The sequence below is a fragment of the Coleofasciculus sp. E1-EBD-02 genome (assembly GCF_040218245.1).
Taxonomy (GTDB): domain Bacteria; phylum Cyanobacteriota; class Cyanobacteriia; order Cyanobacteriales; family Coleofasciculaceae; genus Coleofasciculus.
Genome location: NZ_JAVJQN010000267.1, coordinates 1 through 84,173 on the forward strand (window position 1 = coordinate 1; position 84,173 = coordinate 84,173).

Annotated in this window: 78 protein-coding genes and 1 pseudogene; 41 read left to right on the forward strand and 38 right to left on the reverse strand. The window is 45.7% G+C overall.

All coding sequences use genetic code 11. The annotated features are described in order from the left end of the window. A pseudogene (locus RIC07_RS38395) lies at positions 1 to 1,083 on the forward strand (hypothetical protein); the annotation flags it as partial. A 274-nt stretch (positions 1,084 to 1,357) separates the two neighbouring features. Then, positions 1,358 to 1,570: a DUF433 domain-containing protein gene (locus RIC07_RS38400; RefSeq protein WP_446399105.1), complete on the forward strand. Its 213-nt coding sequence runs from the start codon at positions 1,358 to 1,360 to the stop codon at positions 1,568 to 1,570. 44 nt (positions 1,571 to 1,614) lie between these two features. On the opposite strand, the gene RIC07_RS38405 is transcribed toward RIC07_RS38400, so the two are convergent. The 3 genes from RIC07_RS38405 to RIC07_RS38415 are packed head-to-tail and all read right to left on the reverse strand — an operon-like array spanning position 1,615 to position 2,414. Continuing rightward, the gene (locus tag RIC07_RS38405; RefSeq protein WP_446399106.1) at positions 1,615 to 1,950 is read right to left on the reverse strand and encodes a DUF5615 family PIN-like protein; all 336 of its coding nucleotides are present in this window, start codon (positions 1,948 to 1,950) and stop codon (positions 1,615 to 1,617) included. Next, a complete protein-coding gene (locus RIC07_RS38410) occupies positions 1,947 to 2,171 on the reverse strand; it encodes a DUF433 domain-containing protein (RefSeq protein WP_446399107.1) in 225 nt (74 codons plus the stop codon). Before RIC07_RS38410 ends, RIC07_RS38405 begins: the two co-directional genes overlap by 4 nt. Before the next feature lie 3 nt (positions 2,172 to 2,174). Beyond that, on the reverse strand, positions 2,175 to 2,414 hold the full coding sequence (locus tag RIC07_RS38415) for a hypothetical protein (protein WP_446399108.1): 240 nt from the start codon (positions 2,412 to 2,414) through the stop codon (positions 2,175 to 2,177). A gap of 278 nt (positions 2,415 to 2,692) precedes the next feature. On the opposite strand from RIC07_RS38415, the gene RIC07_RS38420 reads away from it, so the two are divergent. Further along, a complete protein-coding gene (locus RIC07_RS38420; RefSeq protein ID WP_446399109.1) occupies positions 2,693 to 2,914 on the forward strand; it encodes a hypothetical protein in 222 nt (73 codons plus the stop codon). 99 nt (positions 2,915 to 3,013) lie between these two features. Beyond that, positions 3,014 to 5,872 (forward strand): transcriptional regulator, encoded by a 2,859-nt coding sequence (locus RIC07_RS38425; protein WP_446399110.1) that lies wholly within the window; start codon positions 3,014 to 3,016, stop codon positions 5,870 to 5,872. 174 nt (positions 5,873 to 6,046) lie between these two features. On the opposite strand, the gene RIC07_RS38430 is transcribed toward RIC07_RS38425, so the two are convergent. From RIC07_RS38430 to RIC07_RS38440, 3 genes are all read right to left on the reverse strand, one after another. Next, positions 6,047 to 6,268, reverse strand: a complete 222-nt coding sequence (locus RIC07_RS38430) for a hypothetical protein (protein ID WP_446399111.1) — start codon at positions 6,266 to 6,268, stop codon at positions 6,047 to 6,049. Between the two features lie 62 nt (positions 6,269 to 6,330). Beyond that, complete coding sequence (locus RIC07_RS38435; RefSeq protein WP_446399112.1) at positions 6,331 to 6,963, reverse strand: glutathione S-transferase family protein; 633 nt, start codon at positions 6,961 to 6,963, stop codon at positions 6,331 to 6,333. Between the two features lie 32 nt (positions 6,964 to 6,995). Next, positions 6,996 to 7,220, reverse strand: coding sequence for a peptide ABC transporter substrate-binding protein (locus tag RIC07_RS38440; protein WP_446399113.1), 225 nt, complete (start codon positions 7,218 to 7,220; stop codon positions 6,996 to 6,998). A 114-nt stretch (positions 7,221 to 7,334) separates the two neighbouring features. Here RIC07_RS38440 and RIC07_RS38445 point away from each other — a divergent pair, with 114 nt between their 5' ends. From RIC07_RS38445 to RIC07_RS38455, 3 genes are all read left to right on the forward strand, one after another. Continuing rightward, the gene (locus tag RIC07_RS38445) at positions 7,335 to 7,580 is read left to right on the forward strand and encodes a helix-turn-helix domain-containing protein (protein ID WP_446399168.1); all 246 of its coding nucleotides are present in this window, start codon (positions 7,335 to 7,337) and stop codon (positions 7,578 to 7,580) included. Between the two features lie 262 nt (positions 7,581 to 7,842). Further along, positions 7,843 to 9,141 (forward strand): phosphopyruvate hydratase, encoded by a 1,299-nt coding sequence (gene eno / locus RIC07_RS38450; RefSeq protein ID WP_446399114.1) that lies wholly within the window; start codon positions 7,843 to 7,845, stop codon positions 9,139 to 9,141. Positions 9,142 to 9,439: 298 nt separating this feature from the next. Continuing rightward, a complete protein-coding gene (locus tag RIC07_RS38455; RefSeq protein ID WP_446399115.1) occupies positions 9,440 to 9,835 on the forward strand; it encodes a hypothetical protein in 396 nt (131 codons plus the stop codon). A gap of 69 nt (positions 9,836 to 9,904) precedes the next feature. Here the strand turns inward: RIC07_RS38455 and RIC07_RS38460 are convergent, their stop codons facing one another. The 5 genes from RIC07_RS38460 to RIC07_RS38480 form a co-directional block, all read right to left on the reverse strand. Next, complete coding sequence (locus RIC07_RS38460; protein WP_446399116.1) at positions 9,905 to 10,672, reverse strand: DUF928 domain-containing protein; 768 nt, start codon at positions 10,670 to 10,672, stop codon at positions 9,905 to 9,907. Positions 10,673 to 10,676: 4 nt separating this feature from the next. After that, the gene (locus tag RIC07_RS38465) at positions 10,677 to 13,016 is read right to left on the reverse strand and encodes a CHASE2 domain-containing protein (RefSeq protein ID WP_446399117.1); all 2,340 of its coding nucleotides are present in this window, start codon (positions 13,014 to 13,016) and stop codon (positions 10,677 to 10,679) included. A 37-nt stretch (positions 13,017 to 13,053) separates the two neighbouring features. After that, the gene (locus RIC07_RS38470; RefSeq protein ID WP_446399118.1) at positions 13,054 to 13,968 is read right to left on the reverse strand and encodes a DUF1822 family protein; all 915 of its coding nucleotides are present in this window, start codon (positions 13,966 to 13,968) and stop codon (positions 13,054 to 13,056) included. 47 nt (positions 13,969 to 14,015) lie between these two features. Next, the gene (locus RIC07_RS38475) at positions 14,016 to 14,666 is read right to left on the reverse strand and encodes a sigma-70 family RNA polymerase sigma factor (RefSeq protein ID WP_446399119.1); all 651 of its coding nucleotides are present in this window, start codon (positions 14,664 to 14,666) and stop codon (positions 14,016 to 14,018) included. Between the two features lie 117 nt (positions 14,667 to 14,783). Then, a complete protein-coding gene (locus RIC07_RS38480; RefSeq protein ID WP_446399120.1) occupies positions 14,784 to 14,945 on the reverse strand; it encodes a hypothetical protein in 162 nt (53 codons plus the stop codon). Positions 14,946 to 15,131: 186 nt separating this feature from the next. On the opposite strand from RIC07_RS38480, the gene RIC07_RS38485 reads away from it, so the two are divergent. Further along, positions 15,132 to 15,389: a hypothetical protein gene (locus tag RIC07_RS38485; protein ID WP_446399121.1), complete on the forward strand. Its 258-nt coding sequence runs from the start codon at positions 15,132 to 15,134 to the stop codon at positions 15,387 to 15,389. 113 nt (positions 15,390 to 15,502) lie between these two features. Next, positions 15,503 to 15,712: a DUF6812 domain-containing protein gene (locus RIC07_RS38490; protein WP_446382278.1), complete on the forward strand. Its 210-nt coding sequence runs from the start codon at positions 15,503 to 15,505 to the stop codon at positions 15,710 to 15,712. 347 nt (positions 15,713 to 16,059) lie between these two features. On the opposite strand, the gene RIC07_RS38495 is transcribed toward RIC07_RS38490, so the two are convergent. Both RIC07_RS38495 and RIC07_RS38500 read right to left on the reverse strand, forming a co-directional pair. Continuing rightward, positions 16,060 to 17,127, reverse strand: a complete 1,068-nt coding sequence (locus RIC07_RS38495) for a tetratricopeptide repeat protein (RefSeq protein WP_446399122.1) — start codon at positions 17,125 to 17,127, stop codon at positions 16,060 to 16,062. Positions 17,128 to 17,556: 429 nt separating this feature from the next. Beyond that, positions 17,557 to 18,684 (reverse strand): tetratricopeptide repeat protein, encoded by a 1,128-nt coding sequence (locus RIC07_RS38500; protein WP_446399123.1) that lies wholly within the window; start codon positions 18,682 to 18,684, stop codon positions 17,557 to 17,559. Positions 18,685 to 19,015: 331 nt separating this feature from the next. On the opposite strand from RIC07_RS38500, the gene RIC07_RS38505 reads away from it, so the two are divergent. The 8 genes from RIC07_RS38505 to RIC07_RS38540 all read left to right on the forward strand — a co-directional run bounded on the left by RIC07_RS38505 (position 19,016) and on the right by RIC07_RS38540 (position 24,407). Further along, entirely contained in the window at positions 19,016 to 19,486 is a 471-nt protein-coding gene (locus RIC07_RS38505) for a hypothetical protein (protein ID WP_446399124.1), read from the forward strand. A 262-nt stretch (positions 19,487 to 19,748) separates the two neighbouring features. Then, on the forward strand, positions 19,749 to 19,931 hold the full coding sequence (locus RIC07_RS38510; RefSeq protein WP_446382285.1) for a CsbD family protein: 183 nt from the start codon (positions 19,749 to 19,751) through the stop codon (positions 19,929 to 19,931). Positions 19,932 to 20,121: 190 nt separating this feature from the next. After that, the gene (locus tag RIC07_RS38515) at positions 20,122 to 20,550 is read left to right on the forward strand and encodes a hypothetical protein (RefSeq protein ID WP_446399125.1); all 429 of its coding nucleotides are present in this window, start codon (positions 20,122 to 20,124) and stop codon (positions 20,548 to 20,550) included. Between the two features lie 21 nt (positions 20,551 to 20,571). Further along, entirely contained in the window at positions 20,572 to 21,093 is a 522-nt protein-coding gene (locus RIC07_RS38520; protein ID WP_446399126.1) for a hypothetical protein, read from the forward strand. A 198-nt stretch (positions 21,094 to 21,291) separates the two neighbouring features. After that, complete coding sequence (locus RIC07_RS38525) at positions 21,292 to 22,884, forward strand: SpoIIE family protein phosphatase (RefSeq protein WP_446399127.1); 1,593 nt, start codon at positions 21,292 to 21,294, stop codon at positions 22,882 to 22,884. A gap of 18 nt (positions 22,885 to 22,902) precedes the next feature. Continuing rightward, the gene (locus RIC07_RS38530) at positions 22,903 to 23,052 is read left to right on the forward strand and encodes a hypothetical protein (RefSeq protein ID WP_446382293.1); all 150 of its coding nucleotides are present in this window, start codon (positions 22,903 to 22,905) and stop codon (positions 23,050 to 23,052) included. A gap of 343 nt (positions 23,053 to 23,395) precedes the next feature. Beyond that, on the forward strand, positions 23,396 to 23,995 hold the full coding sequence (locus RIC07_RS38535) for a DUF6272 family protein (protein ID WP_446399128.1): 600 nt from the start codon (positions 23,396 to 23,398) through the stop codon (positions 23,993 to 23,995). A 58-nt stretch (positions 23,996 to 24,053) separates the two neighbouring features. Then, on the forward strand, positions 24,054 to 24,407 hold the full coding sequence (locus RIC07_RS38540; protein ID WP_446382297.1) for a slr1659 superfamily regulator: 354 nt from the start codon (positions 24,054 to 24,056) through the stop codon (positions 24,405 to 24,407). Between the two features lie 276 nt (positions 24,408 to 24,683). Here RIC07_RS38540 and RIC07_RS38545 read toward each other — a convergent pair whose 3' ends face one another. Continuing rightward, positions 24,684 to 24,830, reverse strand: a complete 147-nt coding sequence (locus RIC07_RS38545) for a hypothetical protein (RefSeq protein ID WP_446399129.1) — start codon at positions 24,828 to 24,830, stop codon at positions 24,684 to 24,686. 8 nt (positions 24,831 to 24,838) lie between these two features. Next, positions 24,839 to 26,797: a BamA/TamA family outer membrane protein gene (locus RIC07_RS38550; RefSeq protein ID WP_446399130.1), complete on the reverse strand. Its 1,959-nt coding sequence runs from the start codon at positions 26,795 to 26,797 to the stop codon at positions 24,839 to 24,841. Positions 26,798 to 27,084: 287 nt separating this feature from the next. Here RIC07_RS38550 and RIC07_RS38555 point away from each other — a divergent pair, with 287 nt between their 5' ends. The 10 genes from RIC07_RS38555 (at position 27,085) to RIC07_RS38600 (ending at position 39,644) form a co-directional block, all read left to right on the forward strand. Beyond that, entirely contained in the window at positions 27,085 to 28,878 is a 1,794-nt protein-coding gene (locus tag RIC07_RS38555) for a sodium:solute symporter family protein (protein ID WP_446399131.1), read from the forward strand. Between the two features lie 51 nt (positions 28,879 to 28,929). Beyond that, on the forward strand, positions 28,930 to 29,094 hold the full coding sequence (locus RIC07_RS38560; RefSeq protein ID WP_446399132.1) for a hypothetical protein: 165 nt from the start codon (positions 28,930 to 28,932) through the stop codon (positions 29,092 to 29,094). 372 nt (positions 29,095 to 29,466) lie between these two features. Then, positions 29,467 to 29,958 (forward strand): GNAT family N-acetyltransferase, encoded by a 492-nt coding sequence (locus RIC07_RS38565; protein WP_446399133.1) that lies wholly within the window; start codon positions 29,467 to 29,469, stop codon positions 29,956 to 29,958. Between the two features lie 144 nt (positions 29,959 to 30,102). Further along, entirely contained in the window at positions 30,103 to 30,861 is a 759-nt protein-coding gene (locus tag RIC07_RS38570) for a HEAT repeat domain-containing protein (protein ID WP_446399134.1), read from the forward strand. A gap of 643 nt (positions 30,862 to 31,504) precedes the next feature. Then, positions 31,505 to 32,083, forward strand: coding sequence for a general stress protein (locus RIC07_RS38575; RefSeq protein ID WP_446382309.1), 579 nt, complete (start codon positions 31,505 to 31,507; stop codon positions 32,081 to 32,083). Between the two features lie 392 nt (positions 32,084 to 32,475). Next, positions 32,476 to 33,981, forward strand: a complete 1,506-nt coding sequence (locus tag RIC07_RS38580; RefSeq protein WP_446399135.1) for a pentapeptide repeat-containing protein — start codon at positions 32,476 to 32,478, stop codon at positions 33,979 to 33,981. Between the two features lie 418 nt (positions 33,982 to 34,399). Further along, positions 34,400 to 35,176, forward strand: coding sequence for an LEVG family PEP-CTERM protein (locus RIC07_RS38585; RefSeq protein WP_446399136.1), 777 nt, complete (start codon positions 34,400 to 34,402; stop codon positions 35,174 to 35,176). Positions 35,177 to 35,422: 246 nt separating this feature from the next. After that, the gene (locus RIC07_RS38590; RefSeq protein WP_446399137.1) at positions 35,423 to 37,213 is read left to right on the forward strand and encodes an AAA-like domain-containing protein; all 1,791 of its coding nucleotides are present in this window, start codon (positions 35,423 to 35,425) and stop codon (positions 37,211 to 37,213) included. 231 nt (positions 37,214 to 37,444) lie between these two features. Continuing rightward, a complete protein-coding gene (locus tag RIC07_RS38595) occupies positions 37,445 to 38,626 on the forward strand; it encodes an aldo/keto reductase (protein ID WP_446399169.1) in 1,182 nt (393 codons plus the stop codon). Positions 38,627 to 38,840: 214 nt separating this feature from the next. Next, entirely contained in the window at positions 38,841 to 39,644 is an 804-nt protein-coding gene (locus tag RIC07_RS38600; RefSeq protein WP_446399138.1) for an EAL domain-containing protein, read from the forward strand. Between the two features lie 72 nt (positions 39,645 to 39,716). Here RIC07_RS38600 and RIC07_RS38605 read toward each other — a convergent pair whose 3' ends face one another. From RIC07_RS38605 to RIC07_RS38615, 3 genes are all read right to left on the reverse strand, one after another. Beyond that, a complete protein-coding gene (locus tag RIC07_RS38605; RefSeq protein WP_446399139.1) occupies positions 39,717 to 40,490 on the reverse strand; it encodes a glutamine amidotransferase-related protein in 774 nt (257 codons plus the stop codon). Positions 40,491 to 41,105: 615 nt separating this feature from the next. Further along, positions 41,106 to 43,364, reverse strand: a complete 2,259-nt coding sequence (locus RIC07_RS38610; protein ID WP_446399170.1) for a CHASE2 domain-containing protein — start codon at positions 43,362 to 43,364, stop codon at positions 41,106 to 41,108. Between the two features lie 103 nt (positions 43,365 to 43,467). Next, positions 43,468 to 44,313, reverse strand: a complete 846-nt coding sequence (locus RIC07_RS38615; RefSeq protein WP_446399140.1) for a DUF928 domain-containing protein — start codon at positions 44,311 to 44,313, stop codon at positions 43,468 to 43,470. Positions 44,314 to 44,733: 420 nt separating this feature from the next. On the opposite strand from RIC07_RS38615, the gene RIC07_RS38620 reads away from it, so the two are divergent. After that, positions 44,734 to 46,494 (forward strand): NAD+ synthase, encoded by a 1,761-nt coding sequence (locus tag RIC07_RS38620; RefSeq protein ID WP_446399141.1) that lies wholly within the window; start codon positions 44,734 to 44,736, stop codon positions 46,492 to 46,494. A 149-nt stretch (positions 46,495 to 46,643) separates the two neighbouring features. Beyond that, a complete protein-coding gene (locus RIC07_RS38625) occupies positions 46,644 to 48,491 on the forward strand; it encodes a response regulator (protein ID WP_446399142.1) in 1,848 nt (615 codons plus the stop codon). Positions 48,492 to 48,770: 279 nt separating this feature from the next. On the opposite strand, the gene RIC07_RS38630 is transcribed toward RIC07_RS38625, so the two are convergent. Together RIC07_RS38630 and RIC07_RS38635 are read right to left on the reverse strand one after the other, a co-directional pair. Continuing rightward, entirely contained in the window at positions 48,771 to 49,505 is a 735-nt protein-coding gene (locus tag RIC07_RS38630) for a WecB/TagA/CpsF family glycosyltransferase (RefSeq protein ID WP_446399143.1), read from the reverse strand. 436 nt (positions 49,506 to 49,941) lie between these two features. Beyond that, positions 49,942 to 50,280: a DUF3307 domain-containing protein gene (locus tag RIC07_RS38635; protein ID WP_446399144.1), complete on the reverse strand. Its 339-nt coding sequence runs from the start codon at positions 50,278 to 50,280 to the stop codon at positions 49,942 to 49,944. A gap of 330 nt (positions 50,281 to 50,610) precedes the next feature. Here RIC07_RS38635 and RIC07_RS38640 point away from each other — a divergent pair, with 330 nt between their 5' ends. From RIC07_RS38640 to RIC07_RS38655, 4 genes are all read left to right on the forward strand, one after another. Beyond that, positions 50,611 to 51,834 (forward strand): U32 family peptidase, encoded by a 1,224-nt coding sequence (locus RIC07_RS38640; protein ID WP_446399145.1) that lies wholly within the window; start codon positions 50,611 to 50,613, stop codon positions 51,832 to 51,834. A gap of 161 nt (positions 51,835 to 51,995) precedes the next feature. Next, positions 51,996 to 53,204 (forward strand): U32 family peptidase, encoded by a 1,209-nt coding sequence (locus RIC07_RS38645; protein WP_446399146.1) that lies wholly within the window; start codon positions 51,996 to 51,998, stop codon positions 53,202 to 53,204. Between the two features lie 141 nt (positions 53,205 to 53,345). Continuing rightward, the gene (locus RIC07_RS38650) at positions 53,346 to 54,056 is read left to right on the forward strand and encodes a tRNA1(Val) (adenine(37)-N6)-methyltransferase (RefSeq protein ID WP_446399147.1); all 711 of its coding nucleotides are present in this window, start codon (positions 53,346 to 53,348) and stop codon (positions 54,054 to 54,056) included. A gap of 217 nt (positions 54,057 to 54,273) precedes the next feature. Beyond that, entirely contained in the window at positions 54,274 to 55,116 is an 843-nt protein-coding gene (locus tag RIC07_RS38655; protein WP_446363065.1) for a helix-turn-helix domain-containing protein, read from the forward strand. Here RIC07_RS38655 and dcm read toward each other — a convergent pair. Beyond that, the gene (gene dcm, locus RIC07_RS38660; protein ID WP_446399148.1) at positions 55,113 to 56,525 is read right to left on the reverse strand and encodes a DNA (cytosine-5-)-methyltransferase; all 1,413 of its coding nucleotides are present in this window, start codon (positions 56,523 to 56,525) and stop codon (positions 55,113 to 55,115) included. The two genes, RIC07_RS38655 and dcm, sit on opposite strands and share 4 nt — an antisense overlap. A 165-nt stretch (positions 56,526 to 56,690) precedes the next feature. Between dcm and RIC07_RS38665 the strand changes: the two genes are divergently transcribed. Both RIC07_RS38665 and RIC07_RS38670 read left to right on the forward strand, forming a co-directional pair. Beyond that, entirely contained in the window at positions 56,691 to 56,990 is a 300-nt protein-coding gene (locus RIC07_RS38665; RefSeq protein WP_446399149.1) for a hypothetical protein, read from the forward strand. 124 nt (positions 56,991 to 57,114) lie between these two features. After that, positions 57,115 to 57,729 (forward strand): glutathione S-transferase family protein, encoded by a 615-nt coding sequence (locus RIC07_RS38670; RefSeq protein WP_446399150.1) that lies wholly within the window; start codon positions 57,115 to 57,117, stop codon positions 57,727 to 57,729. Here RIC07_RS38670 and RIC07_RS38675 read toward each other — a convergent pair. Then, the gene (locus RIC07_RS38675) at positions 57,682 to 57,966 is read right to left on the reverse strand and encodes a hypothetical protein (RefSeq protein ID WP_446399151.1); all 285 of its coding nucleotides are present in this window, start codon (positions 57,964 to 57,966) and stop codon (positions 57,682 to 57,684) included. The genes RIC07_RS38670 and RIC07_RS38675 overlap by 48 nt on opposite strands. On the opposite strand from RIC07_RS38675, the gene cmoA reads away from it, so the two are divergent. From cmoA to cmoB, 3 genes are all read left to right on the forward strand, one after another. Then, the gene (cmoA, locus tag RIC07_RS38680) at positions 57,952 to 58,725 is read left to right on the forward strand and encodes a carboxy-S-adenosyl-L-methionine synthase CmoA (protein ID WP_446399152.1); all 774 of its coding nucleotides are present in this window, start codon (positions 57,952 to 57,954) and stop codon (positions 58,723 to 58,725) included. The genes RIC07_RS38675 and cmoA overlap by 15 nt on opposite strands. Positions 58,726 to 58,780: 55 nt before the next feature. Beyond that, positions 58,781 to 59,401: a hypothetical protein gene (locus tag RIC07_RS38685; protein WP_446399153.1), complete on the forward strand. Its 621-nt coding sequence runs from the start codon at positions 58,781 to 58,783 to the stop codon at positions 59,399 to 59,401. Between the two features lie 366 nt (positions 59,402 to 59,767). After that, complete coding sequence (gene cmoB / locus RIC07_RS38690; protein ID WP_446399154.1) at positions 59,768 to 60,751, forward strand: tRNA 5-methoxyuridine(34)/uridine 5-oxyacetic acid(34) synthase CmoB; 984 nt, start codon at positions 59,768 to 59,770, stop codon at positions 60,749 to 60,751. A 135-nt stretch (positions 60,752 to 60,886) separates the two neighbouring features. Here cmoB and RIC07_RS38695 read toward each other — a convergent pair whose 3' ends face one another. The 10 genes from RIC07_RS38695 to RIC07_RS38740 form a co-directional block, all read right to left on the reverse strand. Next, a complete protein-coding gene (locus tag RIC07_RS38695; protein ID WP_446399155.1) occupies positions 60,887 to 61,399 on the reverse strand; it encodes a chemotaxis protein CheW in 513 nt (170 codons plus the stop codon). Between the two features lie 394 nt (positions 61,400 to 61,793). Beyond that, on the reverse strand, positions 61,794 to 65,222 hold the full coding sequence (locus tag RIC07_RS38700) for a response regulator (RefSeq protein ID WP_446399156.1): 3,429 nt from the start codon (positions 65,220 to 65,222) through the stop codon (positions 61,794 to 61,796). A 90-nt stretch (positions 65,223 to 65,312) separates the two neighbouring features. After that, positions 65,313 to 68,180 (reverse strand): methyl-accepting chemotaxis protein, encoded by a 2,868-nt coding sequence (locus RIC07_RS38705; RefSeq protein ID WP_446399157.1) that lies wholly within the window; start codon positions 68,178 to 68,180, stop codon positions 65,313 to 65,315. Between the two features lie 263 nt (positions 68,181 to 68,443). Beyond that, positions 68,444 to 69,016: a chemotaxis protein CheW gene (locus RIC07_RS38710; protein ID WP_446399158.1), complete on the reverse strand. Its 573-nt coding sequence runs from the start codon at positions 69,014 to 69,016 to the stop codon at positions 68,444 to 68,446. A gap of 183 nt (positions 69,017 to 69,199) precedes the next feature. Beyond that, positions 69,200 to 69,565, reverse strand: coding sequence for a response regulator transcription factor (locus tag RIC07_RS38715; protein WP_006104153.1), 366 nt, complete (start codon positions 69,563 to 69,565; stop codon positions 69,200 to 69,202). Between the two features lie 96 nt (positions 69,566 to 69,661). After that, complete coding sequence (locus RIC07_RS38720) at positions 69,662 to 71,026, reverse strand: response regulator (RefSeq protein WP_446399159.1); 1,365 nt, start codon at positions 71,024 to 71,026, stop codon at positions 69,662 to 69,664. Positions 71,027 to 72,133: 1,107 nt separating this feature from the next. Next, positions 72,134 to 72,754 carry a 4Fe-4S single cluster domain-containing protein gene (locus RIC07_RS38725; protein WP_446399160.1) on the reverse strand — a complete coding sequence of 207 codons (621 nt, stop codon included), beginning with the start codon at positions 72,752 to 72,754 and terminating at the stop codon, positions 72,134 to 72,136. A 403-nt stretch (positions 72,755 to 73,157) separates the two neighbouring features. Further along, complete coding sequence (locus tag RIC07_RS38730; RefSeq protein WP_446399161.1) at positions 73,158 to 73,958, reverse strand: radical SAM protein; 801 nt, start codon at positions 73,956 to 73,958, stop codon at positions 73,158 to 73,160. 87 nt (positions 73,959 to 74,045) lie between these two features. Further along, positions 74,046 to 74,606, reverse strand: coding sequence for a DUF3122 domain-containing protein (locus tag RIC07_RS38735; RefSeq protein ID WP_446399162.1), 561 nt, complete (start codon positions 74,604 to 74,606; stop codon positions 74,046 to 74,048). 298 nt (positions 74,607 to 74,904) lie between these two features. Further along, positions 74,905 to 75,513 carry a Tll0287-like domain-containing protein gene (locus RIC07_RS38740; RefSeq protein WP_446399163.1) on the reverse strand — a complete coding sequence of 203 codons (609 nt, stop codon included), beginning with the start codon at positions 75,511 to 75,513 and terminating at the stop codon, positions 74,905 to 74,907. Between the two features lie 308 nt (positions 75,514 to 75,821). Between RIC07_RS38740 and infC (RIC07_RS38745) the strand changes: the two genes are divergently transcribed. Continuing rightward, positions 75,822 to 76,313: a translation initiation factor IF-3 gene (infC, locus tag RIC07_RS38745; protein ID WP_269546331.1), complete on the forward strand. Its 492-nt coding sequence runs from the start codon at positions 75,822 to 75,824 to the stop codon at positions 76,311 to 76,313. Between the two features lie 236 nt (positions 76,314 to 76,549). Beyond that, positions 76,550 to 77,020, forward strand: a complete 471-nt coding sequence (gene infC, locus RIC07_RS38750; protein ID WP_446399171.1) for a translation initiation factor IF-3 — start codon at positions 76,550 to 76,552, stop codon at positions 77,018 to 77,020. 353 nt (positions 77,021 to 77,373) lie between these two features. On the opposite strand, the gene aroF is transcribed toward infC (RIC07_RS38750), so the two are convergent. The 6 genes from aroF to RIC07_RS38780 all read right to left on the reverse strand — a co-directional run bounded on the left by aroF (position 77,374) and on the right by RIC07_RS38780 (position 82,638). After that, positions 77,374 to 78,432 (reverse strand): 3-deoxy-7-phosphoheptulonate synthase, encoded by a 1,059-nt coding sequence (gene aroF / locus RIC07_RS38755; protein WP_446399164.1) that lies wholly within the window; start codon positions 78,430 to 78,432, stop codon positions 77,374 to 77,376. Between the two features lie 144 nt (positions 78,433 to 78,576). Next, positions 78,577 to 79,053, reverse strand: a complete 477-nt coding sequence (locus tag RIC07_RS38760) for a photosystem II biosynthesis protein (protein ID WP_446399165.1) — start codon at positions 79,051 to 79,053, stop codon at positions 78,577 to 78,579. A 16-nt stretch (positions 79,054 to 79,069) separates the two neighbouring features. Next, the gene (gene rpsO, locus RIC07_RS38765; RefSeq protein ID WP_006103631.1) at positions 79,070 to 79,339 is read right to left on the reverse strand and encodes a 30S ribosomal protein S15; all 270 of its coding nucleotides are present in this window, start codon (positions 79,337 to 79,339) and stop codon (positions 79,070 to 79,072) included. Between the two features lie 112 nt (positions 79,340 to 79,451). Then, complete coding sequence (ruvX, locus tag RIC07_RS38770; protein ID WP_446382367.1) at positions 79,452 to 79,880, reverse strand: Holliday junction resolvase RuvX; 429 nt, start codon at positions 79,878 to 79,880, stop codon at positions 79,452 to 79,454. A gap of 27 nt (positions 79,881 to 79,907) precedes the next feature. Further along, positions 79,908 to 81,149, reverse strand: a complete 1,242-nt coding sequence (locus RIC07_RS38775; protein ID WP_446399166.1) for an RRXRR domain-containing protein — start codon at positions 81,147 to 81,149, stop codon at positions 79,908 to 79,910. A gap of 244 nt (positions 81,150 to 81,393) precedes the next feature. Continuing rightward, entirely contained in the window at positions 81,394 to 82,638 is a 1,245-nt protein-coding gene (locus tag RIC07_RS38780; protein WP_446399167.1) for an N-acetyltransferase family protein, read from the reverse strand. A 476-nt stretch (positions 82,639 to 83,114) separates the two neighbouring features. Here RIC07_RS38780 and cruF point away from each other — a divergent pair, with 476 nt between their 5' ends. Beyond that, complete coding sequence (cruF, locus tag RIC07_RS38785; protein WP_446382373.1) at positions 83,115 to 84,041, forward strand: gamma-carotene 1'-hydroxylase CruF; 927 nt, start codon at positions 83,115 to 83,117, stop codon at positions 84,039 to 84,041. Positions 84,042 to 84,173: the final 132 nt, after the last annotated feature.

An 84,173-nucleotide genomic window follows, 5' to 3' on the forward strand; every position in this document is an offset into this window, starting at 1 on the left:
ATACGAGATGAGTATGACCGCGCCGATGCTCTGAGGCGGCTTGCGCCCCATTTACCTGAAATTCTACTCAAAAAAGCCCTAGAAGCCGCACAAGCTATACAAGAAGAGAGATACCGCGCCAATGCTCTTTGTTCGATTGCCTCCCATTTACCTGAAATCTTACCCGAAGCGCTAAAAGCTGCACTGGCTATACGAAATGAGTATGACCGCGCCAATGCTCTTTGTTCGATTGCCTCCCATTTACCTGAAATCTTACCCGAAGCGCTAAAAGCTGCACTGGCTATACAAGATGAGAAATACCGTGCCGATGCTCTGAGGCAGATTGCCTCCCATTTACCTGAAATCCTACCCGAAGCGCTAAAAGCAGCACGAGCTATACAAGATGAGAAATACCGTGCCGATGCTCTGAGGCAGATTGCCTCCCATTTACCTGAAATCCTACCCGAAGCCCTAGAAGCGGCACTGGCTATACGAAATGAGTATGACCGCGCCGATGCTCTGAGGCGACTTGCACCCCATTTACCTGAAATTCTACTCAAAAAAGCCCTAGAAGCAGCACGAGCTAAACAAGATCAGCAATACCGTGCATTATCTCTCTGTTCGATTGCCCCCCATTTACCCGAAATTCTACCCGAAGTCCTAGAAGCTGCACGGGCTATACAACCTGAGTTTATCTGTGTATTGTTTCTCTCATTGATTGCTTCGCATTTACCAGAAATCTTACCCGAAGCTCTAGAGGCAGCATTGGCTATACAGAATGAGTATTACCGTGCATCTGCTATCAGTGAAATTTTGCCACCTTTACCTGAAACGCTGCTAAAAAAAGCACTAGAAGCCTTGCTAGCTATACAATCTGAGCCGCTCCGCGCTGAGGCTTTCAGTGGATTGCTACCACAGTTAAAACTCTCTTATTTTAACTTTTCCTTATGGAAAGAAATCCTTAACCTTTTAGCTCACCGTACTCGCAAAGACCTACTAAAAGATATCTCCGCATTAAGTCCAGTTATCATCGCTCTCGGTGGCAAGGAAGCGTTAGCCGCAACAGCTCGTGCGATTCAGGAGGTTGGGCGACAGTGGACTTAAAACTGTTTTCTTGTCAAGCTAGAACTCAGATTAGGGATGTGATTGGCTGGGTTTAGGTGAGACTGTGCGATTTTAGCCTGCCTGTTTCCCCTAGAACTTTTAGGCGACTGCTCATGAGGAGAGCGATCGCACTCCCTCCCCAACCCATCAAACCCCCAACCAGACAGCGTTTCAAGTTTTGAGTAAGGTAGCGATCGCATTCCCTACCCCAGACTTTACAATATCCGAGAATGAGAATCTGCGATCGCTGTTGACGTGAAAGGAGAACTAATTGATGTTGGGTTTAGACAGAATTACATTTAACCCACGTATCATGGCTGGGCAAGCCTGTATTCGGGGAATGCGAGTTCCGGTTTCATTGGTTTTAAATTTAGTGGCAAATGGTAAAACAGTGGGGGAAATACTCGAAGATTATCCCTATTTGGAACCCGAAGATATTCAACAGTCTTTGCTGTATGCTGCGGTGAATGAAAATGTTACTATCTAGTAGATACATTATTCAGCGTAGAGATGTGCCATAGCGCCTCTGTACTAAAATAAGGTCAATACGCTTAAGTTAATTTCATTGCTGAAGGCGTTGATGTCACTGTAATTATCTCTGAGCAGTTTTTCAATCTCCTTTGTAGAGCAATTACCCCGACGAATCCAAATGACTTTAGGCGGAGTCCCCAGGAGAACGCTTAACTCACTAAAATCGGCATCTTTGGTAACAATAATGAAGGCGTTGAGCCGAGCATATTCCCAAACATCTCGGTCTGAAGATGTTCCTAAGCCTAATGTATCAACATGCACTGAGTTGGGATACAAATCGGTTAGTCGAGTCACTAGGCGAGGGGAAAGGTTTTGATCAAACAGGAGGAGTTTCACGGTTGAACGGTAACGGTAAGGCGTTCGCGTTGAGCGGCAAACCAAAGACAAGCGAGGATGTCTGTTTTAGTCAGATAGGGAAAGTCCTCTAGAATTTCCTCTTGGCTCATGTCGGATGCGAGGTATTCTAAAATATCATAGACCGTGATTCGCATCCCTCTAATGCAGGGCTTACCGCCACGTTTTCCGGGTTCTAAGGTGATGATGTCTTGGTAATTCATCAGTTATCTTGAGTATCCACAACTAACTTTAGCTTGCCAAGGTCGCGATCGCGAAGCGTGTGCGATCGCGTAAGCGTGTCCGATAGGACGTAAGCATGTATCGCACTCCCTACCCATATCCGTAAAACCCCCAACCCGACAGCCGTTCAGGTCTAGGTAATCGGATTGCGATCTCCCGTTCATCTGGCAAGGACAACCTGCGATCTCCCGTTCATCGGTCAGCGCTGTCTTCGCTTCTGACACGCTCCTTAAACAGAATATCGCCTAAAGCTCAAGTAAGAATCGAGCTTACTGAGTAGCTCTTTGAACCCGTTTTAACGGGTTTAAGCTTTTAGCCCCAACTTTAGTTGAGGGCTAATTACCTAGGATAGATGACAATAGCTGACATTCCGTCTCGCTTGCGGTTTAATTGTCAGATTGACGCTCTCCCTCCTAGAATAAGGGAGATTCTATGGAAATTTCGTTCCATATATCCCGGTAAACGGGTTCCCAGGCACACGATATTCGCCATCTAGGGCATCGTGTTATCTCCTAACACCCTGTCGATTCAGGGCTGGGCGTTTCAAACCTTTGCGGTTTGGGTTCCGCCGAGTCCCGGCGTACCTGATAAGTTGACTTCGACTTTGCAGCCGCAAGCCAACTGCATTTTATCATACTATCTTGGGGTGTTTATCCGGATAAAAGCCGTCCTAGAAGGACGGGGCTTCAGACCCTTTATTTCCGGTGAACGCTGTAAACATTAATACAGTTGTCGCTCCACCCATGCTGAACGTAGAAAGAATCGGTTTAGCCCTTGGAAGTCAGCAGGAGGAGAGGTCAAACCCAGAGGGGAAAGGGAAACTATGAATAGCAATCCATCCAATCCTTCGGCAAATGGTGGTAAAACAATAAATATTGCTGATATCTTGGCACTTCCGGAACGCCAACGGCAAATTGTGCTATTTATCCGTCGCGAGGAAGGGCATACCCTACCCGAAATTGCCGATCACCTGAATGAAGACGAACAGATGATCGCCATAGAACTAGATGAGTTAGTTCAAGAGGGTTTCGTCCGAGAAATACAAGTAGAAGGCATTCCCCGTTACTATCGCAGTGAAATGAGACGACAAGGTAGCCCGTTTTCCGAGATGATTCAGCAAGCGCTGACACCGGGAAAACCTCTGTCCATGATTGTGAATCCCTCTGGGGATGCGCCAATTACACCCGGTTCGACGTTTGAGTTGTGCGTCACGATTACCAATGAGGGCAATCAAAGTGCCTTAATTGAGATTTATATCGATGAAACCTCCCAATTCCTGCACCAGTGGTGTATTTCCCCTTATGAACGTCTGGCGTTAGGGCGGGGACAAAGTAGTGAGGTGGTGTTCCAGATTCCGGTACCACTGGATGCAACACCGGGTACCTATAATTATCTGCTGATGGTTGATGCCCAGCAGCATTACCCGGAAGATACGCCCATCCAGCATCAAGCACGGCTGCAAGTCTTACCCTTTGTCCAAGAAGCCATCCGGGTTAATGATCCCACCTTCTCTCTACTCCCGATCACAAGTTCCGCTGTCCCGGCGGTGGTTCAACCGGGAGAACCTTTAGAGGTTCAGGTTCTGGTTCACAACCGATCGGATCGTGTGGATCAATTTCGCTTAACCTGTCCGGATTTAGCCCCGATTTGGTATAGGGTGATTTATCCCGAAGGCTATACCGACACCGGAGTGGTGCGGGTGATGGATGGCTTAGAGTTGAATCCGGGTGAAAAGGGTCTAATCCAGCTCATTATCACCCCACCTGTAGATACCTGGGCGACGATTTATTCCCCCACCGTGCGTCTCTATTCCCTGAATAATCCCGACTTGGTGCTACTGGATGCGATTTACCTCCAGGTAATGCCGATTTACCTGTTAACTGTCGAGTTAGTCACCCTAGTCGGTAAAGTCAGCCATCAGTCTGGTGTTTTCGAGTTACAACTGTATAACGGCGGCAATATTACCCGCGACATTGCCCTCATCGCCAAAAGTGCCGATGGTGATGATCTATGTACCTATACCCTGATACCCACCCAAGTGCGCCTCGCCCCTGGCGGGTATGCGATCGCGAATTTAGAGGTGCAACCCAGCCAGAAATGGTGGCGTAGACCCTTCTACGGACGAGTTTTAAACTTTGTTATTGAAATTGAAGACCTACAACAGTTTCCCCTAATTAACAATCGCTTCCAAGGCACTTTAATCTGGGAAGGGCGTCCGTGGTGGCAATTTTTATTAGTTATTTTAGGTATAGTCGGACTGATTGGGGCATTAATATTCCTGCTGTGGTTTCTCTTTTTTAGACCCAAACCCCGCCCGGAAATAGTCGAATTTGCGCCAGCAGGAAAAAATTACTCGGCAGCTGATCAGGAAAATGTTCGCCTGAATTGGGAAATTACCAACCCCAAACGATTACAAACGATAAAAATACAAGGGGTATCGCCAGATGGGGTGGTCACCAGTGGTCCGATTGCCTACAATTTTAGCCAGGGGATTCCCAACGAGTTAGAGCGTTTCTGCACAACCGATGAGATTCTCAATTGCCAGAACGTGCCAACGGATGCTCGCGAACCGGGGGATTATGTGTTTGAACTGACTGTAATTCCTGAAGGCAAAAAGAGGGGAGAATTAGAGGAACTGCAAACGAATACAGTTAAAATTACACCGTTTCCAATTCCTGAGATTGAAGAATTTGCCTCAACTCAACCCGTCTCTCAAGAAGTCATTCAGCCCAACCCAGAAGCAGCAGACCAAGAAGCTAGTCCAACGGCTAATGATGATAACTCACCTGAAGATCAGCCGCAACCGGAAGACCTAGGTATTTTACTGAATTGGAAAATTAATCACCCCGAACAAATCAGACTGTTAAAACTGGTAGGGCGCAATCCTGAAGGAATTGTCACCTTTCCCATGCAATCAATTGATTTTAGCCAAGGAATTCCTCAACCCCTCCAAGACTCCTGTGAAATACAAGATGAGGCATTAGTTTGTATGAATATTGCCACAGGTGTGCGCCAACCGGGAACCTATATTTTTGAATTAATCGTGGTTCCCCAACAAGGAGAACCCGAAGAATTACCCGCTCAAAAAACTGATCCGATTAAAATTGAAGCCCAACCTGTTCCCTTTAATATTGTTGAATTTACAGTTGGTGGTGTAGAAACCCTCACTCGTCCTAAGTTTGTGATACCAATTTCTGGAAATCAAGCAATACCTGTACCCTTATCCTGGAAAGTTGAGGGGGGCAGAGATCTCAAAATTGAACTTCTACCCGCACCCGGTACTGTACCACCTGAAGGCACTTTGCCTTATGAACTTAGTCCAGAACCAAATACGCAAACAATTACCTTGCAAGTGACGAATGAAGCCGGAGAACAAAAAAGCCGTTCAGTCACTATAGAAACGGTGCAACCGCCGCCTCCAGAACCTGTGGAAATGACTCCCTTATCGCCGCCAGGAGACACAGCTAACGGATTACCAACGTTTGATCCTCCACCTCCACCCGGAGACACTTCTGCTGCACAAACACAGACACCCCCCTCACCGTCACCGTCACCCTCACCGGGAACTTCACCCTCTGGAACAGAACCCAAACCGCTACCCATACCACCAGGCGGTTCACCTCCCCTTCCTCCAGGTGCAGATTCTCCGCCTCCGGCTGAACTTCCACCTAAGTTTAGGTAAAACAAATTGGGTTTATTCTTCTCTTGGCACTCTTAATCGTAACTCCTCAATTAGAATCGGTATCTCATTTTTAGGACTTACGCAAAAGCTCTATTTGTAGTGGCGTGGCACACCTTATTTGATGAATTAACCATTAGCCGCAAAACCGTAGGGGCGCAAAGACTTGCGCCCGATTCAATGGTCAAATCTATTCCACAATTTTAGCTGTGTCAAGCCAGTAGGGTGTGTTAGCGTAGCGTAACGCACCTTTACCCCCATCAGTGGTGTGTCTGCGTAAGTAGAAGGGCAAAAGTCATCTCGCAAGACAGAACCGAATAAAGAAAATTCTGTCACTTGCCAGCGATCGCAAAATGCTTTAATCTGCTCCATTAGCAGCTCAATATGTTTAACGTTCATAACTTGCTACCTTACCTTGTTAAGAGTTCCTTAACGAAGGGCTGAAGGGCTAAGGACGAATGTTAGTCTTTAACATCGAAATCTGCATTAGCTCGCCTAAAAGCTTCTCTTTGCCTGAGTTTCTCAGCATAAGCTTTGAGAATTTGATGATTGTCCAGGATTCCTAATTGAAGTGCCCACATCAGAACGCCTCCAGTCACAATATCCGCTGTCGTAAATTGGTTCTCGACCAAAAAATCTTGACCCACAAGCGCTGCTTTTAACGGTTCAGAAACTTGGGCAAACCACGCCAAGGTTTCATCCATCGAGAGTTCTGAACGTTTTTTCAGTGGCGATATCTTTTCAGGCAAATCCGGTAGCGCCTGAAATATATAATGCTCCACAGGTGGCTCTAATGTCACCATCGCATAAAAAAGCCACTGATAATAATACGCTCGTGCTGATGTTCCTGGGGCTGGAATTAATCCTTTGTCTGAGTATTTGTCAGTTAGATAAGCACAAATCGCCGCCGACTCAAAAATGGTTACATCTTCATCCACTAGAACTGGAACTTTGCCGTGGGGGTGTAACTTTTGATACTCTTGTTTGTCCGTTTGAGTGATATCTACCCGCACTAACTCGTAGGGAATACCCATTTCTTCTAGACACCACCGAGGACGCATGGCGCGTGTTTTCGGAAAGTAATAGAGTTTCATCAGACCCCCTCAATTTTTAATCTACCTGGAGTTTAGACAACGTAACGGATGAGCATCCGCATCAGTTTACCAGGAACGGGCGCAGGCATCAGAGGACTCCATTCACTGATTTGGGCGAAGTGGTGGGCGTACAGACTGTGGATGATGTTGGTAATCCCACTGCTGGAACCAATGACTAAGATTTGCACAGGTTCGCGTTCGGGGTTGGGTGAAGTGGTTGAGGTTTCTTGGGGATCTGGGAGAAAGTCTTTAGACATGAGGGTTTACCTTCTATGGGTATTATGACACCGATTGGACTACATCCAGTGTAGCGTAACGTATGCCAATCGGTGTCATTTACGGTTGAATCCACATCTGACACAATTTTGGGCATGGGAAGAGCAGGAAAAGCCCTTAAGCAGGTGTTAGACAATTACGGCATTAGCCAAAACCAAGTGGCGGTAAAGATGGGGATTGGACGTTCCAATATTTATCGCTGGGTACATGAGGTGAGAGATCCCGGCGCTGAGATGGTGATTCAACTCCGAGATGCGCTGTACCAGATTAATCAGACGGCGGCGGAAGAGTTTGTGCGGTTGTATTTAGGGAATCCGCCTGGGGATGGCGATGAGGAGTAGTACCAACAAGTTGAGTTGTAGGGGTGGGTTTTACCGTTATCGGCGATTGAGAACCCGCAGGTAAATACCAGCTAATAACCGCTAATATGGATACTTTCGCAAATTCTTTGTGAATTACCTTGTAACAAAACTGCGATCGCATACCCTATCATAAATCCGGATACGAGCGCTGGGGATCGAAAACATCCTTAAGTTCGCTTGTTTGTCCACGACTTCAGACGTATCCTGAACCCTGGAGTCATTGCAACTTAGAGGAAAAAGCATGTTAGATAAACCCGAATCTCCGATTGAAGCCATTGACGCCAGAGAAATCCTGGACTCGCGGGGACGTCCCACCGTGGAAGCCGAAGTTCGCCTCGCCAGTGGTGCCATGGGATTGGCACAAGTTCCTAGTGGTGCCTCTACCGGCTCCTTTGAAGCCCACGAACTGCGAGATGGTGATTCTCATCGCTACAACGGGAAAGGCGTCCTCAAGGCTGTCCGTAACATCAAAGAGAAAATCACCCCCGAACTCTTGGACATGGATGCCCTAGACCAAGCCACCGTTGACCAGGCGATGATTTATCGGGATGGAACCCAAAATAAAAATGAACTGGGTGCCAATGCTATCCTGGCAGTTTCTCTCGCCAATGCCAAAGCCGCCGCGAATGAATTGCAACTTCCCCTCTATCGCTATCTAGGTGGACCCCTTGCTAATCTTCTCCCGGTTCCGTTAATGAATGTGATTAACGGTGGTGCCCATGCGGATAATAATGTAGACTTTCAGGAGTTTATGATTGTCCCCGTGGGGGCTGATACCTTTCAAGATGCACTGCGTTGGGGGGCTGAAGTCTTCGCCGCCCTGTCTCAAGTCTTGAAAGAGAAAAAACTGCTATCGGGTGTAGGTGATGAAGGGGGCTATGCGCCGAACTTAGAGTCCAATAAAGCCGCATTAGAATTTCTGATTGCCGCGATTGAAAAAGCTGGGTATAAACCTGGGGAACAGGTGGCGTTAGCCATGGATGTCGCCGCCAGCGAATTTTACAAAGACGGGCAATATCTCTATGAAGGCTCATCTCACGCCCCTAGTGAACTGGTTGATTATCTGGATCAATTAGTCAGTCAATATCCGATTGTTTCAATTGAAGATGGCTTACATGAAGACGATTGGGATAATTGGAAATTGCTGACGGAAAAACTTGGATCTCGTATCCAATTAGTTGGCGATGATTTATTTGTCACCAACCCCACTCGCTTGCAAAAGGGAATTGATTTAGCGGCTGGGAATTCGATCCTAATTAAGCTCAATCAAATCGGGTCATTAACCGAAACCTTAGAAACCATTGAACTCGCCACTCGTAATGGCTTCCGTTCCGTTATCTCTCACCGTTCTGGCGAAACCGAAGATACCACGATCGCGGATTTAGCCGTCGCCACTCGTGCGGGTCAAATCAAAACGGGTTCCCTCTGTCGCAGTGAACGAGTTGCCAAATACAACCGCCTACTACGGATTGAAGACGAACTCGGCGATCGCGCCATCTACGCCGGGAAAATTGGGATGGGACCCAAAATTGCCAAATAATCCCTATTTCCCATAACCCAACCCGCCATTCAATCCCTGTAGGGGCGCACTGACGTGCGCCCTTTATTCAATGACGCCTTTGATCCCAAAATTTTCAATCTATTTAAAAATAGTTTCGACCTGAATATTGGTGGGTTACGGCGGATTGTTCATTAAAAGATAAGTACCTTAATTAAACTCCCGCCTAACCCACCCTACGACATTTAAAATAAGACTCTTTCTTTGATAGAATCTTTCCGTACCTAAAGTTGAGCATTTTCAGGAAAACTGTCCAGCGGCGACGGGTTCGTTAGTGGTTGTGTCGTTTCCAGAATCGGATCAAACCTATACCTATTGTGCCAACCCTAACCGTTTTCTAGCAGCGGGACAATATACCTACGACATGAGTACGGAAACCTTAAAGCCGGGACGTCCGGGAACTCAAACCGCCGCTAATCAAACAACCGATACTCGCCAAGAAAAATTGGAAGACGAGTATGGATTAAATGTACTCGATACCTGTCCTCCAGCAACCAATTCTTTAGTCGTTATCTCCTATCCCGAAGGTGGACAAAGCTATCGCTATTGTGCCGATCCTAACCGTGTTTTTCCGGCGGGTGAATATACTTACAACGCCCGTACTCAGAGTCTAGAACCTGTGAAAAAACCAGAAGCTTGTACCGTACAAGTCGGGGGTGTTTGTATTGTTCGCTAACGGATAGCACAAGCTGTCCTTGTTTCTAGACGTGCCATGGCGCGTCTCTACATGACTCCCCCAGATTTTCTATTCCCGGTTTCCTAAGATTTCATTAGAATCACCAATAGGCTGTACGGAACCTGCGATCGGTTCTTTTTTGAGTTCCTCCAAATCTATCGTTCTTAATAAATAACGCCAAGCTAGAGGAAAGTCATAGATTTGGACTAAATCGGCTGAAATATCGTACCAAAGACGATTATCTTGATAAAACTTCATCTGATCCATTACCAACGCTGTTGCTGTCTGAGGTTCTAAACGCTGAGGATCAAGGCGTTCAATTGAGCCGTTATGCCAAATGCTTTGAGATAAATCCGTCGGATCATTGGATGTACAATATAGGGTGAACTGCCAACGATATTGTTTATTCAATTCTAGGGGAATGGCAGTAATTGGCAAGCTGATTTTGACAAAGCCTGGTGTTTCTGGAAGCTGGAAACTAACCTGATAGTTTCGAGTCTCATCCTGTGAATTTTTTAGAACGAATGATCCTCGATTAATTGTGTTACTTGGATAGGGAATATAAAACCAAAATGTGGGGTAAGCTTTTAATGTAAAGCCAGAAAACTTGTAGTCAGAATCGGTAATGGGTAATAACGGTGTAAACGGTTGTTCGGTCTGTTCACAAGGTCCACGAGTTCCGGCAGGTTTGCGATCATTATTCGGTCTATCCCGAACGGGTGGATCTTGTTTAATACTTGCTAATTTTTGAATAGGATGTGCTTGAACCAGTGGTCGATGAATTGTCAATTCAAGAACGGTTATCGCCAGAATTAAAGCAAGTTTTAGTGCAATCATAGGTTTAAGGGGTTTCATCGGATCGCGACGTTCTAAATGCCTGGTAAGCCACCAGACTTCCACTTGTGGCAACTACAGCTAGCATTACTGGAACCATGGGTAATATACTCCCAGTTTGAATGAAAATAAACCAGCTAATACCATTAATCGTTATCATAGTAAATCCCACTGCTAGTCCCAGTCGCAACAGAGACTCTCGATAATGCCATGCGATCGCACCTCCAATAAGTGACCCCATCCACACCCAAACCAAATCCCCCCATAAAGGGAAAAACGCCAGCAAGGGGCGTTCTCCCACAGCCGCATTAATAATCTGACTGACCATTTGACTATGCAGGAATAGCCCCCGCATTTCATGATTACCAGGCGTTTGGAATTCATCTTTAATTGTGGGGTCAGTTATGCCAATTAAAATAATTTTATCCTGCAAAAAATCTGGATTCACGCGATTGGCAAAAATATCACTCAAGGTTACTCGTTCTACCATGGTTTTTGGCAATTCTGGGGAACGATAATTAAGTAAGACTTGAAATCCTTCCAATCCGACACCGCGCTGGTAAAATCCGGGGTTGGCATTTAAATTTGTTAACGTCACTGAACCCAATTTCCACCGATCTTCGGAAATAAATTCAGGTGAGATTCCCTCGGCTTGCAGATATCGTAGGGCTAATTGAAAACTCAGGGAATAGAAGGTGGAACAAGAGGATACGGCTGGCGGTTTCATGGCGATGAGATGACGCCGAACAATCCCATCTGGATCAACAACAATATCAGCAAATCCTAAGCGTTCCTTGGGGACTTCAGGGGGCGCAGCAACGCCTTCGGGGATTTGGGGAGAGGGGATAACACAAATGGGAATCACGCGATCGCTCTTTTGTAGGTATTGTACCAATTCATCCCGCCCTTCCCCCTCTGGGCGATCGCGAAAGATATCTAAGCCGATGGCGCGGGGTTGATAGGTGTCCAGTTTTTGTAATAGTTTGAGCAGGGTGCGATCGTGTAGCGGATATTCACCCCCTAAATTATTGATATCTTTAGCCGTTACCTCAACCATCAATAACCGAGGATCAAGGGATGGCGTGGGACGCATTTCCAAGAGTTGATCAAAGGCTTGCTGTTCCGTCGATTGTAACCACCCTAGCGATCGCACTCCCATGACTAAACTGGTAACCATGACACTCGCACCCAGTACCAATTGCCAACCTCGCCGTCTCCGCTTAACGGGTTTGGCGGTAGTGTCGCTAATCCAGTCGTTCCAACTGGGTGGAACTTGGGTGGGATTCTGGACAATTACGGGTAACCAACTAGCACAAGGAAATTGACTCTCTAATCCCTGCAATCGTTCTCTGGCGTCTCTTACAGCTAAATAGAAGGGTTGACCTTGAGCAAAGGCAGTGAGAAAATACTTCAAGAACTCTTGCGCCACGCGATCGGGGACTAACTCCCGCATGACAATCATTTGCGGTATCTGCACATCATCCAGTTGTCGGGCTAATCCTAAGCCATCGCAGGAGTTAAAAATAGCTAGTTTTAACCCTCGTTCTACGGCTTTTCTCAGCGCATACCAGAGTTCATCAATGGTTAAACTATCGGTTTGATTAATATAAATCCGCCCGGTTTCCCCTTCGGTTTCACTATGTCCGGCAAAAAAAATGATGTCCCACTGTTTTTCCCAAAGTTGGTCGTTAATCTCTCGGCGGCTTTTTTCGACTAAAAATTTAATATCGGTATGGGGTAAACTTTCAAGTAACTGGCGATCGTTCTCAATATCAATTCCCTGACTATGACCGAGAATGGCTAAAATTTTTACCTTAGGCGTGCGCTGATTTGAGGTGAATTGGGACGGACGTTCAAACTGAGGATCAGTTAAGGCGAGTTCCGCTTTCGGATAATGGTCAAAAAAATCCCACAAATGCCAAGGAAGTTTTTGCAGGTGCGGATCAGTGGTGCTGACTAAGAAGCGAATCGTATCCTGAGGACTCAGGGATTCCCGTAACCGCCGATCCAGGGGGCGAAACCCTTCCCCGTCTAACCAGGTTCGCAAGCGATCGCCTAATTCATTGGCAGAGTCTTGACAGTCTCTCAGGCGCTGGCTTACGGAACCATCATAGATAATTTTTTTCGGTTTAATTCGATAGGGGGCGCTAATGCACCGATACTTATGCTGCCAATGAGACTGGATGCGATCGGCAAATTCAGGCGCTGCGTCTAATACTCCTTTGAGTTCAATATCTGGGGGTGCGCCATCCCAACCAATGGCTAATGTGACCCGAAATCCATGGCTTTGAAAATCACCATCGAGTTTCAAAATGACTAATTTTTTGGGATAGTGTTCATCGTTCATAGTTCATGGTTCATCGTTCATCGTTATCGTTCATTGTTTAAAGGATAAAGGTTTCCGTCATACTGATATCAGCTAACGCTACCCTAACTTTGAAGCATTCTCCGGGTTCTCCACTAAACTGTAATTGAATTTGCTTAGTGCTTCTGGCTTCAGCTTGCATCACGGTTTCCCCCGTGTCATCGAGAATCATCAGTCGCAAATTTTTAGGCAAATAGGTTTGACCGTTCGTTGGATATATTTCAACCGAAATATCGAGTTCTGATACGGATGTTGGTGTCAAATTTATGACTAATATGACTTGTTCATCATCATATCGTCGTCCTAATGTCAGCCGCTTTCCGCGTGTGATTTTCAGATCGGATGGTTCGGATAAGTGGGTGGCTATTTGCGTATACGTTCTAAAATTAAAAGCGAGTTCTGTTGGCGAGGAGTCGAATAATGTTTCGACAGTCTGCCAACCAGCATCAAAAATATTTTGTAGCCATTGACTAAGTTGTATTGGTTGTTGAGATGGGTTAAGATGGTCTAATAAATATTCCAGTGATATAAGTTGACTTAGGGGGACTTCCTCGGTTTTAGCGCTGGGTAAAAATCCCAGTAACTTGGCTTCAGTTAAGGCTTGATTCAATTCAACTGCTACATAACCAATCCGGTCAGACCAAACTTCTGCGGGGATATGACAGCTAGCGGCGTTGGGTAAGACGGGACGGCATTCTAATTTGCCCAGATCTTTAATCAATAAGTCGGCTGTATTAGTCAGGGTTTGCATAATTGGATTCCAACTATCACTCGCCTGCCAGTTTGTCGGAATTTCTAGGCATTGTAGAGAGGTCTTGACAGCATAAACGGCTAACGTATTTAGGTAAACTTGTTTTGCCTTTTGGGGGCAATGCTTTTGGTGAAACTGTTGAGCGATTTGATGGGCTTCTAACGTTAGGGGTACGGTCAGCATTAGGGGTTCATTCGTGGTGTGGAACATTGTATTCTGTGCCTCAGGGATTATGATGATAAGTATTCTTTTAACTTGGGGCTAAATTTAGTTAAGCAACGCTGGTAGAAACTGCTTAAGGTTGAAATCTTAATGCCTAGTTCTTCAGAAATTTCTTTCCAGGAATAACCGGATAAAAGTTTCAAAGCTAAAAATTGGAAGTTGGCGGCAGGTTGATTTGACGTATAGGTTTGATTAAAGAGTCCTTCGGGGTCAGTTTCTAGATAGTGAATGATTTCTTGCGACAGGGAAGGCGTCAACTGCGGATTAACTTCGGCTGGATTGTTTTTCTCTAAGTCATCCAGGGTTAAACGCTTGACTCGTTTGGCATCGACTCCTTTATGTACGGTTGGCATCATAGAACGACTGGCTTCCATGAAAAACCGTTGCTTGAGCAGAAAGTTTACCCATTGTAAAACTTCAAAACTGGGATTATAGTCGTCAATCCTTTCGCAAATATAACAAAATAGGCGTTGCTTGGCTTCATCATAAATATCCTCATAAAATCCATGGAATTGTCCGGGATAGGGACGAGTCAGTTTACCTGACTGCTGAATGGCACCCAATAGCTTGGCTAAAGCTTGCTGTCGTTGTTTACTACGGGGAGGATGCTGCTGTGCTTCCTGTGCCAGTTGCTTTAACTGTTGGTCTATGACATTCATCGATAGCGGTAGGGTTGGTACATCAGTTACATGGGATTGCGTTGATACACCGACTTCACTCTGTTCATAGAGGTCTCACGAACTCAGGGGCGATTTTATGCAAGGTGGAACAAATCTTTACAAAAGTTTAACAAAAGCGGCGGGGTAGAGGTGCAGGGGGAGCAGGGGAAGCTGGGGAAGCTGGGGAAGCTGGGGAAGCTGGGGAAGCTGGGGGAGCTGGGGGAGCAGGGGAAGCTGGGGAAGCTGGGGGAGATGGGAGACAAAATTTCTATAGCCCATTCCCTATTCCCTATTCCCTATTCCCTATTCCCTATTCCCTATTCCCTGTTCCCTGTTCCCTGTTCCCTGTTCCCTAACAAATGACAAATGACCAATGACCAATGACTTATGTAAAGATTTGTAACAAATATCCGACTTTTGCATAAAACTCACCTGCTGAACTTGAGAACCTAATGAAAGGGTAAAATGGGGACTAGAATCATGTTGATTCGTGAGATTGTTCAACAGGCACTAAAGACACGCTATCTCACCAGAGAAGCCGAAGACCAACTGCGACAGCTACTTAGAAGCAAATACGACTCACAAGACCTCCAGGCGTTCATGACGTTGCAAAATGCTGTAATGGAGGGTCAGGTGCAACAAGAGTCCCGCCCTTTTCCAGATAACCTCTTGATTTTCAGGGATGATAATACGGTAATTGTTGATTTGGCAGGAGTGAGTTAATGAGAGAACTGAGAGTTAAAGTTTTAACAGTCAATAACCTTCAAATTATAGGGATACTGACCCTTAGTACCTCCTTAAATTACTATCGTTCCAGTTTTACTATTTCGGATTTGTTGAATAGTTCTCGTAATTTTATTACTCTCACGGATGTAGAAGTGTATAGTGAGCATCAGCATCTCTTGGCAACAATGCCATCTCTTTGCATTAACAAGCCAGCGATCGCTTGTTTATCGAGCGAAGAATCTGAGCAGAATGGTGTTGCATTATCATTGAACACGGCTGTCCAGCCCTCTGAAATGAACAGTGTGGCTGTTTTTTCATAATTGAAAGAGAGTCGAAACTGTTGACATCTCTAGTTAGTAGCGAATTTATTCGCCAATCTTTTTAACTATTAAAATCGTTTTTATGGTAAAGTAATGGGCTAGAAGCTGTAGGGCATACGGTGGTTAAACTTTCTGGGGATAAAGCTACAGCAGATTTTAGGTTGATGAAGTACAGCCTTAAGCAAGATCCCCGACTTCTTGAAGAAGTCGGAGATCTGTCTGTGTACCTCACTTACTACCAAAAGCGCTGTAACATCCACCGACAATGTAAAACTCTGGCTTCCTATGACGAAAAAATCATCCGCGTCCCTTCACTTCGTTCGAGGGCATGTTTAACCGAGTGAGTGTCAATAGATTAATTGATGAAACCGCTGATCATGGCGAATACTAGCCAAATCAGAGTCATTTTTAGCTAACTCTCGGTATTGATCAGGATTCAGATTGAGAGTTTTTTGCAGATTTTCGATAGCTAGGTCAACATTACCCTGCAAAGCATAACAGCAAGCTTTGTTGTAAAAAGCATTAGCATTGTCGGATTTAAACTCTATGGTTTTGTCGAAACTAGCCAAGGCTTCTGGGTAGTCTCCCAATTGCAAAAGCGCATACCCTCGATTATACCAAGCCTCATATTTGTCGGGCTTAATTTTTAGGGCTTCGTCGTAACTCGCTACGGCATCTTGAAAGTATCTTAAATTCACAAGGGCATTGCCCCGATAATACCAAGAACTGGGTTGTCGATACTTAAGTTTCAGGGCTTCATTATAACTCGCCACGGCTTCTGGAAAACGGTCAAGGCGATACAGCGCCCCTCCTCGGTTATTCCAAGCTTCGTGGGCATCGGGTTTAATTTTTAGGGCTTCGTCATAGCTAGCGATGGCTTCTTTAAACTGTTTTAAGTGTACCCAAGCATGTCCTTGATTGTACCAAGCTTCGTATTTATCCGGCTTAATTTTTAGGGCGTCTTGATAGCTAGCGATAGCTTCGAGAAAGCGTTGTAAGCTAAACAAAACATTACCTCGGTTGTACCAACCTTGATGCAGGTTCGGTTTAAGATTTAGAGCATGATCATAGCTAACTTTTGCCGCTTCATATTGTTTTAAATTCACCAACGCATTGCCCCGATTATACCAAGCCGGATAAAAGTCTGGTTGCAAATTTACAGCCTTGTCATAGCTGGCGATCGCCTCTTCATGGCGTCCCGCCTTATCCAGCGCAATTCCCCGGTTATACCATAGTTGATATAAGTCGGGTTCACGTTCTAAAACTTGGTCAACAGTCGCGATCGCTTCTTCAAACTGTCCAGACTGGATCAGTATAATACCCAAGTTATACCACGCTTCGTGGGTTGTGACTTCCAAGGGGTGGTTGTAGCTAACGTTTGCGGCTTGAGGATTTTCTAGAAGGAGAGTACTCATCGATGTATTTTTTGCTATGAGAGACTTTTGACCTGGGTTTACAGGTTGTAGCGTTGAGGGGGAACGTTCTCACGATTCTCGATTGAGTGCAATACATTCGGAGTCAGTAAAGAATGTGGGGTTTAGGGTTTAGGGTCGGGCAATCAGAAGCGCGATCGTTCACGGCTTAGGGTTGTCTCCTCACTTGTTTAATCAACGCCTTTACTTGCTTATTCTTCCCTAACTCCCTTAAATCCGGATCAGTTAATAACTTGACAAGAAATAAATACTATGATAAAAATTAAAATTCGACATCTGAGTCAAATGGTGCATCCTACCGATACTTTTCAGGATTTAGATTAATGGCTTGTTTTAAGTGCTTCTTCACACCGTTAAATTAAAACCCGTTTAAACGGGTTTTAGCTTTAAGCCGGAACTTGAGTTCCCGGCTTACTTCTTCCCACCTCCAATAATCTTCTGAAATCGCTTATTTTTCCGCAACCGTTCCAAATCAGGGTCAGTTTTAGCCACGGGCAGATATTTCTGTGGATTCACCTTAATCGCCTGTTCAATATAATTCACCGCTAACGTCACCTTCCCCTGGGCGGCATAACAATACCCTTTGTTATAAACCGCATTCACATGATCCGGATTCACTTCTAAAGCCTTGTCAAAACTTGCCATCGCCTCCCGATAGCGTCCCATCTTGACTAAAGCATAGCCACGATTGTCCCACGCTTCATAATTTTCAGGCATACATTCTAACGCCCGATCATAGCTAGCGACAGCATCTTTTAAACGTCCCAATCGCCGCATAGTAAGTCCTCGATTATTCCAGCAATGAGTTTCGTTGGGGTCGAATTCTAACGCTTTCTCGTAGTAAAGTAATGCCTCTTTTTCACGACCCATTTCTGAAATGACGATCCCTTTATTAATCCAACTTCCAATATGATCCGGTTTGAGTTCCAGAGCTTTGTTAAAAGACGCGATCGCATCATCCCGTTTCTGGAGTTGCATCAACAAACAGCCTTGGTTGTACCAGATTTCTGGGTGATTGGGACTAATTTGCAAGGCTTTGTCGAAACTCTTGAGGGCGGCTTTGTGGCGTCCGACATTGGTTAAGACGTTACCGCGATTACTCCAGGCTTTATCATAATTAGGATTACAGGCGATCGCTTGATCGAAACTGGCGAGGGCTTCCTTGTTCCGTCCCAGAATCATTAGGGAGGTTCCGCGAGAGTTCCAGGCTTCGGGATGGGTGGGTTCTCGTTCAATCACTTGATCAAAACTCGCGATCGCGGGTTCATGTTTTCCCCAGTCTGACAGAACGATACCACGATTCAGCCAGATGCGGGCATCCTGGGGATTTAACACCCCCGCTTGGTCAAAACTCGCGATCGCCTCTTCATATCGTTGTAGATGTCCTAGGGCGAGTCCTAGCCCTGTCCAAGCCTCCCCATTTTCAGGGGTAAGCTTTACCGCATCCTGGAAAAGGGCGACGGCGGCGTCAAAGTCTCCCCCCTGCAAACAGCGCATTCCTTGTTGAATGATGAATTTAACCGCTTTGGGATCAGTCATAGAAGTAACCTGGGTGATAAGTAGGTGGACACAATAAAAGCTAACGGTGGAGATCGTCCTAAGCTAACCATTTCGCGGTATCGCGTAGGTTCTTAGTCGCCCCGACGCATCAGATAGGATACAGAACTGACGCAAGCCTCAATGGTCACAGTCGATTTCTCTCTATCTTTGCAAATCTTTACAAGTTTGTATTGTTTTATACCTATTCGTTAAGATAGATATACGTTTATAATAATTCTAAAAATCTGAGTCAGAGTAGTGATAATGCCCCAAAGGGGGTTAAGTCTCCTACGCCCTAGCCAATGCCGTTAGAAATTTAAAGGAATTGTTTATGGCAAATAACGCCATTAGCCCAAGAAAAGCTAATAGTAAAACGAATAGCCGTACCCAAAAAAAAAGCGAGGAAACACCCATGGCAAAAGAGAAGGAAACGCAATCAACCAAGCTAGCTATTCAAAAGCAGCAAGCTGGAAAAATTTCTCTGGTTGAACCTTCAATCCCTCTACCGGGAAATCGTCCCATAGCCACCAGTTCGCTAAAAGTGAGTGATCAAGGTTCAATAAGGGGGATACGTCCTGTTGATACCAGCGAGTTACAAATTGTTGGCACACTTTCATCCATGGGTGAGCGCCCGATCGCAGCGAGTAAGATGCAAATCCGAGATGTCATGGTTGTGTCAGGAAATCGTCCGATTTCTGTGAGTACCCTGAATCTTACTGACACAGAAATGATTATGGGGAATCGCCCCATCGCCTCCAATTTCATGGAAGAAGTTGATGAAATGATAGGTTATCTGGATTAATTTTTAGTAGAGACGTTGCATGCAACGTCTCTACAATTTTGTATAGAAGTCTCTAAAAGGGAGTCGTAAATCCAGAGAAGGTATAACCAATTCCTACTTTAGACATAAAGCGGGGATCAGACTAATCTACCTGTAGATTGACGATTCTAATAAAAAATACAGATATAGTGGACATTAACGGAAAAGAAATTGTCCCCAAAATTATTCATTCTTTAGTTTAGGGGCGAATTCATAATCATCATAATTCGGAGAATTTCAAAATATGAGTACTGAAGATAGAGCTAAAGCCACTGCCGAAAACCTAGAAGGTAAGGCACAGGAAGCCATGAGTAATGTCACCGGTGATCCTGAAGATAAAGCAGAAGGTAAGGCAAAGCAAAATAAAGCTGAAGCTCGTCACGCTGTTGAAGACGTGAAAGACAAAGCCAAAAAAGCCATTGACTAATTGCATTGTCAGGAATAGTAAGCAGGTTGATAGTTTTGTGCGATTGGGAACGCCAAAAAAGCCGTATCTGATTTGAGTCGGCTGATTAACTTCTACCTGCCTTACTAGAATCAGAAGGTCTAGGCAGTCTTGATCTAGACCTTCTGGTTATTTATTGAAAATCCACTAATAGTTTCATCAGGAGGTTGCTGTGAGTTTAGGTAAAAAAACTCGCCAGTTTTTCACGGCTTTGGCTTTAATTTTAGTCCTAGCGACCACATCGGCTTGCCAAGCAAACCAAACCAAAGCAAAAGCGCCAACGGCATTGAATCCCAGTGTAACCTATCAACAATTAGAACGAGGTAATACGGCATCCGGTCAAGAGTTTGGCAATTGGGTGGTGCAAACGGCAAAGGGATTAGTTAGTGACGCCTACGTGCGCGATAACGATAAGTTAGGGATTGTAATTACCCCTCAAGTTCGTCCGCCAGAGGTTAAGGATTTAGCCCGATCTTTAGTTCAAGGGTTCCACCAAAATTTTCCGAATCGAGATCTGAAAGTATTGGTATACGCCCCGGATAAAGAACTTATTGTAACAGCGAATTACAATAATCAGTCCAATCAAGTTACGTATCAATAAAAAAAAAGGAGATAATAAAGGATGGCAACAAGCGACCAGTATAAACGTCAGATCATGAAGGATTTAGCGGGTGGTAATACCGAATCTCTGGAACCTGTTCCAGAAACACCAGAACAAGAGTATCAAAACTTTGATGACTTTGCTCAACGTTCTTCGCGAGATGAACGACGCCAATTATTTGGCAAATCCCTGCATCCCGATCGCATACCTCCCAGTCAGATGGAACCTGAACTGCGACAGGCGATCGCTCACATTAAGCCCAAGGAACGGGATGATGTAGCGCGTGAGTTTTTCAAGCAACTCAAGAAACGCGGATTGAGCGATCGCGACTTGGAAAAGCAACTGGGACTTTCAACTCATCACGCCAGTCGGATGACGGAGGATGATGTGGCTAAACTTGCCACGTTTACCTATCATTCTCATCCGGATATCTTTCAGGAGGTTTTAGCCGATCAACCTGCCATTGTCAAATTCCTCAGCAATCCCTTAGTGGGGGCGGTTATGGGGGCAATTGCCTCAAAATGGTTTGGACATCGTCGCTAATCCCTTCAATAGTCTTAAGTGTCATTGCCACGAACCTGCATCAGCAGGTTTTTTTATTAGCCATTCAAGGGCTGATACCCAATCCGATGAAGTCATCCCCTTTCCAACTCCAAGGGTGTAGTTAACCCGGATTCTAAGAGAAGCGCTACAGTAAACAGTATCCTTCTATTTGATACTGGGCAACCCCAGGAGTAAACGATGAGTCAACTATGGCGAAAACTGTGGAATAAATTGAGTTTACTTGTTTATAAACGAATTATTCCGATTTTAACCATTCTATTTTGCGTTGGCGTTGTGGGAGCTTTATTAAGCATGTCCCATCTTTCCTTTGAACTGGTCGAATCACAGGCACTCCAAAATGCTAAAGTTTATGCACAACTGATGAAGAAAGCCCGAACCCTTTATAGCTCAGAAATCGTGAGTCGAGCCGAAATGGTGGATGGGATCAGCGTGACTCATAACTATTTGAATCAAGAGGGTGGGATTCCTCTACCTGCAACCTACTTACTAGAACTGAGTCGTGAAATTCGAGAAAAAAAAACTGACATGTCCGTTCGACTCTACAGCGATTATCCATTTCCTTGGCGACGTGACGAAGGGGGACCAAAAAATCAATTTGAATGGGACGCCATCAACTACTTAAAAACCAATCCTAAGCAATCTTTTTTCCGAGTTAAAATCCTTGATGGTGAGCCAACACTACTCTACGCCGAAGCTGATATAATGACCCCAAGCTGTGTCGCTTGTCACAATACATATCCTGGCACCCCTAAAACCGATTGGCAAGTGGGAGATGTACGTGGGGTATTAGAAATCACCCAATCTTTAGAGCAGTTTCAAACCCAAACTCGTACCGGATTACAGGAAACATTTTTGATGTTAGGGGGTTTATCGATTATTGGCATTTCTGGTTTGACCTTATCCATCCGCCGTTTACGCCAGCACTCCAGACAATTACAGCAACAGGTTAGAGAACAAACCCTTGATTTAGTCCAAGCAAATGAAGAGATTTCGCGGCTAAACGAGCAACTACAATTAGAAAATCTGCGGATGAGCGCCCAACTGGATATTGCTCGCCAGATGCAGCAAATGATTCTACCTAAACCAGAGGAACTCACCGCAATTGAGAATTTAGATATTGCTGGCTTTATGAAACCAGCCGATGAAGTTGGCGGGGACTACTATGATGTCCTAAACTATGATGGAATTGTCACCATTGGCATTGGTGATGTCACCGGACATGGGTTGGAAAGCGGTATGGTCATGATCATGGTACAAACCGCCATTAGAACGTTGAAAGAAATGCGAGAAACTAATCCGATAAAATTTCTGGATGTTCTCAATCGCACGATTTACCGTAATGTTGAGCGGATGAACTCAGACAAAAATTTGACGCTAGCTATTGCTAACTACGCAGGCGGACGACTGAGTGTGAGTGGACAGCATGAAGAAATGATCGTTGTTCGCTCCTCCGGTAAACTGGAACGGATTGATACGATAGATTTAGGATTTCCGATTGGTTTAGATGAAGAAATTTCTCAGTTTATTAATCAAATCTCTGTTCAGTTAAATTGGCAAGATGTCGCCGTGCTTTATACGGATGGCATTACGGAGTCGGAAGATATTAACGGCACGTTTTATGGACTAGAACGGCTGTGTCAGGTGATTCAATGGAATCGACATTTAAGCGCAACGGCTATTCAAGAGGCGGTAATTGCCGATGTCTTGCACTACATTGGTAATCAAAAAATATATGATGATATTACGTTGCTCGTGATGAAACAGAAATAGATTTAGGAGGAATTAGATATGGCGGGGTTTATGGAACCTGTTGACGAAGTGGAAGGAGACTATTATGATATTCTTCATTACGATGATGGATGTTGTGACTATGGGGTAGCGGGACATGGATTAGAAAGTGGTGTGGTCATGCTGATGGCACAAACGGCAATTAAGTAGGTAGGAACTAATAGTAGACATTGGGGACAGAATTTTGCTCTGCACAGATAAAATAATCGCCGCTGATAATTTTCCACAAAAACGGTATAAAAGTGAGCAATTTTGTGAGATCCTAGAGATAGGTTACTCTGGCTAAGGCTGCTGCCATTTAAGGATATGTGAGGTTTCAAGGAGATTAACTGATTAGCAAGTTATACAGATTATCTTTATTGATGAAACGAACCGATTACCTAGTTATCACTGCCTATTGTTTAGTCAAATATCATGCCGACTCTACCGCCAAAATTACTATAACCTTATTGGACGAGTTGTGAAAATAAATAATAATTTTTGATTGGACATAATGGCTATGCATAAGATATTTGGAGAATTTCAAGAAAATCTGTCTGATGAACAAGAGTTTTTAATTCTTGGCTTCTCACCGAGTTCCATTCCCATTCAGCAACGCTGGCGCAACAATGGTTTATCGGCTGATTTTGTCGCTGATTACTTGACTACCTTTTTCCCCGCTATTGATGAAGATCCAGACCCTGAGGGAAAGCGAGTTGAAATAAAAGGAGCGGTGAGTTATATCGCTAATGAATTACTGGAAAATGCGATGAAGTTTAATGACGATAATTCATCCTATCCGATTAAATTTGGATTACATATTTTAGATATAGCGACCGAAATTACTTTAGTTTTATTGGCAACTAATAGTGTTTCTAAACAATCCCTTAATAAGTTCCAATCCTTCATTCATGAATTACTCGCATCCGATCTGGATGAACTCTATATCCGTCAGTTAGAAAAAAGTGCTGAAGATGAAACCGGGGCAGCTTCTGGACTGGGGTTATTAACCATGAAAAATGATTATTTTGCCAAGTTAGGTTGGAAATTTGAAACGGTTCAAAAAGAACCCGAAGTGGTTACGGTGACAACGATGGTGCAACTTAAGGTATAGACTCAAAACCTTCAATAAGTATTATCGGCGATTTATAGTTTTAGGAGCTAAATTATTCATGGAAAACCAAAACGTTCAGGGTGAAAATTACCAAGTAATCGGTGATCCAGAAACAGCCACTGTATATTTTAAAGGGTCACTGCGACTGGGTGGAATGAAGGAGTACGAACCGATCATCAAAATCCTCGATGAGATGATTCAGCAAGACCCTTCCCTGATTACGTTAAACCTGCGAGAGCTAGAATTCCTCAATAGTTCAGGAATTAGCATGTTATCTAAATTTGTCTTGAATGTACGCAAAAAGAAGACGATCCAGATTGAAATTAAAGGCTCCGATAAAATTCCTTGGCAAGGAAAATCGTTAAAGAATTTACAGCGATTAATGCCAGGATTAAAGTTGGAGTTGGAATAATTATAGCCCCGATTTATAACAGGCGTTGGTGTTCTCGTAGGGGCGACCCGCCGCACACAATTAATACCACACAACCCTTAATTTGATCGGGTCGCCCTCCGCCTGGTATCGGGAATTATCTAACACCGGGTACAAATGTAGGGGCGACCCGCCGCACACAATTAATACCACTCAACCCTTAATTTAATCGGGTCGCCCTCCGCCTGGTATGGGGAATTATCTAACACCGCATTTAGAAAAGGGCGAGTCGAGACAAGTTAATTCTCACACCGCCTACTATGTGCCGCGACTCGCCCCTACAACCGCGATAATCGCCCCTACAACCGCGATAATCCCAATAATCCCAATAATCCCAATAATCCCAATAATCCCAATAATCCCGACAATCATGAAAAAGCTAAACCCGCCCTTCTTGGACACCATTTTAAGGCTTAAAATCGTTGACCCAAACCAAACTGGACTCGGCTATCTCCTTGGTCATTAAATCCTAAATCGGCGCGAATGATACCCACAGGGGAATTGACGCGCAATCCCGCACCGTAACCAAACCCACTTCCCGGTTTACCCCGCACCACACCCGGTTCTCCCGGTACGGTTTCACTCGAACCCAAATCCGATGCAAAGTCAGCAAAAACAACCGCGCCAACCGGATTGAAGATGGGAATCCGATACTCCGCCGACGCTAACACATAACTGCGCCCTGTTCCGACATCTCCTGTACCGTAGCCTCGCACCGAATTTTGACCGCCGAGGTTAAAGGCGTTGTAGGGGGGTAAATCACCAATCGTGGTTCCTCCCTGAACGTTAAATGCCAAGACTTCTTGACTATTGCCATTAAAGACATCAACGGGAACATACTGGGAGTAGTTTGCCTCCAGCCGATTCATCAAAATACTACCATTACCAATCGGTACAGACTGTTCCGTACTCAGACGCACCAGAGAACCTTGGGTGGGATTGACAGGATTGTCTCGTTTATCCCGCGTCACTCCAGCAGAAACGGTAACTAAATCATCAATTCCGTTATCACTGAAGGAGAGACGATTCCCGAATTCATCAACCGCATTAATGTCGCCCTCACTATCGCGGATACTGGTGCGGGTATAGTTGACGCCTACCGACGCATCCCATTCCTGATTCACGGGTTTGGATAAGCTGACACCACCGCCAAACTGTCCTTCACGGGGATCATCCCCATTCGCGAGATCAACATCATCATCGAATGTTTGGGATACAGTACGACGCCGAAACGTATTCACGTTATATCCGGGTTGTTCTGGATTACTAGCCCGATAGGGTCTACCATAGTTGCCATCAAACTGGAAATCACGACGGCTAAACTGTATATTCAATCCCAGTTTCTGGTTCACACCACCCAGATTAAAGTCGTTATAGCTGAGAGTGCCAAAAACACCACTGTCATTGCTATATCCTGCACCAGCATTGACGCCACGAGCTGATCGTTCAATCAGATTGTAAATAACATCGACGTTTCTCGCATCACCATTCAGGGAAATGTCTACCTGCTCAAATAATCCCAATTGGTAAAGCTGTTGCAAGTCTTGGCGGACAACCTCTACATTAAAGACTTGACCGGGTTGTAGGTTCAATTCGCGATCGATGAAATCCTCGCGAGTTCGTCCGTCTGTGGGTTCGCCTTCTTCGTCGAGGAAGCGGAAATTAATGTCACTGACGACGCCTTCGGCTACTTCAACCGTAATCACGCCATCGGATGTCGATCGCACGTCTAAAACCTGTGCCAAGATATAGCCATTGTCTTCATACCATTGTTCTAACTGTTGTATCCCTTGACGTAGGCTAGCAGGACTAACGGATTGACCCAATTGCGGATTAAAAATAGAATTAGCCACGTCTGGGGTGAGAACCTGGTTACCGGATAGTTCGAGCGATCGCGCGATAACGGGTTCAACTTGATAAACAACCTCCCAACCCGTGGAGTTAGCGGTTGGCGTGACACTGGCGTTAGCAAAGAACCCTGTATCTAAAATCCCTTGAATATCCTGATCCAATTGACTTTGACTGGTTTGACCCCCTGGACGAGTGCTAATCGTTTTTAAGACAAGCTGCTGCAATTCTTCCGACACACCAACGACTTGCACGTCTGTAGCGAGAACAACTAAATCGTTAGACCGTTGAGATTGATTTAGGGTGGGAACAGATTGGGCAAATTCTGGGGTTGGCGTCGCTTCTGGAGAGGCGACGGTTCTAGGGGAAGGCGTGGCTGAGGTGGCTTCTGTGGGTACAACATAGTTTCTGGTTTCCGATGGTGGGTTAGTTGTCGGGGAATCGGGAGTCGCCATCGCTGGCTGAGTTAAATCGCTACCCACCAGCACAGCCAAAGTGGAAAAGGCAACAGCTCTATATAGCATAAAATTAGCCTCAATCGTCCGTTCGTTAGTGAAAATTGTCTTACGTTTGGTTAACCTGACCGAGGCTAAACCTGTGGAGTTCCAACCGATGTGCCACCTTTCTATCTGACACAATCTGTGTAGGGGCGGGTTTCACTATTATCGTTTTTTACCTCACCCAGATATGAATAAACCCGCCCCGACTAAGTTGAGAGAGGTTGATCAAACATGAAAATCTAACCTCTAAAATTATCTGACCTAAAAGCGATGTATCATATCAAATTCAGGTCAAACGTTATCGCAAAAGTATGCAACAGGTTGATTGGTTGATTGTCCTGCTCTACCTGATTGGTTCAATGGGCTTAGGACTTTATCTCTCACGCAAAGCATCAGGGAGTTTGGTCGATTTTTTCGTATCCGGGCGATCGCTTCCTTGGTGGTTAGCGGGTACAAGTATGGCGGCGACGACGTTTTCTATTGATACACCGCTTTATATTGCCGGGGTTGTGGGTAATCGAGGCATTGCCGGAAACTGGGAATGGTGGAGTTTTGGCATCGCCCATCTGGTGATGATTTATATCTTTGCCCGATTGTGGCGACGTTCGGAAATTATCACCGACGCGGAATTGACTGAACTGCGTTATGGCGGACGAACAGCCGCAATTTTACGGGGAACCAAAGCCTTTTTATTTGCCGTACCGATTAACTGTATTGCCATTGGCTACGCTATGCTTGCCATGATTAAAGTGGTGGATGCCTTGGAACTTTGGCAGAGTTTGGGGATTGAACCGGGGGAAAATCTGAAAATTTTGAGTGTGGTTGGTGTTAGTGTTTTGGTTTTAATTTATTCAGGTTTTGCGGGGCTTTGGGGTGTAGTCACTACCGATTTTTTCCAGTTCTTCTTAGCACTATTTGGGGCAATTGTTGTCGCGATAACAGCAGTCAATCATGTTGGTGGAATTCATGTCCTTGTGCCAGAAGTACAGCGGCTCACTGAACAAGATATATTATCCTTTTTTCCGATAACTGATAATTTTCGCTGGAGTGAAACGGCGGGAATTACTGCCAGTACCTTTTTTGCCTATATCTTTCTCCAGTGGTGGACGTTTCGTCGGAGTGATGGTGGTGGGGAATTCGTGCAGCGTCTAGCGGCGTCTAAGGATGAAGCGGAAGCCGAGAAAGCCGCTTGGTTATTTAATATTCTTCATTATGTGATCAGAACGTGGCCCTGGATACTCGTGGCGCTGGTGGCGATTGTCGTCTATCCCGATTTATCCGACCGAGAATTGGGGTATCCGAAACTGATGTTAGATTTCCTACCCCCGGTGATGTTGGGGTTAGTGGTTACGTCTCTACTGGCTGCGTTTATGAGTACGGTATCCACCTCGATTAACTGGGGCGCATCTTATTTAACCAATGACCTATATCAGCGCTTTATCAGACCGAATGCTCAACAGTCAGAGTTGGTATTAGCGGGGCGAATTGCTTCAGTTGTGGTGACGGCATTAGGGGCGATAGCGGCGTTCTTTTCTCAGGATGTGGCAACCGTATTTCGGTTAGTGATTGCCATTGGCACCGGTCCTGGCTTAGTCTTAATCCTACGCTGGTTTTGGTGGCGAATTAACGCCATAGCTGAACTGACGGCAATGGTGGGTGGGTTTATTGTTGGGTTAACCACCAGTATCGTCCCGATTATTCAGATTGAGGAGTTTGGTTTGCGTCTATTGGTGACGACAGTTATTACCAGTGTGTTATGGATTACAGCCATGTTAGTGACACCGCCAGAATCTGAGGCGACGCTAGATGAATTTTATCGTCGGGTGCGTCCAGCCGGTCCCGGTTGGCAACGTCAACAGGAAAGCACGGGATTACTACCGATTCAAAACCTGGGACAGGATATTAAACGGGTATTTGCCGCCATTTTATTGTTGTTTGGTACTATGTTTGCGATCGGAGGGTTTCTGCTGCTACAACCCCTGACGGGTTGGGTGTCCCTGATTATTGCTGTGGGTGGGGCAATGTTGCTGCGTCAGCTTAATCGGAAAAAAGCTGTACCGATGCCTAGACCGGGATTAGATGATGGGGATTATGATTCCAAGTAGTTATAAGATAGATAACAATGGCGTTACCAATCTTTATCCAATTGGATACCTATGTCTATTTTCCGTCAGTATATTGCCCCTTTTTTGATCGTCTTAGTCTTTGTCGTCGCGTTACTTGCCGTTAGCGCTCGCATCTTTTTGCCCAATGATATGGCAGCGCCTGCACCTATTGAAGATGCAAATTCAGTAAGTATGAGGGGATTGGGGACGTTTTAAGTAGGGCTTGCTGCACAACCCAGAAACCCTGAGCCATCAATACTTTGAGGCGTATGGACAGTGGATAAAGTGCAAGGAAATGGGGTAGCATCCTTCATAAGTATGACATCACCTTGCTCAGGGAAAATGTACCCTTGCTCCCCCAGCTTCCCCAGCTTCCCCAGCTTCCCCAGCTTCCCCTGCTCCCCCAGCTTCCCCTGCTCTTTACCCCCCCACACCACTTATTCAGCAGCCCCTAACTCCCCCAGCTTCCCCTGCTCGCCATCGTTTCACCTGAAAAAGGGCGGGTTTAGTTCAGTTGAGGTTGTCTGCGAAACGTTATCGGTAAAACCCGCCCCTACAACCACACCCCTGCTCCCTTATTGCGATCAGATGCGTAAATTTTTAATCCCGGGCTATCAGCTACGAGTTGGCTCTCGACTGGAAAAGGCAACCTTGTTGAAGTTTCTCCAACTGAGTTATCAAGAGCTTTTCCCGCAACAGCAGGATTTTTCTCATTTAGAAGAGACAATACGGCGGTATTTTTGTCAAGACACACCGTTATGGTGGGTAGACTTAGCCAATCCTGAAGGTGACGCCGCACCATCAAATCAACCTGTCGCTGGTTTATGGCTGGGAAATGCCGTTGATCAGGTAAGCGGCGATCGCCATGCCCATGTTTTTTTACTCTACGTGATGCCAGAGCATCGGCGTCAGGGTATTGGTTCGGCACTGATGTATCATGCTGAAAACTGGGCTAGAGTTCGGGGCGATCGCCAAATTGGGTTGCAAGTGTTTGAGTCAAATCCATCGGCTGTGCGCCTTTATGATAAGTTAGGGTTCCAAACCCAGTCCCTTTGGATGGTGAAACCGCTGTCTGGATAAGAGTTCTGAGTGTTGACGCTTCACTTTTTCCCAGGGCATACTTTTGAGTGCGAGAATGTTCAGATGGATAAGTTGACAAAGGAAAAATAACAAATAACAAAGGACATAGGACAAATAACCGCTGAATAAGATATTTTTTTAAATATGTATGATAATAACGAGCTAAGATTAATCGAGGCGGCAGGTGAGCTAGACAGCCCTCTGGATGAAATCGAGCCAATTGATGACCACTCAGAAGAGACTCAACCCGATCCAGAAGCGATGCTGGCTCTGCTAACCGCCCCAGAAACGCCCCAACGGATGCTGGCGGCGCGGGCTTTTTGTGAACTTCAAGATGAACGGGCAATTCCCCATCTGATTAATTTATTAAACGATGTCTGTCCGTTGGTACGGGTTAGTGCAGCTTATGCATTAGGACGCAATCCTGATCCAACAGCCGTAGATCCTTTAATAGAGCAACTGAACCGGGATTGGAATGGGTATGTGCGTAAAGGGGTCGTTTGGGCATTAGGCAATTGCCGCGATCGCAAAGCATTGCCCAGCTTGATTGATGCCTTATGTACAGATATCTCTGCCGTGCGTTTGTGGGCAGCAAGTTCCCTGGCACAGATGGCAAAGCTAGACTATGAGGATATCGTCGCCTGTGTTCCCCCATTAATTACTGCCTTAAAGCAAGACCCCATGGCAGCAGTACGCAGTAACTGTGCTTGGTCATTAGGACAGCTTTGTCGAGAACTACCCTCTAATGCTATCTATGCAGGTGCAGTTGACGGTTTAATTGAAGCCTTTGCCGAAGATGAAGATATGGGCGTGCAGGAAGATGCAAAAGCGGCTCTGTTGAGAGTGGGCGATCCCCGTGCCTTGCAGATGATTGAGGAAATTGAGCTAGACGGATTGTTTTAAGGGATTGGTCATTTGTCATTTGTCATTTGTCATTTGTCATTTGTCATTTGTCATTCGTCATTCGTCATACTCGCTTCCCTTCAGAAGCAAGCTACGTCTTATTTTCTTTGTTGAAGGTGACTTGCACTCTAATCGGGGCGGGTTTAGTGATATCAGGGTGACAACCTTCCCGTTAATGGTAAAATCCGCCCCTACACGCTCTCCCTCTGCTCCCTCTGCTCCCTCTGCTCCCTCTGCTCCCTCTGCTCCCTCTGCTCCCTCTGCTCCCCCTGCTCCCCCTGCTTCCCCTGCTTCCCCATCTCCCTCAGCTCCCTCTGCTCCCCCAGCTCCCCCTGCTCCCTCTGCTCCCTCTGCTCCCTCTGCTCCCTCTGCTCCCTCTGCTCCCTCTGCTCCCCCAGCTCCCCCTGCTCCCTCTGCTCCCCAGCTCCCTCTGCTCCCCCATCTCCCTCAGCTCCCTCTGCTCCCCCTGCCCCCCATCTCCCTCAGCTCTCTATTCCCTATTGCCTATCAACAGCTTCTCTCTACAGACTGATGAACTTTTTGTGTTCTCTTACCAAAATAGAAAGGTGAATAAAAACGCAACAATAATCCGAGTCCTGCATTCTGACAGGTTGATCGGTTTTGAAGTATAGGGAGAAAAAATATGGCTGTAGCACAATCACAATTAAGACATGCAATTGGCGTCTTTCCTAGTCGTCAACAGGCAGAAAATGCGCTCATGGAACTCAGAGATAGAGGATTTGATCTGGATCGAGTTTCCGTGATTGCTAAAGACGCCAGCCTCAATGAGAAAATTGGCGGTACGGATCTCCATAAAAGCGGTGGCAACCAAGCAGGAGAAGGCGCAAAAGCGGGTGCGGCTGCTGGCGGTACTGTAGGCGGTTTCCTAGGTTTAATTGGTGGTCTAGGCGTATTAGCAATTCCTGGAGTCGGTGTAGCTACAGAATTAGGAGTTGTTTTAGCGAATACCCTCTTAGGAGGCGTTATTGGTGGCGCTGGTGGTGGTTTAGTTGGTGCTTTGATTGGTTGGGGAATCCCCGAAGATGCTGCTAAACATTATGATGAGCGAGTTTCCGTCGGCGATTATGTGGTTATTGTAGAGGGTACAGAAACCGAGATCCTGAATATGCAACCCATTTTCCAAAATCGAGGCATTCAGGATTGGGCTATCTATAATGCACCTGGCGTCAACACCAATCCTCAAATGGGCAGCAGGGTGTAGGTATAAGGATGGGCAATGTTCATCCGATAAGATTGAAGAAACGGTGGGGATAAGTCCTCACCGTTCGTTTTTTGGCTTGATATCCTCCCCAACCTATCTCCTCTTATGAGCTTTTGTGTTCCTTACCGATTTGCCCCACACCCCACACCCCACACCCCATACCCCATACCCCATACCCCACACCCCACACCCCATACCCCATACCCCATACCCCATACCCCACACCCTGCCTACCTTTGACGCGAGCTTGTCACCCCTTCAGACTGATGAGACTTCCGGGTTTATAGTTCTAGGCAACCTATTCACCAAACCCTTATTATGGAAGCATTTCAGTTAAGTGTGTTTCTTCTATCTATAACGGATGTGTAAAGCGGAACTTGTCTAACGATTTTATGTCTCCACAGACGAATGAAGACTATCTTGCCTTACTCAGGCAAGGGGTGGAGGTATGGAATGCGTGGAAAGCGCACCACCCGGATATCCGACCCAATCTCAGCTTTGCTACGGGTAAGGGCGTTACCATCCAAGGGGCGAAACTCAGTGGCGTTGATTTGAGTCGGGCAAATCTAAGTCAGGCAGATTTGAGTAAAGCGGATCTGATTGGCGCAAACCTGAGTGAAGCATATTTGAGTGAGGCATATTTGAGTGAGGCGGATTTGATCGGTGCAAACCTCACGGCAGCTGATCTGAGAAATGCTGACTTAATTAGTGCCAATCTCATTGGTGCGAACCTGAATAACATCTATCTTAGTGGTGCTGATTTGACTAAAGCCAACCTCAGTGGTGCTGATTTAGTGGGGGCAAAACTGATTGGCGCTAAACTGAGTGGCACCAATCTGAGTGGGGCGAATCTGAGTGGGGCGAATCTGAGTGGTGCCCACCTTGTCGGTGCAAACCTGAGGGGGACGAATCTCAAGGGTGCTAATTGTAGTCAAGCCAATCTGCGGGGCGTCAACTTACAACGCTGCAAAGCCTTCAACACCGATTTTCACCAAGCTATATTCACCGCCGCCTGTCTGGAAGACTGGCACATCAATAGCGGGACAAATTTAGCCGAGGTGATTTGTGAGTATGTTTACTTACAAACAAATCAACACGAACGCTGTCCCCATCAGGGAACATTTGCCCCGGGAGAATTCACCAGGGTTTTTCAAGTTCCCTTAGAAACGGTCAATTTAACGTTCCGCAATGGTATTGATTGGCAAGCCTTCTTTGCCGCTTTCCAAGCCTGTCAAGCCCAGGATGGGAGTAACATCCTCACGATTCAATCCTTAGAAAATCGCCCTGATGGGATATTAACCATCCGGATTGCCATTCCTATTGATGCCAATCGGTTGGAGGTTGAGCATTTCCTTAATCGCGAGTACGATGCCCAACTTGAGGTGATTGATAAAGACTATCGTTATCAGTTACAGGTGAAATATGAGCAAGTGGCTACCTATCGTCAGCAGAGTGCCAACTTAACCGAGATTCTGCAACGGTTGGCGGAGAAAACCGTGAATCCTGCTCAAACGATTAATGTAGAGGCAAGACGGTTAGTTGAACCCCTCACGCCTTACCCCTCTAATCAGGGTGAGTCTGTGGAAAATTGCCCCTCTGGAAATTCTGCGATCGCACCCGCTTATACTCTAGAACAAAAGCAACGACTGACCGATACCGCGACCAAAATTCAAAAGTTACTCCAACAGCTCGATCAAACCTATCCTACGAATACGCCTCTGGAAAAACAACGGGTGGTTATCGAGGTGCTAGAGAGGATTGAGCAGAATCCGATGCTGAAAGCTTCAGTCGTTGAAGGCTTAAAAGGCGTGCAGACTGAGGTATTAAAAGAATTGATTGATCATCCTTTAGTCAATGTACTGCTGGCAGCGTTAGAAGAGTATCAGAAAATACATTAACGATTCTTAATAAAAAATGAGCGTTGCACCCAATAAATATAAATTTTTATTACTAAAAGTCTAGCATCATGAGCAATCCATCCTAAACTTTATACAAGCTTGACAATAAAGCCAAATAGTAGGAGGAATAGTTAAAGATTCAATAAAAATATTGATGACAGGCTATCGCTGAACAGGTTTGCCCTTAGAATTAAATTATAGCCAGATAAAAACCGACCTGTTTAGACTCAGAATTTGCTGTTGGTCACTTAGAGGTCAGCTCTCTAAAAAATATAGTCAAGTTTAGTATAAACAACGACATATTTTTTTCCGCATTCCGCTAGTTGAGGAGTGTCCCCTATTCACCAACACTATTCTTGAGTTTTAGTCCTGTAACATTCAAGTTAATCTAGTGCAACAACAAAAGGAGAGCATCTCCATGAATACTCAAAAAATTTCCACTTTTTTCCGCCATACTGGTACAATTGCCTCACTCGTCACTGCGGCTACAGTAGCTACAGGGTTTATGGCTCCATCTGCTTCAGCCCTTTCGTTGGTTCCGCAGGAGGAAGGCGAGGTTGATGTTGGTTTAGGTGCTTGTTTATCACCGTCCTCAGAAACTGGCGATCCTTGTAAATACTTAGAGCTTTCTTCCTTGATAGGGAGTATCGAAAGTCTAGTTGATGATTCTACTGGGACGAAGAGCCGCCTATTTGTTGACAAATCTGGCACTCTGAATACTTATGGTGCCGTACAGTTTGCACCATTTGATACTGGTACTCCACAAGGTGAGTTTTGGTTCCGTCCAGCTGCGATGATGGCAGATGGTGTCACACCACTACTGGAAAGTGGACAATTAGAAGTCGGTACATTTAAGGTCAACTTTGCCGAAACGCTAGACAGCTTAACAGTTCGCTGGTTTGATACCGAATACGACGGCGATACCAGCTTCGTTGTTGATGGTGTCTTTGGCAGTGTTTCAGGTGTTGTTCCTGCAGGTCCAGATCAGAATATTTATGAGCAGACATTCACAAATGTGAGTATGCTCACCCTTGACTTAGGCGAAAAAGGCGGATTTCTGGGGACTGGTGATGGAGTTGACTTCCAGCTAGAGACAACGGCAGACATCCCTGAACCGGCAACTACTCTGGGTTTAGGTGCTTTAGCGTTGATGGGTGCTTTAGGTTTACGCAAGCGCAATAAGAATTTGTCGTAGTCTCTGAAAACTAGGACAAGAGTTCTTAGCAAAAATCTACTCTAGGGAAAAGTACTTTTCCTTAGAGTATCGTTTTTTCGTTTTCCTAGTTTATCTGTCAGTTAGGGCTGGGGCAGTTAAAGCCGTGTTCTATTAGCTTGGCGATCGCACCCCTCCCTACCCAAAAATCCGCAAACAGTGGCTCATATCGACTTTTACAGGGACTGGCATTTATGATCAATGCAGGATCACAAGCTGGTTTAAACAATGCCGCGATCGCTCCAAGTTCACTCTCACTCTGTTTCCCGCGTTAAATCGTCCCTCTTGCGGAATGGCTTTCCTAGTCAGAAGCTTTTGGCTGAAGCCTTGAGTATCTCCCAATCCACCGTGAGCAACTTTCTCAACGGCAAACCCGTGGATTATATCAATTTTGTGGAACTGTGCGCCGCATTAGGGCAGGAATGGCGAGATATTGCTGATTTAGAGACTCCATCTGCTGCTTCGGAGGTACGGGAAATCAGAGCAAAAGTGCTGATGAGTGGATACCCGCCCCATTTTAATCTGACGAAAACAATACAACAGGCAATTTGTCAAGCGGGTCATGACGTTTTTTTGGCGCAGCAAAATACTGCCCTGGATAACTACTTAAAGCTATCCGATTACTTGCTGCTGCTGTTATCCCAAACCACCGCCGTTAGCGAAATGGTACTGGAACAAGTTCGGCTGGCTAAGACGTTACACCACATCACGCCCCAAAAACCCGCAATTTTGCCCATTTTAGTGGACGTTTGTCAGAATGGAAATGGTATCAGTACCCCCTTACCTTTTGATTTACTCGGCTATCTCCAAGGCACTCAACCCTGGCACTGGCGTTGTCATGATGATCCGACGATTCTCGCCTCAGAAGTTCTCCAGGTTCTCAGCCAAGGGCGCACCGCTTTGCCAACGGATCATCAATTGGCAATTTCTTGGAGTAAACTGACTCCCCAAACACAGAAAAATACATCGCTTCATGCGCCCCTCCCTGTCGCTGCACCAGAATTACCCGAAGGACAAGTCGATCTTGACTCTACCTTTTACATTAATCGCCCGCCCATTGAATCAGTTTGTTATGAAACCATAACTCGACCGGGGGCATTAATCCGAATTAAAGCGCCGCGACAAATGGGAAAAACCTCTTTGATGGCGCGAATTCTGCGTCATGCTGAACAGCAGGGATCTCAAACTGTGGCATTAAGTTTACAACTGGCAAATCAGCGGATATTGGCAAATTCTAATACATTCTTAGAATGGTTTTGTGCCAGTGTGAGTTTAGCCTTGGGGCGACTCGATCCCGATCAACTGGCAAAATATGCCCAGTTAGCGGATATGATTGGCAGCAATCAAAGCTGTAAAGCCTATTTTGAACAGTATTTACTTCCCCATATTTCCACCTCATTGACATTAGGATTAGATGAGGTTGATCGCCTCTTTGCCTCTCCGGAAATTGCCGATGACTTTTTCGGGTTATTACGGGCATTGCATGAGGAGGCGAAACGGCGCGAGATTTGGCAGAAATTCCGGTTAGTAGTAGTGCATTCCACGGAAGTATATGTTCCCTTGGATATGAATAAATCGCCCTTTAATGTGGGATTACCGATTGAATTGCCAGAGTTTAATCAGGAACAGGTGATGGAATTAGCCAGACGCCATGGATTAGAATGGTCGGTTGAAACCGTGGACTCTCTCGTTACCTTAGTTGGTGGACATCCTTATTTGGTGAGACTGGCACTCTATCATATTGCCCGTCAGGATATGACATTAGAGGACATCCAGCAAACCGCGCCCACGGAAGCCGGAATTTATAGTGATCATTTGCGCCGCCATTTGTGGAATCTGCAAACCTATCCAGAATTATTGGACGCGATGAAAGCCATAGTGATGGCATCGACGCCAGTCCGTTTACCCTCGCAACAGGCGTTCAAATTAAACAGTATGGGACTGGTAAAACTCTTTGGTAATGATTGCACACCTCGGTGTCAATTGTATCAGCAATATTTTCGCGATCGCTTGGCTTAAGCCTGGGAAAGAGGTGATAATATGTTCCGTTTTCAGTTGATAGCCGTGAAGCGTTTCTGATGAGTAAAGCGCCAAAACCTGCCCCCATCCTAGTTTGTAGTGAGGACTTTAGTCCTCTAGTCAGAGGCGCTAAAGCGCCGACTACGAACCGCCAGATATTTTGATTTTGGCTAAAGTGAGAATAGGTCTAAAATTCACCATTCAAGCACTTGACTTATAATCATACTTATGATGCAGTACAGACGATTTGGACGCACTGAACTACAAATGCCAATATTCTCCTGCGGCGGGATGCGCTATCAATTTAAGTGGAAAGATATGCCCGCCTGGTTAATTCCTAAAGATAATCAACGTAACTTAGAGGCAACCATTCGTCGCTCGATTGAAGTCGGCATTAATCATATTGAAACAGCGCGGGGTTATGGTACATCAGAAATGCAATTAGGCAAAATTTTGCCCAAATTCCCCCGTGATCAATTAATTGTCCAGACAAAAGTTAGTCCTAAACCAGATCCCAAAGAATTTCGGCGTCAGTTTGAGCAGTCGTTGAAATTCCTGAAACTAGACTATGTTGATTTGCTGGGAGTTCATGGCATAAACACGCCGCAATTACTCCAGGATAGCATTCGTCCTGGAGGCTGTATGGATGTAGCGCGTCAGTTACAAGCCCAAGGAAAAGTGCGGTTTATTGGCTTTTCTACCCACGGTGCTACGGATTTAATTATTAAAACTATTGAGACGGATCAGTTTGATTATGTAAATCTGCACTGGTACTATATCAATCAATTTAATTGGGCGGCAATTGAAGCCGCTACTCGTCACGATATGGGCGTTTTTATTATTAGTCCGTCGGATAAAGGGGGAATGCTGTATAAACCGCCACAGCGATTAGTTGAACTGTGTAAACCCTTGAGTCCAATGGTATTTAATGATTTATTTTGCCTGTCTCATCCTCAGGTGCATACCTTGAGTTTAGGTGCATCTCGCCCTAGTGATTTTGATGAACACCTGAAGGCGGTTGAGTTATTGGATCAGGTTGATGAAATATTACCCCCAATTGTGGCACGATTAGAAGCCGCCGCGATCGCACGACTCGGAGAAGACTGGTTCAAAACCTGGCACATCGGTTTACCCAGCCACGAGGAAACCCCCGGCGGTGTGAATATCCCGGTGATTTTGTGGTTGAGAAATTTAGCGATCGCCTATGATATGGTTGAATATGCTAAAATGCGTTACAACCTTTTAACCAATGCGGGACACTGGTTTCCGGGTGCTAAAGCTAATCAAATTAGAAAAATCAACCTTCAGACATGTTTACACCGGAGTCCCCATGCTGATACAATTCCTATTTTACTGGAAGATGCGGATCAGCGCTTAGGGGGTACAACCGTTAAACGCTTATCCCAACAATAAACCGATAGCGATTCCACTTGAGTCGTAAATTTTTTGGTGAGTCAAAAAAACCTTAACTGGGAACAGAAGATTCCATAACTCATTGAGAATTGCTACATCAGTTTGTTTCGCCCCTCATTCACGCTTAACTGTTATCCCTATAACCTGTTCTCAAACCACCTTTCTGGTAGCATTTAGGTAAAGAGCAGCAGGTGGCAAATTGGAGGTGAAAAATGTGCAACAAAATATCTGTCAAGAATCAACCAGTCGTCAAGCCTTACAAACTGCCCTGATAGAAGATCGGTTTTGCTTATATTTTCAACCGATTTTCCCTCTCCTTCAGGGAGACGAGGGTCATGTTCACAAGGAAATTTTAATCCGAATGGTGGGACAAGATGGTAGAATTATCCCACCCAATTACTTTCTTCCCTGTGCCGAAGAATCAGGATTAATGCCATCCATTGATCGTTGGGTGTTGGAATCCTTTTTTAATGGTATTTACCACCCGAGTAAATGCATGGGTTGTTGGGCAAGGGATTATTATTGTGGGTGTATTATTGCGTTTAACCTGTCTGGTTCCAGTGTCAATGATGACAGTTTTCTCGACTTCCTGGAAAACGCCGTGATTAATCATCCGGTTCCTCCCAGTAGTTTAGTCTTCGAGATTACTGAAACGGTAGCCTTAATTAATATAGACAGAACCCGGCAATTTATCCAGCGTTTACAAAACCTGGGTTGTCAGTTTGCTTTGGATGATTTTGGTACAGGCATGTCCAGTTTAGCCTATCTTAAAGAATTACCATTAGATTTTGTCAAAATTGATGGCATGTTTGTGCGAGATCTCGTGCAGAATCCTATCTCTGAAGCGATTGTCTCGGCGATTGTACAAATGGCTAAGGCGAAGCAAATTAAGACGATTGCCGAATACGTGGAAAATGTGGCAATTTTGGAACGATTGCAGGCGTTAGGTGTGGATTATGCCCAAGGGTTTTACTTAGGCAAACCTACCCCAATTCTTAAGCGAACACCAATTTTTTAGAGCTGAATAAAGCACAAGAGAACTGGTATAATGACTTCTAGAATTAGTCTGGGGATGTGATTTTAAGCAATATCAAGCGGCTTGTATGAGACAGGGGTGGTGAGCAGCAAGTTGACGAGTGCCAGTGGGTTCCGGTATCCAGATGTCCAAAAAATCTTTGCACCAGTTTTCCATCGCGTGCTCATAAAGCGCGTACATTTGCATCTGTTCCTGCGGAGACTGAGCGCCATTCAGGTTCAGCCAACCTTGACCAATTTCAGTAATCCAGTGACGAATGATCTCTAAAGTGGCTTCCGGATGAAACTGCAATCCATAGGCATTTTTGCCATAGCGAAAAGCTTGATTGGGAAAGGTGTTACCTTGTGCCAGCAAAACCGCATCCTTTGGAACCTCAAATCCCTCGCAATGCCAATGATAGACATGTAACGGATTCCTCAAATAAGTTTGTCCAATTTCTGTTGGTTTGATCGGAAAAAAACCGATTTCTGCTCTCTTTTCAGGATGGAGAGCTACGGTTGCACCAAGAACGCGAGCTAATAACTGAGCACCGAGGCAAATTCCCAGAAATGGTTTTTGGGAATCGAGGGCTTTGGGAATCCATTCCAGTTCTGTACGAATAAATGGTAGAGTGTTACTATCGTTAGCGCTCATCACACCACCGAGGATGATTACGGCTTCATGACTGTCTAGGGTTGCGGGTAGGTTTTCTTGAAAACGTGGGCAGCGAATATCAAGTCTATAGCCTTTCTGCCTGAGCATGGGTTCAATACGCCCAAGTTTGGCATGTTTTGAATGAGTGATAACTAGAACGTTTTTCTGGGTTGGGTTCGAGGAAGCTAACAGCATTTGACTGATGATGAGTGTAGGTATTATACGGAGAATCGAAAGGATTAACTTAGGCGCGGTAATTGTGAAATCATCCTCTGACATTTGACTCCAAAACTATTCGGATTACTGGTTGCCAGACTGATGCTATCGGTTACGTTACAATTATTCCTATTCCCAGAGTTTAATCATCACGATTCTCTAATGAATTTGGACTAATAGTCAGGATTAGAAAAGGCAAAGCTTTGATGAGTAAATACAGTTGTATTTAATGAATACAACAATTAATTTGAGCTTTATTACTAAATAGCTTAGAATATCTCTGGCAGACTTGACAAGATATTGCGTTAAACTTTACTAAGTTTAAACAGTTGACCGGAAAAGTATGAAGGATTTATCAAGCTATTGTTTAAAATATGTAACTTCTTAATGAGTGATTACTATGCAAAATTTTATGAAATATTTCAAAAGCATTTATGTCAGCTTTTTACCTGAGGTACACAGACAGATACCCGACTTCTTCAAGAAGTCGAGTCGGGGATCTTGCTTAGAGACTGTACCTCATCAACCACCAAATCTGCTGTAAATACCGAACAGCTTACTCAACCCGAATCTCTAAAATATTATCGTCTATTATTAACTTTCGTTGTGAAGTTGGCGCAGTAACTTATAACGATTGGATAACATCGTTTCTACAGGGGGCGGTAAAAACGTAAAGTGAATATAAAACGAATGATCATCACTGAGTTTATCTAACACTTTGGCATAGATATCCTCACTCACTGAGATTAATTTATCACCCATAAGTAAATTAATCTTTATATTCGTCAAAGGTTTAATAAATTGTTCTGATTTAATCTCGCCACCTTTGGCAGAAAGTTTGACTAAAGTTCCTCGAAAAAATATATCGCTGACATGCTTGCCTTCCAAAAACGTGTAGTGTAAAGGAATCGAATCGACCAAGGGCAGAAATTGCTCATCAGGTTTAGCTAAAAACAAGTAGTAAGGTTTGCCAATTCCCCCCACTTCATAAATGGGAATAGGTTCGGGTAATCCTTTAGGTTGAACCCGTATCTTGCTATCAATTCTCACCCAAGTTCCCGCAGCATTTAGAGTAGACTGAGAGATAAAAATTTGACTGTCTGTCGTATAGGATTCGATGCGATAGGCTAAATTAACTTGACTCCCCACTACTCCATATTTTGTCCGTTTCGATGACCCAATATTTCCGACTACAACGTCCCCCGTATTAATCCCAATGCCCATGGTCAACGGAGGTAAACCCAGATGTTTCATTCGTTCATTAACCGATGTCATCGCCAACTGCATCGCCACCGCACAAGCGATCGCGCGTTGGGCGTCATCGTCACGAAGCGTCGGCGCACCAAACAAAACCAAAATTCCATCCCCAAGAAATTCATCAATTGTTCCTTGGTATTGAGTAATCACATCCGTCATCGTGCCAAAATAAAAGTTGAGAATATTCACCACTTCTTCTGGCGTTAAACGTTCAGTCAGGGCAGTAAACCCTCTTAAATCTGACGTTAAGATAGTAATCGTGCGCCGTTCCCCACCTAATTTAGCCCCTTCAGGATTTTCTAAGACATTCGCAACAACTTCATTGGTGAGATAACGTCCAAAGGTTTCGCGGATTTTACCCCCTTGATGGGCAAGATAACTGGTAATCGCCACCACTGAACCCGATAAAGCCAAAAGAGGCGGAACCACAGGAATCCACCACCCGATTAAAAACGCCCCATAAGTACTACCCAACAGGACACTTCCTGCCAGGATCAGTCTCAAAAATCGTTGTACAGAGACCCGTCGTTTTTTCCCCTGATAGCGTCCCTGCCAGGTGACAATAGCACCTACAGTAGACCAGAACAAAATCCACAGGCTTTCTTGCCGTTGAGACCAAGTTTGAATCAGGGGGCGTCCTTCTAAAGCTGCACTCAGGATTTGACTGGTAATATTAGCATGTAATTCTACCCCAGACATACGTTCGGGCAAAGCAAACCAACTGCTACTGTAGGGTGTAAAAATCCAGTCTTGGAAACTCTCCCCGACAAAGCCGATCAGAATAATGCGATCGCGTCCCCAATCGGGAGGGATACGATCCTCTAGAAGATCATTCAATGAGATCGTTTCAAAGTGTTTCTTGCTTCCTCGATAATTTAATAAGATTTGGTAGCCACCAGCATCCGTGCGGACATAACCCCCATCATTTTTTTTGAAGCGAGAAAACGTGCTTTTTCCCAACTGCCAGGTATTGGGTTCGCCAGGTATTGGTTTGGGGCTAATTCCTTGAGCATCAAGATAGAGAAGTGCTAGATAAAATCCGAAGCTGGGAATAACATCTCCATTGGCATCTTCAACTTGTAAGAGTGCCCGTCGGACTTTAGTATCGGCATCAAAGATGACATCATTAGCGCCCACTTGTCCTTTGGCTTTCAAGTCTGGGGGGGCGGCGACAGCATCCTGGCGCTTATCGCCAACCACTTTCTCAATCCCCACCAGATTGGGGGTTGTTTCAAAGACTTGGACTAATTCCTGATGACCCGGTTGTACGGGTAAATCCCGATAAACATCCAGACCAATGGCTTTAGGGTTATGGGTTTTGAGTTTAGCAATAGCTTGGGCATAAATCTGATCGGGAAGAATCGATCGAGAAAGTTGCCCAATTTTTTTCACATCCGCCTCATCAATCCCCACGATCCCAATTCGCTGATCCAAGGGTTCAGAGGGACGCCAACGCATATATTGGTCATAAGCTGTCCATTCCCAAGTTTGCAGCATCCCAGTCCACCGCAGGAGAATGATCAAACCCGTAATCGTTGGGGTCACTATCCAAACGCCGCGCCATTGCCAAAGCCACCGCTTACAGGATTTGTACATTTGACCCTTCACTTCGTTGGGCATGGTGCATGAGTTTGTAGGGGCGGGTTTCACTATTATCGTTTGTTGCTACTCTAATGTCACTAAACCCACCCCGACTAAGTTAGAGGGGTTTATTCAGTTCTCTCATCGCCTCAACATCTTGAGTCTCCTCAGCATCTTGAGTCTCAACCGAACAGGAGTGAACCCAACAGTTAATTGGAATATTATCCAACTCAACCGAGGTTAACAATTCTTGCATCTCATCTGCGATCGCGGAGTCATTAGGAAATTGCTGATAGAGTCGAGCTAAAATCATCAGCGTTTCTGCCCAAATCCTTTCTTGAGCATAGTTATATCCTTCCTCTTGGAGACGTTTTTTGATCCCTTCGGGTTCATAAACGAGTTGATCAAGAAGAGTGTTCAGTTCTTCGGGTGGGGCAATTCCCGTCTGCAGGGGTTGACGCTGAATCCACCCGCGAGCAAAATGATCCTGACTGCGATCATCAGTATTACACACTAAGGCAAATGTCCAAAGATACCGTTTTTCCGTTATCAGAGATATGTAATCAGGAAGCTTGAGTTCTACGATACCGGGTCTATGGGTTAGGGGTATCCTCGTATAATAAATTTCCTGGTTTTGCTCGTCCAAAAGTAGAAAATCGGCTGACTGGGCTGTCGTGGGAGGAACATACCAAAATAATTTAGGGTTGGGGGATATGGTGGTAATTAGATTATTCGTTGGCGTTAGCGCCGTTAATCTTCTATTCCCGGTAACACAAGGTATATTCGGTATACCTCTTTGTCCTCCCCCGCCAGTCCTCTCAGGGGCACCAATATCTTCTCCTTCAGGAAACTCTAAACTAATATCGAACGACTGTGCTTTGAGTCGAGGTGCGGCGAAAACCAACGCTAACCCGAACGTTAGCGTCATCCCACCGAGGTAGGTAAAATGCTTGAGACCACCCATGCTTTAATGTTCTCCTAATCTAATCCTGAAGTCTATTGCCACAGTTACTTTCAACATGATTCGCGGGAGTCCAGCGTTAGACTCGATCGGGTAGACAATGCTTACGTTGGAAGCTGACTCTTCCAAGTCCTCGGTTTAACGGAGTAAGCGAGGGTCATTGACTCCAATACATGACAGCTACCGCCACCGCCAGTTCCTGTCATCAGGTTTAACAGGTCAGCAAAAGCCTGTGATTCAATTGAGTTTTACCCACCCCGGGCAAGACTGTTTCAATGTACCTGCTTGTCTATATTTTATTTTGTGGCGGAAGTTTGAGGGAAGCGAAAAAAGCCAGATTGACACCAGATTAGACCAAAGACGGAATGACTAACGACGAATCCCATGTTAGCTTGAACCTAGCTAGCCTATTGTGTGTTTTCCATGAAACTTGCGATCGCACAACTCAATCCCACGATTGGCGACTTAACCAGCAATGCCCAAAAAATCCTTGATGCTGCCAATCAAGCAGCCCGTCAGGGTGTCCGCCTCTTATTGACGCCAGAACTCTCCCTCTGTGGGTATCCGCCGCGAGATTTACTCTTAAATCCCAGTTTTATGGAGTCCATGGCAGACTGTCTGGACAACTTAGCCGAACAGTTACCCTCAACCCTAGCAGTTTTGGTGGGAACGGTGACAGCGAATCCTAAAGCGGAGAGTTCGGGAGGTAAACCGTTATTTAATAGTATTGCCCTGTTGGAGGGCGGTAAGGTGCAGCAGGTGTTTCACAAGCGCTTGTTGCCCACCTATGATGTCTTTGATGAGAACCGTTATTTTGAAGCTGGAGTCCAGAGTAATTCCTTTACCTTAGAGGCAGAGTCAGCTACCCCGATTAAAATTGGTGTGACGATTTGCGAGGATCTCTGGAATGATGAGGAGTTTTGGGGAAAGCGCACGTATCAGTTCAATCCGATTACCGACTTAATCCAGCAGAATGTTGATTTGATCGTGAATCTCTCCGCCTCGCCCTATAGTGTGGGCAAGCAGCAACTGCGGGAAGCCATGATGCAACATAGTGCCAAGCGTTACCAGCAACCGATTCTCTACGCCAATCAGGTGGGGGGGAATGACGACTTAATCTTTGATGGGAGTAGTGTGGGATTTAACCGCGCCGGGGAAATGGTTTGTCGCGCCCCTGCCTTTGAAACCGATGTTTTGCTGGTAGACTTTGATCCAGTCCAAGGAGATTTACTCAAGAGTGCGATCGCACCCGCCCCCGAAAGTACCAATGCTCAAATTTGGTCTGCTTTAGTTCTAGGAATCCAAGACTATGCCCGCAAATGTGGCTTTAAACGAGTGGTGATTGGGTTGAGTGGGGGAATTGATTCATCCCTGGTTGCTGCCCTTGCCACGGAAGCCTTGGGCAGGGACAATGTACTCGGTGTGCTTATGCCATCTCCCCATACTTCTGAACACTCTATTAATGATGCCCTAGCGTTAGCCAAAAACTTAGGGATTAAAACCCATACCTTGCCCATTGGCGAGTTGATGCAGGGGTATGACCAAACCTTAGACCCCCTATTTGCCGGAACTGAATTTGGCACCGCCGAGGAGAATATTCAAGCCCGGATTCGGGGAAACTTGTTAATGGCGATCGCGAATAAGTTTGACTATCTGCTGATCTCGACGGGGAATAAGTCAGAGATGGCAGTAGGGTACTGTACTCTCTATGGGGACATGAACGGTGGATTAGCCGCGATCGCAGATGTTCCCAAAACCCGTGTCTATTCCCTCTGTCAATGGCTGAATTCCACTAAAGCAAAAGCACAGGAAAGCCAAGCCACCCCAGAACAATTACCAGAGCAATTATCGGATACTCAACCAGAAATTATTCCGGCGAATGTCTTAGCCAAACCTCCCAGCGCTGAACTCAAACCGGATCAAACTGACCAAGACTCGTTACCGTCTTATGACATCTTGGATGATATCTTACAACGTCTGATTCATGACCATCAATCTGCCCCCCAAATCATCGACGCCGGACATGATCCAGAAATCGTCCATAAAGTGATGCGAATGGTAGCGCGGGCAGAATTTAAGCGCCGTCAAGCCCCACCAGGATTAAAAATTACGGATCGGGCGTTTGGCACGGGTTGGCGGATGCCCATCGCCAGCCGTTGGGTTGCGTTTAAGGAATGTATTTAAAGTCAATGTTTGGAGTAGGGGTTTGGTTTCCAAACCTCTACTATTAAATTTTATTGAGGATTATGTACGTTTCATTCAAGAACCCATGAGAAAAAGGTGAAGATCAAAGGGAATACAGCATAATCCCATTCCCAATTTTTCCTTTTCCCATGAAGATTCTCATAGTAGATGATGATCCAGCGACAGCTTCACCCCTAATTGAAGCACTCACCGCCCATCACTACACTATTGAAGCCGCAACTAATGCTGAAGACGGACTGGAACTCGCTCAAACCTCTCACTATGACTTAGCTGTCTTAAATCTTACCCCCCAAAACCTAGATGGTATTCATCTGTGTCAAAAACTGCGCCATCAAGGTTCTCAAATGCCAATTCTCCTCGTCAGCGTCAAAGGAAGTAGCGCCGATCGCATTCGCGGATTAGAAGCAGGTGCGGATGACTATGTGATTAAACCCTATGATCTCTCCGAATTGATGGCGCGAATTCGAGCATTATTGCGGCGGCGTAACTCCACGGTATCAAAGGTGTTGACCTGGGAGAAGCTGCGGCTAGAACCGGATACAGGTAAAGTCACCTATAAAGGCGAATCATTACACCTAACGCCCAAAGAATACGGATTGTTAGAACTATTCCTGCGTCATCCTCGACGTATTTTTAGCCGTAGTGCGATCCTCGATCACATTTGGTCGAGTGATGAATTTCCCGGTGAGGAAGCCGTAACCACCCAAATTAAAGGGTTGCGACAAAAGCTGAAAGCGGCTGGGATCAAAATTAATTTAATTGAGACGGTGTATGGATTAGGGTATCGCCTCAAAGATGCACCCCTTCAGGAACAAGAGAACAAACAAGTCACGGAAAAAGTAGCAGATGGCACGTCTGAAGCGAAACTCATGGCGGCGGTTGCCAAAATTTGGCAAAAGTTCAAAGAAAGCCTCCCGGAAAAAATAGACGTATTGAGGCAAGTGAGTGTAACTCTGGCGACAGGAAGCCTAAATCAACAACTCTGTGAGAACGCCAAAATGGAAGCCCACCGATTAGTGGGTTCATTAGGATCGTTTGGTTGTGCAGAGGGTTCTAACATCGCCCGCGAAATTGAACAGCTTCTGCAGACTCCAACCCAAGCAACGCCGCAAGACGCCCATAAGCTAAAGGATTTAATCGACTCCTTGCAACAGGCGATCGCCACCAAATCCACCCTTGATCAGGTTACACCCCCTACCAGTGATCTGCCCTCGGCTTCTACTTTCCCAGCCCGACTATTAGTCATTGATGATGATCAGATCCTCAGCCAACATATCGAAATCGAAGCAAAAGCCTGGGGATTACAGGTAGATAGCGCCCCCCATCTCCAAGCCGCCAAACGAGCGATCGCGCTACATCCTCCTGATGTAATCTTGCTGGATCTCACCTTTGCTGACACTCAAGAAAACGGCTTTGAACTCCTAGCAGAACTCGCTATTCGACACTCAAACATTCCCATTTTAATCTTTTCCAGTCAAAACCACTTAAGCAGTCGAGTCAAAGCCGCCCGTTTAGGCGCTGCTACCTTTTTACAGAAACCCATGACTCCCCCAGAAATTTTGCAAGCCGTGACTCAAGCAATTAATCAGCAGAAATCGGGGGAGGCTAAAGTCTTAGTCGTGGATGATGACTCACAAATCCTAACCCTGCTGCGCCACGTACTGCAACCCTGGGGATTAAATGTGACCACTTTGGCACATCCCCAACGCTTCTGGGATGTCTTAGAAGCCGTATCTCCCGACTTACTAATTTTAGACGTAGAAATGCCGGAATATAGTGGAATTGAGTTATGTCAGGTTGTTCGTCATGACTTACGCTGGAGTAAGTTGCCCGTGTTATTTCTCTCCGCCCATACCGAAGTGCAAACAGTGCAGCAAGTTTTTACCGTTGGTGCAGATGATTACGTGAAAAAACCGATCGTCGAGGCTGAATTAATTGCTCGTGTTTTGAATCGGTTAGAACGTCGCTCTTCCTAGAACTAATAAAGGTCAGGTTTTTAAAGGGGTGGGGTGTGGGGTGTTGGGTGTGGGGTGTAGGGTGTAGGGTGTTGGGTGTGGGGTGTCGGGTGTTGGGTGTCGGGTGTTGGGAACAATTGAATTATGAATTCCCTGTTCCCTATTCCCTAACAAATGACGAATGACAAATGACAAATGACAAATGACAAATGACGAATGACGAATGACAAATGACGAATGACAAATGACGAATGACAAATGACGAATGACAAATGACAAATGACAAATGACGAATAACAATCAAGCAAACCGTTGTCCGATCGCTTTGAGAGCAAACTGCGGTAGCGCCATCATCCGTCGCCAGCGCCAAGGTTCTTGATAGAGTCGATACAGCCATTCCAAATGATTATTCCGTAACCAGACAGGCGCACGGGATTTAACCCCAGCCCAGATATCAAAGCTACCGCCAACGCCAATCCAAATCGCTTGAGGACACAAATGCCGATTTTTGGCAATCCACAACTCTTGACGAGGAACCCCTAAACCAACCAAAATTAATGGCGGTTGTTCTTTTGCCAACCTGACTTTGAGTTGCTCTTCTGCTTCTGGGGACAGATAGCCATCTTCAATTCCGGCGATCGCGAGTTTCGGGTATTGTTCTTGCCATATCTTCGCTGCTGTTTGGGCAATACCCGGTTTACCCCCATAGAAAAAAACTGGATAAGACTCACCCAATTCTCCCGCCTGTCGCAGTAACGATTCTGCCAACTCAATTCCCGGACAACGTTGCTGTCGGATACCGTGGAGGAGTAAGTAAAGGATGACACCCGCACCATCCGGGACAACTAATTCCGCTTGTCCGATTGAACTCGCCAAAGCTGGATTACACTCCGCCTGCATCACCATTTCTGCGTTCAATGTCACCACATGACACCCTAGGTTTTGCTGAAGGCGATTACCCAGCCAGCGATCGTAATCTTGGAGTCGGTGAACAGGTAGTCCCATGACAGGGAACGGCTTCGGGGTCTCACACATAATTAGACTGTTGCTTATCCTCCCTTCAAATTACCACTTAGCAGACTAGCTGATCCGGACAATGAACGCTAGCCTCGAATTGAAGTTGATCAAGCGGCTGCCAACAATGATAAGAGACGCGATACTTCGCGCCTCTGAAATCTATCTCTACTGGAATTTGTTTACTAGATGCTTTTGACCCAGCTCGCTGGGTACAAGCCAAGCGGTGCGAAAGGGCGTTCCCACTACCCTTGAGTCCACTTGTCTGATACTTCCGTTATAAGAGAAAATCTGTAAAGATAGTAACAAGTTGAGCTGCTCCATTATAAAGATTACAACAAGATTGTCCTTGGTCATCGGTATGTCCTGCCTCATTCTCATACTCAATCGGGATTGACTACCCCTTTTATGGGTGGGACAAGGCAGATGGCAGATGGTTTCAGACAACAAACAGACTTCAAAGGAGTAAAGCAAAATAATTAATCGCGTAATGTAGGGTTTGATCGACTTCCACCATCACCCATAACGGAACCTGGGGAACATCGGTTTTCCAGTCCCAATTGTAAGTGCGAACCCACAAACTGGAGATATTGAAAAAATCAATAATAATATGAGTACCACCAATAATAATCAGGGATTCTAACTTGTTAGTTAACAGACAGAAGGGCAACGTGTAGACTAATCCATGCAAAACAGCCACTTGCCAATCCTTCTTCTTGCGTAATGCCAAAAAAGAATTTTGCAGTAAAAAGTCTCCCGTGCGATGAGCGATAAATTGCAAACCAAAATCAATCATGGTTTATGGCATTCTCCAAAACAGGCTGGTTAGTCGTCGTAGATGTTACTTTATGATTACAGTGGCGTTGCCGTGAAAACTACGGGAAAAATACTGAGATTTGCAGCAGTTCAGCTAAAGCCTCCGGGTTTATACTGAGGTGCGAAGCGATTGACATTCCTAGAAACCGGGTTTCTCCTGAGGATGACAACGCAATATCAACCTTTCACCCAAAGAAATCTGGTTTCTTGACCGATGTCCCCTTGTGTGTGTAGATTCAGCAGTTTTCTGGATGCGATCGCGCTACGAATGTTAAATTAGGGCTGTTCCCGCTTATCCTTAAACCCAGACATGCTTAAACCTGAACTTCTCGCCCCAGCGAAGAATCTGGAACGGTTAAAAGTCGCCATTGCTTATGGTGCAGATGCAGTGTATCTAGGGGGACAAAACTATGGATTGCGGGCGCGTGCGGATAATTTTACGGACTCTGAGTTAGCCCACGGAGTCGAATATGCCCATCACCATGATGCCAAAATTTACGTCACGCTGAACGCTTTTCTCCACGATGCAGACTTTCAGGGACTCCCCGACTATTGTCAGTTTCTAGAATCCATTGGCGTTGATGGGGTGATTGTCTCAGATTTAGGCGTTATCCGAGTGGTTAAAACGAGTTCAAATCTACATATTCACCTTTCCACTCAAGCCTCTTGTCTCAATTCCTATAGCGCCCGTTTGTGGAAAGAGATGGGAGTTAAGCGCTTAATTGTTGGTCGAGAACTCAGTATTACGGAAGCGGGTTTAATTAGAGAAGAATCGGGTATTGACGTGGAGATGTTTGCCCACGGTGCAATGTGTATGGCGTATTCAGGTCATTGTACCATTTCTAATTTTACCGCAGGTCGCGATTCTAATCGGGGCGGATGTATTCAATCCTGTCGATTACCCTATCACTTACAAGATCAAGATAAGCAACCGGATGATTTAGTTAGCTTCATGTCGTCCAGGGATTTGTGGGGAATTTATCAGATTAGTGATTTTTTTAAGTATAATATTTGCTCATTAAAAATAGAAGGGCGGATGAAATCCTCATTCTACGTCGCCCTCACCTGTAAGGTTTATCGCCAATTAATTGATGCTTATGCCGCTGGAAGATTAGATGAACAGCTACTTAGCCAAGCCGCAGAAGAACTGCAATCAATTCCTAACCGAGACTATTTTTCAGGTTCCTTAGATACACCAGCAGATAAAGATTCAGTCTTTGGACAGTTATCGGGAATTAATACAGGAACTCACGCTTATTTAGGCATGGTTATGGATACGACGCCCCAAGAGATTATTTTACGGTTACTTGAACCGTTAGCCGTCGGTGATGAAATTGAAATTATCCTGTTTCAAGGAGAACCAATATGCTGGCAAGTTAATCAACTTTTTTCGATGACAGGTGAACCGTTAGAGTCGATGCGAAAAGACAGTATTGTGCGCTTACCTAAATCGGATGACTCCATGCGATCGCACAATATTGCCAAATTAAATGTCGTTCGATTCACCCGTTCCCCTGTAACCGTTGCTAGTTAACAATGTGGTAATTAATTTGGCAGAATTGCCATAGTGGTTACGAATGACAAATGACAAATGACGAATGACGAATGACGAATGACGAATGACGAATGACGAATGATGAATGACGAATGACGAATGACGAATGACGAATGACGAATGACGAATGACGAATAAAAATGCAATTTAATACCTTTGTTTCATCAATTGACGATTTAGAACGTTGTGTCAACGCTCCCCATCTGCATGAAGTATTATTAGAACCAATAGGATTAGCGCGACAGGGACAATTATCAAAAGCGAAGGTACATGATTTAGCCAAAAAAGCGTGGGAAAGCCAACTACGCCCGGTACTCGTCTGGGATGTGTTAATGCCAGAACGAGTCATGAAAACCATTTGTGATCAGTTAAAAAATTGGCAACTCAATCTCTTTGGTGCAATTCGGGTGTGTGATCCAGGCGCAGCGTACTGGTTGAAAACCCATTTTCCTGAGATTCCCATCCAGTTAATTGTTGAGACAGGTAATCACAATCTGGAGGCGTTGCAGGGATGGTGTGAGATGTTTTCGGATTCCTTGGAACGATTAGTCTTATCGATTGAACTACCGGAAGAAAAACTAATTGAATATTGCCAAACCTTATCGGTTCCCTGTGAATTGCTAGGTGTGGGACCCATTCTCTTATTTTACTCGCCGCGATCGCTCTTAGTAAACCCGTTGCTGGAAAGCCAGAATACAGAAGGAACAGAGGACACTGATTCTCTATACCGATTTAACCCAGACTCGCCTCTGTACTTAGAAGCGACGGCGGCTTTTGCGGATAACCCTAATCGCCATTTCCCAACATTAGAAACTGCTCATGGCACGTTTATGTTTTTAGACAAAGATCAGTTTATTCTGGATCGGTTAGATGGGTTACGTGAGGCGGGTTTACATACAGTCCGTTTGGACTTACGCCATCTGATTCAGGAGGACAATGTTGCTATTGATATTGATGAACTTTGTCGCCAGGTGTTAGAAAATCCGACCAAATTACGGGAAAACTGGTTCCGAGAAACACGCGCTCCTTTTTTCAAAGCGAACCGCACCACAGCATTATTTTCCCGGATGAAATCAAAACTATCTGAATACCGGAATGATGCCTGTTTAGCGGAAGTTCTAGCTGGCGAAAGTGGTAAATATGTGGTTTTTTACACCTGGCGTTCCTTCGAGACTTCACAGATTCAACGTATGGTTTTGCCCACGGGTGAAGAAATTGTTCCCCAAGACGTTATTTTTCGCACCATAAACGGCAAACCTGTTGATACCTTTGAACCGGAACAAATTTTAGTGACTGACTGGATTAAAAAAGCTGTTCCAGGTTCTCTTCTGTTGGGAAAAAAATCTTGATGATTCAGACATGTAGGGGCGGGTTTGACAGATAACAGTTTGCCCCAAATCGATAACTTAACTAAACCCGCCCTTCTAGAGTGCGATACCTTGGTTAAATTGAAACTTATGACGTGAGGCTCTTCGCCTATTTAGCAGAGAATGTCTAATCCTTACTTTCGCTTCAAGCAATTCACCGTCTTTCACGATCGCTGTGCGATGAAGGTGGGAACGGATGGTACACTGTTAGGGGCATGGACGGATATCACAGGTGTACAAAGCATTCTGGATATTGGCACAGGGACGGGTTTGGTGGCGCTGATGTTAGCACAGCGATCGCGTGCGTATATCGACGCCGTGGAAATTGATCCAGAGGCTTGTATTCAGGCGCGGGAGAATGTGGAGAAATCACCATGGCGCGATCGCATTCAGGTGTACCTGAGTTCTGTGCAAGATTATGCCACGACTTGCTCAAAGCGGTACGATCTGATTGTGTCTAATCCTCCCTTTTTTGACAATGCCAGTAAAGCGTCACACAAGGCGAGAACCGTAGCACGACATAGTGATTCTTTGAAGCAATTGGATCTATTACAAGTGGCGGAACAGCTTTTGGGTGAGAATGGCAGGCTAGCTGTAATTTATCCCACTGAGTCAGCCCAAATATTCCAAGAAAAAGCCCAAGCCTTTGGTTTTTATTGCCACAGGAAACTCTCGGTTAAACCAACTTTAGCTAGTCCAACTAAACGGATTGTGCTGGAACTGGGGAAACATCAGTTAACCTCTCAGGAAAAGGTTCTCGCGATAGAAGCCACTAGGCGGGTTTATACTCCTGAATTTATTAGCTTGATTAAAGACTTTTACCTGAAATATTAACGGAAATATCTAGAGTTAGAATGACGAGTTAATTTTTCTAACCATAGGCATAAGCCTGAATGATCTGGAAGTCAATCTAGTTAATGAGAAAGCTTAGCATTAAAAGAAGATACTTATAGTCCGTGGACTTATAGTCATCTGCCAAGGTTTAATGCTTCATTAAATGTCAATGTAGGCTAACCAAGACGAGGTGATTTTAACACTCTTTGGAGAACGTGTGCGTGTTCTTCGGCAAGCCCATGGTCTTTCGCAAGAAGCCCTAGCACTTGCAGCAGGACTGGACAGAACCTATATCGGTGGTGTTGAACGAGGCGAACGGAACATCAGTCTAATTAACATCCAGAAAATCGCTCAAGCTCTTAATGTGTCATCTGCTGACTTACTCCAGTTTGAACAAAGGGGCGGAGTAATGCGCGAACCTGCGGCAAATGGCTTTGTGAATGTAGGTATTTTAGCAGGTATTGGCTTAAGTCATGAAATTCTGCGGGAGGCGATTCGGGATACTTACGGGTTGCTTGACCAAATAGATGCAACGCTTGAGAAAGCCAACGTATTTTTGTTGAGTCAGACGGTCGAGTTAGCCAACTTATCTTCCATGATTGGTAATATTTTTGCCTCAGCTATAGCTAAACACTCCAATGGCTTGCTCAGACGCAATAGACCTCACAAATATCCTGACCTATTGACAACAGGCATTTCTCCCCAAGTACCCAATCTTGAGTTGAAAATGGCTCTTGAAACTAACAAGCCCAAAGGACATTTGGCTAAAGAAGGGCATTACCTGACCTGTCGCTACGTACTTTGTCAACCCGATGGTTCTCTAAGAATCGGAAAGGAACAGCGTGGTGTGAAGCCCTATATTTGGGAAATACGCTGTGGTTATCTCCTCGCAGAACATTTCAACCTCAGCAATACAAAAGGTGATTCTGGGAAAACTGCTGTGGTAAATGCTGTCGGTATGGAACTCCTGCAAGTGGTGTACTGTGATTTAGAACGTGTTCCTTTCTCACCCAGAGGTAAAGCTTATCGAAGTTACCAGCAGCTTTTTGAGGGAGATTAATCACTTTCCAAGATAGCTTGTGCAATGACACGTCCAAGTAAGGGAGGTACAGCGTTTCCAATTTGCTTGACAATCTGGGATCGTGTGCCGAGGAATTCAAAGGTATCAAAAAAGCCTTGCAAACGCGCACCTTCACGCAGGGTTAAAGCACGGTGCTGGTAAGGATGAATACAACGGTTAGAGCCTGGATGAGTAAAATTTACAGTCAACGTCACACTAGGTTCATCTCCATTCAACCTGCTATAGCAAGAACTGAAGCCACTAGTAACTGTTCCTTCTGGTAAGGCATAAATATTAGCTCCTGCTTGGCGAATTATTTCTAGCATTCGCGGAGAATGTGCAGTGGCTTCGTGCATTGTTAATTGCTGCGCTTTATTCCGAATAAAAATTTCGTAGGGTGTAGATTCAATATCATCTCGATAGACAGTGCTTCTTTCTCCAGCTTCAACGGGTGGAAGATCGTGAATTGCCTGATTAACGGTAACAGCCGGCTGGAGATTTTGAGCAAATAGTTTTCCTAGAGGCTTAAGCACAAATTTTTGCTGTCCAGCCATACTGCGGTGTTCGCACCAATGGCTAGGTTGAGTCCATTTAAATGGTTTACCTTTTCGACTGCCGACAACAATTAGACGTTCACGACACTGGGGCAACCCGTAATAAGCTGCATTTAGCACCTTAAAGCTTGTTCGATATCCTACCTCTTCAAATGCACCCAAAATAGCTTGTAATGTCTGTCCTTTATTATAGGTAAGCAAGCCAATCACATTCTCAAAAACTATCCATTCTGGCTGTAGATCATGAACGATACGACAGAATTCTTCTGCCAGGTTGTTTCTCAGATCGTTTCGTTCAATGTTCCGGAAAGGACGAAGAGATGAGAATCCCTGACATGGAGCGCCACCGACGATGACGAATGGACGAGGGTTTTCACTCTCTAATATATCGGTACAAATAGCACGAATATCCTCCCCATAAGCATTTGCAGTATCATGGTTGCGCGAGAAGGTTTGTAGGCGATCACCTAGAATATCGATACCAGCAACCACCTGAAAGGCTTCATGCATTTCAAACCCAAACGAGAAGCCCCCAACTCCACAAAACAAATCGAAAACAGATTTTTTTGTCGAGTCAGGAGTTTTCCGACGCGGAATTCTTGTTGGGCTTTCGGGGCGAGCCGTGATGTAACCTTCTCCTGTTAACGGATTTTTCAGGAGTTCATTCTGACCAACTGCTAGTTGATTGACATCCATATTAAGACAATCCGATATCCGATCAAGTAGCTTTTTCGGCGGAACTGTCAGCCCCCGTTCGAGCTTCATCAGCTCATTTACGGAAATTCCAGCAGCAGCAGCTAAGTCACGTTGTCGCATTCGGCGAAGCTGTCTTGCTGAGCGGATATCTAACACCATGTCAACCCAACTAGAACATACGAACTGAAACCATAGCGATAATACCGATAGTCATCACTTAAATCAAGTCATTGCTCCCAAATGTTAGATTTTGAAGCTCGTTGCCAAGATTGAGTCTAACTTTAGGCTGATGAGAATCCTGCCAATCATAATCAAACTAGAGATATGTGGAATAATCAAAATCCCCCAGAATTCGAGCATGACGGTTTTCCCCATCCCCACCATCCCCAACGAGATGGGGCAGATGAGATATCTCCAGACACTGAACAGGAAAGCCTTGACCCTAATCTATCGCCAGAGCATATAAAAGCGACAAAAAAATCGTTGAAGCGTATCTATATTACTCTCCTGATTATGGGTTTACTTTTAGGAGGATTGGTATCTGTAGGGGTTGTCATCGCCCTGGATCGCATGGGATTGACAGACGCCCCAGCAGATGTGGAAGAGACAGAAATGCCCTATTAAGCCGAATGGCGCTGAAAAGCGTGCATTTTGGGGTCGCCAAAACCCCTGATATACCGTAGGGTAGGCATTGCCCACCAACAGGAGTTACGCATTGATTACCAACCGGAATGTCGGGAGATATCTAATGAATAGAATATTATATTATCATCAACAATCCCACTTTTCTCGGAAAATCCGAATCCTGTTAGCTGAGAAAAATATAGAGTGCGAACTAAGAGAAATCAATTTGCTTGATAAGCCCCCAGAATTTATCAATCTTTCTCCTATTGGTAAAGTCCCTGTGTTTGTCGATGAAGATGGCACGGTGATTTGGGATTCTACATTAATTGCGGAGTATCTAGACGAAACCTATCCACAGCCGAAGTTTTACCCCAGTGAGCCTCGGACAGGGCTTGAGTGTCGTAAATGGGAAGAACTCGCGGATTATTTAGGTGATATTATCATCAATTTATGGATGCTAAATTTGAAAAATAATTTCACCGATACTCGTTATCGGACAAGGTTAGAAACGTCAATTAATCGCCTTTTGCCAGTTTTTGATCAACAATTGGCTAAGTCTAACTACTTGTTGGGGGATGAAACCTGGACAGCCGCCGATGTAGCTGGCTTATGTTCCCTAGGCTACTACAGTTTGCGCCTGGATGAAGATTGGCAATTAAAATATATTCACTTAAGAGATTGGTTTAATAAGTTACACGAACGCGACTCGGTTCAGTCCACGGTTCCTCAAAAAAGTTAATGTCCGATCGGCTGTGTTGCTGTTTTGGGCAAGGATGGCTTTGAATAGTTGTGCGATCAGTTGTTCCGTTATTGGTGGGGAGGGCGGGTTTTGTTGTTCCGTTATTGGTGGATAGCTGTCTTTAGTCCCTAAACCCGCCCCTACAATTGTCCCTAAACCCGCCCCTACAATTGTCCCTAAACCCGCCCCTACAGTCCCTAAATCCGCCCCTACAGTTGACTGATGAATTACGACCAACTCGATCCAGAACTTGAGCATACAAAACTTTATCTGAGTCCTGAAAAAGATGAACTCTTTGAAAAAGGAGTGTGGCCCAAGCCGTTTGTTTTTAACCAGGATGTAGTCAATGTCTTCGATAATATGATATCCCGTTCTGTCCCTCTGTATCAAGAGGTACTAACCTGTGCCGCTCATTGGGCGAGAGAATATTATCAACCGGGAACGCGGATTATTGATGTGGGCTGTTCTACGGGAACTTTTCTGGAACTACTGGGGCGTTTCTTGAAGCGAAACGCTACATTGGTTGGGATTGACAATTCTCAACCTATGCTAGAGAAAGCACGGCAGAAATTAGCTCAACTTCAGCAAATACATCAAATTGAATTCATCTGTGACAAGGCAGAAAACTGCTCCTTTGAGAATAGTAGCGTTATCGTGATTAACTACACCCTACAATTTTTGCCGCTACAGGTGCGCCAACTCTTGCTGCGAAGTATCTACGAGGGATTGGTTCCAGGTGGCTTGCTATTCCTAAGCGAAAAAGTAAAGTCACCCTATCCTCAATTTCAAGAGACAATCACCCGACACTACGAAGCCTTTAAAGCGCATAATGGTTATGCCCGTACTGAAATTGAACGTAAAAAGGAGGCGCTAGAGAATGTTTTAGTGCCGTTAACGGAAGCCCAACAGGTGGAAATGTTGTATGATAGTGGTTTCAATCAAGTCGATTCACTAATTAAATTGCATAACTTTATTTCCTGGGTGGCTCTTAAGTAAGAGGTGATTTATACGCATAAATTAATTATATTTGGATGGCAGGGGAGGAACCGATATGAGTTATCGAGAATTTACATGGTCAAAGGCGAAACAGAATTTTGGGTTACAGACGATTGAGGGCGATCGCTTTTTTCCGGTTCTACCCGAAGTTCAACCGAGTTCGCTTTTACAGGAAATCCTCAAGCGCAATATTCCCTGGGCGATCGCGGTTGGCAATGAAAAAGCCCGTTCTGAGGCGATTATCAATCCAATTCTGTTAGAAGTTAAGCAAATCTTAGAGAAGAAAATCAGCGTTTTTTCAGGAGAAGAGTTCAATGTAGATACCGCAGCTGGACTCAATGGCACTTGTGACTTTTTAGTCAGCCAATCGCCAGAACAAATTGCGGTAGAAGCCCCGGTTTTGGTTGTTGTGGAAGCGAAAAAAGAAGACCTTAAGCGAGGGATGGGACAGTGTTTGGCAGAAATGGTGGCGGCACAACGCTTTAACCAGGCAAATCAACAAGTCATTTCTACGATTTATGGCAGTGTAAGTACAGGAACAGCTTGGCGGTTTCTCAAATTAGAGGATAGTATTGTTACGGTAGATTTGACGGATTACCCGGTTCCTCCGGTTGAACAGATACTCAGCATTTTAGTTTGGATAGCGAGTAACAACTCTGAAAAAGAAACGTATTAAGTATAGGGGCAGGTTTAGGGACTGTAGGGGCGGGTTTAGGGACTGTAGGGGCGGGTTTAGGGACAATTGTAGGGGCGGGTTTAGGGACAATTGTAGGGGCGGGTTTAGGGAATCAATTCAGCTAGTCACCGATAAAGAAAAAACAAAACCCGCCCTCCTTACCAATAATGGAACAACAAAACCCGCCCTCCTCACCGATAAAGGAAAAACAAAACCCGCCCTCCTCACCAATAACGGAATAACAAAACCCGCCCTCCTCACCGATAACGGAACAACAAAAATCTCCCTCCTTCATGTAAAATATTCTCTACATTTTAATAGAAGACACAAAGATTCTATGTACGTGGTGCTTTACCTAAATAAACAATGACAAATCCTGATATCGGTTATATACCCCCTGATTATCTAGAGTTCTACCCCGAAACGTTAGCACGAGAGGAAATTTTATCGCTACGTCAAGAGCGACAATCTAAATTATTTACCCCTCAAGTGAGTCAGTACCGGGAAGCGGTGCAGGCAGTTCAGGACATCCACAGTGATTGGTATGACTTCTCTGATGCAGTGGTTAAAGTGGGTCGTGCTGAGGAACTCACCACCGCACAAAAACAGCGATTTTATCACTCACTGCAAGCCTTTTGCCCTTGGAAAAAGGGACCCTTTGAACTGTTTGGAATTACCATTGATGCCGAGTGGCGTTCTGACTGGAAATGGGCGCGAATTTTGCCCCATATCCAGTCCCTGAAAAATCGCCGAGTGGCGGATATTGGCTGTCACAATGGTTATTTTATGTTTCGCATGGCGGATCAGGAACCGGAATGTGTGATTGGGTTTGAGCCAGTTCCTCAGCATTTCTGGAACTTTCAGCTTATCCAAAACATTGTTCAGCAACCAATGCTGACGTTTGAGTTATTGGGGGTTGAGCATATCGATTTTTATCCGAATTTCTTTGATACAATTTTTTGTCTAGGAATTCTTTACCATCATCGAGATCCGATTAATTTATTGGGCAAACTGCGGCAAGCGTTAGCACCGAAAGGTGAAATTATTATTGATTGTCAAGGAATTCCTGGGGAACTTCCTGTGGCGTTAACTCCCCGCAAGCGCTATGCTCAAGCACGCGGAATTTGGTTTTTACCCACCCAATCTTGTTTAGAGAATTGGCTAGTACGGGCTGGCTTTAGTCAGATTGACTGTTTCTTTGCTCAACCTTTGTCTGTGGAAGAACAGCGCCGCACGTCTTGGGCAACTATCGATAGTTTACGCGAATTCCTGAATCCGGATGATTTATATGTAACGATAGAAGGGTATCCCGCACCCTGGCGCTATTATGTAATTGCTCATAAAAATTAAATCAGATTTTAGGGGTTTTCATGAGCGTTAAACCTAGCAATTTAGCACGATAACTACGGAACAACCGCTTTTTTCTTCAAAGAACGCCTATTGCCTATTGCCTATTGCCTATTGCCTAGCGCGTAGCGCTATATCTCAGGTTGGCAACAGCAAATCAACGTCTAACAAAAAGATAGTTTTTGCTCCAGAATCTTGAGGAATCACTGCCACATGACGGGCAATATTCACCGTATCAGAACGACGATAAGATTCCGGTAAAAGCCGAATCGCTGAAAGGGGTACATCTATTAAAATAGGCGCGTCAGCGACAGGAATACCATAGAGTTCACCCGTTTTATTTTGCATCGTTACCAGATATCCTCCCCTATTGGCAGCTTCCGGTAAACTCTCTTTGAAAAAGCGCTGATATAAATCGATAACCGTAATTTCTTCTTCGCCAGAGTGGGTAACTCCCACCTGATTCATCCCACTCCCATGAACAGGGGCGCGATTCAATATTTTGTAGACGGATTCAATTGGTAATGCTAGATGCAAGTTTCCCAGAGTAAAAAGAATTAATTTTAATACTTTTTTCGTTTCTTTTGTTGTTTTTTCGGCAAGTACGGATTGATTTTCTTTTGATTGAGTATTCAGGAGATTACTGTTCATGACAAAAATCCTTATTGAGACAACAAAAATTTACAGTTGGTGGAGAGGGCGCAGGTCGGTCAGTGGTGTTCTTACTTTTCAAGGGATCTGGAAAACCTCTCTCCAAACCTCTCTCCTACAAGGAGAGAGGCTTTGAATTCTCCCCCATGGAACTGGCTTCCCCCATGGAACAAAAAGCGAAGCATCCTTTGGTCTCCCCCTTTTTAAGGGGGACGGAAGGGGGATCAAAAGGGGGACGGGAGGGGACAGATCTTGCAGAGTTTTAAGCTTAAGATGACACAAATGCACGTCGTCACCTAATGACAAAGGACAAAGGACAAAGGACAAATGACTAATGACAAAGGACTAATGACAAATGACAAATGACGAATGACAAATGACAAAGGACAAATGACTAATGACTAACAAGACTATTTTCGCGGATGATGTCATTCAGAGATCCCACAAACTCTTGTTCCAAATAAGGCTTAGTAAAGTACCCACTCGCCCCCAACTGCATCGCTAACCAGCGATGTTTTTGACTGCTGCGAGAGGTTAACATGGCAACAGGAACGCTGGATAATTGTGGATCTTGACGCCGTTGACTGAGAAACTCAAACCCATTCATATTCGGCATCTCAATATCACACACCACTAACTGCACTGAGGTACTTTGCTGCAATTGTTCGATCGCCTCTCGCCCATCCCGCGCTTGTAATACCCGAAAACCCGCCCGTTCCAGGGTTAGCGCCAAAGTTTGTCGCAACGCCACCGCATCATCGACAATCAAGATTGTCGGTACTTGCACCGTTCTGCTGAGAGTAGTTGTATCCCCTGAACCCATCGCCGTTTCGTCGGAAGGCGCTTTCGGTACAGGCGTCGCCGTTGGCGTCGTTGATCCGTGGGCAAATTCCAACAGCGCTATGCCATCAATCACTGGAATCACACTCCCATCCCCCAAAATTGTGCAACCGTAGGTATAACTAGGGGGAGAAATCGCCGCCCCAAAGGGTTTAATCACCAATTCTTGTTCTGTCACCAGACGCTCTACTTCCACAGCAAATACCTGCTGATCCTGACGCAGCACCAACAGGGGTAATTGCCATGTCTCTGGTGCAGACACGGAACTTAAGGCTTGACTGGTAAGGCTTTCGGGTAAGGGGCGCTGATAGTCCAACAGTTCCCCTAATCGATACGTCGGTACTAATTGTCCCCGCCAATGGAGAAACCGTTGCGCCCCGGATTTTTTCACTTGGTTGGCTTTGGGAATAATAATTTCTTCGATACTGTCCGAGGGTAACGCTAAGACGGTTGTCCCGATAAAACAGACCAATAATTTAGCGATGGTGAGCGTTAAGGGGAGACGCAGCGTAAACGTCGTACCGCCTCCTGGCGTGGAAGTTACAGAAATTTTACCTTTAAGCGATCGCAACTGAGTCCGCACTACATCTAACCCCACCCCTCGTCCCGATAACTCGCTGACTTGCTGGGCGGTGGAAAATCCTGGCTCAAAAATAAATCCCCACAAATGCGCCTCTGAGATTGTCGCCAATTGGTCACGGGATACTAATCCCAACTCAACCGCCCGACGCCCAATTCGCTCGGCATTTAACCCTTGACCATCATCCCGAACTTCGATAATGGTTTGACTTCCCTTGTGATACGCCCGAATCTCCATTTGTCCCGATTCCGGTTTTCCCCGTTGATGCCGGATATCAGCAGACTCAATTCCATGGTCAAAGGCATTTCGCAGTAAATGCAGCAACGGATCATAGAGCTTTTCTAACACCGCTTTATCAACCAGAACTCCTGTTCCAGTTAACTTCAAATTCACCCGTTTGTGATACGTGTTAGACAGTTCTCGTAATACCCTAGGAAACCGATTCAACACCTCCCCAATCGGTAACATTCGCGCCCACATCAACTCATCCCGCAAGTGGTTGAGCATTTGACGCTGCTGTTCTGTGGTTTGATCGGATTTCTTGGCAAATAGGGCGATATCATCAACGGCTTCTTCAAGCTGCACCATCTCCTCTAAAATCCCTTGGATTTGGGAATAGAGAGCGCCGTAGCTATCCATTTCCAAGGAGTCAAAATCCGCTAATGTCTTCATCGTTCCATCCGGGGAGCGATCCGAGGTTTGCAATCCCAGCGATCGCCCATTACCGCCTGGGGAAATCGGACGAGCCATTGCTTCCACACCCGCCATCGTCCCATAGCTGTACCGTTCCGGCGCAACTAGCATCTTATCGGATAAATTTTGCAATTTATTCACAATCTGCCCAAATCGCCCAAATCGATCCAGCAAGGCTCGCACAGAACCCTGTAATTGCTGATTCTGGAGGGATAACCCATTGCGGTTAATCGCTAATTCCCCAACCAAGTTATTCATCCGTTCGAGTCGATCTAAATCTACCCGCACGGATAGAGTCGGCGTGGGGGCGGGTGAACGGGGAGGAGTCGATGTAACGAGATTGTTGCTCGTCAGCTGATTGGATGAAGACGCGGTGAGATTACGCTGATCCGATTGATTAGACACCAACGAATTCCCCTGAAACAGGGTTAATTGCGACGCCTCTTCCACCGAGGGAAGTTGATCAAAAACTTGCTCAATCGATTGAATCGCAACATCCAGGTTAATCGGTTCAGTCGGAACTAATGCAGAGGGTTCAGGTACAACATCCGCTTCGACTTCGGTGACGGTTTCGGGAGTAGCTTGGAGGTGATCCTCTATCTGGGCGAAGATAGAGGTTTCCTGGTTAACCTCTTGTGTCTCTAAAATCTCCTCACCGTCAGACGTACCAAAAATATCGTCTAACGAAGGAATGGATGAGGGTGATTCTGCTGTGGCTGGCAGATCATACGGTTCAGTCTCTTGAGAAAACAAATCGGCGAGTAAAGGAAGCGTTTCTGGTGATGCCGCGATCGCATCTTCCTCGACAAAGGCTTCAATCGGTTGTCCTGCGGACTCTTCCTCGTCCACCGAACCCTCGGTTAATGGCAATCCCAGTCCCCAATCACTCGCTTCCCATTCACCCGAAACCGTTGCCGTGGCGGGAGATTCGGCGAGGGCAATTAAAGCCTCAGATGGATTTCCCCCAGTTGTTGGTTCACCAGAGAGAACCGCTTGACGGCTAACTTCAAAATCAGCCAGTGCCAATTTGGTAATCTCTACAACCCTTTCGGGGTGAACCTCCAGCGCCTGTTGTGCCGTTTGTGCGATCGCGCCAAATCCGGGCAAATTTAAGAACTCAGCAAATCCGGCAAATACTTCAATTTGGGCGCGTAATTCTCCAGCTACTTCATAGTCTTGAGGATTCGCTACCACGGTAGCAAGACGTTCCAAGCCTTCAGCGACATCGACTTCAAAAATAGACACCGCCATATTGATCCCCAATTCAGCGGAACTGGGCATATAACTATCCGCCTGATTCAGAGCATCTCCCAATCGTGCCTCAATTTGATCAAAAATGGGAGTCCCCGTGGAGATAGCCGCATCCGCGTCAAAGGAACCGGTGGTAATTTGCGATTTCAGCGGCAAACTCAGACAGTCATAAGCTTGCAGCAGTTTATTTTCTAGCTCAATGTCAAGCTCTACAGTATCACTATAAAGTGCCTTAAAGATATTTTCCAAGCGGTGAGCTAGAGTCGCGATCGCCTCTAATTCAACACTGGCTGCGCCCCCTTTTAACGAGTGAGCCGCTCGCATTAATTCGTGAACTTTGGCAGTGCTGCGCTCATCTCTCAGGTTTAATAACCCGGTTTCTAGTGTCTGTAAAAGTTCCGGCGCTTCGGCAATAAAAAACTGATAGGCTTGGTCACGAATATCGGGATTAATTGCCATATTTTCGTCCTTAATTATTGAAGTTGCTTCTAGTTTGTAGTAAGCGCTTTAGCGCTTATAGCACTAAAGTGCCTACTACGAACCGAATGACTAATTCAACTTAAACTGACCCACCTCTGCTTGTAACGCTTGCGCCACTTGTCGGAGTTGTTCAAATGAGTACGATACGTCACTAGCTCCTGTGGATGTTTGAGCCGCAATATTTGCCACCTTTGTCATTGTTTCCGTCACTGATTCAGAGGCTCGTGTCTGAATTAATGTGGCTTCGGTAATCGCTTCAACCAGGTCACTAATCTTGTTGGATACAGAGGTAATCTTGTTCAGAGAAGCACGAGTTTCATCCACGAGTTTTGTACCCATAACCACCTGTTCTGTCCCGGCTTCCATTGCGGTTACCACCTCGTTGGTTTCCGCTTGAATTGCCGCCACCAGCTTTTCAATTTCGCTAGTCGCATCAGCAGACTGTTGAGCCAGCGATCGCACTTCGTCGGCAACCACCGCGAATCCTCGTCCTTCTTCCCCGGCGCGGGCTGCCTCAATGGAGGCGTTGAGCGCCAGCAAGTTGGTTTGGGCGGCAAAGGTGCTAATCAGGTTAACAACCGTGGAAATCTTTTGTGACGATTCACCCAAGTGTTTGACTTTTTTCGCCGTTTCTGCTACCGTTTCGCGGATGGCGAGAATCCCGTCTACAGTACGGTTCATCGCCTGGTCTCCTTCTTGTACCATCTGACCCGCTTCTTGCACCGCCGTTAACGCTTGTTCCGCGTTTGCGGCAACCATTCGCACCGACTGAGCCATTTCCTGGGCGCGGTCAAGAGCGACGGAAATTTCTTCGGCTTGGTGCAGCGCTTCTTCGGCTAGGGATTGTACCGCCACTTCATTACTGCTCGTGGTATCCGCCACTTGACCCGCCGCTGCTTGCACCTGGGTAACAATTTTCCGTAGGTTAGCAACCGTGGCATTATAAGAGTCTGCTACTGTACCGATTTCATCTTCGGTGACTCGTGCGCGAATGGTTAGGTCACCTTTACTAATCGGGTCTACCTCCTTCAGCAGTTCTAAGGCTCGCTGTTGCAACCCTTCTTTCAGTAGCCGCTGTTCTTCCGCCAGGTTTCGGGTTTGGTCAAGTAGAGTGAGTCGGTCAAGGGATAGTCGCATCTGATCGGCTAAGCGTTGGAGAAAATCAATGTCCCCAGGTTGCCATTCGTAGGACTTTTGGCAGTGGTGAACGCTAAGTAAGGCAAAGGGTTGACCTTGCGACATCAGTAAAACATCCAGGGTAGACTTAACTTCCAGGTTTTCCATAAACTTCAACTGTTCAGGCGCTAACCCGGCGGTGGCAACATTCGTAATTGCCACAATCCCGTCATCACTGTGAGTCGCTAGCTGTTTGGGTGACAAGGGGGGATGTTTGATATTGCTATTGAACGCATGAAACTGACCTGCCGTGACTGATTCAGCCGCCACCTCGCCACTACCATCAGAGTTAAGACGATAGACAATCACCCGGTCAGCTTTATAGATTTTGCGAGCATTGATCACGGCAATGTCGAAAATGTCTTGAATCGCTTGGGCGTCAAAGGAACGGACACTGGTAATCTCTGCCAGCAAGTTTGCCTTTTCTGCTGCCAAGGTTTGTTCCTGCACCAGGCTGCCAAGCTGTTTAGCCATGTCGTTGATGTTTTCTCCCAAGACAGCCATTTCGTCTTCCCCAGCCACGTTTAAACGGGTATCCAAGTCTCCCTGACCAATTTTGGTCACCGCGTCGGCTGCACTCACAATCGGGCGTGTGGCGCGGTTGGCAATGGCGGCGGCTACCGCTGACACCAGCAAAGCGGTGAGCGCTGTACCACTGGCTAGGGCGAGAAGTAACTGGCGCTGCGGTTCAAACGCAATCTCGGTGGGTGTGGCAACCATCGCTGTCCAGGGTAGGTCTTGCACCCCTTCCAGGGTTTGTTCGGGAGCGTAGGCTAACAAGTCTTGACTGTTTGCAACCGTATCCGTTGTCACTGTACTTCCTGACTTGCCTGCGGTTTTCAATTGCTCAAAATCAACAAACACCTCTGAGGCGCTCTTACCCTGCATATCTGGCTGGTTCGATACGAAAATTTCAGCACCGCCCTCAGACAAGTCAAGTAAATAGTATTCGTCACCACCAAACCCGAAGTTGGAAATCAGGTCATCGAGAGCTTCCACAGGCATACGAGATCGGATGACGCCAATGGTTTTACCCGTGGCATCTTTCACGGGTGCAGCCGTGTGAACCGCAAATTCGCCACTGGATTCAGAGATCGTGGGGTTATTGATATAGGGTCCATCCAGTTTAAGAGCAGCTTGAAAGTATTCGCGATCGCTGTGATTCGGTAGAGGATCTCCCTTCGATTGCACAATTACATTGCCCTGGAGATCAAACACAGCAATGCTGTCATAGATTTTGTAGAAATCGATGTAGTTGTCGAGAGTAGCTTGTTTTTGAGCCAGGGTTGTTGATTCAACCAGCTCCGGATCAGTGAGAACTTGCAGACTCGCCAGAATCTGAATATCCCCGTACCGTTCCCGCATGAAACGAATCACCTTATCTTCAATACCTTCAGCACGGGCGATTTTCGCGTTAGCAATTTCTCGAATAACCGCTCGGTCAGCAAAATAGTAGGCGGTGATTCCTGTTACCAGTACAGGAAGCGTACCAATAATGATTGCCAATGCTGTGGCTTTATTTCGCAGATTCAGCCGTTGCCACCAAGAGGTTGATGACTGTGGTTTGGGAATGGTTTGAGTCTTTGCCTTGTATCCTCCCCCATCAGGTTCTAGTCGTTTGAGAGCGTTTGAGGTTTGAGTAGAAAGGCTGTGATCAGAGAGGGGATAATCCTTGAGTGCTGAACCATTATCATTCGGTGTCAGCTTGGAAGTAGCACCGTTATTATTTGTGGAGTTTGTATTGGATGATGTTTGAGTCATGATATGAACCTCATCGTTGAACATCAATAGGGTACGAGAGATACTACTCAACTCATCCGCAAGCCAAAATAAAGCCTTGCGTTGGGTTAAGCAATACCGAATAGTGCTATGAAATTAAGCGGAATTTTTGGGGTTATATTTGTCAGCCGTCGTTAATTGGCTGATTTTGAGAAATGTTTGATAGACGCAACTCTTGGCTGAAAGGATCTGGCTAACTTGACACCTCGCCAGTTTGACAAATGACAAATGACAAATGACAAAATTTACTGAATTTTGGGCATGGCTTCGGTAATAGCTGTGCCATCGAGAACGGCTAACATCTCACCACTTGATTTCACCCAATATCCCCGCAAAAAAGGAGCAAGTTCGGGAGTAACTGGAGCAGAAGGTGGGGATTGAATCCCATCAGGATTGCACCACTCCATATCTTCGACACGGTTAACCACAAGTCCCAGCATCTGGCTTTTGACTTGGGTAGAGGTTTGTGACGGGGAACGAGTATGTAACACAATTGCTGTGTAATTTGAAGCACCGGTTATCTGCTGATACCACGGCGTGAGTCCCACGAGATGTCCGATATCCACCATCCAAAGAATCTCACCCCGCCAGTTATACACACCCATCACCCAAGCGGGTGTATGAGGGATGGGTACAATCTGACCAATCGGAATATGTAACACCTCCGTCAACTGTCTAACTGACAACAAAGCCGTTGTATCGGGTAGCAGATGAAACCGCAAAAACTGTTCTGTGTCGCTAGCTACAGATGCAGGCGATCGCGGCTGGATCGGCATGGACGATGATAAGCGGTTTTGAGTTGATAAAGTGTCAGACATCGTAAGGAAGTATGTAGTAGGCACTTTAGTGCCATTAGTATCAACTTAAAGTAAAGAACTCTTAGAGCGGGGGTGTAGGGGCGGGTTTTACAGATAACATTTTGCACCAAACTGATAACTTGAATAAACCCGCCCTTCAAAAGAGCTTATTCGCACTAAAGTGCTGACTACGAACCGTTTTAATTAGGGACGAATGAGCTGTTTAACTGTTCGGACAAGCTCATTTTGATCCACGGGTTTAGCCAGGTAAGCATCTGCTCCCTGTTTCATGCCCCAAAATTTATCCATTTCGCCTCCTTTTGTCGAACAAATAACGACGGGAATATTGCTCGTTTCAGCCGCCGTTTTTAATTCGCGGCAGACTTCAAAACCACTGCGACCCGGTAGCACGATGTCTAAAATAATCACATCCGGTTTTTGCGTGCTAATTTTAGCCAAAGCCTCTTCGCCACTATGGGCAACCAAGACATTGATACCACCTTGCTGTAAGCAACTGGTGATAATTTGCATATCCGTTGAGGAATCTTCAACAACTAGAGCTGTTCCCATGGTAATTACCTAATGAATACAAAAGAAATTGGTCAATGATAGTTATTGTTGACTTCATTTTTGCTCATCCTAGAAGTAAGGATGAACGATGAAGAATCAATAAACACCCTGTTTGATATGTTTGTGGAGTACCGTGAGCAAATTCCTGGAATTTAAAGGTTTGCTCAGGAAATCCGAGGCTCCAACAAATTTGGCGTGAAGTCGATCCGCTGCCCCATCTTTTCCGGTTAAAAAGACAATGGGTGTGTTTTGGAAACAGGACAGTTTGCGTAATTGAGTACAAAGCTCATATCCGTTGACATTTGGCATCACCAAGTCTAAAAAGATTAGATCAGGTTTGCGTACCAAAAGGGTGGGAATGGCTCGCAAGGCATTTTCTACACCAATAAATCGGTAACCTGCCGCCCCGATTACTTTTTCCATGGTGTGAATCACCCAACGACTGTCATCTACACAAGCAACCAGGGATTTAGTTGAGGTTGCGTTTGCGCTTGTGAGCGGTGTTTTCGGCACATTCGCTTTTCCAGAAGTGGGAGTAATACCCGTGGGATAAGCTTTAACCTTCTCTTTCCCTGGCTCTAAGACGCGCCGTGGCAAGACTTGCCGTGGCGAGACGTGCCGTGGCTCGTCTCTACTTTTTTCTCGGCTTTCCTGCTTGTCAGCACCAACATTTTCTCTATTCCTTAGAGTATTGGGAGTGGGTGCTGGTAAATCGGGAATATTAGTCAGTTTTACCCAGCCTGATTTCAGGTAAGGCATTAACGCTTGAGCAATGTCCACAACATGCCGACGCTGTTTTACGGCTAAGTCACGCAATGTATGGTGTCCGTCGAGTACGTTAGTTAACGTTTGGTAAACTTCGGCGGAACGGTTGTTTCGTAACTGTTCCGGTTGTTTAATAACCGGAGCTTGATTGGGAGAATAATCCGCAAGCTGGGCATTGTGCCAAGTTTGCCACAAAGATTGGACTTGTGCGATCGCTTGATTAATTTCAATCAAAACCAGTTTCGTCGGTAACGAATAATTATGCTGGATTTGATGGGTTACTTGCTTCGCTTGCGCGATATCGAATACAATCTCAGTCAGCACCGCACGAATCATATTGGCGGCTTGTTCGGGAGTGATTCGTCGCTGCTTGACCCATAAACACAATAGCTGATAGTCCCAGCATTTTTTCACATTGATACTGGCAAGATCACGCCCAATTGTGTCAGGATGAGTCAAAACTTGAGGGCAGTGAATGGCTAAATTCCGTTGCCACCGTCTCACCGGATGCACTCCTCCTGTTGCATAAAGGATACCGCCTAGATGCAAAAAAAAGATCCATTGGTGTCCCTTTGGAGCGTTCAACACCAGTTCACCGCTAAACTGAAATCGCTGCAAGGTTCTAAGAGACCGAACTTGCTCTAGGGAAGAGAGCGTTGGAGTTGAGATTACAGAGGGAATTTGTCTAGCCGTCATCGGTTTTTTGCTATGACTAAGGGTTTAACAAAAGCCGGAAATGTCTAATAATTTCGGTGTTTTATACCCGCGTTAGACTTCAGTCGCTTTTGAAGGGAACATCACCCTGAAACCTTAGTTAGACAAAGTTTTTTCGTCTAAAAAAGACTATCTTTGTCAACTCTCAGAAGATTTTGAAATTTCTCTATCAGGGAACTAAACAGGAGTGCAATCACTACAGCGCTCTGAGCGATATCAGACCTAGAATTGTAGATGCTGGTCTGATCAATGAACACCCTGTATCCCTACAATTAAGCTTGGAGTTCTTCAGCGTTATGCCATGAAGCCGTTGGCGCATTCAGTCATCCAAAACCTTAGAGATTCAAAATTAGTCAATCGCGAGTGGTAGAAGTCCCTACTTGGCTCAACTCTTTTTGGGGAGAATTAAAATGTGCAGTTGGTTGGTTTGGCACGTTTGACTCCTGATCGGTCAGAGTTGAGTTTTTCGGCGTTGTCTTACACGTTAGACAACCTGTAATACAGACTAACTTACTTCCGTATGTTTGTCTAGAGGACTCGGAGATGAATTGACTATTTCAGGTGATTTTTCGACAAAGCTTTACAAAAGACTCAGTTTCCTAAAGTTCAGATTAGTCCTGAGTCAGAATTGCTTTAGAAATACTAGGTAAATTAACTTAATCTATAATTCCCCTTAACCTTGACCATTGGTTTCAATAGCGGGGTAGACTCCAGGCATTAAAGAAGTAATTTTTTTATCTATTCAAGATATTATTTATAATTCAACAACATTGGAATCTTGGATTATTTTTGCTCGGTGTATTATTAATGTATCTTTACATTAAAGGATAAAAAAATGGGGGAAATTACTGATATAGCAGAAAGGGGAAGCAATGTAGAGACGTGCCATGGCACGTCTGGGAGCAGGGGAAGCAGAGGGAGTGATTTCCTAATCAACAAAGGACCAATGACCAATGACCAATGACCAATGACCAATGACCAATAACGAAATTTGAGTGTGTAGGGGCGGGTTTAGGGACTTCCGTCTCGCTGTTAATGATAACCTTTGGTTCAAAACCCGCCCTGACTACTGATTACGTTTTACGACATCTATCCTTCACTCAAATTCATTTGACCTCGAAATCCTGTAACAATGCGACTACCATCTTTAAGGATATGAATCTCCATTTGATCAGAAGCCCAGGTGATTTGGTCTTTTAATGCCGGATTAAATACACGAACGCGCTGATTTCGAGAGGAGACGGGTGAATCGGGGGAATTAATAGCCAAGGATTCAACAAAGGGACCATCGACTAAAATATCCAGTTGTCCTAATAACTCTTGTGCGCCTGGAGGAGCATCAGGTGATTGCAGTTCCCCTAACGTAAATCCACTAAATGACATGATATTTAACCCCGCCGCTTTGAGCTTCTTCGCTAACTGTGCTAGGGCTGGCGCTTGCCAAAAGGGTTCTCCACCAGAAAAGGTGACTCCTTGATTGCGGGGATTGGACAAAATTTTATCCGCTAATTCATCAACAGCAATTAACTGGTTAATTTCAAAAGACCAAGATGCTGGATTGAAACAGCTTGCACATTCTCGGTTACATCCTTGTACCCAAACCACAGCGCGACAGCCAGGACCATTTACTTCTGACTCGTCAACGTATCCCATAATATTTAGATATCCAGGAGGAATATCATTTGTTATTTGTCCTTTGTCATTGGTCATTGGTCATTCTTCAATGATATTGACAACGCTTTCACTCATTCGGGGCGGGTTTTGAACAAATGTTATCTTCAACAGCGAGACGAAAGTCCCTAAACCATCCGTGTCAACTTAAGCTCAACCCCTTACCCCCAGCCCCTCTCCCACGCCAGCCCTCACCCCCAGCCCCTCTCCCAAGCTTGGGAGAGGGGAGCAAGAGGAGAGTAAGAGAATCCGGTTCCCCTTCTCCCCAGGTCCGGAGTTGGGGTTAGGGGATGAGGGGGAAATGTCGAGGAGTAGATAAACACAGCTTAAAACCTTGCCCGCATGGGTTTTCTACCTTAAAGTTGACACCAATAGTCCCTAAACCCGCCCCTACAAACCAGGTTCCCTCGAACGCAGTGAAGGGTCAACACTCAACACTTTTTTACCGTGGAGCGCATCGAACCGGGATAGTGGTCGCATCTTGTATTTTAGCGGCAAAGGCTTGTAAGACATCCCCACTCACTTGCTTTAATTGTTGTACAGGATAGGGACGTGATTCGGTAGGGGTATGATTACCACGTCCATCCAGTTGATGGGTTAAGGGTTTAGGGCGGGTGGGGGTGTTGAGTTGAATTTCATCGGGATGTAGCGATCGCACTAATTGCATGTAAGCGTCTTGACTGGGCTGACTCGGTGGGGTTAACAGCATCGTTTGTATCCCTATATGTCCTGGATATCCCTGACGAAATTCCTGGATACCTGTCCAGATTTTGAGCCAATCGACTTCCATGACAGGACGATTGACACGCTGTAGTTGATCAGGATTCACCGCATCGAGTTTAACTGAGACTTTATCCGCCAAGGCTAACGCCGCCTGCACGTCTCGATCACCTAAAAGCGTGCCATTTGTCAAGACTAAGACAGGCTTGTGAGTCATTTCCTTAACCTGGGAAATAATCTCAGCCAGGTTGAGGGCTAGAGTGGGTTCGCCATTACCACTAAGGGTTACCACATCTACATCCCAAGGGGCAAACGCTTGTAAATCTTGGACAATTTTTTCGGTAGGGACAAAAACGTGACGTTGAGTGGTGCGAACTTGAATTTCCCCTAACTGACAATAGACGCAGTTAAATGAGCAAGTTGATTGGAGTCCAATGGGATCAATACCCAGCGATCGCCCGTAGCGCCAAGATGTCACTGGACCATAAACGGAGGTGAATGTGGCGGTTGATTGAGTGGTCATAATTTTTCCTCCCGTATTAGACGGGGATTCCTCACATCGGTTGCAATGAGAAGTTTTCTCTATTGTCTCTCGGTTTTTTTCGTGCCGCTACTCAGTGGCGACCGTTTGCCATTCTAATATGACCACTGAGGGAACACTCAGGCTGGTTGTGCGATCGCCCTTCATCGGTAGAGACAGCGTAACCCCTATAGACATCGGCAATTCAGACAACACGTCTTTGATATTATACTCACCCACATTCGCTGCTGGGGATTGGTCGGCGAATAGATCCTCAGCCTTTAAGACTTTACCCGTATTCGTCGTAATCTTTAAAGGCTGGGGATGAGCAAATTCTGCAACCCCAGGAAAACCAACCAAACGCAGGCTAATGTCTTTAGCTTCACCTGCTTTCACCCGTTTGAATAATACGATTTGCCACGATTGACCCGTTTCATCCTGCAAGGTATGGCGAGATTGATACAGCATCTGTCCGGGGGCTTCTTCGATTTGGCGGATAGAAGCGACGGCTGAGGGAGGGGTAACGCTTCCCCAACCGATAAACATCAGCAGGACAAATGCACCCAGTAACAGTAGCCTCGATAGCCATCGTCGCATCCCACACCAGATAACGATTGTGGAGTTTGAGCTTTTAAGTTTTGATTGTGCCATTTTTGATTGATTCAAAGGATAAATAGGGTTAGACAAATGACAAATGACGTTCTCTACCTTGAACTGTCATGCCAACTTTAATGGAATGTCACGCTCCTGGTATGCTGGTGGGCAATGCCCACCCTACGGCATATCAATGGTTTTGGCGATTTCACAGTGCTTATTGAGCGTGCCATTCAACTTTAATGCATAAGCTGTCACGCATTTAAGTTGGGAATGGGTAGCGAGTAAGAGGCTCGCACTCCAAGGATTTCGTCATGATTGACATTAAGGTTTAAATGCCAAACAGCATAACAGCTTAAGGAGTTAGCGCCTCTTGTAATCCTTGCTGAACATCAGGTAGAAATACGGCATACATTCCTCGTAAGTCACCAACATTAAAGTCAAAGGCGCGGTCTTGAGGATAGTTTTGTTGGACAAATTCAGGACGGGAATCTTTCGCACCATGGCAAGCAAGACAACTGGCTTCTACATTAATCCGCCGATAGTAGCGTGTCCCTGAAACGCCATTGAGCGTTTCCCGTTGCCAAAAGCCGATTAACTGAGGATTCTTTTCCAACTGAGCGAGTGCCATTTTAGACTGAAGATTATCTGGAGCATGGGCAGGGTTACGGTATTTAGTCGCGATTTGTTTCACTAGCCAGCCATTGTCTTGACTAAGTTTTTTGGCTTTCATCCCCACCGGCTTGCAGACTTGTTGCATCGTCTGGAGGGTGGGTTCCTCGGTTTGACCTTCCAGGGTAGAGGCTAAACCAGACCGCATTGCGTCTAGGTACTCAACTTCCTGGACGGCTTTGGCTAATTCAGCCGGGTCAGTTTGGGCATTAGCCGCTAGAGGATACCCACTCAAGACCATCATGCCAATCAGGATGCCGAGGACAATTTTGCTGAGAGATTTCCATATCATGAGCACTCTGAACCTTTTGATTTCGTTAGTTGCTTGTTATGTTAATTGAGTATATATTTAATTGGCGATTAAGTAAATATGGCGAAGACGTGATTGTCCCTAATTTCAGGAAAGAGGGCATTTGCGCCGAAAACAAGCTCATCGCTATTCGGCTGTTGTTGAGGCAGTAACTGGGGAAGGAAGATAAAGACGCAGGGGAATGTCCCAGTTGGCATCAAGCGTAACCGAGAGAGGTTTCAATTAGTCAGGCTTGCGCTATCCTAAAGAAGAGTTAGCCACTAAGAATGAAGTTCTAGGAGGAATGTATTATAGCTAACAAAGACAAGCAACGAATCAACCGTCAAATCAAGTCTCCTCAGGTTCTCTTGATTGATCATGAGAATAACAATCGCGGTTTGACTGATACTCGTGAGGCTCTACAACTGGCGAAAGATGTAGGTCTGGACTTGGTGGTAGTCTCTGAGCGTAAAGATGCTCCCGTGGCAAAAATTTTGGACTACGGGAAACATCAGTACCAACAAAAGAAACGCCAACGCCAAAGCTCTAAACCAACGCTCAAGGAAGTTAAACTGCGTCCGAATGTGGGCGAGTCTGATTACAGCTTACGCATCAATCGAGCTGTTGAATGGTTAAGCAAAGGCGATTCCGTAAAGTTTCAGGTGCGTCTGCGGGGTCGGGAACATCAACATCGCGATCGCGCCACAGAACTGCTGGAGCGCGTGGTGTCTGATCTGGGTGAAGTTGGCAAAGTTCAGTCTTTTGATCGACGAGCATTGGTTGTTCAGATCGTTCCATCCTAGCCTAGCTTTAACCCAAGGTGGTTGGTGAGATGAGTGCTTAATAAGCGTGGCATTCATCCCAGATTAGTGTTACGGTGTAGAAAACGTTCCTACTATCTGCTAATGTCTAATCGCCCCCAACATATTTCAAACCTTAGCGGGATATGAGGTGATCAGCATTGGGTTAACCTGATAAAGGTGAGCTAGTAGGATGTTGAACTTAGGAGGAAAGTCTTATCGCTAAGAAACAGAAACAACTGATTAACCATAAAATCAAATCACCTCAGGTTTTGTTGATTGACCATGAAAACAACAATCGTGGCTTGACAGATACCCGTGAGGCATTACAAATCGCTAAAGATGCGAGTCTGGATCTAGTCGTCGTCTCTCAACGTAAAGACGCTCCCGTGGCAAAAGTTTTAGACTATGGGAAACATCAATACCAGCAGAAAAAGCGCCAACGCCAGAGTTCCAAACCAACACTTAAGGAAGTCAAGTTACGTCCCAATGTGGGTGACTCCGATTACGGCTTACGCATCAAAAGAGCGATTAATTGGTTGGATAAAGGTAATTTAGTCAAGTTTCAGGTGCGTCTGAGAGGACGAGAACATCAGCATCGCGATCGCGCCAGGGAACTACTAGAGCGTGTGATTGATGACCTCGGCGAAGCGGGGAAAGTCCAGTCTTTTGATAAGCGATCGCTGATTGTTCAGGTGGCTCCCGCCTAGATTAGCTTTTCAGTCAGGGATCAATAAGATTATCTATTGGCAGTTGCCTGGGATAAACCAGGCAGCTTTCTGCTATGTAATATTTTATCTTTACCTTCTAGTGCAGCGCGGCGGAAATATGTGAGCAGCTTTGTAGGTGTGGAGGAGCTGGGGGAGCTGGGGGAGCTGGGGAAGCTGGGGGAGATATTAGCTGTTCAGTTATTTCTGCCTTCTTGCACTAGTAGTTGACCCAACCGTGGTTTTCAACCCAATGAACCCATAAACCCATAGCTAAAATGCAACTACGAACTCACCAAAAGAACAAGGACACGGCAATGCCGTGTCCCCACGATATCACTGATGTTCTAGAATAATTACGCGATCGCCATAGCGGGTTCGTGCCAACGCCCAACGGCTTTACCAATCACTGCCATTTCTTGGACTAAGCTATCAAAGCGATCCGGTGTCAGGGATTGGGGTCCATCAGATAAGGCTTTAGCTGGATTAGGATGAACTTCAATCATCAACGAATCCGCCCCGGCTGCGATCGCGGCTTTTGCCATTGAGGGTACATACTCAAACCAACCCGTACCATGACTGGGATCAATCATGATCGGCAAATGGGTGAGCGATCGCAATACGGGTAACACCGATAAATCCAGTGTATTCCGGGCATACTTCCGGTCAAACCCCCGGACACCCCGTTCACAGAGAATCACATTAGGATTCCCGCCAGCTAATACATACTCCGCCGCCATTAACCATTCATCAATGGTTGCCGACATTCCCCGCTTCAACAACACCGGTTTATCCTGTGCGCCTACTTTTTTCAACAGGGCGAAATTCTGCATATTGCGGGCACCGACTTGCAGCACATCGACTACCTCGGCAATTTTATCCACATCGGCTGTATCCATGACTTCGGTAATGATCCCCAAACCCGAAGCCTCCCGTGCGGCGGCGAGTAAGCCTAAAGCGCTTTCTCCATGTCCTTGGAATGAATAAGGCGACGTCCGAGGCTTATAAGCACCTCCCCGCAAAAACTTAGCGCCCGCCGCTTTTACCCGACGCGCCGTTTCCACAATCATCTCCTCGTTTTCTACCGAACAGGGACCAGCTACCAGCACCACGGGATGCTGCTCTCCAAAGTGAACAGCTCCATCGGGTGTTGATACTACAACTTCGCCAGCTTCCCCGTGACGATATTCGCGGCTTGCCCGTTTAAAGGGCTTCTCAACCCGCAGCACTTCTTCTATCCAGGGGCTAATTTCCTGAATTTGCAGCGGATCTAAAGCTGCCGTTTCACCGACTAGACCAATAACAACCTTGTGTTTACCAACAATCGGTTCAGGCGTTAGACCCTGTTCGCTGAGTTCCTGACTAATGCGATCGATTTCGGCTTCTGGAGAGCCGACTTTCATGACTACAATCATAAGTTTTAAGGTTTAAGTTTTCAATGTGATTGAGGAAGGGATAGGTTTTGACCCTTCGCTTTTTTAATCAGGCATGGTGTGTGAGTTCACTCTCCCTACTCCCCCTGCTTCCTCTGCTCCCCCTGCGTTCCTAGAAAAAAAGAGCTAACTTTTTTTAGCCTCTCTCGCCTCACGCCATGCTGATGTGAGTCGTCCTAGGTTGGTTGTGAATTCCTGCCAACCCAGTAACGTTCCTGGACTGTCTTCCTCCCAGGATGCTGAAAGAACACCATAGGTTAATCCCAACACACCTAAGCCAAAAAATCCCATACTTACCAGAACCACCGCTACATTGGGTAACTCGATCTCCAGGTTAACCACCGCAAGATAGCTAACCACAAATGAAAGCATTCCCAAGGCTGTTGGAATACCGCAAAGTAGTGCCATACGGCGCACCATACGCTTACTCACCTGATCAGGAATAGTCATCGACTCAGGAGTAGAAGCCTTTGGTTGATCCGGTTTAGCTGGGGATTTCGCCTTAGCTTTATTCGCTACAGGTTTAGCCTGTGATTTCGACTTTTTTTTTCGCTTTTGGCTCGGCTCAAAAGGTAAAGGGTTGCGGGAGGGTTCGTCAGACATAAGCTTTAGTCGGTGTTTATCCGCGAATACCTAAGCGCTTAATCAAGGCTTGGTAATGTTCAGGATTGCCTTCACGCACATAACTTAATAAGCGTTTGCGCTGACCAATCATCTTTAATAATCCCCGACGGGAGGCATGATCCTTTTTATTGGCTTGCAGATGTGTACTCAAGCGACTAATGCGATCGCTGAGCATGGCGATTTGCACATCTGCCGAACCCGTATCGGTGTCGTGAATCTGATAGCTGTCAATAATTTCTTGTTTGCGTTCTTGGGTTAAAGCCATGGATAAATGTTCATTGGTATGATCCAGCAGTTTTTGATCATATCATTTTTCATGATTCATGGTATTCGCTCGTGGTATTCGCTCGTCGAGAAGCAAGCTAGATGGTTCATAATTAACGGTTTGAGCGACGAGTATCCAGCCACTGCTGGAGTATGATAGCTGCGGCTTTGCGGTCGATCAGAGCTTTATGGCGAGAGGGCGATCGCTTCTCAGCATGAAGTAACTGTTCGGCTTCAAAAGACGTTAACCGCTCATCCACATATTCTACGGGTAATTGTAGGGCAGCGCTCAAGCGACGGGCATATTTTTGCACCTGTCGTGCCTGGAATCCCAGCGTCCCGTTCATCGAATAGGGTAATCCAACCACCAGAACTTGAACGTCGCGTTGTTCGACGAGTTCTCGGAACTGGGATACATCCTGCTCAAAAGATGTTCGCTTGATTGTGGTTAAACCTGTAGCAATTAAGCCAGTACCATCGCATCCGGCGACACCAATTCGCTTACTGCCAACATCCAAGCCTAAGGCTGAGATTTTCTGCATCACATAAGTAGGTGGACACCATTAAAGTTAAACCTGGAGATCGTCATCGTATTCGCGTGAGACTCCGGGTGAGCGCGAAGCAACCCGGAGAGGGATAGCGGTCAAATCGACCCTTAAGGGCAAGGGGAGATTTGACAATCCAGTTGAAGGCACGACAATTAACCCCGTGCTTCGCTGCAACAACTGGACTTTTTTGGCGGTAAACTGTCCTAATCGTTTCCAGTTAACGTCACTAACTGAAACTTGTTTTTTGGTGTCTCCAGAACACCAGCCGATGTAAGTCTTTCCAGCTTTTTCGGCTATAACCTTGTCACCTTTTCTGAAGCCATGGCGGGTAACTGTACCACCGTATTTACGCCGTTTGCCTCCTTTTGATGGAACACACAAGTGTAACTGTCTACGGCTAATTGGCGGTCTACGGATTATCGCAAACGGTGCCGATGTGATTTGAACATCCCCACACCAGCGCCCATGTTTTGCATTATTCGAGTACCACTCTCGCCATTGAGTGAATTCAAACGCCGCCAAGGTAACACCATCAACAGCATGGGTTGCAGGTGTCTGTTGGTCCTTGTTTTTCTTGTCTTTGGCTAACCCTAGCCACTGTCTAAGCTGGCTAGTACCATTACAATTTCTTTCCCATCCTTGGTGAGTCGTGACGGGGGCTAGTTCAGACAGCCAAGTTAACATTTGTTGTTGACCGACCATGACTGGAGAAAACCCAACACCAGACCGAGCTGACTTGCGACCGCGGGTTCTGTCCACATCAGCCATGACTAACTCATAGTGAATAGCACTGATGGGGAATAGCTTAAACAGCTCCTTGACTACCCGTAACTCTAGCTGTTTGTTGGCTCGAATAGAGGGTGGTAGCTTTTTTTGTTTGCGGTTATCAAACCTGCCTGGGCGGTGGCATCGTTCATGGTAAGGCAGCTTCCGGTTAATCCGTCTACCTCTCCTTGCTCGACGCATGACACGCCGTAGTTCCATCCGTTCCTTGACTGTCTTAAACGGTAGGACTAAATGGGTCCACCAGAGGGTGACTTGATTTGATTGAACCCCAATCCCCGAATAACTTTTACCAGGGTCTATCCCTACCGCTATGGGCTGGGTGTTTTCCTCTGTTTCAAAGGTTAGCTGAATGACAAAGCATTCTAAATCGTTGTGTACCACCTTGGCTTTACCCTCCTTTAGCCAGCGTCTAGCGCGGCTAGGTTTGGTAGGCATTAAAGGCTTGCCCGACTTTGATAAAACTGGTACTCGTAGCATAGAGATAATCCTCACGAGCGAGTAAAGTATTTAGTCCCTTCCCGCCATCTCGGTTAAGATGTCTTGACTTAACAACAGCCCGACAAAAGGCTTTAGATTTGATCCGGACTAGGGAAGTATCCGGGTGTCTGTACCAAACCGAGACTCAATGCGGTATTCAACGGTTTTAATTGTAATTTGTCTTACAATCCCCACGCTCCACGTTAGTAGCGTGGGGTTGTTGAATCCACAACTCAAAACTCCCCTACTTAGTATCTGTCGAGTTGGCTGGCGGTGGAATATCCTTCTCTTTCGACTTCTGTTTCGATGAAGAATTGGCTCCATTTGTTTTAGAAACGGCGTTAGGTTGTTTGGAGAGGGATTCCCACCAGGACATACGGCTGGGGATGGGAGTACGGGCTGGCTGGAGTCCCTGAAGCACTTCTGATAACTGTAACCCTTCTAATTTCTTGGCTTCCCGGATTTTATGCCAGACTGAACGAGACATGAGCAGAGTATGCTCGATTCTCTGAGCCTCTAACTGTTCCAGGTAGTCTTCTCGTTCCGGTTGATAGTCGGCTGAAGCCAGATGCAAAGACTGGGCAGGATATTGTTGGGTAATCCGCGCCATTTGTGAGAATAACTCTGGATACAGGCAAGTGTAGGCAGGGTGAACAGTGAGCTGGGCTTCGTGTGCTTGACTCCCATCTCGGCAAAGGGTGAGTTGAAAATAACCAATAGCTGCTTTGCGCTGGGATTCAAACACATAAGCATTGATAACTTCAGTGCGATTGAACCACTGCTGTAGCGTCGAGACTAGCGATCGCATAAATCCTGTCTTAAAATCCTCGATATGACGGTCAAACACTTGACGCACTAACGGAGGCATGGACGCCGTATCTAGCTGATACAATAGTTGAGCATCAGCATTGCTCACCGGGAGCAAGTTGGGTAAATCGGGTTCGCGATCGCCTAGTTTAGCTAAGGTTTGAGCAGAAATTGACCAATATGTCAATTGCGCTAGAGGTTGAAATCCATTACGCCGATACAGTGCCAGGGTATCTTTATTGTGGATATTGACTTCTAGTAACCAGGTGCGGGCTTCCCAGATAGTCTCGAAGCAATGGCGTAAGAGTGCCGAGCCGGTTTCAAGTTTGGCGGGTTTATTAATGGATTCACGAGACGGATCGGGAGCAACTAACACCTGTTCCACGCGCCAAGTACTGCGAGTCCGATTAAAGGGCGACACTTTAATTAATCCTCGCAGCCGCTGAAATTGTTCAGCTACATAGAAACAAAAATCATACTGGCAAGGATTCGGAAACCAATTCAAAACCATCAGCAGCCCATACCAGCGTCGAACTTGCTGTAGTTGGCGGATGAAAGTTAACGAGCAGCTATTACACTCCGTATCTGTGGCTTGAGTCGTAAGCTGCTCAATTCTCTCCAAATCGCCGTATTGAATGGGGCGAATGACAGTCTTCGCGTTTTCCGGAACAGGTGAAGTCATGTTGAGTAAAGATGCTAGGAAGCCAACAGCAGACAAGACCAAGTTTTTTGCACTGTAGTATACAGTGACAAGATTCAAGTTACTGTCCTGCCAATATATTAACGATTTTCCCACTCTGTTCATCCCCAGTTGGGGAGAATAGGGGAGCTGGGGGAGCTGGGGGAGCTGAGGGAGCTGAGGGAGCTGGGGAAGCTGAGGAAGCTGGGGGAGCTGAGGGAGCTGAGGGAGCTGGGGGAGCCTGTAAAGACAAAAATTAAAATTAGAGCTGATCAGAGCCGTATTGCCTCACCCCCTTACCCTATCTCCTTCATCATTCAGATGGCGGCACTAGGGACTTTTTTCGTAAACATTTGTAAACTATAAATCATTGCTGCTTGTATACTCGCAAACAACCATTGCCTTGCCGCATCTGAATCGGAATGCTGCGTCTTGCTACTAAGACAAGTCTGGGGTTTTCACCATTTTAGGAGTTTTTCATGAACCAACTGATCAAAATTGAGCGCTCTTTGTTGATAGGTCATATCGGGGCTATGGCATTTGGACTGGCAGGGCTACTGCTGGTGTTGCCTCACCCCGAATGGATTATGAGTTTACCGCCACAGGGACAAACCCTATTTCAATGGTCTATGGCTGGGGGTGGAGTCGTCTACATTATTTTAGGAGCAGCAGCCGTTGCAATTTATGCCTACCGAACTCTGGGACTGTGGCAATGGTTGACGTTCATGATTCCTGCTATTGTCATTTCCTTGACCAGTGAACTCCTGGGAACGAGTACAGGTTTCCCCTTTGGACACTATGGTTACTTAAGTGGCTTAGGCTATAAAATCGCAGGTCTTGTGCCGTTTACAATTCCCTTATCCTGGTTTTATTTAGGATTGGTGTCTTATCTATTGGCTCGTGCGGGGTTAGAGAGTAGAGTGGCGACGAATCAATCAGTTAGTTGGTGGCGTCACTTGGGTGCGATCGCGATCGGTGCTGTTTTACTGACATCGTGGGACTTCGTTCTTGACCCCGCCATGAGCCAAGCCTCTGTCCCTTTCTGGTTATGGGAACAACCCGGTGCCTTTTTTGGGATGCCCTATCAGAATTTTGCGGGTTGGTTAGGAACAGGTGCTGTCTTTATGGCTGTCGCGGCTTTATTTTGGCAGAAAACGCCAATGGCATTGTCTAGACGCCAATTAGGATTGCCCTTAGCCGTTTACCTGAGCAACTTTGTCTTTGCGGCTGTGATGAGTATCGGTGCTCAAATATGGGTTCCGATTGGCTTAGGGATCGTGTTAGGCGTTGTTCCCGCCGTGGTATTGTGGCAGATGGCAACAGTGACACCGACACCTAACACCCTCGAACAAGGACAACGCGATCGCACTCCAGAGGCGAAAGTGCCTGTAGCGTCTATTAAGTAATTTGTCATTTGTCATTTGTCATTTGTCATTTGTCATTTGTCATTTGTCATTTGTCATTTGTCATTTGTCATTTGTCATTTGTCATTTGTCATTTGTCATTTGTCATTTGTCATTTGTCATTTGTCATTTGTC

Excerpts from the sequence above, each read along its gene's own strand:
- RIC07_RS38400 (WP_446399105.1), top strand. The coding sequence starts at position 1,358 with ATGTTGGGTTTAGACAGAATTACATTTAACCCACGTATCATGGCTGGG.
- RIC07_RS38410 (WP_446399107.1), bottom strand. The coding sequence starts at position 2,171 with ATGAATTACCAAGACATCATCACCTTAGAACCCGGAAAACGTGGCGGT.
- RIC07_RS38425 (WP_446399110.1), top strand. The coding sequence starts at position 3,014 with ATGAATAGCAATCCATCCAATCCTTCGGCAAATGGTGGTAAAACAATA.
- RIC07_RS38430 (WP_446399111.1), bottom strand. The coding sequence starts at position 6,268 with ATGAACGTTAAACATATTGAGCTGCTAATGGAGCAGATTAAAGCATTT.
- RIC07_RS38435 (WP_446399112.1), bottom strand. The coding sequence starts at position 6,963 with ATGAAACTCTATTACTTTCCGAAAACACGCGCCATGCGTCCTCGGTGG.
- RIC07_RS38440 (WP_446399113.1), bottom strand. The coding sequence starts at position 7,220 with ATGTCTAAAGACTTTCTCCCAGATCCCCAAGAAACCTCAACCACTTCA.
- RIC07_RS38445 (WP_446399168.1), top strand. The coding sequence starts at position 7,335 with ATGGGAAGAGCAGGAAAAGCCCTTAAGCAGGTGTTAGACAATTACGGC.
- eno (WP_446399114.1), top strand. The coding sequence starts at position 7,843 with ATGTTAGATAAACCCGAATCTCCGATTGAAGCCATTGACGCCAGAGAA.
- RIC07_RS38460 (WP_446399116.1), bottom strand. The coding sequence starts at position 10,672 with ATGATTGCACTAAAACTTGCTTTAATTCTGGCGATAACCGTTCTTGAA.
- RIC07_RS38465 (WP_446399117.1), bottom strand. The coding sequence starts at position 13,016 with ATGAACGATGAACACTATCCCAAAAAATTAGTCATTTTGAAACTCGAT.
- RIC07_RS38470 (WP_446399118.1), bottom strand. The coding sequence starts at position 13,968 with ATGCTGACCGTACCCCTAACGTTAGAAGCCCATCAAATCGCTCAACAG.
- RIC07_RS38475 (WP_446399119.1), bottom strand. The coding sequence starts at position 14,666 with ATGAATGTCATAGACCAACAGTTAAAGCAACTGGCACAGGAAGCACAG.
- RIC07_RS38480 (WP_446399120.1), bottom strand. The coding sequence starts at position 14,945 with ATGGGCTATAGAAATTTTGTCTCCCATCTCCCCCAGCTTCCCCAGCTT.
- RIC07_RS38485 (WP_446399121.1), top strand. The coding sequence starts at position 15,132 with ATGGGGACTAGAATCATGTTGATTCGTGAGATTGTTCAACAGGCACTA.
- RIC07_RS38495 (WP_446399122.1), bottom strand. The coding sequence starts at position 17,127 with ATGAGTACTCTCCTTCTAGAAAATCCTCAAGCCGCAAACGTTAGCTAC.
- RIC07_RS38500 (WP_446399123.1), bottom strand. The coding sequence starts at position 18,684 with ATGACTGATCCCAAAGCGGTTAAATTCATCATTCAACAAGGAATGCGC.
- RIC07_RS38505 (WP_446399124.1), top strand. The coding sequence starts at position 19,016 with ATGGCAAATAACGCCATTAGCCCAAGAAAAGCTAATAGTAAAACGAAT.
- RIC07_RS38510 (WP_446382285.1), top strand. The coding sequence starts at position 19,749 with ATGAGTACTGAAGATAGAGCTAAAGCCACTGCCGAAAACCTAGAAGGT.
- RIC07_RS38520 (WP_446399126.1), top strand. The coding sequence starts at position 20,572 with ATGGCAACAAGCGACCAGTATAAACGTCAGATCATGAAGGATTTAGCG.
- RIC07_RS38525 (WP_446399127.1), top strand. The coding sequence starts at position 21,292 with ATGAGTCAACTATGGCGAAAACTGTGGAATAAATTGAGTTTACTTGTT.
- RIC07_RS38530 (WP_446382293.1), top strand. The coding sequence starts at position 22,903 with ATGGCGGGGTTTATGGAACCTGTTGACGAAGTGGAAGGAGACTATTAT.
- RIC07_RS38535 (WP_446399128.1), top strand. The coding sequence starts at position 23,396 with ATGGCTATGCATAAGATATTTGGAGAATTTCAAGAAAATCTGTCTGAT.
- RIC07_RS38540 (WP_446382297.1), top strand. The coding sequence starts at position 24,054 with ATGGAAAACCAAAACGTTCAGGGTGAAAATTACCAAGTAATCGGTGAT.
- RIC07_RS38545 (WP_446399129.1), bottom strand. The coding sequence starts at position 24,830 with ATGGTGTCCAAGAAGGGCGGGTTTAGCTTTTTCATGATTGTCGGGATT.
- RIC07_RS38550 (WP_446399130.1), bottom strand. The coding sequence starts at position 26,797 with ATGCTATATAGAGCTGTTGCCTTTTCCACTTTGGCTGTGCTGGTGGGT.
- RIC07_RS38555 (WP_446399131.1), top strand. The coding sequence starts at position 27,085 with ATGCAACAGGTTGATTGGTTGATTGTCCTGCTCTACCTGATTGGTTCA.
- RIC07_RS38560 (WP_446399132.1), top strand. The coding sequence starts at position 28,930 with ATGTCTATTTTCCGTCAGTATATTGCCCCTTTTTTGATCGTCTTAGTC.
- RIC07_RS38565 (WP_446399133.1), top strand. The coding sequence starts at position 29,467 with ATGCGTAAATTTTTAATCCCGGGCTATCAGCTACGAGTTGGCTCTCGA.
- RIC07_RS38570 (WP_446399134.1), top strand. The coding sequence starts at position 30,103 with ATGTATGATAATAACGAGCTAAGATTAATCGAGGCGGCAGGTGAGCTA.
- RIC07_RS38575 (WP_446382309.1), top strand. The coding sequence starts at position 31,505 with ATGGCTGTAGCACAATCACAATTAAGACATGCAATTGGCGTCTTTCCT.
- RIC07_RS38580 (WP_446399135.1), top strand. The coding sequence starts at position 32,476 with ATGTCTCCACAGACGAATGAAGACTATCTTGCCTTACTCAGGCAAGGG.
- RIC07_RS38585 (WP_446399136.1), top strand. The coding sequence starts at position 34,400 with ATGAATACTCAAAAAATTTCCACTTTTTTCCGCCATACTGGTACAATT.
- RIC07_RS38590 (WP_446399137.1), top strand. The coding sequence starts at position 35,423 with ATGCCGCGATCGCTCCAAGTTCACTCTCACTCTGTTTCCCGCGTTAAA.
- RIC07_RS38595 (WP_446399169.1), top strand. The coding sequence starts at position 37,445 with ATGCAGTACAGACGATTTGGACGCACTGAACTACAAATGCCAATATTC.
- RIC07_RS38605 (WP_446399139.1), bottom strand. The coding sequence starts at position 40,490 with ATGCTGTTAGCTTCCTCGAACCCAACCCAGAAAAACGTTCTAGTTATC.
- RIC07_RS38610 (WP_446399170.1), bottom strand. The coding sequence starts at position 43,364 with ATGTACAAATCCTGTAAGCGGTGGCTTTGGCAATGGCGCGGCGTTTGG.
- RIC07_RS38615 (WP_446399140.1), bottom strand. The coding sequence starts at position 44,313 with ATGGGTGGTCTCAAGCATTTTACCTACCTCGGTGGGATGACGCTAACG.
- RIC07_RS38620 (WP_446399141.1), top strand. The coding sequence starts at position 44,734 with ATGAAACTTGCGATCGCACAACTCAATCCCACGATTGGCGACTTAACC.
- RIC07_RS38625 (WP_446399142.1), top strand. The coding sequence starts at position 46,644 with ATGAAGATTCTCATAGTAGATGATGATCCAGCGACAGCTTCACCCCTA.
- RIC07_RS38630 (WP_446399143.1), bottom strand. The coding sequence starts at position 49,505 with ATGTGTGAGACCCCGAAGCCGTTCCCTGTCATGGGACTACCTGTTCAC.
- RIC07_RS38635 (WP_446399144.1), bottom strand. The coding sequence starts at position 50,280 with ATGATTGATTTTGGTTTGCAATTTATCGCTCATCGCACGGGAGACTTT.
- RIC07_RS38640 (WP_446399145.1), top strand. The coding sequence starts at position 50,611 with ATGCTTAAACCTGAACTTCTCGCCCCAGCGAAGAATCTGGAACGGTTA.
- RIC07_RS38645 (WP_446399146.1), top strand. The coding sequence starts at position 51,996 with ATGCAATTTAATACCTTTGTTTCATCAATTGACGATTTAGAACGTTGT.
- RIC07_RS38650 (WP_446399147.1), top strand. The coding sequence starts at position 53,346 with ATGTCTAATCCTTACTTTCGCTTCAAGCAATTCACCGTCTTTCACGAT.
- dcm (WP_446399148.1), bottom strand. The coding sequence starts at position 56,525 with ATGGTGTTAGATATCCGCTCAGCAAGACAGCTTCGCCGAATGCGACAA.
- RIC07_RS38665 (WP_446399149.1), top strand. The coding sequence starts at position 56,691 with ATGTGGAATAATCAAAATCCCCCAGAATTCGAGCATGACGGTTTTCCC.
- RIC07_RS38670 (WP_446399150.1), top strand. The coding sequence starts at position 57,115 with ATGAATAGAATATTATATTATCATCAACAATCCCACTTTTCTCGGAAA.
- cmoA (WP_446399152.1), top strand. The coding sequence starts at position 57,952 with ATGAATTACGACCAACTCGATCCAGAACTTGAGCATACAAAACTTTAT.
- RIC07_RS38685 (WP_446399153.1), top strand. The coding sequence starts at position 58,781 with ATGAGTTATCGAGAATTTACATGGTCAAAGGCGAAACAGAATTTTGGG.
- cmoB (WP_446399154.1), top strand. The coding sequence starts at position 59,768 with ATGACAAATCCTGATATCGGTTATATACCCCCTGATTATCTAGAGTTC.
- RIC07_RS38695 (WP_446399155.1), bottom strand. The coding sequence starts at position 61,399 with ATGAACAGTAATCTCCTGAATACTCAATCAAAAGAAAATCAATCCGTA.
- RIC07_RS38700 (WP_446399156.1), bottom strand. The coding sequence starts at position 65,222 with ATGGCAATTAATCCCGATATTCGTGACCAAGCCTATCAGTTTTTTATT.
- RIC07_RS38705 (WP_446399157.1), bottom strand. The coding sequence starts at position 68,180 with ATGACTCAAACATCATCCAATACAAACTCCACAAATAATAACGGTGCT.
- RIC07_RS38710 (WP_446399158.1), bottom strand. The coding sequence starts at position 69,016 with ATGTCTGACACTTTATCAACTCAAAACCGCTTATCATCGTCCATGCCG.
- RIC07_RS38715 (WP_006104153.1), bottom strand. The coding sequence starts at position 69,565 with ATGGGAACAGCTCTAGTTGTTGAAGATTCCTCAACGGATATGCAAATT.
- RIC07_RS38720 (WP_446399159.1), bottom strand. The coding sequence starts at position 71,026 with ATGACGGCTAGACAAATTCCCTCTGTAATCTCAACTCCAACGCTCTCT.
- RIC07_RS38725 (WP_446399160.1), bottom strand. The coding sequence starts at position 72,754 with ATGACCAATGACAAAGGACAAATAACAAATGATATTCCTCCTGGATAT.
- RIC07_RS38730 (WP_446399161.1), bottom strand. The coding sequence starts at position 73,958 with ATGACCACTCAATCAACCGCCACATTCACCTCCGTTTATGGTCCAGTG.
- RIC07_RS38735 (WP_446399162.1), bottom strand. The coding sequence starts at position 74,606 with ATGGCACAATCAAAACTTAAAAGCTCAAACTCCACAATCGTTATCTGG.
- RIC07_RS38740 (WP_446399163.1), bottom strand. The coding sequence starts at position 75,513 with ATGATATGGAAATCTCTCAGCAAAATTGTCCTCGGCATCCTGATTGGC.
- aroF (WP_446399164.1), bottom strand. The coding sequence starts at position 78,432 with ATGATTGTAGTCATGAAAGTCGGCTCTCCAGAAGCCGAAATCGATCGC.
- RIC07_RS38760 (WP_446399165.1), bottom strand. The coding sequence starts at position 79,053 with ATGTCTGACGAACCCTCCCGCAACCCTTTACCTTTTGAGCCGAGCCAA.
- rpsO (WP_006103631.1), bottom strand. The coding sequence starts at position 79,339 with ATGGCTTTAACCCAAGAACGCAAACAAGAAATTATTGACAGCTATCAG.
- ruvX (WP_446382367.1), bottom strand. The coding sequence starts at position 79,880 with ATGCAGAAAATCTCAGCCTTAGGCTTGGATGTTGGCAGTAAGCGAATT.
- RIC07_RS38775 (WP_446399166.1), bottom strand. The coding sequence starts at position 81,149 with ATGCTACGAGTACCAGTTTTATCAAAGTCGGGCAAGCCTTTAATGCCT.
- RIC07_RS38780 (WP_446399167.1), bottom strand. The coding sequence starts at position 82,638 with ATGACTTCACCTGTTCCGGAAAACGCGAAGACTGTCATTCGCCCCATT.
- cruF (WP_446382373.1), top strand. The coding sequence starts at position 83,115 with ATGAACCAACTGATCAAAATTGAGCGCTCTTTGTTGATAGGTCATATC.